General features: G+C 58.0%; 74 protein-coding genes and 1 pseudogene. 63 read left to right on the top strand and 12 right to left on the bottom strand.

What is annotated here, in order from left to right:
* The first annotated feature begins 276 nt into the window (after positions 1 to 276).
* The 3 genes from IDH41_RS08840 (at position 277) to IDH41_RS08850 (ending at position 4,248) form a co-directional block, all read left to right on the top strand.
* On the top strand, positions 277 to 966 hold the full coding sequence (locus IDH41_RS08840) for a DUF998 domain-containing protein (protein ID WP_190860187.1): 690 nt from the start codon (positions 277 to 279) through the stop codon (positions 964 to 966).
* A 499-nt stretch (positions 967 to 1,465) separates the two neighbouring features.
* The gene (locus IDH41_RS08845; RefSeq protein ID WP_317890710.1) at positions 1,466 to 2,683 is read left to right on the top strand and encodes an MFS transporter; all 1,218 of its coding nucleotides are present in this window, start codon (positions 1,466 to 1,468) and stop codon (positions 2,681 to 2,683) included.
* Between the two features lie 113 nt (positions 2,684 to 2,796).
* Entirely contained in the window at positions 2,797 to 4,248 is a 1,452-nt protein-coding gene (locus IDH41_RS08850) for an Msr family ABC-F type ribosomal protection protein (protein WP_190860189.1), read from the top strand.
* 59 nt (positions 4,249 to 4,307) lie between these two features.
* Here IDH41_RS08850 and IDH41_RS08855 read toward each other — a convergent pair whose 3' ends face one another.
* Positions 4,308 to 4,835 carry a hypothetical protein gene (locus IDH41_RS08855; RefSeq protein WP_190860191.1) on the bottom strand — a complete coding sequence of 176 codons (528 nt, stop codon included), beginning with the start codon at positions 4,833 to 4,835 and terminating at the stop codon, positions 4,308 to 4,310.
* The gene (locus IDH41_RS08860) at positions 4,832 to 5,302 is read right to left on the bottom strand and encodes a hypothetical protein (protein ID WP_190860193.1); all 471 of its coding nucleotides are present in this window, start codon (positions 5,300 to 5,302) and stop codon (positions 4,832 to 4,834) included. Before IDH41_RS08860 ends, IDH41_RS08855 begins: the two co-directional genes overlap by 4 nt.
* Positions 5,303 to 5,482: 180 nt before the next feature.
* On the opposite strand from IDH41_RS08860, the gene IDH41_RS08865 reads away from it, so the two are divergent.
* The 3 genes from IDH41_RS08865 to IDH41_RS08875 all read left to right on the top strand — a co-directional run bounded on the left by IDH41_RS08865 (position 5,483) and on the right by IDH41_RS08875 (position 10,107).
* Complete coding sequence (locus IDH41_RS08865; RefSeq protein ID WP_190860195.1) at positions 5,483 to 8,626, top strand: hybrid sensor histidine kinase/response regulator; 3,144 nt, start codon at positions 5,483 to 5,485, stop codon at positions 8,624 to 8,626.
* Positions 8,627 to 8,751: 125 nt separating this feature from the next.
* Positions 8,752 to 9,639 (top strand): aminoglycoside phosphotransferase family protein, encoded by an 888-nt coding sequence (locus IDH41_RS08870; RefSeq protein WP_190860197.1) that lies wholly within the window; start codon positions 8,752 to 8,754, stop codon positions 9,637 to 9,639.
* Between the two features lie 33 nt (positions 9,640 to 9,672).
* Positions 9,673 to 10,107 carry a GNAT family N-acetyltransferase gene (locus IDH41_RS08875; protein ID WP_190860199.1) on the top strand — a complete coding sequence of 145 codons (435 nt, stop codon included), beginning with the start codon at positions 9,673 to 9,675 and terminating at the stop codon, positions 10,105 to 10,107.
* Positions 10,108 to 10,180: 73 nt separating this feature from the next.
* Here the strand turns inward: IDH41_RS08875 and IDH41_RS08880 are convergent, their stop codons facing one another.
* Positions 10,181 to 11,314, bottom strand: a complete 1,134-nt coding sequence (locus IDH41_RS08880; protein WP_190860201.1) for a serine hydrolase domain-containing protein — start codon at positions 11,312 to 11,314, stop codon at positions 10,181 to 10,183.
* Between the two features lie 239 nt (positions 11,315 to 11,553).
* Here IDH41_RS08880 and IDH41_RS08885 point away from each other — a divergent pair, with 239 nt between their 5' ends.
* The 4 genes from IDH41_RS08885 (at position 11,554) to IDH41_RS08900 (ending at position 17,999) form a co-directional block, all read left to right on the top strand.
* Positions 11,554 to 12,384 (top strand): aminoglycoside adenylyltransferase domain-containing protein, encoded by an 831-nt coding sequence (locus tag IDH41_RS08885; RefSeq protein ID WP_190860203.1) that lies wholly within the window; start codon positions 11,554 to 11,556, stop codon positions 12,382 to 12,384.
* 111 nt (positions 12,385 to 12,495) lie between these two features.
* Complete coding sequence (locus IDH41_RS08890; RefSeq protein ID WP_223829581.1) at positions 12,496 to 13,539, top strand: dienelactone hydrolase family protein; 1,044 nt, start codon at positions 12,496 to 12,498, stop codon at positions 13,537 to 13,539.
* A 174-nt stretch (positions 13,540 to 13,713) separates the two neighbouring features.
* Positions 13,714 to 16,869: a hybrid sensor histidine kinase/response regulator gene (locus IDH41_RS08895; protein WP_190860205.1), complete on the top strand. Its 3,156-nt coding sequence runs from the start codon at positions 13,714 to 13,716 to the stop codon at positions 16,867 to 16,869.
* A 5-nt stretch (positions 16,870 to 16,874) separates the two neighbouring features.
* Positions 16,875 to 17,999: a response regulator gene (locus IDH41_RS08900; RefSeq protein WP_317890715.1), complete on the top strand. Its 1,125-nt coding sequence runs from the start codon at positions 16,875 to 16,877 to the stop codon at positions 17,997 to 17,999.
* Between the two features lie 72 nt (positions 18,000 to 18,071).
* On the opposite strand, the gene IDH41_RS08905 is transcribed toward IDH41_RS08900, so the two are convergent.
* Positions 18,072 to 18,482, bottom strand: a complete 411-nt coding sequence (locus tag IDH41_RS08905; protein ID WP_190860208.1) for a VOC family protein — start codon at positions 18,480 to 18,482, stop codon at positions 18,072 to 18,074.
* A gap of 89 nt (positions 18,483 to 18,571) precedes the next feature.
* Positions 18,572 to 19,948: a helix-turn-helix domain-containing protein gene (locus tag IDH41_RS08910; RefSeq protein ID WP_190860210.1), complete on the bottom strand. Its 1,377-nt coding sequence runs from the start codon at positions 19,946 to 19,948 to the stop codon at positions 18,572 to 18,574.
* Positions 19,949 to 20,138: 190 nt separating this feature from the next.
* Between IDH41_RS08910 and IDH41_RS08915 the strand changes: the two genes are divergently transcribed.
* The 12 genes from IDH41_RS08915 (at position 20,139) to IDH41_RS08970 (ending at position 34,665) form a co-directional block, all read left to right on the top strand.
* On the top strand, positions 20,139 to 20,702 hold the full coding sequence (locus IDH41_RS08915) for a hypothetical protein (protein WP_190860212.1): 564 nt from the start codon (positions 20,139 to 20,141) through the stop codon (positions 20,700 to 20,702).
* 242 nt (positions 20,703 to 20,944) lie between these two features.
* The gene (locus tag IDH41_RS08920) at positions 20,945 to 21,526 is read left to right on the top strand and encodes a hypothetical protein (protein WP_190860214.1); all 582 of its coding nucleotides are present in this window, start codon (positions 20,945 to 20,947) and stop codon (positions 21,524 to 21,526) included.
* A complete protein-coding gene (locus IDH41_RS08925) occupies positions 21,519 to 24,986 on the top strand; it encodes an S-layer homology domain-containing protein (protein WP_190860215.1) in 3,468 nt (1,155 codons plus the stop codon). The genes IDH41_RS08920 and IDH41_RS08925 overlap by 8 nt, the downstream gene beginning before the upstream one ends.
* Positions 24,987 to 25,022: 36 nt before the next feature.
* Complete coding sequence (locus IDH41_RS08930; RefSeq protein WP_190860216.1) at positions 25,023 to 25,319, top strand: hypothetical protein; 297 nt, start codon at positions 25,023 to 25,025, stop codon at positions 25,317 to 25,319.
* A gap of 580 nt (positions 25,320 to 25,899) precedes the next feature.
* Positions 25,900 to 27,891 (top strand): ABC transporter substrate-binding protein, encoded by a 1,992-nt coding sequence (locus tag IDH41_RS08935; protein ID WP_223829582.1) that lies wholly within the window; start codon positions 25,900 to 25,902, stop codon positions 27,889 to 27,891.
* A gap of 123 nt (positions 27,892 to 28,014) precedes the next feature.
* Complete coding sequence (locus tag IDH41_RS08940; protein ID WP_190860217.1) at positions 28,015 to 29,013, top strand: ABC transporter permease; 999 nt, start codon at positions 28,015 to 28,017, stop codon at positions 29,011 to 29,013.
* Positions 29,014 to 29,016: 3 nt separating this feature from the next.
* Complete coding sequence (locus tag IDH41_RS08945) at positions 29,017 to 30,162, top strand: ABC transporter permease (protein WP_190860218.1); 1,146 nt, start codon at positions 29,017 to 29,019, stop codon at positions 30,160 to 30,162.
* Between the two features lie 33 nt (positions 30,163 to 30,195).
* Positions 30,196 to 31,245, top strand: a complete 1,050-nt coding sequence (locus tag IDH41_RS08950; protein ID WP_317890711.1) for an ABC transporter ATP-binding protein — start codon at positions 30,196 to 30,198, stop codon at positions 31,243 to 31,245.
* The gene (locus IDH41_RS08955) at positions 31,242 to 32,255 is read left to right on the top strand and encodes an ABC transporter ATP-binding protein (protein ID WP_190860219.1); all 1,014 of its coding nucleotides are present in this window, start codon (positions 31,242 to 31,244) and stop codon (positions 32,253 to 32,255) included. The genes IDH41_RS08950 and IDH41_RS08955 overlap by 4 nt, the downstream gene beginning before the upstream one ends.
* Positions 32,252 to 32,827 (top strand): HAD family hydrolase, encoded by a 576-nt coding sequence (locus IDH41_RS08960; protein WP_190860221.1) that lies wholly within the window; start codon positions 32,252 to 32,254, stop codon positions 32,825 to 32,827. Before IDH41_RS08955 ends, IDH41_RS08960 begins: the two co-directional genes overlap by 4 nt.
* Positions 32,828 to 32,846: 19 nt before the next feature.
* On the top strand, positions 32,847 to 33,899 hold the full coding sequence (locus tag IDH41_RS08965; RefSeq protein WP_190860223.1) for a LacI family DNA-binding transcriptional regulator: 1,053 nt from the start codon (positions 32,847 to 32,849) through the stop codon (positions 33,897 to 33,899).
* A gap of 52 nt (positions 33,900 to 33,951) precedes the next feature.
* Positions 33,952 to 34,665 (top strand): DUF421 domain-containing protein, encoded by a 714-nt coding sequence (locus IDH41_RS08970; protein ID WP_190860225.1) that lies wholly within the window; start codon positions 33,952 to 33,954, stop codon positions 34,663 to 34,665.
* An 86-nt stretch (positions 34,666 to 34,751) separates the two neighbouring features.
* On the opposite strand, the gene IDH41_RS08975 is transcribed toward IDH41_RS08970, so the two are convergent.
* On the bottom strand, positions 34,752 to 35,441 hold the full coding sequence (locus IDH41_RS08975; protein WP_190860227.1) for a glycosyltransferase family 2 protein: 690 nt from the start codon (positions 35,439 to 35,441) through the stop codon (positions 34,752 to 34,754).
* The gene (locus IDH41_RS08980) at positions 35,442 to 36,458 is read right to left on the bottom strand and encodes a glycosyltransferase family 4 protein (RefSeq protein WP_190860229.1); all 1,017 of its coding nucleotides are present in this window, start codon (positions 36,456 to 36,458) and stop codon (positions 35,442 to 35,444) included. It abuts the gene before it with no gap.
* 200 nt (positions 36,459 to 36,658) lie between these two features.
* Between IDH41_RS08980 and IDH41_RS08985 the strand changes: the two genes are divergently transcribed.
* The 15 genes from IDH41_RS08985 to IDH41_RS09055 all read left to right on the top strand — a co-directional run bounded on the left by IDH41_RS08985 (position 36,659) and on the right by IDH41_RS09055 (position 58,155).
* Entirely contained in the window at positions 36,659 to 37,651 is a 993-nt protein-coding gene (locus IDH41_RS08985; protein ID WP_190860231.1) for a sugar phosphate nucleotidyltransferase, read from the top strand.
* Entirely contained in the window at positions 37,648 to 38,940 is a 1,293-nt protein-coding gene (locus IDH41_RS08990; protein ID WP_190860233.1) for a UDP-glucose dehydrogenase family protein, read from the top strand. Before IDH41_RS08985 ends, IDH41_RS08990 begins: the two co-directional genes overlap by 4 nt.
* Before the next feature lie 697 nt (positions 38,941 to 39,637).
* Entirely contained in the window at positions 39,638 to 41,245 is a 1,608-nt protein-coding gene (locus IDH41_RS08995; protein ID WP_190860236.1) for an extracellular solute-binding protein, read from the top strand.
* A 163-nt stretch (positions 41,246 to 41,408) separates the two neighbouring features.
* Entirely contained in the window at positions 41,409 to 42,305 is an 897-nt protein-coding gene (locus IDH41_RS09000) for an ABC transporter permease (protein ID WP_190860308.1), read from the top strand.
* Complete coding sequence (locus IDH41_RS09005) at positions 42,299 to 43,162, top strand: carbohydrate ABC transporter permease (RefSeq protein ID WP_190860238.1); 864 nt, start codon at positions 42,299 to 42,301, stop codon at positions 43,160 to 43,162. Before IDH41_RS09000 ends, IDH41_RS09005 begins: the two co-directional genes overlap by 7 nt.
* A gap of 60 nt (positions 43,163 to 43,222) precedes the next feature.
* Positions 43,223 to 45,973: an FIMAH domain-containing protein gene (locus tag IDH41_RS09010; RefSeq protein WP_190860239.1), complete on the top strand. Its 2,751-nt coding sequence runs from the start codon at positions 43,223 to 43,225 to the stop codon at positions 45,971 to 45,973.
* A gap of 206 nt (positions 45,974 to 46,179) precedes the next feature.
* Positions 46,180 to 47,520, top strand: coding sequence for a GTP cyclohydrolase IIa (locus tag IDH41_RS09015; RefSeq protein WP_190860241.1), 1,341 nt, complete (start codon positions 46,180 to 46,182; stop codon positions 47,518 to 47,520).
* Between the two features lie 625 nt (positions 47,521 to 48,145).
* Complete coding sequence (locus IDH41_RS09020) at positions 48,146 to 49,162, top strand: NAD-dependent epimerase/dehydratase family protein (RefSeq protein ID WP_190860243.1); 1,017 nt, start codon at positions 48,146 to 48,148, stop codon at positions 49,160 to 49,162.
* Complete coding sequence (locus IDH41_RS09025; RefSeq protein WP_190860245.1) at positions 49,163 to 50,236, top strand: dihydrodipicolinate synthase family protein; 1,074 nt, start codon at positions 49,163 to 49,165, stop codon at positions 50,234 to 50,236.
* Between the two features lie 20 nt (positions 50,237 to 50,256).
* On the top strand, positions 50,257 to 50,937 hold the full coding sequence (sdaAB, locus tag IDH41_RS09030) for an L-serine ammonia-lyase, iron-sulfur-dependent subunit beta (RefSeq protein ID WP_190860247.1): 681 nt from the start codon (positions 50,257 to 50,259) through the stop codon (positions 50,935 to 50,937).
* Positions 50,938 to 51,900 carry an L-serine ammonia-lyase, iron-sulfur-dependent, subunit alpha gene (sdaAA, locus tag IDH41_RS09035; RefSeq protein WP_190860249.1) on the top strand — a complete coding sequence of 321 codons (963 nt, stop codon included), beginning with the start codon at positions 50,938 to 50,940 and terminating at the stop codon, positions 51,898 to 51,900. It abuts the gene before it with no gap.
* Complete coding sequence (locus IDH41_RS09040) at positions 51,900 to 53,096, top strand: M20 metallopeptidase family protein (protein WP_190860251.1); 1,197 nt, start codon at positions 51,900 to 51,902, stop codon at positions 53,094 to 53,096. Before sdaAA ends, IDH41_RS09040 begins: the two co-directional genes overlap by 1 nt.
* On the top strand, positions 53,093 to 54,022 hold the full coding sequence (locus IDH41_RS09045) for a Gfo/Idh/MocA family protein (RefSeq protein ID WP_190860253.1): 930 nt from the start codon (positions 53,093 to 53,095) through the stop codon (positions 54,020 to 54,022). Before IDH41_RS09040 ends, IDH41_RS09045 begins: the two co-directional genes overlap by 4 nt.
* Before the next feature lie 110 nt (positions 54,023 to 54,132).
* Positions 54,133 to 56,385: a helix-turn-helix transcriptional regulator gene (locus IDH41_RS09050; protein ID WP_190860256.1), complete on the top strand. Its 2,253-nt coding sequence runs from the start codon at positions 54,133 to 54,135 to the stop codon at positions 56,383 to 56,385.
* A 192-nt stretch (positions 56,386 to 56,577) separates the two neighbouring features.
* A complete protein-coding gene (locus IDH41_RS09055; RefSeq protein ID WP_190860258.1) occupies positions 56,578 to 58,155 on the top strand; it encodes an FAD-dependent oxidoreductase in 1,578 nt (525 codons plus the stop codon).
* Between the two features lie 367 nt (positions 58,156 to 58,522).
* Here IDH41_RS09055 and IDH41_RS09060 read toward each other — a convergent pair whose 3' ends face one another.
* Positions 58,523 to 60,040: a malate:quinone oxidoreductase gene (locus IDH41_RS09060; RefSeq protein ID WP_190860260.1), complete on the bottom strand. Its 1,518-nt coding sequence runs from the start codon at positions 60,038 to 60,040 to the stop codon at positions 58,523 to 58,525.
* Positions 60,041 to 60,437: 397 nt separating this feature from the next.
* Here IDH41_RS09060 and IDH41_RS09065 point away from each other — a divergent pair, with 397 nt between their 5' ends.
* From IDH41_RS09065 to IDH41_RS09115, 11 genes are all read left to right on the top strand, one after another.
* Entirely contained in the window at positions 60,438 to 60,965 is a 528-nt protein-coding gene (locus tag IDH41_RS09065; RefSeq protein ID WP_317890712.1) for an AAA family ATPase, read from the top strand.
* 244 nt (positions 60,966 to 61,209) lie between these two features.
* Positions 61,210 to 62,124 carry an ABC transporter permease gene (locus tag IDH41_RS09070; protein ID WP_223829591.1) on the top strand — a complete coding sequence of 305 codons (915 nt, stop codon included), beginning with the start codon at positions 61,210 to 61,212 and terminating at the stop codon, positions 62,122 to 62,124.
* Between the two features lie 6 nt (positions 62,125 to 62,130).
* Positions 62,131 to 63,000, top strand: coding sequence for a carbohydrate ABC transporter permease (locus tag IDH41_RS09075; protein ID WP_190860265.1), 870 nt, complete (start codon positions 62,131 to 62,133; stop codon positions 62,998 to 63,000).
* A gap of 61 nt (positions 63,001 to 63,061) precedes the next feature.
* Positions 63,062 to 64,606, top strand: coding sequence for an extracellular solute-binding protein (locus IDH41_RS09080; protein ID WP_190860267.1), 1,545 nt, complete (start codon positions 63,062 to 63,064; stop codon positions 64,604 to 64,606).
* A gap of 88 nt (positions 64,607 to 64,694) precedes the next feature.
* Entirely contained in the window at positions 64,695 to 66,038 is a 1,344-nt protein-coding gene (locus tag IDH41_RS09085) for a Gfo/Idh/MocA family protein (RefSeq protein ID WP_190860269.1), read from the top strand.
* Positions 66,035 to 68,239 (top strand): glycoside hydrolase family 88/105 protein, encoded by a 2,205-nt coding sequence (locus tag IDH41_RS09090; protein ID WP_190860271.1) that lies wholly within the window; start codon positions 66,035 to 66,037, stop codon positions 68,237 to 68,239. The genes IDH41_RS09085 and IDH41_RS09090 overlap by 4 nt, the downstream gene beginning before the upstream one ends.
* Before the next feature lie 104 nt (positions 68,240 to 68,343).
* The gene (locus tag IDH41_RS09095) at positions 68,344 to 70,620 is read left to right on the top strand and encodes an AraC family transcriptional regulator (protein ID WP_190860272.1); all 2,277 of its coding nucleotides are present in this window, start codon (positions 68,344 to 68,346) and stop codon (positions 70,618 to 70,620) included.
* Between the two features lie 45 nt (positions 70,621 to 70,665).
* The gene (locus tag IDH41_RS09100; protein WP_190860275.1) at positions 70,666 to 72,723 is read left to right on the top strand and encodes a glycoside hydrolase family 65; all 2,058 of its coding nucleotides are present in this window, start codon (positions 70,666 to 70,668) and stop codon (positions 72,721 to 72,723) included.
* Between the two features lie 446 nt (positions 72,724 to 73,169).
* Entirely contained in the window at positions 73,170 to 74,312 is a 1,143-nt protein-coding gene (locus IDH41_RS09105; protein ID WP_190860277.1) for an oligogalacturonate lyase family protein, read from the top strand.
* 18 nt (positions 74,313 to 74,330) lie between these two features.
* Positions 74,331 to 75,470 carry a glycoside hydrolase family 88/105 protein gene (locus IDH41_RS09110; RefSeq protein WP_190860278.1) on the top strand — a complete coding sequence of 380 codons (1,140 nt, stop codon included), beginning with the start codon at positions 74,331 to 74,333 and terminating at the stop codon, positions 75,468 to 75,470.
* 22 nt (positions 75,471 to 75,492) lie between these two features.
* Entirely contained in the window at positions 75,493 to 77,934 is a 2,442-nt protein-coding gene (locus tag IDH41_RS09115; protein ID WP_317890713.1) for a glycosyl hydrolase family 95 catalytic domain-containing protein, read from the top strand.
* Between the two features lie 165 nt (positions 77,935 to 78,099).
* Here the strand turns inward: IDH41_RS09115 and IDH41_RS09120 are convergent, their stop codons facing one another.
* Positions 78,100 to 78,858, bottom strand: a complete 759-nt coding sequence (locus tag IDH41_RS09120) for an SDR family oxidoreductase (RefSeq protein WP_190860280.1) — start codon at positions 78,856 to 78,858, stop codon at positions 78,100 to 78,102.
* Between the two features lie 218 nt (positions 78,859 to 79,076).
* Here IDH41_RS09120 and IDH41_RS09125 point away from each other — a divergent pair, with 218 nt between their 5' ends.
* From IDH41_RS09125 to IDH41_RS09135, 3 genes and pseudogenes are all read left to right on the top strand, one after another.
* Positions 79,077 to 79,676, top strand: coding sequence for a TetR/AcrR family transcriptional regulator (locus IDH41_RS09125; RefSeq protein WP_190860281.1), 600 nt, complete (start codon positions 79,077 to 79,079; stop codon positions 79,674 to 79,676).
* Positions 79,677 to 79,777: 101 nt separating this feature from the next.
* Positions 79,778 to 80,410, top strand: a complete 633-nt coding sequence (locus IDH41_RS09130; RefSeq protein WP_190860283.1) for a TetR/AcrR family transcriptional regulator — start codon at positions 79,778 to 79,780, stop codon at positions 80,408 to 80,410.
* A 345-nt stretch (positions 80,411 to 80,755) separates the two neighbouring features.
* Positions 80,756 to 81,324, top strand: a pseudogene (locus IDH41_RS09135) (peroxiredoxin-like family protein).
* A 97-nt stretch (positions 81,325 to 81,421) separates the two neighbouring features.
* On the opposite strand, the gene IDH41_RS09140 reads toward IDH41_RS09135, so the two are convergent.
* Together IDH41_RS09140 and IDH41_RS09145 are read right to left on the bottom strand one after the other, a co-directional pair.
* On the bottom strand, positions 81,422 to 81,667 hold the full coding sequence (locus IDH41_RS09140; protein WP_223829583.1) for a hypothetical protein: 246 nt from the start codon (positions 81,665 to 81,667) through the stop codon (positions 81,422 to 81,424).
* 513 nt (positions 81,668 to 82,180) lie between these two features.
* Positions 82,181 to 83,131, bottom strand: a complete 951-nt coding sequence (locus IDH41_RS09145) for a helix-turn-helix transcriptional regulator (protein WP_190860284.1) — start codon at positions 83,129 to 83,131, stop codon at positions 82,181 to 82,183.
* A gap of 160 nt (positions 83,132 to 83,291) precedes the next feature.
* Between IDH41_RS09145 and modA the strand changes: the two genes are divergently transcribed.
* From modA to IDH41_RS09180, 7 genes are all read left to right on the top strand, one after another.
* The gene (gene modA, locus IDH41_RS09150; protein WP_190860285.1) at positions 83,292 to 84,155 is read left to right on the top strand and encodes a molybdate ABC transporter substrate-binding protein; all 864 of its coding nucleotides are present in this window, start codon (positions 83,292 to 83,294) and stop codon (positions 84,153 to 84,155) included.
* A 5-nt stretch (positions 84,156 to 84,160) separates the two neighbouring features.
* Entirely contained in the window at positions 84,161 to 84,832 is a 672-nt protein-coding gene (gene modB, locus IDH41_RS09155; RefSeq protein ID WP_190860286.1) for a molybdate ABC transporter permease subunit, read from the top strand.
* 187 nt (positions 84,833 to 85,019) lie between these two features.
* A complete protein-coding gene (locus IDH41_RS09160; protein ID WP_223829584.1) occupies positions 85,020 to 86,798 on the top strand; it encodes a cache domain-containing sensor histidine kinase in 1,779 nt (592 codons plus the stop codon).
* Positions 86,795 to 88,291 (top strand): helix-turn-helix domain-containing protein, encoded by a 1,497-nt coding sequence (locus IDH41_RS09165; RefSeq protein WP_190860287.1) that lies wholly within the window; start codon positions 86,795 to 86,797, stop codon positions 88,289 to 88,291. Before IDH41_RS09160 ends, IDH41_RS09165 begins: the two co-directional genes overlap by 4 nt.
* A gap of 125 nt (positions 88,292 to 88,416) precedes the next feature.
* Positions 88,417 to 89,688: an ABC transporter substrate-binding protein gene (locus IDH41_RS09170; protein ID WP_190860289.1), complete on the top strand. Its 1,272-nt coding sequence runs from the start codon at positions 88,417 to 88,419 to the stop codon at positions 89,686 to 89,688.
* Positions 89,689 to 90,573, top strand: a complete 885-nt coding sequence (locus IDH41_RS09175; RefSeq protein WP_190860290.1) for a carbohydrate ABC transporter permease — start codon at positions 89,689 to 89,691, stop codon at positions 90,571 to 90,573.
* Positions 90,570 to 91,394 (top strand): carbohydrate ABC transporter permease, encoded by an 825-nt coding sequence (locus IDH41_RS09180; RefSeq protein WP_190860292.1) that lies wholly within the window; start codon positions 90,570 to 90,572, stop codon positions 91,392 to 91,394. Before IDH41_RS09175 ends, IDH41_RS09180 begins: the two co-directional genes overlap by 4 nt.
* A 117-nt stretch (positions 91,395 to 91,511) precedes the next feature.
* Here the strand turns inward: IDH41_RS09180 and IDH41_RS09185 are convergent, their stop codons facing one another.
* The gene (locus tag IDH41_RS09185) at positions 91,512 to 92,396 is read right to left on the bottom strand and encodes an AraC family transcriptional regulator (protein WP_190860294.1); all 885 of its coding nucleotides are present in this window, start codon (positions 92,394 to 92,396) and stop codon (positions 91,512 to 91,514) included.
* A 166-nt stretch (positions 92,397 to 92,562) separates the two neighbouring features.
* On the opposite strand from IDH41_RS09185, the gene IDH41_RS09190 reads away from it, so the two are divergent.
* The 5 genes from IDH41_RS09190 to IDH41_RS09210 all read left to right on the top strand — a co-directional run bounded on the left by IDH41_RS09190 (position 92,563) and on the right by IDH41_RS09210 (position 99,994).
* Positions 92,563 to 95,235 carry a family 78 glycoside hydrolase catalytic domain gene (locus IDH41_RS09190; protein WP_317890714.1) on the top strand — a complete coding sequence of 891 codons (2,673 nt, stop codon included), beginning with the start codon at positions 92,563 to 92,565 and terminating at the stop codon, positions 95,233 to 95,235.
* A gap of 86 nt (positions 95,236 to 95,321) precedes the next feature.
* Complete coding sequence (locus IDH41_RS09195) at positions 95,322 to 96,632, top strand: ABC transporter substrate-binding protein (RefSeq protein WP_190860295.1); 1,311 nt, start codon at positions 95,322 to 95,324, stop codon at positions 96,630 to 96,632.
* A gap of 56 nt (positions 96,633 to 96,688) precedes the next feature.
* Positions 96,689 to 97,588 carry a carbohydrate ABC transporter permease gene (locus IDH41_RS09200; RefSeq protein ID WP_190860314.1) on the top strand — a complete coding sequence of 300 codons (900 nt, stop codon included), beginning with the start codon at positions 96,689 to 96,691 and terminating at the stop codon, positions 97,586 to 97,588.
* Between the two features lie 2 nt (positions 97,589 to 97,590).
* On the top strand, positions 97,591 to 98,433 hold the full coding sequence (locus IDH41_RS09205) for a carbohydrate ABC transporter permease (protein ID WP_190860297.1): 843 nt from the start codon (positions 97,591 to 97,593) through the stop codon (positions 98,431 to 98,433).
* Between the two features lie 91 nt (positions 98,434 to 98,524).
* A complete protein-coding gene (locus tag IDH41_RS09210) occupies positions 98,525 to 99,994 on the top strand; it encodes a DUF5605 domain-containing protein (RefSeq protein WP_190860299.1) in 1,470 nt (489 codons plus the stop codon).
* Positions 99,995 to 100,935 lie beyond the last annotated feature (941 nt).

Below are 100,935 nucleotides of genomic sequence, written 5' to 3' on the forward strand. Positions count from 1 at the left end.
AAGAGCATCGGAAAGCCGTATGCGGGAAAACCGCACGTACGGTTTGATGAGGAGGGGCTGGTCACCCCAGCCCTTTACTCTACTACGCAATGAGCTGCGTCGCCATGGGGCGGACGAAGTTCTCATCGCGCCTTCAATTAAGTCAGTTCGTTTTTTGCCGAAAAAGCAATCCGAATAAATTTGCAAAAAAAATTAGCACATGTGTCGAAATTCCGGTCAGCCGTTCGTCGTTTTAATGAAACCGAACATATTACGGAAAAGGAGACAGATAAGAAAATGACACAAACCAATGAAATTCGTGCAAGCCAAATCAGACCGTTCCTGCTCGGCGGGGCGGCGACGGGGCCGCTGTTCTACGCGGCTTCCATCATCCAAGCGTTTACGCGTACCGGCTTTGATATTAAGCGTCATGCCATCAGCACGCTGACGTTGGGGGATCTGGGATGGGTGCAGAGCGCCAACTTTATCGTCACCGGCTTGCTCGCTTTATTGGCCGCCATTGGCATGCGAGGCTTGCTGCGAGGCGGCATTGGCGGCGTATGGGGACCTTTGCTCATCGGCATTTACGGGATCGGGATGACGCTGGCCGGCTTGTTTCGCCCGGATCCCGGATTCGGCTTTCCCGCTGGCGCGCCCGAGGGGATGCCGGAGGTCATGAGCGGCTACGCAGCCGTCCATTCGTTCGCTTTTTATACGGCTTTTACGGGATTGATCGCGGCTTGCTTTGTTTTTGCCCGCCGGTTTGCGGCGCAAGGCGAACGAGGCTGGCAAGTCTATTGCGTGGCGACAGGCATCGTCTCGCCGCTGCTAATCGCAATCGGTATGAGCTTGAACAGTTGGATCGGCGTCGTCATGGCGATTGCCGGAATGGCGGCTTTCGGATGGGTTTCGGTATTGGCGGCAAGGCTGCGCGCTGAAGCCGGTAACGCGTCGTTCCGATTGCATGGTACGGCCAAACGGGCTTGATTTGAAGCGTGATCTATATATTGGCTATGGACTTTTTGCATCATTGCCGATAAAATGAGAAAGAATATTTTAAAGGAGAGCGATAAGGATGGCCTTTCTAGAACTGTACTGATACCATGCGCATAGCCTCGACAATAATTTACCCCGAATGAGGGTTTATTTGCTATGTGTACGGGATAAGGTACGTTGTAGAAAGCTAGTCGCGAAACGAGCTTTGCCGCCAATTACGGCGCGAATACCGGGCTGAACATGGATGCAGCCGGCGGTACGCGGCGCGGTGCATGCCGTTTGCGCTCGTTCTACGGGATACCTATGCCAATTCGAAGTACACGGAGCAGCCCTCCGTGTGCTTTTTTGTTTTTGGAGAAAATAACGATGGATAGGAGAGATGGCATATGCAGTTCTTGTTGTTCTATTGATACGGGCCGGATTTACCAAAATCAAGCCCGTATCGATGACGAATCGATACGCTTACTTTATTAGGAGGTATCGATTGATAATGGAAAACACGATCATGGAAAGTCGCAAAAATTGGAAGCAAGTATTGCTTATGCTTTATTCCGGACAATTCTTTTCTTTGCTGAGCAGCGCCGCGGTGCAGTTCAGCATCATTTGGTGGCTCACGGATACGACCGGGTCGCCGCTCGTGCTGGCCATGGCGGGCATCGCGGGCTTTTTGCCGCAAGCGCTGCTCGGGCCGGTCGCCGGCGCCTTCGTGGACCGTTACTCCCGCAAGACGATGATGATTGCGGCGGATATGACGGTGGCGCTCGGTAGCATCGCCTTGTTTGCCGCGATGTCCTTCGGCGAGCCGAGCATCGCGCTCGTTATTATCGTACTCATGGTCCGCTCGCTCGCCACGGCGTTCCATATGCCGGCCATGCAGGCTTCCGTGCCGCTGCTTGCACCCGAAGAGCATCTGACCAAAGCCTCGGGCTGGGGGCAGATGGTCAGCTCCATTACGAATGTCGCCGGACCGGCCGTCGGAATGGCCCTTCTTGCGGCGAGCTCGATTCAGTGGGTATTGCTGCTGGACGTGCTGGGTGCGGTAATTGCAAGCGGCGTACTGCTGTTTATCCACATTCCGAAGCCTGCGGCAGCCGGAGAGCAAGCGGAAGACCGCGCGGGCCTCATAGCGGAAATGAAAGAAGGCTACCAAGCCATCGCGAAACATCGCTTGCTTTGGAAGCTGACCATGTTAATGACCGCAATAGCCGTTCTCTTTATTCCGATCGGGACGTATTTTCCTCTTATGGTAAGGAACCATTTCGGGAAAGGGGTCGTGGAAGCGGGCGTCGTCGAGACGGTGTTCGCGATCGGTCTGATCGCCGGCGCTTCGCTCGTAGGGGTGCTGGGCGACCGGCTGGACAAAATCAAAACGATGGCCGCCGGCATGGCGCTCATGGGAATCGCCCTCTGCTTGTCGGGCTTGCTACCATCGTCCGGGTATTACGCGTTCGTTGTCATGAGCGCGCTTATCGGAATATCCGGTCCTTTATTCTCGGCTCCGTTCTATGCGTATGTTCAGACGGAGATCGAACCGCATTTGCTTGGCCGCGTGTTCAGCTTTATTACAAGCCTGTCACTGCTGGCTACGCCAATCGGGATGGGACTGGCAGGCGCGGTAACCGAGCTGACAAGCGTAGCGTTTTTATTTTCGGCGGCAGGTTTGCTTGTTATTCTGAATGCCGCGCTGACGTTAAAAGTAAAAAAATAGGAGGAGAGGCGCATGCAGTTTCTATTGTTTCATTGATACGGGCTTGAAGCGGATCAAGCTCGTATCGGTATAAGGCTGCCGGTACGAAATTTTATATTTCGGAGGTAGTGAACATGGAACAGCTAAGTTTTGAATTGGAAAATATAACGGTAACCTATTTGGATAGAGAAGTGCTGCGCATCGATCGGCTGGCCGTCCACCAATTCGACCGGATCGGCATCGTCGGCCGAAACGGCGCGGGGAAGAGCACGCTGCTGAAGCTGCTTGCCGGACGAATCGATCCGCAGACGGGAAGAGTGAACGGCTACGCGTCGCACGGCTATTTCGAGCAGCTGGAGGCTCCCGAAGCGGTGGAAGCCGATCCGGCTCTGCTCGGGCGGCTATCCGTTCCGGCCGATTCGGGACAGCTAAGCGGGGGCGAGCAGACGAGGCTGAAGCTTGCCGGTCTGTTTACGAATTACTATGAGGCGCTGCTGATCGATGAGCCGACGACCCATCTGGACCGGGACGGCATTGAATTTCTCGTCGACCAATTGCGCTACTATTATGGAGCGCTCGTGCTGATCAGCCACGACCGCGCCGTATTGGATGAGCTCGTCACGACGATATGGGAAGTCCAGGACGGCGAGGTGAAGGTTTATTCGGGAAATTACAGCGAATATCTGGCCCAAAAGGAGCTGGAGCGACTGCAGCAGATCCAGGCTCACGAGCAGTACGTGAAAGAAAAGAGCCGCCTGGAAAGGGCGGCGCAGGAAAAAATGAAAAAAGCGGAAAAGATCGCGCAGGCAGGAAGCCTGTCGAAGAAGGAAGCGAACGCCAAGGCGAACCGCATGTTCGAGACGAAATCGAAAGGCACGAGCCAGAAGGCGGTGCATCGCGCTGCGAAGGCGATCGAGCAGCGGATGGATAAGCTGCAGGAGGTCGAGGCGGTGCAGGAGGAGAGACCGATCGTATTCCGCCAGACGGAGGCCGTGAAGCTGCACAACAAGTTTCCGGTCATGGCCGACCGGATGACGCTTCGGGCGGATGGGAAGCTTCTGCTGGATGACGTAAGCTTCCAATTGCCGCTTGGCGGGAAGATTGCGATAACCGGCCCGAACGGCGCGGGGAAGAGCACCTTGCTGCGCCATATCGCGGAGCAGGGCGATGGAATTATTTTATCCCCGAAAGCGCGGATCGGCTATTTCCGTCAAATGAGCTACCGGTTCGAGAAGGACGAGACGGTGCTGCAATTCGTCAGCGGCCGGTCGGACTACGACGAGAGCTTCCTGAGAAGCGCGCTGCATGCGATGCGGTTCTCCGGCAACGACATTCGCAAAAACGTGAAGTCGTTAAGCGGCGGCGAAGCGATCCGCCTTCGCCTGTGCGAGCTGTTTCTCGGCGAATACAACATCCTGCTGCTGGACGAACCGACGAATTTTCTCGATATTCACGCGATCGAGGCGTTGGAGAGGTTTATCGCGGCGTACGAGGGGACGATCGTGATCGTCTCCCATGACAAGACGTTCATCCGGAACGTCGCGGACATCGCGTACGTCATCGAGGACCGGAAAATGAAGTTATAAGACCAAGGCTGAGCGTATTCGGGCTTCCGTGCCCGGGTACGTTCGGCTTTTTGGTTTGATTATATTTTTGAAGAGGGATCAGGCTCGGCCTTCGTTCTACGGTAATGTTTCATTAACCACTTGAAATACAAGAGCAGCAGGCTTTGCAAATAGAGGTACAGTGTGAACGAGTAGACGAGACGCCACTTCTGGTACGTAAATACTTTGGCGAGATTGCCGAGTTCCTCCAGCCCGACGCCCAGCAGGGAATAGGCAATCAGATACGGCAGCACATAGATTCCACGAACGTTCCACCGATCATAGAGGTAGACAAAGAAATAGGCAAACGGGAGATAGAGAAAATGCAGCAAGGCGTCCATGGCTTCGTATTTCGGACTGTCGTTGATGTCATAAAAGTTTAACGACGTGAATCCGATGGTTGCATCCATCAGTTTGGCCGTCGTCATGCCGTAGAAAAGAGTGAGAATGAATACGGTAACCGGAAATCGCTTGCGCAGCGGAATCATGACGGCATAGCCGCATACCAAGCCCGCGACGATGAACCATTCGTTGGCGTCGAACCGTTCGGGCAGCGGTAAAAAATTCATGGAAGCTTCACTTCCTTCCGGGCCAAATGGCGGAATAGCTTCATTCCGGCTAACGTCAGCAGGACGATCGCAAGCCAGGCGGCAGTCGACCACAAGCCTGTTTGGCTGGAGAAATACAGGATGCCTGCCCATTGTAACGCATACTGCGCCAAGACAAGCAAGGCGACGCAAGCCAAGGTCAAGGCCGACTTGGCCAAGCCGGAGCGCAGCGCCAAATATAGCTGAAGGTAGAACAAGACGAAGGCGGTAAAGACGACATAGCGGATGCACACGAAAGAAATGAGTTTATCAAGATGCCCTGAAACGGAAATAAGCTTCAAATTGTTGAACATGCTGAACTGGGATACATGGAAAAAATTCAACGTCATGCCGTTGAACAGCAGTTCGAACAAATGCATGTTTTTGGGCGCGGTCGCAAGCAATATAAGGAAAGCCAGCACGACGATCAAACTGACCGAGAGAACCATGGAATCATCCCGCCTTATCCAATCGCATTTCATTTCATTATGTGCCGCTTGATAAATTTTATCCTTCCGCTGCCAGCTATTGTCGGATACAAACAGTTCGCCGCTCAATGGCTGTACGGCACTCATGTTTTCTCTTATGATGGAGAGGAAAATCATTTATGCCGTAAAGGATTTGTGAAAATGACGACTCGACCTGCCGATGAAACCTTTCGCCGTCAATATAATAAAACGCTTGCGTCGATCGCGGCCATCACCCTGTTTATCGCCGTTCTCCTCGGCATGCGGTGGCTGTGGCTGGAAAACTATGCCGATCCGGATCACCCGCGGGCCGCGCAAGGGGTACTCGATCTGCGAGGGTTCGACCTCGTCCAATCCCGGCCGATCTCCTTGAACGGCACATGGGATTTCTATCCGGGATCGCTCGTTCCGGATCGCGAGGCCGGGCGGCCGGATCAACGTCCGACCTATGTTCGGGTGCCCGGGGATTGGCGCGGCGCCATGCCGGAGGGTAGCGGATCGTCGATGGGCGTCGGGACTTACCGGCTGCGCATTCTGATCGATCCGTCCGCCGCCGTGCCGCTTGCCTTTCGGATCCAGGATTATCAGGCGGCTATTAGCGTGTCCATCAACGGCCGTACGATGGCGGAAATGGGACATACGGGAGGCGGCGAGCGGCCTTATTCGCCGGATAGAAGACCGTTCGCGGTCGACTATACGCCTCCTCCGGGTACCGAAGTCGTCGAATTGACGATCCGCGTCGCGAATTTCGAAAGCCCGTTAACCGGGGGGATCACGAAGTCCGTCAAGTTCGGCACGCAAGCCGCCATCGGCCGCGAGCGCGGCTTGTCCGTCGACCTTCAGCTGATTGCCTTCGTCGTGCTGCTCCTTCATGCCCTGTATGCGTGTATTTTGTATTTTTTTAATCCGCGCGAGCGGATGTTTCTGGATTTTCTCCTGCTGCTGCTGGCTGCCGCCGTCTCGATCGTCAATTCCGACGATATGCTGCTGCTGCAGTGGGTGCCGCTTAATTACGCATGGGCGTTCAAAATCAGGCTGCTCTCTTACTTGTGGTTAATGTTTTTTATTTTAAGGATGGCGGGGCGGTTCTCGGGGACCGGCCTCGGCAATCGGTGGTTCAGGCTGTACGCCGCGTCGCTTATCCTTTATTCCGGGTTCATCCTGACGATGCCGACGCCGATCGTATACTACACGCGGGAATATTACGTTTTTAGCGTCTTGTATTTGCTGCCAATGGCCGGATTTTTTTATCTTATCGTAAGGATGGTCGTTCGAAATCAACGCGATGCCATCTTTTTATTGCTGTCGGCCGGCGCTATTTTGTCCAGCGTGATCTGGAGCATTTTTCTTGCCCGCCTAGACATCGGCGTCAGCTACCCGGTCGACATCCTCGCGGCGATTATCGGCTTCTCCTCCTACTGGTTCAAGCGCTACTTCCGCAATACGAGCCAAATCGGCAAGCTCAACGAGCGATTGCGGGAAATGGACAAGACGAAGGACCGGTTCCTGGCCAATACGTCGCATGAGCTGCGCACGCCGCTGCACGGCATCATCAACATGGCCCAAAGCATTGCCGAAAGAGAGAGGCGGAACATGAGCAGAAGAAGCGCCGAGGATCTGGAGCTGCTCGTGACGGTCGGCCGCCAGATGGGTCATTTGTTGAACGATCTGCTGGACGTGGTGCGGCTGCGCGAGAAGCGGATCGTCCTGCATGCAAGGCCGCTCGCGCTCCCGGCCGTCGTCCGCGGCGTCGCCGATATGTTGAACTATGCGATCGAGGGGAAGCCGGTGCGGATGAAGCTGGACATGCCGGCGTCGCTTCCGGCCGTTCTGGCCGACGAGAAGAGGCTCATGCAAATTGTGATGAATCTGCTGCATAACGCGATCAAGTATACCGAGGAAGGCGCCATTACTATATCCGCCGAGATCAGGGACGGCAGGATGGCCATCGAGGTGGCGGATACGGGGAAGGGAATGGATAAAGAGACGCAGCGGCGCGTTTTTATTCCTTACGAGCAGGGCGATCCGGGCATGTCCGACGCGAGGGGGATCGGCCTTGGCCTCGCCATCGGCAAGGAGCTGGCGGAGCTGCACGGCGGCGATCTGACCGTTCGCTCCGAGCCCGGCAAAGGATCGACGTTCACGTTGACGCTTCCTCTAGCCGGTGACGCCTGGCATGAGGCGGCGCCCCTTGCAGCCGCCGCAAGGGAGGACGCGTATGCGTTGCCCGAAGCCGGACTTCCGTTCGCGGATCCCGAAGCCGGACTTACGCTCTCGGACGACCTGCTGCCTCCTCCGTCGGCATCCGCGGCCAAGGGGGAGCAGGCCCGTATTTTGGCCGTGGACGACGAGCTTGTGAACTTGAGGGTGCTTGGGGGTATTCTGGAATCGGAGCCGTACAACGTCCGGTTCGCGACTTCGGCCAACGAAGCGCTGGCGCTGCTTGGATCGGAGCAATGGGATTTGCTGATCGCGGACGTCATGATGCCGCAGCTATCCGGGTACGAGCTTACGCGGCTCGTTCGGGAACGCTTCTCCGCGTCGGAGCTGCCCGTGCTGCTCCTTACCGCGCGAAGCGAACCGGCCGACGTGTATGCCGGATTCCAGGCGGGGGCAAGCGACTATGTCTCGAAGCCGGTGGATCCGATGGAACTGAAATACCGCATCCGGCTGCTGGTCGAGTCGAAGCGGTCCGTCGACGAGCGTCTTCGCATGGAGGCGGCTTATATGCAGGCGCAAATTCAACCCCATTTTTTGTTTAACACGTTAAATTCCATCATGGCGCTCAGCGAAATCGATCCGGACCGGATGCGCTTGCTGAACGATGCGTTCAGCTCGTATTTGCGAATCAGCTTTTTGTTTCGAAATTCGGAGAGGACCGTCGCGCTTGCGCAGGAGCTTGAGCTCGTACGGGCTTATCTGTACGTGGAGAAGGAGCGGCACGGGGACAGGCTAACCGTCCTCTGGGACGTGGAGGAAGGCGTTGCGCCGTTTCTTCCGCCGTTATCGATTCAGCCATTGGTGGAAAATGCGGTCCGGCACGGCATTCTGCCGAGGCCGAGAGGAGGCACGGTTCAAATTCGAATCGTCCGCCATGGAAACTCGACCCTCGTCCAAGTCGAGGATGACGGCATCGGCATGGACGAAGAGAAGGCCGGCCGCCTCCTGGACGCGCCGGTCGCGGGCAAGGGCGGTATCGGGCTGTACAACACGAATCGCAGACTGAAGCGGACGATCGGCGGCGGCCTTGTCATTCAAAGCATTCTAGAGAAAGGGACGGCCGTCTCTTTCGTCATTCCCGATTAGCCTCCGGTTCGGGCAACTCCGGCAAGCGATAAAAATCGGATAAAAAAGAAGATTACCTTGCGGCCTCACGGAGGAAATCCTTACAATGAACGTAATCAACCCGGGCTATAGGAGGAATTGTTCGAATGGATCAACGGTCAGCGATTGACGAGACGCTCGTGAAGCGATTGCTTGCGGCGCAATTTCCGCAATGGGCGCATCTCCCTCTGCGCAAGCTTGCCTCTACGGGGACGGACAACGCGATCTATCGGCTGGGAGACGAGATGGCCGTGCGGCTTCCCCGCGTCGAGTGGGCGGCCGGGCAGGCGGAGACGGAATACGCTTGGCTGCCGAAGCTGGCCCCGCATCTGCCGCTGGCCATCTCTCAGCCGCTTGCGCTCGGGACGCCGGCCGAGGGCTACCCTTGGCATTGGTCCGTGCACCGCTGGCTCGAAGGCGAGAACGCGACGACCGGGCGCATTGACGACCTGCGCCAGGCGGCGATCGATCTGGCCGGTTTCGTAGCCGCCCTGCAGCGGATCGATGCCGCTGGCGGCCCGCCTCCCGGTTTTGGGCGAGGCATGCCGCTCGCTACGCGGGACGCCTATGTCCGCGATGCCATCGCACAGCTGCATGGGACGATCGATACCGAAGCGGCGGCCTTGGCATGGGACGTTTCCTTGAAGGCGCCGGTATGGCAAGGGCAGCCGGTGTGGATTCACGCGGATATCCATGCCGGCAACCTGCTCGTCGATCGGGGGCGGATCAGCGCCGTCATCGACTTCGGCGGCGTAGGCGTAGGCGATCCGGCCGGCGATTTGCTGGTGGCATGGAGCGTCCTTACGGCCGATACGAGACCCGTCTTCCGGGAGGCGCTTCGGCCGGACGATGCCACCTGGGCGCGCGGACGCGGCTGGGCGCTGTCGGTCGGGCTGATCGCCCTCCCTTACTACCGGGACACGAACCCCGTTGTTGCGGCGATCTCCCGGCATATGGTCGATGAGGTTCTGATCGATTTCAAGAATGGCCTTTGAAGGGCAAGCTTACGGAAAGCGGAGGTGGCCGCGATGGCTGAGCCGGATATTTCGTTCGGTAACAAAGAAGAAAGCGATTATGTAAGAAGAAGGCTGATCGAATATAACGCCGGACATGTGCCGGAGCATTTGAGTTCAAGGTACGAAGAGCTGCATCTGGCGCTGAAAGACGATGCCGGCCGGGTCGTTGGCGGCTTGCTGGCCGTGCTCTGCTGGAATTGGATCGAGGTCGTCATTCTTTGGGTCGAGGAATCGCTTCGCGGGCAGGGGCATGGCGCCCGCTTGCTGCGGCGGATCGAAGAAATCGCGGGGGAACAAGACTGCGCGTTCATCAAGCTGAATACGTTCAGCTTCCAGGCTCCCGGCTTTTACCGAAAGCATGGTTACGAAGAGGTTGCGGTATTCGAAGACGCGCCGACCGGGAGCAATCATTATTATTTCAGGAAATCGATTCGCTCGGTTTTTTAGAATCAAAACGAACGGCAGTCCCAGACATGCGCTGATGTCCGGGACTGCCGTTTCTCTGTTTGCTCCAGCCGCGCTACAGGCAGGCGTACACGATATTTCGCAATCGCGGATGCACGTAGGGCTCTTGGTTATTCAGCAAATGCTGCGCGTACATGACGGTCAGCTGCGAATCCGGATCGATGATCGCGAGGCAGCCGGCCGCGCCGCTCCAGCCAAATTCGCCAAGCGGGCTCAGCGAGCCGCTGCCGGCTTTGGAGATATGGGTCCGGACGCCGAGCCCGTAGCCGTAACCGGCAAAGTGCTCCCAGTTGAAATCGGCGCGCGTGCGCTCGTTCAAGTGATCCGTCCGCATCAGGTCCACGCCCGCCGGCGACAAAATGCGCACGCCGTCCGGGCTTGTTCCCCGATTGGTCAGCGCATCCAGAAACCGGACGTAGTCGCTTACGGTCGACAGCAGCCCCGCGCCGCCGCTCTCGAACTCCGTTCCGATCCGGTAGCCGTTGCCGTCCTTGCGCACGGGCTTGCCGAGCGCGTCGTTATATTCGTACTGCGGCGCGAGCCGGCTTCGCTGCTCCTCCGTGAGATCGAAGCTCGTGTCGAGCATGCCGAGCGGTCCGGTTATCTCTTCCTTCACGTACGCGCCGAACCGTCTTCCGTCCACGGCCTCGACAAGAGCGGCGAGGACGTCGTGGCACAGGCTGTAATTCCACCGGGTGCCCGGCTCGAATAGAAGCGGTTCTTTCGCGAGCGCCGCCGCGAATTCGCGTGTCGGCACCTTGCCGTTCGTGCGCTGTACGACTTCCCGGATGGAAGGCGCCCCGAGATCGTACGAGAAGCCCGCCGTCATGGTGAACAGATCGCGCACCGCGATCGCTCTCTCCGCCTTCTCCAGCGCGATTTCGCCGTCCGGCAACGTTTTTCTTACTGTCATTTCGGCGTATTCCGGCAAATAGTCGGGCAGCGGGTCGCTCAGCCGAATCGCGCCCTTCTCGACGAGCTGAAGCGCGGCCGTGCACGTCATAATTTTCGTCATCGAGTAGAGGTTGAAGATCCGGCTGTCGTCGATTGCCGTCTTCTCTTCCAGATCGGCGTAGCCGTTACGGTAACGGAACACCGTTTCGTTGCGGTGCATGACGACCACTTCCGCCCACGGAATGCGCCAGGAGGTGATGCGGTCGATAAATCGGGCGAGCGGTTTGAATTCCACGATACCCCATCCTTTTTTTATGTAGAGTAGTTGACTAATGCCGTATTCGGTAAGTCCTCCTTCATTATTGTGCAGCGGCGCCTTCCCCGCAACATTTTTTTGAGCGTTAAATAAGAAAAACGAGGAAGAAAGTTTCTCTTTTTAGCCCAATAAGGCGCGTTTATCCTAAGAAGGGGAAGCGCAATGAAGGAGCGGAAGCGAAAACCATCATCCCCTAAACGAGGAGGCGGAATATCCAAATGACCGCAATGCTGCCGGAAGCCGTCAACCGATCCATGCGAGCGTTATGCGAATCGCTGCAGGACCGGATGCCGGATACCGTGGAATCCGTATATGTATACGGCTCGGCCGCACTACATGCTTATATTGAAGGCTCGAGCGACATCGATTTTATCGTATTCGTTAATCGCGCCTTGACGTCGTCCGACATCCGTCTGATCGCGCAAGCGCACGAGGATATCGAGCCCGCGCTTCTCGGCATAGACATAATGGGCGCCTACATCCGGGCGGAGGATGCGGGAAAGCCCGCTCATGAGCTCCTCCCCGTCCCCGCCTATTTCGATAAACGGCTGCGGCTCGACGGAACCGGGGATTTGAATCCGGTCACCTGGTGGATGCTTAAGAAGCGCGGCATTTGCGTATACGGGAGGGACCTGTCCTTCCGTTATGAAATAACGCCGGATGAACTCGTCCGATACGTTATGGACAATATGAACGCCTATTGGACCGGCTGGATGGACCGTTTGGAGCAAAAGCTTCATTCGATCGGCGCCGCGGAGCCCGACCTGCCATTGGAGCAGCTGGATTTCGCCGTGGAATGGTGCACGCTCGGCATGCTGCGGCAATGGTATACCGTTCGGGAGCGCGAAGTGACCAGCAAAATCGGCGCCGGCTCGTACGGGCTGGCGCGATTGCCCGAACGATGGCACGGGCTTATCCGCGAGGCTATCGCGATCAAGCGCCGCGAGCGGACAAGGGAATACGAATCGCAAGCAAAGCGGCTGCATGACCTGGTCGGGCTGCTTCGCCTGATTCACGAGGAGAGCAACCGGTTTGCTCAAAAATCATAGCAAAGCTCCCGCAAGTATGGCGCTGCGGACGCCAAGCTGTTAAACTCTTGGAGAAAATGATCGGCGGGTTCCTTGATCACGCGAGCTGCCCGCGGAATAGAAAGGGGAAGAATGACGACGATGAAGCTTGAGGATTATTTGCAATCGCTTACGCAGAAGGCGGCAGAGGGAAGAGGGGCCGGCCGGGCGCTTGGCCGGGAAGAGAGGAGGCTGGGGCTGGCCGAAGCCTTCGACCGTCTGCTGGGCGATTTTCGGGAAGACGAGCGGGAGCTGGAGCCGAAGCTGCTTGACCGGCGCGAATGCGACGGCTACGTACGGGAGCATATCGAAATCTCGACGGTCGAAGGGCTGCGAATGAAGCTCTACGTGCTGGTGCCGGGGCGTCCGGCGGCCGATCCGGCGCCTGCCGTCATCGCGCTTCACGGCCACGGCTACGGAAGCCGGGAGATTGTCGGGCTGGAGCCGGGCGGCTCGGAGCGCTCGGGAAGTCCCGGTCTGCATAAGGACTTTGCCGTCTCGCTCGTACGGGAGGGCTTTGTAGTAGCCGCGCCCGAGCTCATTGGCTTCGGCGAGCGCAGGCTGGAGGAGGATAGGGATAAAGAGCCGGGCATGAGCTCCTGCTTCCGGCTGGCGGCGCATTTGCTCTTGACCGGTCGGACGCTGGCCGGCCTTCGAGTCCGCGAAACGGCAAGGGTGATCGATTATTTGCAGGGCCGGGCCGGCGTGGACCCGAATCGAATCGGGATCATGGGCATTTCCGGCGGCGGGCTGGTCGCGGGTTTTACGGCCGCCCTGGACCCTCGCATTCATTGCGCGGTCGTCAGCGGGTACGCGAGCCTGTTCGCGGATAGCATTCTGGCGCGCAATCATTGCCTGGACAATTACATACCCGGCATTTTGCTGGAGGCGGAAATGCCGGAATTGCTCGGGCTGATCGCGCCGAGAGGACTGTTCCTCGAGGCCGGCGTCACGGACCGCATATTCCCGCGCGAGCCTGCGGCGAAGGCTTACGGCGAGCTGCGAAGCTTGTACGCCGAGGCGGGAGCGCCGGATGCCGTTGGGGCCGATTTTTTCGAAGGAGGGCATGAAATTAACGGGGGGCCGGCATTCGCGTGGCTGCGCGATCAGTTGGCGGCGCCTGCGATAAGCGCTTAAGGCCGGGCGTTACAGGGTGCGGATGTCCAATTTGAACCGTATAACGGAGACGATTGGAATCCGCTTCGCTCCGCGCGGACCGTAGCGCGACGGCAGGGCTCTGCGGTATGATGGTGTTACTTAATATGGCCGATTAGCTCGAAGCAAAAGGCGGACCGGACGGTGGATGGTGACATGATACAAAATCGGCAAGTCAGGCTGGCGGCCTTGTTCGCCATCGTCGCGGCGCTCGTCGCCGCGCTGGCGGTGCCCGTCCTCGGGCCGGCTTCCGGCAAGACGGAGCCGAGAGCGGAGAGCGGCGTGCTCGATCTTCGCGAGTGGAGCTTGGAGCGGGACGGGGCGGTCCGGCTGAACGGCGACTGGACGTTCTACTGGGAACGGCTGCTGACGGCCGGAGACGATTCGGGGGCGCCTGTCTCGAAGCCGGTCTCCTTCGAGGAGGTGCCCGGCGAGTGGTCGCGGGACAATCAATCCGGGCGGGGCTATGCGACTTACCGGCTGAAGGTGCTGACGCAGGGCGATGCCGGTCTGCTCGGCTTGCAGATTCCGGCGATCGCCCCTGCCTATCGCCTATATGTGGACGGCAACGAAATCGCCCGTTCGGGGACGGTCGCGGCGGAGCGGGACGGCATGAAGGCCGCCTACCGCCCGCAGACGGTAACGTTCGCGCCGCCCGCCGGCGCGTTCGACTTGTTCATCCAGGTGGCCAATCCGCTCTACCCGGAAGGGGGCATCTGGTACAGCCTGACGCTCGGAACCGAGCGCGACATGCTTCACATGCAGGAGCGCGATTCGTTTATCGACATGGCCGTATTCGGCGGCTGCGCCATGCTCGGCCTGTATCAGATCGCGGTATTCCTGCTGCGCCGCTCCGAACGGTCGACGTTGTATTTCGGCATTTGCTGTCTGCTCGGCGCCATCCGGCAATGGGTGGTCGGCGGCATTCATCTGGTCGAATTTTATCCGGACGTTCCGATCCGGCTTCTTATCATGCTCGAGTATTTGACCTACTACGGCGGCGTGACGATGGCCGCGCTGTTCGTCCGGGAGCTGTACCCGAAAGAATTCAACGCGGTACCGATCAAGCTGTTCTTCCGGGTCGGAACCGGCTTTGTCGGAACGGTGCTCCTCCTGCCAACCGAAATCTATACGAGCGTGATCGGGGCTTTCAAAATCGTGTCGCTGCTTGCGCTCGCCTATTTTATTTACGGCTTCACGCTTGCGCTGTGGCGCGGCCGGGACGGCGCGCTGCTGCAGCTGTCGGGCTGGCTCGCGTTCGTCGCGGCGGCCGCGCACGATATATTGTACAGCGCCGGCTGGATTATTTGGATCGACCGGCAGCTCGTCCCTTACGGCTTCGTCCTGCTCGTATTCATCGAGGCGCTTGAGCTTGCCAGAAGGTTCACGAACGCTTACCGGACCATCGGGACGATGTCGGGCGAATTGATCGCGATGAACCGGATGAAGGACGAATTTTTGGCCAATACGTCGCATGAGCTGAAGACGCCGCTGCACGGCATTTTGAATTTATCCGCGGCGTTGGCCGAAGGGAAGTCGGGGCCGCTGAACGACGCCCAGCGGGAGCAGCTCGAGGTCGTCGTATCGGTCGCGCGCCGCATGTCCAACTTGATCAACGATATTTTGGATTTGTCGCTGCTGAGGAACAACGGGATCCGGCTGCAGCTGCGGCGCGTCGACGTCCGGGCGGTCGTGTCCGCGCAGGAGGAGGTGTTCCGCCACTATATCGGGAAGAAGCCCGTCGCGCTTCGGCTCGAGTGGCCGGAATCGCTGCCGGGCGCGCTCGCCGACGAGAACCGGCTGCTGCAGATCGTATATAATCTCATCGGCAATGCGATCAAATTTACGCCGGAAGGCGAAGTCGTCGTGTCGGCATGGGCGGACGGGGGCATGCTGCATATCGCCGTTGCCGATTCCGGCATCGGCATTCCGAAGGACAAGCTGGAGACGATCTTCGAGTCGTTCGAGCAGGTCGGCACGTCCGTTGCGAAGGAATACGGCGGCGCGGGTCTCGGGCTCGGCATCGCGAGAAGGCTGATCGAGCTCCATGGCGGCGGGATAACGGTCGACTCCGCGGTAGGCGAAGGGTCGATCTTCAAATTCACGATCCCGGTCGCCGAGAGCGCGGCCCGGGACGAGGTGGGGAACGAGCCCGGCCTTGAGAGTGGCGCGTTCGAGGCGGCGCGGCTGCTGCCCGGATGGCTGGAAGCCGCCGCGGCGCGGGAGACGGCCGCGACAGCCAGGCCGGGGCAGACGATCCTCGCCGTCGACGACGATCAGGTGAACCTGAGGGTGCTCCGATCGGTGCTGGCGGACGAGCCTTACGAGGTCGTTACCGCGTCCGGCGGACAAGAGGCGATCCTGCTGCTCGAGCGGCTCGGCGGACGGGTGGGGCTCGTCATTCTGGATGTCATGATGCCCGGGCTGTCCGGGTTCGAAACGTGCCGGCGCATCCGGGAGCATTACGCGCTCGCGGAATTGCCGGTGCTTCTGACGACGGTGAGGAGCGAGCCGGAGGATTTGACGTACGGCTTCGAAGCGGGGGCGAACGACTTTTTGACGAAGCCGTTCCATCCGCACGAGCTGCGGGCGAGGGCGCGCTCCCTGCTGGAGATGAAGCGTTCCGCGGAGGAATCGGTGCGCTCGGAGATGGCGTTTCTGCAGGCGCAGATCAAGCCCCATTTTCTATATAACGCGCTCAATACGATCATCTCGCTGTCTCTGGACGAGCCCGAAACCTCGCATGACCTGCTGATCCACCTCAGCCGCTACCTGCGGGGCAGCTTCGACTTCAAAAACAAGCAACGGCTCGTTCCGCTGCGGAAGGAGCTGGAGCTGACCGAAGCGTATCTGGAAATCGAGCGGGCCAGATTCGGCGACAGGCTGCGCGTCCGCTACGACATCGAGGAGGAGACGGCATGCCTGCTGCCGCCGACGACGCTGCAGCCGCTGGTGGAGAACGCGGTTCGGCACGGCGTAACGAAGGCGGAGGACGGCGGCACGGTGACGGTGACCGTTCGCATCGAAGGAAGTGAGGCCGTCATCGCCGTCGAGGACGACGGTGCGGGCATGCGCGTCCCGGCCGAAACGCTTCTCGCCAAGGAAGGCGAAGGCGGCGTCGGCTTGCGCAATATTCACCGGCGCTTGCTTCAGCTGTATGGCAGAGGTCTTCGCATCGAAAGCGGGGAAGGCGCCGGGACGAAGGTGTCGTTCCGCATTCCGCTCGCGGACGGCGCGAATGCCGCTTCCGACAGGGGGGAGTGGGGGCGCGGCAATCTGGCCGCCCGACAGGTTAAGGGGGGAAGAAATTGATTCGGGTGATTGCGATAGACGACGAGCAGCCGGCGCTCCGAAGAGTGGGCAAGCTGCTGCAAGCGATTGACGGCGTGCAAGTATGCGGCTTATTCGACAGACCGAAGCAGCTGCTGGACCATGCGTTGACGTCTCCGGAGCCGATCGACCTGGCGTTTCTCGACATCGAGATGCAGGGGATGAACGGCGTGGAGCTGGCGAGGCGGCTGCGCGAGGCGCGGCCGGAGATCCAGGTCGCGTTCTTGACGGCGTACGAAGAGTACGCCCGCGACGCCTTCGACGTGGAGGCGCTCGATTATTTGCTCAAGCCGATCGTGGAAGGCGATCTGGCCCGAACGCTGCAGCGCTTCGAGAAGCGCTTCGGGCGCCGGGAAGATCCGGGTTCGCCTTCGGAGCGCAAGCTGTCCGTCCGCAGCTTCGGCCCCTTCTCCGTCGCGACGGCCGGCGGGGAGCCTATCCGCTTCCGCAATTCCAAGAGCAGGGAACTGCTGGCCTATCTGCATCATGCAAGGGAGAAGTCGGTCGGCAAAGCGCAAATATTGGACAGCCTCTGGCAAGGCCGCGACGTGGAGAAGGCGCAGGCGAACCTGCATTCGACGGTGTACCAGCTCCGGAAGGATCTTGAAGCTTGCGGCCTGCACGGCGTCGTGGAGCAGCTGAAGACGGCCGGGGGCAGCTATTGCTTGCGCTGGCCGTCGCCGGTCGACGACGATGTCGCCGAATACGAGAAGACGTGCAGGCATTACGAGAGCACGAACTCCCTGGCACATCTGATGCAAGCGATCCAGCTGTACGGCGACGGTTATTTGGCGGGCAGCGGATATGGCTGGGCCGCTCCGCGCCAGGCCGAGCTTGAACTGCGGCATGCCCAGCTGCTGGAGGCGCTGGCCGACGCATACGTCGGCCGGAACCGGCACGAGCTGGCGCTCGGACCGATGGAGAAGCTGGTCCATCTGCAGCCGCTGGACGAGAGGCTGCACGCCAAGATGGTCGCCCTCCTGCTGCTCATGAACCGAAGCGGGGACGCGATGGCGTATTACAAGCTGATGACCGAGCTGCTCGATCAGGCGGAGGAAGGCTCCGTTCTGGATTTTGCCCGGCTGTCCGCGAATCCGGCTTCCATGTTTTGAATCTGCTGTAAGCAGTGACAAGGGCTGCCCGTTACGATCGATAACGGGCAGCCCTTATGTTCCTTATTAATCTTATTCGCGGCAGATCATCATTTTGTTGCCGTCGGGATCCTTGACGACAAACCAATGATCATGCTCGATCCCGGTTACAAGCTCGGCACCGAGCTCTTTCATATATTGGAGCGAGCCCTGCAGGTCTTCGGTCATCAGCATAAAAGCAGGCGTCTCGATCGAAGGGGCACCGCCTGGTTCCTTCCCGCCCCACGCTGGCATCGTATCCAGTATGATGCCCGTTCCTTGCATCGGCAGCGTGCACAGATGCCCGTTCATGATGCCGTAATCCGCTTCGTCCAGCCCGAGAATCCGGCAGTACCAGCTCCTCGCTTTTTCGATATCCCGGACCGGGATGAAGACGCTCCCGATTTTATTTTTGACCGGACTTCGGCGTTCGGGCACCACTTGTTCTTGCGATTGTTCGCTCATCGGTTTCCCTCCATGAATTAGCTTGAATGCCTTCGGAATCATGAATGGCCGGTAGCTTTCCGGCCGTTCTTCAAATGTTGTTTTCCGATTCACGCTTTAACCCCCTGCCGTCTGAGTAACCGGATCGGAACCCTGCACTCCGCATATACTTCCCCGCTGCCGTCTTCGTCTAGCCGACTATCCCCGTCATTGGCGTGAATATAACGGACATACCAGTCTCGTTCCCCGTCCGGCTCGCAATCGTCGGATGTTTCGAGCCAACGATAGATCTTCTCCAGCACGCCGGTCATCGAGCCGCAAACCGCCGTTCTGAGACATGCGTACCACCCGCCGCCCAGCACGGCAGCGTTCTCTCCTTCTTCCATGAGCGGCAGCTCTTCTTCGGGCAAAAAAAGAATCACCTCATAATAGCTCCCGTCCCCCGGCGGGAAGCTGCAGCTCATTCCGACGCCGATCCGCTCATCGCCGGCTAGACCGTGACGCTCCAGCCAAGCGACAGAAGCTTGGTCGGCCCGCCATACGCCGTCGCCGCCCTCCGCACGAAAGACGATTGCCTTCTCCTGAAGCCGTTCTTCGAACCGAATCGTCTCGATGCTGGCTTGACGCCTAACGGGCAGATATAGCTTCATGCGGGCAATTTTTCCGTTAAATTGCTGATACTCCTCAAGAAAAAACGGCCGTTCCAGCTCGAAGGCGCTTTGGGGCAGCCATTCCGATACGATCCGGTTCCAGGCGGCTTCGATGACAGCGCCATCTCCCGCGGGTGCATACGTGACGGCATATAGTCCGCCGGGAAGTTCGCATGGACGCCAACTATCGTTGAAAGATCGATGCCCATCCACACCCGAAGGTACAACCGCGACTTCATAACCGTGCGTCTCGTGCTGCCGATCCAGGTCGACGTTCCAGCCGAAGAGAGCTGCCCGGGAGAAATCGATGCCGTGACTTCCCAGCTCCTGGCCGATCAGGAACAGAGCTTTCTCCTCGATGCTCTCCCCTTGCCTGGCCGTAAACAATTTGCTCATTCCGCGCCTGGCGGCCAGCCGGATAACTTTGACTTCGGGGTATCGCTCCGTTACTTCCCGCTCCTCCATGTACGCCACGCGCTCCGATAAGGAAATGCGCTCGAAGCTGAATACCAGCTCCGCCTTCCGGTATAGACCGGGCGTCATGCCCGCATACCGTTTGAACGTCTGAATGAACGTCTGATACGAGTCGAAGCCGCACCGGAAGCCGATATCGATCGCGGACAGGCCGGATTGGCGAAGAAGGACGGCCGCTTCGCTCACTCTTCGTTTCCTGATGTACTCCTTGACGGGATGGCCGGTCATCGCGTAGAACATCCGGTACAGGTGCGGCAGCGACATGGATGCCGTCTTCGCGATTCGCTCCAGCTGCAACGGCTCATTCAAGTGTTCCTCGATATAATCGATCGCGCACTCCACCGCATAATTCGTGGGCAGCACTTCCTTTCGTTTCGATGACAGAGCGGCTCTTGAGCTAAGAATACCAAATGGTTTCCATCCCGGACTATCGTTTTTTATCAAAAACCGATTGCCCATGACGAATTTTTTTTGATGCCGAACGCCAAAACCTTACATGAAGCGCTTTCTTTTCAGTCTACAAGCAGTTGGACTAGGTAAAATGAAGGAGGAAATGAGTCGAACGTATCGCTTATTGCATCGTTTGAAAGACGGGAAGGAGCACGGCGAAATGATCCAATGGTCGATAGCCGAATCGGAAGCGGAGCGGGAAGAGGGCGTGAAGTTTGTATGCCAGCACGGAGAGGGCCTCGGACTGTTATACAACTGGAGCACGGTCATGAATTCGCTTGTTTACGCGATCGAAGACAACGGCTTCATTATCGGGACGGACGACGAAGGCGGCATGGCGGCCGTGCTCGCGCATACCGCCGGGACGCTGGAGGACGGTTACAAGGATCCGGGCAGAGTCGAGGTTCATCTGCTGTATTTCAACGAGAGGCATAGAGGGGGAGCTTCGATGCTGGGCGCGCTGCGGATGCTCGTCCAGAAGCTGGTTGAATCGCAGATGGAGGTTCGGGAGGTCGTGTTCTTCGCGCCGGCGACGGACGGGAACCGAAGCTTGTTCGGCAAGCTCGCGACGCTGACGAAGACGACGGAGCCGCCTTGCGGCGTGCTCGATTTCTATACGATCCCGCTGGGGCGCCTGCTTAGGTTCGATCCCTATCAAAGGTTGTGAGCGGGAGCGGATACGCGAACGGCCGGCATGACTGCCGGCCGCCGGAACGGATCGGTGCTTTAGTACTGGCCGGAATCTCTATCGACGGTGATTGCCATTGGCGCGTTGCAAGCGGGAGCTCCCATACGAATACCTCCTTATAATGGATTTAATAGAAATATAATCTATATTTTATTAAACTGCAAGATAATTTATTGTTTATTCATTGGAATAACAATTAATCTTTGAAAAGGAGGATCCGTATGGTTAAGTTCGAAATTTGCGAGAGCACCGGGTATTGGTGCAAGTATACGGCTTTCTATGTCGAGCATCGGCAGCGTATTATTCCCGGCTATCAAGTGAAACACGCGCTTGCGGACGTCAAGCATTGCATGCGGAACGGGAGCGCGGCCATCCTGACGAACGAGCAGAACCAGGTGATCGGCATCGGCGGATTTGTGTTAGGTTTGGAAAAAGATGGGTTTAATAATAAAAATATTGCCGTGCTCGGAAACAGTTATTTTGCGGAGGAGTACCGAAGCAACCGGACGTTCATAAGAGGACTGCAGGTGCTGGCGGAGAAGATCGGGGAGCTGAACGGGGACGTCCGGGAGGTGCGGATTCCGACGTCGGCGGGCAATGCCTATACGAACGGGTTATACCGGAAGTTTGCCGAGATGACCGATACGGCGGAGACGCCTTACGGTCCCTTTCATATTTATTCCGTCGGTTACGACGCGTTTGCTAGCTTTTGCGGCCGATTCCGCCAGAGCGGACAAGCCGGAGGCTGCCGGCAAAGCATAAAAACGACAAAACGAAAGAATGGAGAAATGCCACATGAATAAACGAAACAAAAAGAAGCTTCATTGGCTGCTAATCTTTGTCCTGTTGCTCGGAGCCGTATCCGTACCGTATCCGGCCGGAGTTGACGCATCCGCCGATTCGGGGGGCCTGCGCGAAATTCCGGCAAGCGGCGGGTTTAAAGTACCCGCGGCCGGAAAGTTTGCCGGGCCTTTCCGAGTCGTCGTAGACGGTGACGGATATGTGTATGTAACGGATCGATACAACAACCGCGTCCAGAAGTTCGATTCAAACGACAATTATGTCGCGGAATGGGGAGGCTATGGCGACGGGGAAGGCGAATTCAAATCGCCGGACGGCATTGCGGTCGACGAAGACGGGTTCGTATACGTCGTTGATTCGGGCAATTCCCGCGTTCAGAAGTTCGATGCAAGCGGCGCTTATGTCGGAGAGTGGGGTAGCGGCGGCGACGGCGACGGACAGTTTGCGAATCCTGGCGGCATTGCCGTCGATCATGACGGCAACGTCTATGTTGCGGATTCCTCCAATGACCGCATTCAGAAATTCGGCGCGGACGGACGATTTTTGGCAAAGTGGGGAACTTACGGGAACGGCAACGGGCAGTTTGATTATCCAACCGGAGTCGCTGTGGACGACGGCGGAGACAACGTGTACGTGACGGACCATTTGAACCATCGGATCTTAAGGTTTGATTCGGAAGGCGAGTTTAAGGGTGAATGGGGGGAGTTCGGCGACGGTGACGGGCAGTTCAAATATCCGATGGACATTGCCGTAGACGTTAACGGAATCGTCTATGTGATGGATACAAACAATCGTCGCGTCCAAAAATTCGATTTAAACGGCGCTTACGTTGGTCAATGGGGGAGCAACGGACACGCGGACGGACAATTTCTGACGGCTTGGGGAATCGCGGTTAGTCACGCCGGCGTCGTGTACGTGGCGGATCTTGACGGCAATCGCATTCAAAAGTTCGACACGAGCGGCAATTATATAAGCAAGTGGGGGAGTCCCGGTTCTCCAGAGCTTGCGGCAGAGTCCGTCGCGACGGACAGCCGCGGCAATATTTACGTAGCGGAAGGTTCGGTTAATCTAGTCAGGAAATTTGATTCATCCGGCACATTGCTAGCTGAATGGGGTGGCGAGGGCAGCGGCGCAGGGGAGTTTGCATACCCGGCAAGCATTGCGATCGATAAGAACGATATCGTCTACGTGGCCGACAGCTTTAACTGTCGAGTTCAGCTATTCGATACCGAAGGAAATTTCATCGGCGAATGGGGAAGCTGCGGCGACGGAAACGGGCAATTTGACGGGCACGGCTCCATTGCGATCGATGGGAACGGATTCGTGTACGTGGCCGATTGGGGCAACGAGCGCATCCAGAAATTCAATCTGAACGGCGAGTACAGGGGGCAGTGGCCAATCGACAACTACAGCGAATGGGAGATGGAGGGTTACTACCGGTTCGGGCTTGCCGCGGATGCGGCCGGCAACGTGTATGCGGTGCATAAAAGCGGTCATCGGGTTCAAAAATTCAATTCAACCGGCAGTCTGATGACGGAATGGGGAAGCGAAGGGAGCGGCGAAGGCGAATTCGGCTATCCCGGAGGGGTCGCGGTAGACGGCAGCGGGAACGTATACGTGGCAGATTCGGATAACAATCGCATTCAGAAATTTGACTCCAGCGGCAGCTATGTGACGCAATGGGGGACTGGAAGCGCCGGCGACGTTTCGTTAACCGCTCCGAGCGGGGTGACTGCCGGTGCCAACGGACTTCTGTACGTGCTGGAACAACCGGGAGACGACATCGGCATCATTCGATTGTTCAGCCCGAATAACAACGCGAATGCTGCCAGTCTTACGTTCTCTGACGGAACGCTCGAGCCCGCGTTCTCGGGAGACCGTACCGGCCCTTACACGGTGGCGGTTGCGCCCGATGTTAATGAGCTGACGGTTACTCCGCTTCCGGGAGACCCGCTGGCGACCGTGAACGTTACGGTTTCGTCCGGTACGGTGACAAGCCAAACGACAAGCGGAGGAACCTCTTTTACGGTGCCGCTGAACGTAATATCGACGCCGATTTCGATTACAGTTACGGCTGCGGACGGAGTTGCGACCAAAACCTACGCTATCCATGCGGTACGGATCAGCGAAACGGCCAAGCTGGCCGGCCTCGGGATCGATCAGGGCGCGTTATCGCCCGCCTTCTCGCCGGTGAAGCTGTCTTATACGGCAAACGTGCCGCATAACGTAACAAGCCTTAATCTTTTTTTGGCCAAAGAAGACCCATCGCAGGAGCTGACGGTAACCGGCGCGGTATACAACACCGTTGCCGACTCCGTCTACGCCTATACGGCCAATTTGGCGGCAGACGTTAATCCGATAGAAATTACCGTAAATGCGCCGGACGAAACAAGCAACCGTTATACGGTAAATATAATCCGAGAAGCCGGGGCTGGTAGCGGAGGCAATGAGAACGGCAATGGAGGCGGCACGCCGGTCGCTCCGTCTCCTGTGGTTTCAACGAATGGCAAGCTCACACTGCCGGCGGGCCAGGCCGGCGAAGTGAGCCTTGGCAATGAAGTGACGATCTCAGTCCCGGCAGGGGCGACCGATCGAGAGGCAATTCTGACAATTGAACGCCGGGCGGATTCGCTAGGCATGCTGAAGGGTCGAAAGATGCTGACCGGCTCGGTATATGAGATAACCAAGAGCTTCGCCGGCAATTTCAACAAGCCGGTTACGCTGACGTTTGCTTTCCATCCGACAGAGCTTGACGAGGGTCAAAGAGCCGGCATATTCTATTATGACGAGACGAATAAGGCGTGGGTGGAAGTGCCCGGCTCGAACGTGAACGGAAGCCGCATTGCCGCAGCCGTCGATCATTTTAAAAAATTTACGGTGCTGTCGACGGCCAATGAGGAATTCGTTCCGTCGTTCAGCGATATCGCCGGCCACTGGGCGAAGGCGAGCATTGAACGGGTGGTGAAAGAAGGGGTCGTAAAAGGGTACGAGGACGGCACGTTCAGGCCGGATATTACGATTACGCGCGCGGAATTCATCGTGATGCTGATGAACGTCTTGAAGCCGCAGGGAGCCGGCGCGCCGCCGTCCTTCGCCGATGAAGCGAAGATCGGCGAATGGGCGAAGCAAGCAGTTGCGCATGCCGCGTCGGCGGGCATTGTGAAAGGCTATCCGGACGGCACGTTCCGGCCGGATGCCGAAATAACGCGCGCCGAGATGGCCGCAATGATCGCGGCTGCGCTTGACTTGTCGCCGGAACCGGCAGTAACCGGCTTTGCGGACGACGAGCATATTCCGGCATGGGCGAAGGGTGCCGCGGCGGTGCTGCGGGAGCGCGGACTGATTCAAGGGAAAGGAAGCAACCGTTTCGCTCCTGGCGATAAAGCCACGAGGGCCGAGGCGGTTACGATCCTCATCCATATGCTGGAGACGAACAACGAATCTAAACCGTCGGCTTGGTAGGCGGCAAAAATACTTTCATCGAGGGGTCAAGGTTACGTGAAAAATGTAAAAACAGCTCTTTTTCTAATTATCAGCCAGATTATTTATGCCGTATTCGCCGCCATATGGGCGCTGTTCGCGCTCCTGTCGCTCACGATGCTGGACCAGCTTGACGATGCAACCGCGCTGCAGACCATATCCTATGTCGTCATTCTAAGCTACCCGATCGTTTTCATCGGGTCGGCCATCGCCAGTTGGCTGCTGTATCACAAACGAAAGTTCAAAAAAGCGGTTTGGATCGGCTTGATTCCGGTTCTATGGTCGCTGTCCCTTGTCGGTTTTTTTACTCCGTAAAGTCCATTCCCTGACGGCGGCAACCTGGCGGAAGCCGCCCCTCTCGTATTAAGCCTTCCTCTCCAGGGGGCTTTTTTCATCTCCCCATAATAAAAATTCGTAAATTTCGACTTAATTGCAACTTAATCTTCAAAGCGCGGCGTTCGCTCGTTCCAGGCGGAACGGAACAAAGCCGGACGAGAGAAGAGTCGTCGGCGATCCGTCCGGAAATTCGGCGTTTACACAGGCTTTTCAATGAATTGACAGCCTTATTTTCCCGGTGCTACCCTGTTAGCGGATTGGCGAAATGACGCTTATAAAGGAAAAAACGCTTGTTTCTTGCAAAATGATGCGAAGGGAGCCGCCGGAAGGTGATCGACGGAACGCGAAAGACGGAAATCGGCGATAACGATTAAACCGCTTTAAAATGTGACATTCTTTCGAAGAAAACGCATACAATTAACCAAAAATTAAACCGGTTTAATTAGCGGCGGAGGTGAGCGGTCGGATCTTCAAGGCACCCATGAATCGGCATAGGGCAAGAGGGAAGGAAGCGCAGGCGCGGTCAAACCGCATGCAGTTCACTTATGGAGGGGTTAATTTGAGACGAAGGAAAGGTATCGCTATTCTGTTAGTCATCATTTTCATTATCGCTGCCGGCTGTACGAACAACAACGATTCGCCGAAACCGTCTAATGCGGCGGACAATCCGGGCAACGAAAGCAAGGCCGGGGACGAGGAAGAAGGCAAGGGTGGGGGCGGCACGGGCACTGCGGCGGCCAAAGAAGCGCCCATGCTCGCAAAGCTCGTATCCGAAGGGGCGCTCCCGCCGCTGGCCGAACGGCTGCCGGTGCAGGGAGACGTCATGGTCCAGCCCGTGGTCGACGAGATCGGGCAGTATGGCGGCGACTGGACGATGGCCTGGACGGGACCGGGCGACAAGTGGGCCGTAGGGCAGCCGACGGAGGAGGCGCTGTTCCGGTTCAACAAGGACGGCAGCGGCGTCGAGCCGAACGTAGCCAAAAGCTACGAGGTCAACGATAATTCGACCGAGTTCACCATCCGCCTCAGAGAGGGGATGAAGTGGTCCGACGGCATGCCGTTTACGGCCGATGACGTGCTGTTCTACTGGGAGCACATGCTGACGAAGGAAACGTTCGGCAAAGCGATCTACGACGCCTATTACTCGGTCGACCCGGTCACCGGCGACAAAGCGCTGGCCACGGTCGCGAAGGTGGACGATTATACGTTCAAGGTCGTTCATAAATATCCGAGCGTGCAGTTTCTCGAACGGGTCGCGATCGACAACAAGTGGTTTTTCGCTCCGGCCCATTTTCACAAAACGATCCTGCCCGAGCTTGCAGGGGAAGACAAAGCGCTGGCGATCGCCAAAGAGTGGGGCTTCGAGGACACGACCGCCTTCCTGAAGGAGACCGGCTATTACTACTGGATTTACCCGCAAATCCCGACGCTCCGGCCATGGGTGGCCAAGAACGATCCGAACGGCGACCAGTTCATCATGGAGCGCAACCCGTATTATTGGAAAACGGATCCGGACGGCAATCAACTGCCTTACATGGACCGAATCGTCGCGACGAAAATCCAGGATCCGAGCCAGCGGGTGCTCGGAACGTTGGCGGGAGATTTCAACCTATCCACGTTCGGGGCGCAGGATTTCACCGTCCTGAAGGAAAACGAGGAGAAGGGCGATTTCCGCGTCATTCCTTGGCAGCAGCCGGCATGGATGACTTCCGGCCTGCAGCTTAACCAAACGATCGACGACCCGAATCTTCGCAAGCTGTTCCAGGACATCCGGTTCAGGGAAGCGCTGTCCCTCGGGGTCAACCGCACCGAAATTACGGAAATCGTAACGAACGGCATCGCGGATCCGATCCAGGCATCCGTCCAGGAAGGGCTTCTCGGCTACCAGGAAGGATGGGCGGATCAATGGGCGAGCTTCGATCCCGACCGGGCGAACGCGCTGCTTGACGAGATCGGGTTAACGAAGCGGGACAAAAACGATTTCCGGCTGTTCCCGGACGGCTCGGACGTGACGCTCACCATTATGGACTCCTCGGAGGAGAGCGCCAACTATACCGAGCTTCTCAAAAAGTATTACGAGGATATGGGAATCAAGACGAACGTGAAGATCGTCGATCAGGCGACCTTGCAGGAGCTGAAGTATTCGAATCAGGTTCCGGCGAGCATCGAGAACATCTCCGTCGTGAACGTCGCTTACCGCCCCGATGCGCTCGTGCCGCTTCGCGTCCTGACGCCGTGGTACGGGCAATACGGCCTGTACGTTTCTTCCGGAGGCAAGGAGGGCGTGAAGCCGGAGGGCGACGTCGCCGAAATTCTCGCGTTCTGGGATCAAATCAAGGCGGCCGGCACGGCGGAAGAGATTAACCGGCTCGGAGACGAGATCGTCAAGCTGCATAGGAAGAACCAATGGGTGATCGGCTATGCCGGCCCGACGCCAACCTTGATCGCCGCATCGAACAAGATGGGCAATATTCCGGAGGACATGATATGGGCCGACGAGTTCCGTTCGCTCGGAGCGGCCCATCCCGCGCAGTTTTATTTGAAGCCGTAACCTTCGCATCACTTGCGTGCCGATAAGGGCGGAGCGTAGGCTCTCCCCCTTTACGGGCAGCGCGTTCATTCCGCCAGGCATTCGCGCGATGCCGAATGCGGTCAAGGGAGGATAGGATAACAGGTGCTACAGTTCACGTTGAAGCGTATTTTGCTGGCCGTCCCGGTCGTGTTTTTCATATCCGTCATCGTGTTCTACATCATTCAGCTTCCGCCCGGCGATTACGTATCCAATTACGCGGCCGAGATGTCCGTTGCCGGAGAAGTATTCACGCAGGAAGACATGGATGCGATGCGGGCGGATCTGGGCCTCGACCGTCCCGTTTACGAGCAGTATTTCATTTGGGTCAAGGACATTGTCTTGTACGGAGACTTCGGCTTCTCCTTTAACTATAACAAGCCCGTCCTGGCCGTCATCGAGCAATATATGGGGCTGACGCTGACCGTATCCCTGGTCACGATGGCGTTCCAGTACTTCGTGGCGATTCCGATCGGCATCTACTGCGCGGTCAAGCAATATTCGATAGGCGATTATTTCTTCTCGGGGCTGAGCTTTCTCGGGATGGCGACCCCGCATTTTCTGATGGCCGTCATTCTGATGTTCCTGTCCTATACGTGGTTCGGAGATCCGCTGCTCGGCCTGTTCTCCGCCGAATACGTGAATGCGCCGTGGTCGATGGACAAGGCGATCGATCTGGCGAAGCATATGGTCATTCCCGTCATCGTCATCGGGCTGTCCGGGACGGCGGACCTGATTCGCGTCATGCGGGGCCAGATGCTCGACGAGCTGAACAAGCCGAACGTCGTCACGGCAAGGGCGAAGGGCTTGTCGGAGCGGAAAATCCTGTTCAAGTATCCGACGCGCGCGGCGCTGAATCCGATCGTCAGCACGTTCGGCTGGTCGCTGACGTCGATCTTCACCGGGTCCACGATTACGGCGATCGTCCTCAACTTGCCGATTCAAGGACCGGTCATGTTCAATGCCTTGCTCGGGCAGGACATGTATTTGGCGGGAACGTGGCTGCTGTTCATGGCGCTGCTGACGGTGCTCGGGACGTTGATTTCGGACATTCTGCTCGCGTGGCTGGATCCAAAAATTCGCACAGAGTTCAGGGGAACGTAGCCTATGAGATTACTACCGGTATTCGGAAGACGACAAGCCGCTAGCGCTGAACCGGCCAGGGGCAAGGACGCGAACTACAGCTCGCAATGGCGGCTCATGTACGCGAGGTTCAAGAAGCATAAGCTCGCCCGGGTCAGCCTGGCCGTGCTGGCGCTCCTCTATGCGGGAGCGTTGTTCGCCCCGTTTCTGGCTCCCTACGGGCTGGAAAGCTACGACAGCAAATACGTGAACGCGCCGCCGATGAAGCTGCGCTTCGTCGATGCGGAGGGGAAATTTCATCTCCGGCCGTTCGTCTACGGATTAAAGTCGGATCGGGATCCGGAGACGATGCGCAAAATTTTTGCGTCCGACACGGAGAAGGTTTATCCGCTGCAATTTTTCGTCAAGGGCGAAAGCTACAAGCTTCTCGGCCTTATTCCTTCGACCACGCATCTGTTCGGCGTCGAGGAGCCCGGCCGCCTATTCCTGCTCGGCACGGACGCGCTCGGGCGGGACTTATTTTCCCGCATTTTGCTCGGCAGCCAGGTATCGCTCAGCATCCCTCTTGCAGGAGTCGGGATCAGCTTCGTATTGGGCCTTATCATCGGCGGCGCGTCCGGCTATTTCGGAGGCTGGCTGGATGCCGTCATTCAACGGGTCATCGAAATTATCCGTTCCTTTCCGACGCTGCCGCTGTGGATGGCGTTGTCCGCGGCGATACCACCGCGCATTCCCGTCGTCCGAATGTACTTCTATATCGTCATTATCTTCGCGTTCATCGAATGGACGGGGCTTGCGAGGGTCGTGCGGGGCAAGTTTATTTCCCTCAAAAACGAAGATTACGTCGTTGCGGCCAAAATCTCGGGCGTCGGCGACGCGAAAATTATCGTCAAGCATTTGCTGCCCGGGTTCATCAGCTACCTGGTCGTTGCCGCGACGCTGGCGATTCCCGGCATGATTCTGGCCGAGACGGCCATGAGCTTCCTCGGTCTCGGCATCCGTTCCCCCGCCACCAGCTGGGGCGTGCTGCTGCAGGAGGCGCAGAAGATCGATAATATCGCTTTGTATCCGTGGAAAATCATTCCGCTCGGCACGGTCATCCTCACCGTCCTGACGTTCAACTTTGTGGGCGACGGCTTGCGCGACGCGGCGGATCCATACAAAAGGTAGTACAAAATTCAAGGTCATAGCGAGGGGATACATATGACAGCAGAGGCCGCTCAACCGCAGCAGCCGCTTCTCCGTGTTCGGGACCTGAAGATCCGGATTCAGATGGATAACGGGGTCATGAACGCCGTGGACGGGGTCGATTTCGAGATTCGCAGGGGCAGGACACTGGGCCTCGTGGGCGAGTCGGGCTGCGGCAAAAGCTTGACGAGCCGGGCGCTCATCGGCATTAATCCGAAGGAATGCGAGACGTCGGGGACGATCGCGTACACCTCGTCGCAAGAGCCCGAGGCGAAGGGGGAACCGCTGAATCTATTGGCGCTGAACCCGAACGGCAGGAAGATCCGTTCCATTCGCGGGCGGAAGATCGCGATGATTTTCCAGGAGCCGATGACGGCTTTCTCGCCGATGTACACGATCGGGAATCAGATCATGGAAGCGATTTTGATCCACCGGACCAGGAACAAGAAGGAAGCGAAGAGGATCGCGCTCGAGATGCTGGGCAAGGTCGGGATTTCGGATCAGGAGAAGCGGTTCGACCAATATCCGCATGAATTCTCGGGCGGCATGCGCCAGCGGGCGATGATCTCGATGGCGTTGTCCTGCAACCCCGAGCTGCTGATCGCAGACGAGCCGACGACGGCGCTGGACGTGACCATTCAAGCCCAGGTGCTGGAGCTGATGAAGAGGCTGCAGCGGGAATTCGGCATGGCGATCCTGCTGGTGACGCATGATCTGGGCGTTATCGCGGAAATGTGCGACGAAGTGGCCGTCATGTATCTCGGCAAAATCGTCGAGCAGGCGCCTATGAAGGACATCTTCCGCAATCCGAAGCATCCGTATACGAAAGGGCTTCTGCGATCGATGCCGAGGCTGGGCGGCAGCAAGGCGAAGCGGCTTGAATCGATCGAGGGCTCGGTGCCGATCCCGGTCAATATGCCCCCGATGTGCGGATTTTACGACCGCTGCAAGGATCGGATCGAAGGCGTGTGCAATGCGCGCTCCGTGCCCGCGACGCGAATTTCCGACAGTCATACGGTCAGATGCTTCCTGTATTCGGAACAGCCGGGAGGACAGCAGCGATGACGAAGCCCATTCTGGATGTGAGAAACCTCAATAAGGAATTCAAAGTAAAGTCCCGGAAGGCGTTGTTCGCCAAGCCGGCGTCCGTGCGCGTGCTGCAGGATATTTCCTTTCGGCTGCAGGAGGGGGAGACGCTGAGCGTCGTCGGCGAATCGGGCTGCGGCAAGACGACGCTCGGCCGCTGCATCGTAAGGGGCATAAATGCCACCTCCGGCGAGGTTGTCTATCGTACGGAAGGCGGGGAAGCAGTCGACTACCTGAAGCTGAAGGGCGCCGAAGCGAAAAAATTCAGAAAAGACATTCAGATGATTTTCCAGGATCCGTACTCCTCGCTTAGCCCGCGGATGAGCGTATTCGACATCATATCGGAGCCGCTGGTCGCGAGCTTCAAGCTGTCCAAAGCGGAAGTGGAAGAGAAGGTATCGGCCATCGCGGAGAAAACGGGGTTAAACGCAAGCTACCTTAAACGTTATCCGCATGCGTTCTCCGGCGGACAGCGGCAGCGGATCGCCATCGCGCGGGCGCTGATTACCCAGCCGAGGCTGATCGTATGCGACGAAGCGGTATCCGCACTGGACGTGTCGATCCAAGCCCAAATCATAAATCTGTTGAAGGATTTGCAGGAGCAATATAAAATCACGTATATATTCATTTCGCACGATCTGTCGATCGTGGAGAACATCTCGGACCGCGTGGCGGTGATGCATCTGGGCAAAGTGGTGGAGCTTGCGGCCGTCGATTCGATGTTCCGGCAGCCCAGGCATCCGTATACCGAGGCGCTTCTCTCCGCGGTGCCGCAGCCGGATCCGGATTCAAAGAAGGACCGGATCATTCTGGAGGGCGAGGTGCCGAATCCGGCGAATCCGCCGAGCGGCTGCCACTTCCATCCGCGCTGCGGGTATAAGACGGAAAGATGCTTGAAGGAAATGCCCGCAATGCGGGAAATCGCAGAACAACATTTTGCGGCCTGCCATTATGCGGACGAATTGACATTAAGGGGTGCACGGAAATGAACGGGGGACCGAAGATGAGCGATGAAGCGAAAGAACTGATTATTTTCCTCGATTGCGGGGATACGATTATCGACGAAGGCACGGAGGTTCGCGACGAGCATGGCACGGTCATAGAGGGCCGGGTCATTACCGGAGCCGATACGATGGTCAGAACGCTTGCGGAGCGCGGGTACAGGCTGGCGATCGTCGCCGACGGGACGGCGCAGTCCTTCAAAAATCTGTTGACGCAGAACGGCCTTTACGATTATTTCGAAGTGCTGATCTACTCCGAGCAGATGAAGGTCGACAAGCCGAATCCGCGCATGTTCAAGGCGGCTATGGGCGCGATGGAGCTTGGCGAGCGCGACCGCGGCCGGATCATCATGGTCGGCAACAATTTGTCGCGCGACGTCAGGGGAGCGAATCAGGCCGGCATTACGAGCGTGCATCTGAACTGGACCTCGCGGTACCCGAAGACATCGCTTGACCCGGCGGAGCGGCCGGATTACACGATCGAAGAGCCGCTTGCGCTCGTGGAATTGGCGGATCGCTTGAATGAAGAGCTCGCCGCGAAGAAGCGGATTCAGGCTTGAGAGGCTGTAACGGCTAGTCATGGCGAAAATCGATGACGTGGCGCGCCTCGCCGGCGTATCCAAAGGAACCGTCTCCAACGTGTTCAGTCAGAAGAGGCCGACCAGCAAAAAAGTGACGGAAAGGGTGCTCAAGGCGTCCAAGGAGCTGAATTACGTTCCGAATCACATCGCGAGAAGCCTGGTGACGAAGAAGACGATGGCGATCGGGCTTACCGTCCCTCACGGCAACTTTTTCTTCAGCGCGTTTCATAATCAATTCATTAACGGGGTCGTGCTGGAGGCTTCTCTGTTCGGCTACAGGGTGCTGCTCGACATGCTTCCGGTGCTCGAGGTGAGGACGCCTTCCTTGGCCAGCTACCCGATCGACGGCGCGATCGTGCTCGGACCGACGGAGGAGGACGAGCGCATCGACCTGCTCCATCAGAACGGCATTCCGTTCGTCACGGTCGGCCAAATCATGAATGCGCAGGCGAAGAGCGCCCCTACGGTTAACAATGATAATGCCCAAATCATGCATGATATTTGCGATTATTTGATCGGCAAAGGGCATTCGGGCATCCTGTTCCTGAACGCGAACGAACGGATGACCGTGTCCATGGAGAGAAGAGCGGCGTTCATCGAAGCGCTGGCGAAGCACCGGCTCGATGTGCGGGACCATTTGCTCTATTGCAAGCCGTCCATTCAATCGGCTGATTATTTAAATTACGGCTATGCGGAGACGGTCCGAGTCATTCGGGAGAGCGGGGAGCGGGTGACGGCGATCATCGCGGACGATGACCGCACGGCGTTCAGCGTCATGAACGCGATTAAGGATTTGGGCCTCCGCATTCCGGGGGATGTTTCGCTGTTCGTCATTTGCGGCGATTTATCCATGATGCATCAGACGACGCCGCCGCTGACCGGCATGGATCTGCAGCCCTCCGAGCTTGGCGCCGAGTCCGTCAGGCTGCTTATGCATAAGCTTGGCGGCAACGAGGGCGAGTATCCGGACCATATCATCGTTAGGAGCAAAATCGTGGAGGGGGATTCCTGCTCTTCCATACATATTCCACCGCCCAATATCGGAAAATAATTGAAGTCCGTTCTGTCCGTTATTTTCATTCCTATAGGTTAAGGTGGTTATTATGCTTCTCTACATTGGCAAGGTCATTCTGCTGTACTCGGTTTCGGTCATCGTGATCCGATTGTTGGGCAAAGCGGCGTTCGCCCAGTTGACTTCTCACGATTTGACGGCGATCATTTTTTTAGCGACATTGGGCGTCCATCCGCTGCTGGAAGAGCGCCTCGGCTGGATTTTTGCCGGAATCGCCGTCGTCACGCTGCTTCATATTCTATTTACCCGCCTTGTCTTGTTCCGTTGGTTGAACCGGTTGTTGATCGGGCAGCCCTCCATCTTAATCAAGCACGGAAAAATCAACAAATCGAAGCTGCTTCGCAGCCGGTTCTCTCTTGTCGAATTGCTGGCTACTCTTCGTGCGGGCGGGTATCCCGACATTAAGGATGTGGAGTATGCCATTCTTGAGCCTAACGGCCAAATCAGTATCGTTCCGATGAAGGATGTCGTTGCCTTGACGCCAAGGCACTTGAACTTGGAGATGGAATATCAGGGGCTGCCGATTGCCGTCGTCGTCGAAGGGAAGGTGCAGCGGAAAAATGTCGCCTTGATCGGAAAAGACGAGAATTGGCTGCGGCAGGAGCTTAAAGCGGCAGGATATCCGGACATCCGCGAGGTGTTCTACGCGACGATCCGGGATTCCGATCATGCGCTTACGATCGATACGGGGGAGGGGGGGATGCTGCATCACGGCCGCCAGACTTCTTCCGAGGCAGAGGGATAATGGACGCCAGGACCAGACCGTTATGGAATGGCCCGGCAAGGACGCGATGTTCCGGTATTCGGAGGGTGTAAAAAAGAAAGGATGTATTAGGTTACGAAACGGGAATAATTTTTGGTGTGACGGACTAGCCTGCACTGGGACATGTATCGTTTCGTGCTCTTTTTTTGCGTATGGGAGCCGGTGTTTTTTCGTCTTACGCAAACATAATTTTTTTTGGAAACGGAATAAATTTTATATCCTCTTCTTCTGCATCTGCCGGTCCAACCGGAATCCGTGCCTACTTTTTTGAATTCAGGGAATTTGACCCTTCTCCATAAAGACTTTTTAAATACGAGCGTCCCCCCCTTAACGCTCCTCACATACTTATGTTCTCCCCCCGGCCGAAAGACCATGAGCGCTTTCTTCTCCTCGAAATAGAGATAAGAGGTATGCTTGCCGATAATGGAGCCTTTACCGCTTTTGAGAGCGGCCACTGACTCTCTTAAATAGTTGGGCCCGTAATAATCATCGTCATCGAACTTGGCGATGATGCCTTCCTTCGCATTGGCGATCGCGTAGTTCAAGCATTTTCCCAGATGATATTTTTGAGGAAGCTGAATAACCTTCACTTCGTTATTCGGATATTGGCTTGCCCTTTGATTCCATTCATCTAGGCTCATATCGTCTTTGTTTAACACGATAATCATCTCTTTGTCCTTCCAAACCTGGCGATCGTAATTGGCAAACACATTATCCACAAAAGAGGATCTCATGGTACATGCGATAATCGTTACCAATCATTCCAGCTCCTTGTTTTGAATCTTTTTCAACTTCTTGTTCCATGTTGAATTTTTAATGATTTTATATTTTTTCCCTTTAATCACCTTGTCGTATAGTTTTAAAAAATTATCGGTCATGACGCTGTCGGAGAAATGGGCTCTGACATAATGCCGGCATCTGTAGGCCGAGGGGAAGCCTGCATGGTTCTTCACTTTCAAAATCATTTCCTTGGTATTGCTGCACAGTAGCTGCGGCAATCCCTTTAGAACTTCCGGAACCGCTCCTTTCTTGAAGCCAAGCACGGGAGTGCCGCTGGCCAAAGCTTCAATAAGAACGAGGCCGAACGGCTCATTCCAAGTGGATGTGAACAGAACGCAGCTGGCGTTGGCCAACAGGTTCATCTTTGTTTTGCCGCCGACCGGTCCCACATATCGAATGCGTTTATTTAAATGAGGCTTGATTTGGGTATTAAAATAGTTCCTATCATTAAGTGTGCCTGCAATGATTAACTCTTTCCCCGTTTTTTGGGCGACTTTAATCGCCAGGTGAACGCCCTTTTGCTCGATCAATCGGCCAAGGAACAGGAGGTAACTCCTTTTCTTTTTTCGAAAGGCGTAATCATTGACCCTAATCCCGTTATGCACGTAATAGCCTCTATTCTTCCCGAATCTCTTTAGGATCGTTTTGCTAACGTATACCGGAATTTGAACCCCTGTAACCCCCTTGGAATGGGAGTTCCTTATGGTCGGAATGGGCGGATTTGCTTTCGCGACGATACCGTAATGATCATGAATGATATCGACATCGTCAGGGAGATTGCTCATGATGAACTCGAGTTGTTCCTCCGGGTCGTTCGTAGGATACTCGAAGGTTTCGGTAGCCTGGGCCGTGGAACCTTTTTTGGCGAATAATACGACATGATGCCCGCGCCGAACCAATTCCTCGGTTAAGTAATGAATGTCCCGCTGCGTCCCCCCGTACGCCTTAGGCGGAACCGTTATCGTATTGGTCGATATCTGGGCGATCTTCAACATTCACATCTCCCTTAGGTTAATTATCTCTGGGCACTACTTTTAAGATATGAACGGCTTTCCGTTGATGACACGGCTACTTCATGAGATGGGCGTTGTTAAGATCCGCACTGAAAATGCGAAATGGAGAAGCTTAGCCCATACCGATGTCCGATCCTTTTCATAGATTAATAGAAATTGATCATGACAAGGGGAGATGCGATTTGAAAGGACTTATCCTCTGTGCCGGAAAAGGGACGCGTCTGCACCCGATCACCCTCAAACATTCCAAAACGCTTATGCCTGTTGCCAACATCCCGATGCTGCAGACCTGCATGGAAAAATTGGTCGAGCAGGGGATAGCGGAGATCGGAATTTGTATACATCCATCGCAAGAAGCCGATATAAGGGAACGAATCGGAAACGGCGAATCGTTGGGGGTAACCGTCACTTATATTTACCAGAACGAAGCGAAGGGCATCTCGGATGCGGTGAAGCAAGCGCAGCCTTATATCGGAGAGGATGCTTTTTTGTTGCTGCTTGGCGATAATCTGATTGCCGAGCCGTTAACCGAACTGAAAGCAGACGTTGAAGAGAGGGGGAGTCACGGCTCCTTGCTGCTGGCCGAGGTTGAAAATCCTCAAGATTACGGCATTGCGGAAGTGTTGGATGGCCGTATCGCAGGGTTGGAAGAAAAGCCCCGTAACCCAAAGTCCAATCTTGCCGTCCTGGGAGCCTATGCCTTCAATCGGTCGATCTTTAAAGCGGTAAGGGACATCACCCCTTCCGCCAGGGGGGAGTATGAAATCACGGATGCGATTCAATGGCTAGTCGACCATAACTTCCCTGTCACTTATCACATTACGGAGAAGTTGAATATGGATGTCGGAACAGTAGACAGATGGTTGGAAGCCAATCGGAGAACGCTCGATCAGACGCATGGCGGAGGAACGATTCATGAAACCGCAATAGTGAACAATTGTACGATTATTGCGCCGGTAATCATCGGTCAGGGATGCGTTCTGAAAGACAGCGTTATCGGTCCTTATGTATCCATAGGCACGGATTCGCATATTGAAGATTGCCGGATCGAGAACAGCATCATTCTAAACGAGGTTCATTTGAAGCATATCTCTTATACGTTAAAGGACACGGTCATTGGATTTGGATCCGTCATGGCGGGCATACATCCAAGAGTAGAGGGTAGCGGCCAATGAATATTTTAGTGATAGGCACGGGATATGTAGGGACGACGACTGCCTTGGTATTTGCCGAAATGGGATGGAACGTAACGGGACTCGATACGGATGCGCAAAAAATTCAGCAGCTGGAGAAGGGCGTGCTTTATTTTTACGAACCGGGATTGGAGGAATTGCTGAGAAAGCATCTGGGTACCGGGCAAATCCGATTCACCACGAATAAAGACAAGGCTATTCAAGAGCATGAGGCGATCTTTATATGCGTCGGAACGCCTTCCCGTCCCGATGGCGGTGCCGACATGCGATATGTGAAGCAGGTAGCGGAAGATATCGGCCAAACCATGAATGGTTATAAATTAGTCATTACCAAAAGCACGGTTCCCGTTGGAACGCAGGAACAGGTAACGGGTTGGATTCAAGCGGTCCAAAAAGGATCATTTCCGTTCGACGTGGCTTCCAACCCGGAATTTTTGCGCGAGGGGAAAGCGTTGGAGGATGCGTTGAATCCGGATCGGGTCATCATCGGGACCAATAGTAAACGAGCCGAAAATCTCCTTCGAACGCTGTACCGCTCCATAAAATGTCCGATTGTCGTAACCGCGCCGCGAACCGCGGAGCTGATCAAGTATGCGTCAAACGCCTTTCTGGCCACGAAGATTTCCTATATGAACGAATTAGCCAGACTATGCGATCAACTGGGCGTCAATATAATAGAAGTGGCAAACGGGATCGGATTGGACCCGAGAATCGGAACAAGCTTTCTTCAAGCGGGAATCGGATACGGAGGTTCATGCTTTCCCAAGGATGTGTCTGCATTGATTTTCGCGGCGAAACAAAATCATATCGAGTTAAGCATCTTGGGAAAAGTCGTTAACGTCAATCAAACGCAGCCCTTGTACTTGCTGGACAAAGCCCGCGAACGGTTGAAATCCTTTGCGAATAAAAAAGTAGCGGTGCTGGGATTGGCTTTCAAACCGGATACGGATGACATGCGGGAAGCGCCGGCCCTTCGTATAATCGATAGATTGCTTAGCGAACAGGCAAAGGTTTACGCGTATGATCCGGTAGCCAAGCTTCCTGCCGATGTGCAGTATGAATCCGTTGCTTCCTGCATGGCGTTGGAGGATGCGGTGCAAGGCGCGGATGCCGTCTTCTTATGCACCGAATGGCCGGTTTTCCAAAAGGTTGATTGGACCAAGATGAAAGGGATCATGAATCGGCCGAATCTATTTGACGGCAGAAACTTGCTGGACTCCGATGAAATGAACGCCATCGGTTTTTTCTATCAAGGAATCGGCTATGAATAACATAAAAGTCATGCAAAATTGTGCGAAAGGCGAATGTCCATTCAACTTTGAATGGACATTCGCCTTTGTTTTATGGATACGCGCAGGAGTCCGATTTTTTAGCAATTTCAATCGGTTTAGCATTTTCCACACAACAAAAACCTTGATTTTACAAGCTTTTTCGGTCATCCTTCCCTAAAGGCGACTAAAATCCGCAGACAAATGAAAACGCTTTATTTACTATCCGGACTGCCGCTTCTATACTGTGGTTTGTAGCCGGGGGGCTGCCGACGGAACGATTTTTTGGAAAAGGGAGGCTTGAAACAATGGGGGCGAACAATCGCGTTAATACCGATTGAAAAATCAAACGGCTTGGGCACAAGTCATTCGTGCAAGATGATAGGCAATCGAATAAAAAGAGACCGAGCGTAATGTGTGTGTGAGATTTAAAGGTATTCATGTAACATAATATGACGCGAGTATTTTAATCATTTTCTACCTCAACAGCATTTTCCATGCTGCTAAAGGCCTTGAAAAATAAGGGTTTTACGGCATGATTGCTGTGGCCGTGGCAGAAACGGCAAAGGAAAGGAAAACGAACGGTTTACGGAGATAACGGATGTTCCTACAATGTGGATAGGCAGTTTATGTTACGAAAATTAACATAATTGATAGCTGCTCGCGTTACAAATGAACGGATTTCGAGGGAGGATACGAAATGGCAAAAAAGATTTCAGGTTTGTTAGTCGTGATGGCGATGGTCGTCGCGCTCATATCGGCATGCAGCGGAGGCAATAACGGCGTGAACGGAGGCGGGAACGCCGCGACGCCGGAGGAGAGCGCGAACGCCCCGGGCGCGGCGGAGCAATACGGCGACACGGGCGGCCTCGCGCTTCCGCTCGTCGACGAGCCGACGACGATTACCTGGATGCACGCGGGCAACGTAACCATTACGGACGACATGCTCGTCGTCAAGGAAATCGAGAAGCGCACCGGGATCAAGGTGGAATTCCAGACGTATTCGCCCCAAACCTACGAGGATAAGCTTCGGGTCATCGTGGCGTCGGGCAAGCTGCCGGACATCTTCAACGGCCTGAAGTCGGCGGAGCTGAAGGACATCGGCAAGCAGGGCGGCGTCGTCAATATTAACGAACACATGGATAGTCTGCCGAACTTCAAGAAGCTGTACGGGGAAGAGAACGACTGGGTGTTCAAATCGTTCGGCGATCAGGAAGGCAATCTGTATTCGTGGCCGATCTACCGGCTGAACCGCGAAGTCAACCACGGCTTCATGTATCGGAAGGACATTTTCGACAAGCACGGCATTAAGCCTTGGACGAATACGGAGGAGTTCTACCAAGCGCTGAAAAAGCTGAAGGAGCTGTATCCGGACAGCTACCCGTACGCTTCCAAAAACACGGAATGGATTTTCCGCGATTGGTCGTACGGCTGGGGCATCGGCGGCAGCCAATATCCGGCTTATTACGACGAGAAGGACGGCGCGTGGAAGTTCGCCGCGGTGCAGCCCGAGCATAAAGAGATGCTCGATTTCATGAAGAAGCTGTACAACGAAGGGCTGATGGATCCCGAGTTCCTGACCGACACGCAGGATTCGTGGACCTCGAAGATGACGACGGACAAAGCGTTCGTCACCTGGGACTGGATCGGCCGGCTCGATCTGTTCTACAACCAGGTGAAGGAGACGATGCCGGACTTCAATCTCCGTTACGCCCTGCCGATCGGACCGACCGGCCATGTGAGAACCCTGCCGGAGATCAGCGACTTCGGCGTGGCGGTCGCCGACAACAAAAACAAGGAAGCGGCGCTCAAGCTGCTCGACTACTTGACGAGCCCGTCCGGCAGCGAGCTCATCACGGTCGGCGTCGAAGGCGTCAACTTCGAATGGGGGGAAGACGGCTTCCCGGTCTACCCCGAGCTGGCCGACCTGCCTCTCGTCGATATCAGCGTGCTGGAGGACCGCTACGGCATGTGGCAGGAGAGCGTTTATTTGAGGCCGGACAGACGAAGCGTCTACTACAAATATTCCGAGAAGGAACAAGAGGCGCAGGATACGATCATGAAGGATAATTTGAGGGAAGCCGAAGACCCGACCTTGAATTTTACCGACGAAGAAGTGGCGGCCTTGTCCGATTTGCAGACCACGCTACAAAAAGCGGCCGAGGAATTCAATTCCAAATATATTTTGGACAAAAGCTACGGCGACAAGCAGTGGGAGGCGTGGATCGCCGAGGCCGCCAAATCGGGCGTCGACGAGATTCTGACCCTATTCAACGATGCCCAGAAACGCTACGACGCCGCGGAATAAGGCGATCGGCGGTTAGCGGCGGAGCGCGGGCGTCCGGACCCTTGAACGACCGGGCGCCCGTCATCCGGGGAGGAGGATTACCGTGCAACGACCTATCATCGAGGCGGCGGGCGCCGACGCGGGCGCGCGCATCAAGAAACCGGTCAAATCGCGTTTCATCGGTATGTTAAAGCATATGAGGAGGGACCGGCAGCTGCTGCTGCTGTTCATCCCATGCATTCTATTTTTCGTTATTTTCCGGTATGGGCCGCTGTACGGGCTGGTGATCGCCTTTAAGGATTACAGCGTATTCCAGGGCGTATGGGGAAGCGATTGGGTGGGACTTAAGCATTTCGCGAAGTTTTTCGGCAACCGGGAGTTTTGGCTGCTGTTCCGGAATACCGTATTGCTTGGCAGCTACACGCTTATTTTCGGCTTTCCTTTCCCGATTCTGCTGGCGGTACTGCTGAACGAGGTCCGGCTGCAATGGTTCAAAAAGTCGGTCCAGACGTTCAGTTATTTGCCCGCCTTCCTGTCCGTGGTCATTATCAGCAGCATGATCATCGATTTCCTGTCGCCGACGAACGGCGTCATTAATCAATTTCTCGCGCTGCTCGGGTTCGAGAAGAAGTATTTCCTCATCGATCCCGACTGGTTCCGGCCGATCTACGTCATCTCGGAAATTTGGGCAACGGCAGGCTACCAGGCCATCATTTATTTGGCGGCCATCGCGGGCATCAATCCGTCCCTCTACGAAGCGGCCAAGGTGGACGGCGCCAGCCGGTTCCAAATGATCAAGAGCATTACGCTTCCCGGCCTGATGCCGACGCTGCTGGTCATGTTCATCCTGAATACGGGCAGCATGTTCCGGATCGGCTACGAGAAGGTGCTGCTCCTCTACAACCCGATGACGTACGACGTAGCCGACGTCTTCTCGACCTACGTGTACCGGAAGGGCTTATTGGAGTCGAGCTACAGCTATGCGGCGGCCGTCGGCATGTTCGAATCGGCGGTGGCGCTCGTCATGCTGCTGGCGGCGAACTTCCTTAGCAAGCGGATTGGAGGCGGCGGCTTATGGTAGGCGAACGCAGATTATCGTTGTTTAACGTCGTAAATTCGATTCTATTAATCGGGGTCGCCCTGTCGACGCTGTATCCGGTATGGTACATTACGGTCATTTCGTTCAGCGATACGGTGTCCGTGCTGCAGGGGAACGTCTTCCTGCGGCCGCGCGGGTTCAACGTCGAAGCGTACGCGGAGGTGCTGAAGGACGCCAAAATTCCGCGGGCGTATCTCAATACGGTGTACTATACCGCGCTCGGCACGTTCTTTAACCTGCTCTTCACCGCGGTTGCCGCGTATCCGCTGGCGCAGCGGGGATTTTTCGGGCGCAGGTTCTGGATGGTGGCGATCGTGCTGACGATGTTCCTGAACGCGGGCATTATCCCGACGTACATGATTGTACAGGAGCTGGGCTTGATCGATACCGTATGGGCGCTCGTCCTGCCGAATGCAATCTGGACGTTCGAGCTGATCATATTAAAAAGCTTCTATGAAAATATGTCTTCCCAAATCCGGGAAGCGGCCATGATCGACGGAGCTTCGGAATACCGGATATTGTTCAGCATCATCATTCCGCTGTCCAAGCCGGCGCTTGCGTCCATCGGCCTCTTCTATTTCATGGGGCACTGGAACAGCTTCTTCCTGCCGCTCATCTATTTGAACGACAAGGAAATGTTCCCGCTGCAGATCGTGCTCCGGGACATGCTCATCTTCAACTCCGAATCGGACGCCGCGCTCGTCGACCGGGCCGCGCTTGCCCCGCAGGCGATGAAGAACGCGACGATCGTGCTGTCCATGATTCCGGTGCTGATGGTCTATCCGTTCGCCCAAAAATATTTCGCGAAGGGGGTTATGCTCGGATCGGTCAAAGGATAACGATAGACATCTTGCGTCGGCATAAGCTTCTCTAACTCGAATACGGAAAAGAGGGAGCCTATGAAAAAGCATTTTAACTACATCTGCGCGGCGTTATGCGTCGCATTGGTCTGGTCGCTCGCCGGGGCGGGGACGGCCCATGCCCGGGTCGACCGGTCGTTCGGCGCGCCGTCCGCGATCGGATCGCCGATTCAGAGCATCGCGATCTACGACGGGACGTTCGGGAAGGAAGACGGCCGCGATGTGATCTATACGACGGTATCCGGCAAGCCGGCTATTTTCCAAGTGATCGATCTCGCAAGCCGGACCGTATTGCGCACGTATCCGCTGCCGGGCTCGGAGAGCTCCTGGTCGCATCTTACGCTGCCGGACGGCACGGTCTACATCGGAGGCGGCGGGGCCGGGAAGCTGTTCAGCTATTCGCCGGCCGCGAAGGAGCTTAAGGATTTGGGCGGTATCGGGGAGGGCGTCGCCTACGGCTTATCCCACGACGAGAAGGGGCGCGTCTATTTCGGCTCTTATCCGAACGCGAAGATCGGCCGCTACGACCCCGCCACCGGGGAGATGAAGGATTACGGCACGGTCGCGCCCGGGCAGAGCTATTCCCGGTCCACCGCTTACCATGACGGCTACGTATATGCGGGAATCGGCATTCAGGGCAGCATCGTCAAGCTGAACGTCGAGACCGGCGAGAAGGAGACGATCGCCCTTCCGACGCACGGCGGAGCCGTCGACACGGGGATGGTGAACCAGCTCGACGCCTGGGGCGGCTATTTGGTCGCCGGCCTTTCGAGCGCGAAGAGTCCGCTCCTGTTCTACGATCTGGCGAGCGGGGAGTGGAGCGACCGTTACCACCTGAACAACAAGGGCATTCGGCTGTCGCACGGCAAGCCGGGCAGCGGCAAGGCGTATTTTGCCCAGAACAACCGGATCATGGAGCTCGATCTGACGACGCTCGACGCGGTCGACACGGGCATTCCGTACGGGACGTTCCTGCGGGGCACGGCGTGGATCGACTTCCCGGGCGATCCGGAGCTTCCGGGCTCCTCGCTGGCGACCGTCACCTTCGGCGGGGGCGTCGCCTATTTGAATCCGGAGACGAAGACGGCCAAAGTGATCGAATATCCCGTGCAGGGCAATCCGATTCCGATCCAGACGCTCGAGAACGGGCCGGATGGCAAGCTCTACATGAGCGGCTACCCCGGCGGCAGGGGCGCTTCCTATTCGCCGGAGACGGGAGAGACGGTCTCTTTCCCGCTCGGCCAGGCGGAAGGGATGGGCTATCTGGGCGACAAGCTGTACATGGGCGTCTACCCCGGCGCGAAAATTTACGAGCTGGATACGTCGAAGCCGCTCGATGCAAGCGCCAATCCGCGCCATCTGTTCGACGTGCCGCATCAGGACCGCCCGTTCAAAATGATCGCCGGGGAAGGCAAGCTGTTCATCGGCACCATTCCGGATTACGGGGTGCTCGGCGGTTCGCTGACCGTATACGATCCGGCATCGGGCGAGCCGCCCGCGGTGTATGAGGACGTCGTCCATCATCAGAGCATCGTCGGGCTCGCGCTGAAGGACGGCAAGCTGTACGGTTCGACGACGGTCGCCGGCGGGCTCGGCATCGATCCGACGGAGCCGGCGGCGAAGCTGTTCGTCTGGGACGTCGCATCCGGGACGAAGGAGAAGGAGTGGGTGCCGCAAATACCGGGGCTCGCCGCGGCGCCTAAGATGATCGGCGGGCTCAGCCTCGGCCCCGACGGGCTGCTATGGGCGGCGGCCGACGGCGCGATCTTCGCGGTCGATCCGGCTACGCAGCAGATCGTGAAGAGCAAAGTGATCTATCCGGGCGTAACCGATTATGGCAGGTGGCGTCCAATCCAGATGCGCTGGGGCGCGGACGGTTACCTGTATACGACCTTGGCCGGCCAAATGACGGTCATCGATCCGGCGAATCTCGATTCGGTCGCGCTCGGCGCGGCGGAGCTGATGACGCTCGGCGAGGACGGTCACATTTATTACGCGGACAGCACCGTTTTGAAAAAAATCGGGGTAGCGGAAGGAACCGGGGAAATTCCGGTGAAGGTCGGCCTGCCGATCCGGAACGGCTCGTTCGACGAACAGGCCGAGGACGGCTCGATTCCGGGCTGGAGCTCGCTGTTTAACGTCACGCCTAACGTGTCGTACGGGCTGAGCGAGGAGCGCGCCGCGACGGCGCCTTACGCCTTGAAGCTGACGGACCGTTCGACGACGGAGACGGTGGCCGTCGCGACCGAGCCGATCGGCGTGAAGCCCGGCACGGAATACACCGCAAGCGCGAAGCTATTCCTGCAGGAGGGGCGGACGCTCGCTTCCTTCAACTTCTACGACGCCGCCGGCAAGCAGCTGGACAGCAAGTCGCTGCAAATCACCCAGGGGGCGGGGGCGTGGCAGACGCTCGAGATGAAAGGGATCGCGCCGGCAGGCGCGGCTTATGCAAGGCTCGTACTGTTCTGCTCGACCTATTGGATGACGACCGCCTATTACGACGATGCGTCGATTTCGTATACGGTGCAGGCGACGCCCGACAGACTGCTCGCCTCGATCGGCGATTGGGCGTCGGAAGGCGCGATCGGCCATTCGCTGAGCAAAAAGCTGGAAAATGCGGTCAAGCAGGCGGTCCATCAGTTGGAGAAGGGGCGGGAGAAGCAGGCGGTCAAGCATTTCGAGGACGGGCTGAAGCATCTGGAGAAGACTTTGCCGAACGAAGCGGCGGCCGCCGCCCGGGCCGAAATCGAGGCGCAGCTGCAAGCTTTCGTCGCGGAATGGTCGTCCTGAGAGGGAAGAGCGGAGCGGGCGAATGATTGAGAGGACGAGACAATAATCGAACGAATGAGCACCTCGCGGAGAGGTGCTCGTTTGCGTGCGTTTCGGCGGGAAACGGAGAGTCCAGCTTGCCAAACGGCTTCGTTCGGGTATGATGGACATAAACGTTTTCCTTCGGGCGACCGGGGAAAGCCGGTAACGGATGGGAGGAATGCAAGATGCCGACGTTGAATCGGGAGCTTGCCAAGCCGATTAGAATCGGCCTTATCGGCCCCGGGCCAATCGTGGATCAGATGATGCGGGTCATAGAATCGTTCCCTTCCTTCGAGCCCGTGCCGCTCGTGTTCCGCGAGGCGGATGAGGCGCCGGAGCTGGCGGAGCGGATCGTCCGGGAGGTCGAGGTTATTTTGCTGTCCGATCCGCTCGTTCAGCGCATGGTGAAGGAGCGGATCGGACAGGCGGTGCCGCTCCATCACGTTCCGGTAACGGACGCCGGGCTGTACCGGGCGCTCTTCTATGCACAGCGCGCCGGCAGTCTTGCGGGCGGATTGTCCGTGGACACGCTGACGCAGACGATGGTCGCGCGGACGCTGAAGGATTTGGGCATGGACGGCGCATCCGCGCTCGTCTACGACGGTCCTTCCTACGCGCAGAAGGACAAGCTGGCCGCCTTTCACCAGGCCGGCTTCGAATCGGGGCGCAGCACGGTCGCGATTACCGGCCTGGAGTCGGTCGCGAAGGAGCTGGCCGCCCGCGGCGTTCCGCACGAGCGGCTCGCCCCCTCGGACCAAGACATCGTCGTCTCGCTGGAGCGGGCGCTGCTGTCCACCGAGACGCGCCGCAGCCGGGAGGGACAGATCGTCGTCGGGATGGTCAACATCGACGACTTCGGGGAGACGGCCATGAAGCGCGGCAACGAGCACGAGGTGCAGAAGCTGAAGCTGGACATCCACCGCAAGGTGCTCGATTACGTCGAATTGCTCGACGGCTATTTGACGCATCTCGGCGGAGACGAATATTTGTTTTTTACGACGAGGGGGATCTTCGAGCGGGAGACCGGCGGCTACAAGACGATCCCGCTGGCCAAGGAGATCAAGGAGGCGTACGGCATTTCCCTCAGCATCGGGATGGGCTTCGGCCGCTCCGCGAGCGACGCCGGGACGAACGCGAGAGCCTCCCTGCGCAAGGCGAAGGAGGCCGGCGGCAACGCCTGCTTCATCGTGCGGGAGGACGGCACGCTGATCGGCCCGCTTGAGATGGCCGACCCGGTGAAGAAGGTGCTCTCCTTCACGGACGCGGAGCTGATCAAGCGGGCGGAGGACGCGGGGATGACGAGCGCCTACCTGAGCAAGCTGCTGCACCACCGGGCGAGGTTCGGCAAGTATGCGTACACGGTGCATGAGCTCGCCTCGCTGCTCGACATTACCGTCCGAAGCGCGCATCGTCTCCTGCTGCTGTGGATCGACAACGGCCTCGTCGAGGTGGCCGGCATGGAGAAGGTGCCGCGCGGACGGCCTCGGCAGCTGTTCAAGCTGACTTTTTTGGAGAAGAGCCCTTGAGCGGAAATTGAGCGGGGGCTCTTCTTCGCATGATGGACAGGTCATCCGGATGTTCCGGGTGGCTTTTTTTTCGTTCAGGTGCTGACGTAGTGTCAAAAATTGAAATTAAATGCGACTACGAAGAAGGGGTGAGCGGTATAGTTTCAAGAATTGAAATTAAACCGTCAGTAACGGGCGGAGCGTCCCTGATATCCGGCAGTTAGGTTCAAATTTTGAAATAAACACCATGTTCGGAGGGGGAGAGCTCCTTTTTATTTCAGTTTTTGAAACTAATCCGGTTCCCATTTGCTTCATCGCCCAAGTGGCAGTTGATAAGGGATTGATATATTCATGGCCAACTTCTGAGCTTTGCGGCTTACTGTCGGCTTATCATGCTTGGGAGCATGTAAAACGTTAGGCGGCGAGTGAATCCTGCAAGAGAGGTAACATGCGAGTGAGGTAACGGATGAGTAGTGTAGCTGGCGGCATATGCGAGGGAGGTGACGAATGGATTTAACGGCCTGCGGGCTGACCTCCGGCGTTTCGCGGACTCTAATTAAAGACGATTAAAAGATTTGTCTTTATATCCCGTCTCTCGCTATGATGGGGAGGAAGACGTAATCGAATTGGGAGGAGAGGAAGCAGCATGAACAGCATTGCGGAGCTGGAGGCGAGGCTGGCGGAGCCGTCGGAGCGGCTGATCGCCGATTTGCGGTCGATAGAAGGGGATATTCTCGTGCTGGGCGTCGGCGGCAAGATGGGGCCGAGTCTGGCGGGACTCGCGGCGAACGCGATCCGGGAAGGCGGCTTGAACAAGCGGGTGATCGGCGTCTCGCGCTTCACGAACGAGGAGGCGAGGAGGGAGCTTGCGGAAGCGGGGGTCGAGACCGTGTCCTGCGATCTGCTGAACGAAGAAGAGCTTGCGAAGCTGCCTCGGGCCGAGAACGTCATCTATATGGCGGGCAATAAGTTCGGAACGACGGGGAGGGAGCATTTTACGTGGGCGATGAACGCTTATTTGCCGGGAAGGGTGGCGGAGAAGTACAAGGATTCGCGTATCGTCGTGTTCTCCTCCGGCAACGTGTACCCGCTGTCCCCGGTTGGCGGCGGAGGGGTGGACGAATCGGTATCGCCCGAGCCGCTGGGCGAATACGCGCAGTCCTGCCTGGGCCGGGAGCGGGTGTTCGAATATTTTTCTCGCAAAAACGGGACGCCGATGGCGATTTACCGCTTGAATTACGCGATCGACCTAAGGTACGGCGTGCTGCTCGAATTAGCCCGTTCCGTCCGCGACGGACGCCCCGTCGATCTGGCGATGGGACACGCGAACGTCATTTGGCAGGGGGACGCCAACGAAATGGCGCTGCGCTGCTTGACGCAATGCTCGAGCCCGCCGCGGACGATCAACGTCACCGGGCCGGAGACGATGTCGATCCGGTGGGCGGCGGGGGAGCTGGCCAAGCGGCTTGGACGGGAGGCGCTATTCGCGGGGGAGGAGCAGGAGACGGCGCTGCTCAGCAACGCGTCCAAGTCGCACCAGCTGTTCGGCTACCCGCGCGTGTCGCTGCTGCAGATGATCGATTGGGTGGCCGATTGGGTGAAGGCGGACGGTCCGACCTGGAACAAGCCGACGCACTTCCAAGAGAGAAAGGGGAAATTTTAAGTGGGCGGATCGCGCAGAACATTGTCGCCGGCGCTTGCCGAAGCGCTTCATGACGGTCTCGTCATTCCGGCCCATCCGCTCGCTCTGGATGCGGACCGCAAGCTGGACGAACGCCGCCAGCGCGCGCTGACGCGCTATTATGCGGCATCCGGCGCGGGTGGCATGGCGGTCGGCGTGCACTCGACGCAGTTTGAAATTCGCGAACGAGGCGTAGACTTGTATGAGCCGGTGCTGCGGCTTGCGGCGGAGGAGGCGGAGAAGGCGGGGCCGGACCGGCCGTTCCTGAAGGTGGCGGGACTGTGCGGGCCGACGGAGCAGGCGCTCGAGGAAGCCGCGATCGCGGCGGGGCTCGGCTACGACGCGGGGCTTCTCAGCATGGGCGGACTGTCCGGGTGGAGCGAGAAGGACCTGTTGAAGCGGACCGAGGCCGTCGCGGCGTTCATGCCGGTCATCGGCTTCTACCTGCAGCCTTCCGTCGGAGGACGGACGTTCAGCTTCGAATTCTGGCGCGCCTTCGCCGATATTCCGAACGTCGTCGCGATCAAAATGGCGCCGTTCAACCGCTACCAGACGCTTGACGTTGCGCGCGCGGTCTGCAGCTCCGGACGCCGGGACGAAATCGCGCTTTATACCGGCAACGACGACAACATCGTCGGCGATCTGCTGACGACTTACCGGTTCGCGGTAGACGGCGGCATCGTGGAGAAGCGGATCGTCGGCGGCCTGCTCGGGCATTGGGCGGTCTGGACCCGCAAGGCGGTCGAGCTGCTCGAGGAGATCAAGCGCTGCCGCGGCGAATCGCATATCCGCCGGGACTGGCTGACCCGGAACGTGGAGACGACGGACGCGAACGCGGCGTTCTTCGATCCCGCGAACGGCTTCGCGGGCTGCATCCCCGGCATTCACGAGGTGCTGCGCCGGCAGGGACTCCTTGCGGGGACGTGGTGCCTGAACCCGCACGAAGCGCTATCGGCCGGGCAGGCCGAGGAAATCGACCGCGTCTATCGGGCTTACCCGCATTTGAACGACGACGCATTTGTCAAAGACCATCTGCGGGAGTGGCTTGGCGAATGACATAAGGAGGATTTAAGGCCGTGCGGTTTAAAGACGTATTTTCCATCATCGGACCGAGCATGGTCGGACCGTCCAGCTCCCATACGGCGGGGGCGCTGCGGATCGGCCGTACGGCCAGGCGATTGTTCGGGACGCAGCCGGAGGCGGCCGAGATCGTGCTCTACGGCTCGTTCGCGGAGACGTACATGGGACACGGCACCGACCTAGCGCTTGCCGCCGGCCTGCTCGACTTCGAGACCGACGACATGCGCATCCGGGACGCGCTGCGGCTGGCGGAATTATCCGGCATGAACGTGACGTTCGGCAAAGGGAAGGGCCCCTTCGCCCATCCGAACACCGTCCGTCTCACGCTGAGCGGAGGCGGCCGGCAGGATGCCATCGTCGGCGCGTCGATCGGCGGCGGCAACATCGAGATGACGGACGTGAACGGCTTCGACGTGAAATTCACCGTCCGGACGCCGACGCTCTTCGTCTTCCACGGCGACCGTCCCGGCATCGTGGCCGAGGTGACGGGTTTGCTCGGACGCGAAGGGGTCAACATCGGCTACATGGACGTCGACCGGAAGAGCCGGCGCGGCGACGCGCTGACCGTCATCGAGACCGACGAAGCCGTATCCGCAGCCTTGCAGGATACCATCCGCGGCATGAAGGACGTGACGCGCGTCGGTCTCGTCGATCTTACGGCAGGAGGAGGTGCTTAAATGAAATTCAGCCATTTGAACGAGCTCGCGGCATGCTGCCGGGAGGATGGCAAGACGATCGGGCAATTGATGCTCGCGGAGCAGGCGCTCGAATCGGGCCAGAGCGAAGAGCAGGTATTCCGTCAGATGGCGGACTACTTCGGCGTCATGAAGGAGGCCGTCCGCCGCGGGCTCGACGAGCCCGTCCCGTCGCGAAGCGGATTGACCGGCGGCGACGCGGTCCGCGTGAAGGAATACATGGAGCGCGGCGACGCCTCCTTGGGGAAGGAGGCGTGCCTGGCGATGGCCTACGCGCTGTCCGTCTCCGAGGTGAACGCCTCGATGGGCCGGATCGTGGCGACGCCGACGGCCGGGTCGTGCGGCATCATTCCCGGCGCGTTCGTCAGCTCGCAGGAGCGGTTCGGCTGGGCGGACGACAAGCTCGTCATGGGGCTGTTCGCCGCGGGCGCGATCGGGTACGTCATCGCCAACAACTCCTTCATCTCCGGAGCCGAGGGCGGCTGCCAGGCCGAGGTCGGCTCCGCCATCGGCATGGCGGCGGGGGCGCTGACCGAGCTGCGCGGGGGGACGCCGGAGCAGGCCGTTCATGCGGTCGGCCTGGCGCTCAAAAACTCGCTCGGCCTCATCTGCGATCCGGTAGGCGGGCTGGTCGAAATTCCTTGCATCGTCCGCAACGGCTTCGGCGCCGTCACGGCGCTGGCCGCGGCGGACATGGCGCTTGCCGGCGTCCGCAGCGTCATCCCGTCGGACGAGGTCATCCAGGTTATGCTCGAGGTCGGCGGCGCGATGCCCGACAAGCACCGGGAGACCGGCATGGGCGGGCTGGCCCAGACGCCGACCGGCAAACGGATCGTTAAGGACCTGTACGGCAAGAAGAAATCGGCGGGCGGCAATGAAAAAGGACAAGAAAAAGAAAAAGGAAAAGGAAAAGGGGAAACCGAGGGAGAAGGGGGAGCTTCCTGATGGACTTCATGGAAGAGGGAAAACGGATCGGAGACGGGCTGATCCGGTTCCGGCGCGAGCTTCACCGGTACCCGGAGCTGAGCTCGCGGGAATCGGAGACGGCGGCGCGGGTGCTCGGGCAGCTGCGCGAGCTCGGCATCGAATGCCGGACCGGCGTGGGCGGGCACGGCATCGTGGCCGATCTTCGCGGCGAGGGGCCGGGACCGGTCATCGCGCTGCGGGCCGATATGGACGCGCTGCCGATTCGGGAGGAGACGGCGCTGGACTTCGCCTCGGAGCGGCCGGGCGTCATGCATGCCTGCGGCCACGACGCGCATACGGCGATGCTGCTCGGCGCCGCGCGCCTGCTTCAGAGGCGCCGGTTCGCGGGCACGGTGCGGCTCCTCTTCCAGCCGGCCGAAGAGATTAACGCCGGCGCCAAGGCGATGATCGAGGACGGCGCGCTGGACGGCGTGGACGAGATTTACGGCCTTCACAACCTGCCGACGTTGTCCGCAGGCAAGGCGGCGACGCGTTGCGGGCCGCTGATGGGCTCGGTGGACCGGATCGAAATCGCGATCGATGGGCGCGGCGCGCACGGCGCGATTCCCGATCAGGGCGCCGATCCGATCGTTTGCGCGTCCGCCGTCGTCATGGCGCTGCAGACCGTCGCAAGCCGGGAGGTGTCCCCGTTCGAGCCGGTCGTCGTCACGGTCGGCAGCCTGCGGGCCGGGGAGGCGAACAACGTCATCCCCCAGCGGGCGGAGCTGACCGGCACCGTTCGCGCATTCAGCGCGGAAGCGAGGGAGACGCTGGCCGGCCGGATCGAGCGCCTCGCGAAGGAGACGGCGAAGGCCTACCGGTGCCGGGCGGACGTCCGGTACGTCCGTCAGGTGCCCGTGCTCGCTGGCGACGATGCGTGCGTGCGGCATGCGGAAGCCGTCCTGGACGAGGCGATCGGAGCGCAGAACCGTGTCCAGGCGGCTCCGACGCTTGCCGGGGAAGATTTCTCCGTCTACCTCGAACGGGTGCCGGGCTGCTTCTTCTGGCTCGGGTCGGGCCCCTCGACCGGCGCGGAGCGGGCTTACGGGCTTCATCATCCGCGCTATACGCTGAACGAAGCCTGCATTCCGCTGGGGGCGTCCATTCTGGCCGCGATTGCCTTCGGCCGCTTGAGCGAAGCCGGAGCAGCGACGGGGAGGGGGACAGCGGGATGAACGATATTCGGATCGGCATGATCGGCCTGGACACGTCGCATGCGGTCATTTTCGCGCGGCTGCTTCATGACCGGGACGACCCGCACCATATTCCGGGCGGGCGGATCACAGCCGCCTATCCCGGCGGCTCGCCGGATTTCCCGCTCAGCATCGGACGGGTTGCGGGGTATACGGAGGAGCTGCGCGCGAAGCATGGCGTACGAATCGTCGATTCGCCGGAGGAGGTCGCGGAGCGATGCGACGCGATCATGCTGGAATCGGCGGACGGGCGCGTGCACGCGGAGCAGTTCGCGCGGATCGCCCCGTACGGGAAGCCGGTGTTCATCGATAAGCCGCTCGCCCTGACCGCGGCGGACGCCGACGAGATTTGGCGGCTTGCCTTGCGGTACCGGGTTCCGCTCATGAGCGGCTCGTCGCTTCGCTTCGCGGACGAGCTGCAGGCGGAGCTGCGGCGGCCGGACGGGGGCGCGATACTCGGCGCCGACGTCTACGGGCCGATGAGCGTGCAGCCGACGCAGCGCCATTATTTCTGGTACGGCATCCATTCGGCGGAGATGCTGTATGCGGCGATGGGCCGCGGCTGCGAGGAGGTTCACGCCTTCTCCTCCGAGGGGCATGAGCTGATCGCCGGCAAGTGGAAGGACGGCCGGATCGGAACGATCCGGGGAGGCCGAAGCGGGAGTTCCGCCTTCGGGGCGCGGGTGCACCGCGAGACGGGGACGTCCGTCGTCGAGGTCGGAAGCGGGCCGAGGCCTTACTACGCAAGCCTCCTGGAGAAGGTGATTGCGATGTTCGCCGGAGGGCGCGCGGAGCCGGACATGGAGGAGACGGGCGAGCTGATCCGCTTTCTGGAGGCGGCGGAAGAGAGCCGGATGAGCGGAATAAGCGTGAAGCTGAATCCCGGCCGGAGAGTTGCTTGGACGTGACGGAGCCGGCGCCGCTTTCGATATAGACCGGACGATTATGCGCATACGGGAGAGGGGATAGGGGGACGGACGTGGAATATATGTGGATGACATCGTGAGAGGTGACGCCAATGAACCGATTGATCGCGAATAGGGGCTTGCTGCAAATTTTCTTTTCGCTGCTGTTAGTCATCGTTATCATGTTTGTATCCAACTACTTCGTCTACAAAAACTCGATTTCCGGCATTTACGAGAAAGTAACGCAAAATAACCGGCTGGTCATTAAAAATATAATCCAAACGTTCGACGGCAGCTTCGCGTCCGTGAACAACCTCATGTTCAACATTCAAAGCATTCCATACGGCAGCCCCAAGCCGGGCGGAGACGGCACCGTCGACATGGCGGGCGTTTATTCGCTGCAGGAGCATCTCAGCGCGCTCGCGTCGTCCATCGATTTCATCGAAGAGGTGATCGTCTTCTATGACGATTCCGACCTGGCCATCACGTCCATCGGCACGACCGACATCAATCTTTTGTTCAATGACAAATACAGGCATCCGATCCACAACGCGAATTACTGGCGGACCTACGCCAAGTCGAGGCACGCGTTCACCGTGTTCAAGGCCGACGACTATTCGCTGTCGACCGGCGCCGCGCCGGCCGAGAAAGGCAGGCTTATGGTCGCGATGAACGGCAATAAGGTGAAAATGTCCGACAAGCACGTGATGGTGCTGATCAACGTCGACAAGCTGCTGAAGCGCGTGGACCGGAACGCGACGATCCCCGGCGCGTCCCTCATCGTGCTCGACGCCGAACGCAACGTCATTCTCAGCACGGAGCCGGATTGGAATTTCGCCGAGCTGCTGAACGAGGTCTATTTCAACCCGTCGAGGGAGGCGACCTTGACCCGGGAAGATTTCGAATACAACTTCTACAAATCGAATTACAACGACTATATTTATATCGATAAGGTTCCGTACCAATTCCAAAATATCGATTCCGTCACGAACGCGAGCCGCTTGATTATGATCAGCGCGATCATCTGCGCCGTTATCCTGTCCGCCTTGCTCAGCGTTTATCTGTACAAACCGATTAAAGCGATATTGAAGCAGCTTGGCGGGGGAGCGGTCAAGGGGAACGATTTCCGGAAAATCCACAGCGGCATCGTGAAGATCCAGTCGGAGAACGAATCGCTCAAAAATCAAATGAGCTTCGTCGAGCTGGAAATCCGCCAAAGCCTGTTCCTGCAGCTGCTGCACGACCGGTCGCATTCGCGCGATTACGAGCTGCAGCTGCAGAACTATTACCCGTACTTTTTCCGCGAGAGGCAGTTCGTCATGGCGGCCTTCCGCCTGAAGAAAGCGGATGACGGCAAGGCGTACGCGGCTCCGCGGATCGAAGAAATGACCGCTTCCCTGCGGGAAGGGCTGCTGCGGCTAATCGGGCAGGACGTCGTCTTCCACTCGGGCCACCTGGAGTTTCTGGCGCTTATCGGGATGGATTCTTCCTTGGACAAAAAGACGGTGCTGCGCCGATTGGAAGCTTTCGTCGCGTCGGCGGAGATGGGGGCCTTCGAAGGCTACGCGCTTCAGGCTTACGTCAGCCGCGTCTACGATTCGAGCATGAAAAACTGCAGCGCGGCCTACCGGGATCTCCGCGAAGGGATGATCGCGCGGAACATGAAGCAAGACGGGCCCGTCATCGATACGGAAGCGGTCAGCATCGTGACGGACATCTATTATCCGATCGATAAGATCGAGAAGCTGTCGAACTGCGCGTTAACCGGCAAGACGGACGAGGCGCTCGGGATCGTTCGGGACATTTTGCAAGAGAACGCGGACCGCAACGTGCATCATTACCAGCTGGCGCATATCGCCAGGAGCATGTTCTACTACATGCTGAAGCATGCGGACGCCGACGAGGACGAAGGAATGGAAATTCACCGGTTCGAGATGGCGTTCTGCCGCAAGGTGGACGAAGCCTACGGCGTAAGCGAAATCCGGCGGGCGCTCGTCGAAGCCGTGCCTTTCATCGCCGGCCGTTCGAACCGGGAGCAGAAGAGCAAGCTGAATCCGGCCTTCATCAACCAATACATCGAGCTGCATTATATGGAAAATTTGCATCTGGACCATATGGCCGACGTGCTCGGCACGAGTCCGAAATATTTTTCGAACTACTTCAAGCGGACGTTCGAAGTCAATTACGTGGAATACCTCAATAAGGTCCGGCTGTCGCATGCGCGGGAGTTTCTGAAGAGCACCGACTGGAGCGTCGCGGAGATCGGCGAGAAGACGGGGTATTTGAATTCGTCGACCTTCACGACGACGTTCAAGAAGTATTACGGGGTATCCCCGAGCGAATACCGGAAGAAGCATGTAAGCTGACCGGGATGATCGCGGAACGCCGCATCTCCGTTAAGCCGCACCCGACGTGATGCCGTTGGAGGGGGCGGAGGAAGCCTATGCGGGCATATGGATGCGGGAAGCCTGCGCAATCGAATCGGAAGGGGACGCTGCTGAAATACGGGAGTTCGCGAGCTTAATCGAATCCGGCACGGCGAGAGGAGAGGGTTTGGCATGCAAATCGGCTTGTTGGAAGCGGATATCGTCATTATCGGGGGCGGCACGGGCGGTTGCGCCGCGGCGCTTGCCGCTTCGAAGGCGGGCAAGAAGGTAATCATGACGGAGGAGACCGATTGGATCGGCGGCCAGCTGACGAGCCAGGCGGTGCCGCCGGATGAGCATCCCTGGATCGAGCAGTTCGGCTGCACGGCAAGCTACCGCGAGTTTCGTAACCGCGTGCGCGAGTATTATAAGGCTAACTTTCCGTTGACGGCGGATGCGCTCGGCGCGGCGCGCCTCAACCCGGGGAACGCGTCGGTCAGCCGCGTTTCGCATGAACCGAGAGCGGCGCTGGCCGTCCTGCGGGATATGCTGGCTCCCTATATCCATAGCGGCAGATTGACGGTATTGGAGAAGCACGTCCTCGTAAACGCGGATACCGAAGGCGACGAGGTGACCGCCGTTCATGTCCGGGACGAAGCGGACGGGCAAATCCTGACGCTGAGGGCGCCCTATTACTTGGACGCGACGGAGGAGGGGGACGTGCTCCCGCTTGCGGGCGTCGAATACGTGACGGGCTCCGAATCGGCCGAGACGACCGGCGAGCCGCACGCGCTGCCGGGCGACGCCGACCCGAGCGACATGCAGGCGTTCACGTGGTGCTTCGCGCTCGATTACTCGCCCGGCGAGGACCATACGATCCCGAAGCCGGAGCAATATGAGTTCTGGAAGGCGTACAAGGCGGATTTCTGGCCGGATAAGCTGCTCAGCTGGACCGGGCTCGTGCCGCATACGCTGGAGCCGGTCCGGTATCAGCTTCTGCCCGGCGGGCCGAACTTCTCGCTATGGCAGTACCGCCGCATCATCGACCGCTCCTTGTTCGCGGAAGGGCAGTTCGACCGCGACGTGTCTATCGTGAACTGGCCGCAGAACGACTATTGGCTCGGCCCGATCATCGACGTCGAGCCTTCCGTCCGGGCGGCGCATCTCGAGAACGCCAGGCAGCTAAGCCTGTCCCTGCTTTATTGGATGCAAACCGAGGCGCCGCGTCCGGACGGAGGAACGGGTTATCCGGGGCTGCGGCTTCGTCCCGACGTGACGGGGACGAAAGACGGCCTCGCCAAGCGCCCCTATATCCGGGAATCGCGGCGCATCGTAGCGGAATGCACGGTCGTCGAGCAGCATTTGAGCCCGGCTTGCCGCCCGGACGGGAAGGCCGAAGCGTATTTCGACTCGGTCGGCGTCGGCTGCTACCGGATCGACCTGCATCCGAGCACGGGGCTCCGCACGTACATCGACGTGCCGAGCCTGCCGTTCCAAATCCCGATGGGCAGCCTCATCCCCGTCCGCGTGAACAACCTGCTTGCGGCGGCCAAGAACATCGGCACCACGCATATTACGAACGGCTGCTACCGGCTCCACCCGGTGGAGTGGAACATCGGGGAAGCGGCGGGGTACCTGGCCGCTTACTGCATCGACCGCGGCTTGCGCCCGCGGGACGTGCGGAACGACGGCGGCCATCTCGGCGCCTTCCAGCGGACGCTCGCCGCCGCGGGCGTGGAGCTGCAATGGCCAGACATTCGCGCGGTATAGGCGACGCAGGCGCGTGAGTGCACGGCCCGACCCGGGCCGCAAAGGGCGGCTGCGCCGTCGATCAGGTCTAGAAATTAGACCTGATCGCGCCATTCCCGCCCGAAAAACCGAATCAGGTCTAGAAATTAGACCTGATTGCACGAATTCGGCCCGACCCGGGCCGCAAAGGGCGGCTGCACCGTCGATCAGGTCTAGAAATTAGACCTGATCGCGCCATTCCCGCCCGAAAAACCGAATCAGGTCTATAAATTAGACCTGATCGCACGAATTCGGCCCGACCCGGGCCGCAAAGGGCGGCTGCGCCGCCCCCCAATCCAAAAAAAACCTCCCGTCCGTCCAACGAAAGGACGAACGGGAGGTTTTTGCATTACGATACGGTTCTGCGCGCCTTCTGAACCGGCTTGCTCTCGCTCAGGCCGAGCGACCGCGCCGTCGAAGCTTGAATCTCGCGGAGAAGCTCCGGGTTATCCAACAGCGACTCGCCGTACGATGGAATCATTTCTTTGAGCTTCGGCCCCCACGCCTTGATATGCTGCGGGAAGCACCTGGCGATGACCTCCAGCATGACGGACACGGCGGTGGAAGCGCCCGGGGACGCGCCGAGCAGGGCGGCGATCGAACCGTCCGCCGCGCTGATCACTTCCGTGCCGAATTGGAGCGTTCCTTTGCCGGCGGCCGTATCTTTGATGATTTGCACGCGCTGGCCGGCTACGAGCAGATCCCAATCCTCGCTTCTCGCGTTCGGGACGAATTGCCGCAGCTCTTCCATGCGCTGCTCCTTCGACAGCATCACTTGCTTGATCAGATAGGTGGTGAGCGGCACATTCTTGACTCCCGCCGCCATCATCGTGACGAGATTATGCGGCTTGACCGAAGTGACCAGATCGAGCATGGAGCCGAATTTCAAAAACTTCGGCGAGAAGCCGGCGAACGGTCCGAACAGCAGCGACTCCTTGTTGTCGATAACCCTCGTGTCTAGATGCGGAACGGACATCGGAGGAGCGCCGACCGAAGCTTTGCCGTACACCTTGGCATTATGCTGCGCGACGACGTCCGGGTTCCGGCACACCATAAACAGCCCGCTTACCGGGAAGCCGCCGATTCCTTTACCTTCGGGAATGCCGGACTTCTGTAGCAAATGCAGGCTTCCGCCGCCGCCGCCGATAAAGACGAACTTGGCCGTAATGCGTTCGACGCCGCCGCTGCCGACGTTCCGTACCTTCAGTTCCCAAAGTCCGTCGCGCGTACGCTTAATGTCGTCCACGTTATGGTTGAAGTTGATATCTACGTTTTTGCTCTTCAGATGCGCGAACAGCATGCGCGTTAAAGCGCCAAAGTTGACATCCGTACCGGATTCGATTCTCGTGGCCGCGATCGGATTGTCCAATGCGCGGTCCTTCATCATCAGCGGAATCCATTCCTTCAGCTTCTCCGGCTCGTCGGAAAATTCCATGCCTTGGAACAGCGGATTGCCGGTCATCGCTTCGAACCGTTTTTTCAAAAAGCCGACATCCTCTTTCCCTTGGACGAAGCTCATATGGGGCACCGGCACGATGAAGTCCCGAGGGTTGCGGATCAGCTTGCTGTCGACGAGATAAGACCAGAACTGCTTGGAATCCTGGAATTCTTTGTTTACTTTAACGGCTTTGCTAATATCTATGGAACCGTCCGGCCGTTGGACGGTGTAGTTAAGCTCGCATAGGGAGGCATGCCCCGTTCCCGCGTTGTTCCATTCGTTGGAGCTTTCTTCTCCCGCGCCCGCGCGCCTCTCGAACACTGTAATTTCCCAGTCCGGTACCAATTCCTTCAGCAGCGACCCCAAAGTAGCACTCATGATTCCGGCACCAATTAAGATAACGTCTGTTTTCGTTTGTCTGTTGCTCATTTCTACCGTCCTTATACCATTCGATTTGCAGAAAGAACGCGGGGCGCCTTCGTTTCGGAAGCGCCGCCATAGGCCGAGGCTCGGCCCGGCAGACCGTCTTTCTGGATCAATTTTTACTTAATCTTAGTTTATCACTATTGAAAGGCATAAGCTATTTCTATTTTATTGTACGAATCCGTCGAACGGCTTGCGGTTTAGCCGAAAAAACGCGCGGCGCGGCCATTTACACGGTTCGCTGCGACGATCTGCGGACGATTCATGAATTTATGACAAAAAGGTGAAACTATGGATATCGAAAAAGCGTGCCGATCCGGTCGACTATTTTTCTAAACGAAATTTCCCTGCAATCCTCCGACCGCAGCCGATAAAATAAACGTATCGAAGGAGGGGATTCGCTGTGGAGAATAAGAAGCTGCCCTTGTTTATCGTTACGGGAGCGAGCGGCGCGGGCAAGACGACGGTCATGGGCGAACTGAGGGAACGGCTGCCTGACTTTATCGTGCTCAGCACGGACAACGACATGTTCGGCACGACCTCCGAGCTGCTGGACTATCCGAACCGGTTCAACGTGTTGTTCCAGTTTGCCCATTTTGCGGCCAAGTCCGGGAAGGGGACGGTCATCTGCGGCACCGTTATGCCCTGGGACGCGCAAAAATGCGACGCGTACGACTTGTTCGACGAAGTATGCTTCATCAATTTGCACTGCGACGACGATACCCGCAATAACCGGCTTCGCAATCGGGAGGATAAGGCGACCTGGACCGACGAGATGCTGAAAAGACACGAGGAGTTCGCCAGGTGGCTCCTGGACAACGCCGAGACCGCTTACCGGCCGCCGATGCCCACGATCGACACCGCCGTTGCGCCTCCGGCGGAAGTCGCCGGACAAATTAGCGAATACGTGCTCAAGGTATGGAACCAATGAACCGATCCTCCACCGCGTGAGCTGATCCGCCAGAGCGGCCGGCGCCTGCCCGCTAGCCCATAGCCCATCCGATACGCGATTCGTCCAGAACGGACGGGATCGCGTATTTGTGCATGCCGTGGAGGATCGCATGATTGAACCGGCGGCGCCGGAGCGGGTAAGATGACGGTACAAGAAGCGAAGGAGGTTCATGGCGATGGCCGTACCGTATGACCGATTAAAGCCGGATTCCGCTCCCGCATCGATGCGGAAGCCGAGAGGAAACCGGCTCGTTGCCAACATGCGCAAGCATTGGATGCTGTATGTCATGATCCTGCCCGGCATCCTCTATTATCTCGTCTTCAAATATTTGCCGCTGGCGGGAAGCGCGATCGCGTTCCAGGATTATCAAATTTTCAAGGGCATGCAAGGAAGCGCCTGGGTCGGGCTGGACAACTTCCGCTACATTTTCTCTTATCAGGATTTCTACCTCGTATTAAGGAACACGGCGACCATCGCCCTGTACCAGCTGGTGTTCGGCTTCCCGGCGCCGATCATCCTCGCGCTCCTGTTCAACGAAGTGAGGCTGATGCTGGCGAAGCGCGTCGTGCAAAGCTTGTTCTACCTGCCGCACTTTCTGTCGTGGGTCGTCGTGGGCGGCATCGTGTTCGAGCTGCTGTCGAGCCAAGGCGTCGTCAACATGGTGCGCGGGTGGCTCGGACAGGAGACGATCCTGTTCATGCAGGAGCAGCGGTATTTCCGTTCCATCGTCGTCATCTCCGCGATCTGGAAGGACGTCGGATGGGGCACGATCATTTATTTGGCCGCTATCGCCGGCATCAATCCGAATTTATATGAAGCGGCCGTCATGGACGGAGCGAACCGCTGGAAGCAGACGATTCATATCACGCTTCCGACGATGTTCCCGACGATTCTGGTGCTGTTCCTGCTCAATATCGGCAATTTCCTCGAGCTTGGCTTCGACCAGATATACAACCTGCTTACGCCGATGACGTATTCGGTGGGCGATATTATCGAAACCTACGTCTACCGGGCCGGGGTGCTGCAGGGGCAGTACAGTGTAACGACGGCGATCGGGCTGTTCCAATCGGTCATCGGCTTCGCGCTGCTGTGGATTTTCAACCGGATGGCGCGAAAAACTGAACAGGGGTTGTGGTGATGAAGCATGAAGCTAACGTTTGGCGATAAGCTGTTCCAATTGTTCAACTACGCGTTCCTGATCGCGGCCGCCTCGACGATGCTGCTGCCGCTCCTTCAGCTGCTGGCCGTATCGTTCAGCTCGCCGATCGCGGCCGATTCCAAGAAGGTGTTCCTGCTGCCCGTCGAGTTCACGGCGGCGTCCTGGCTTCACATTTTGCAGAACGAAGGGTTGTGGCTGTCCTTCGGCATTACCGCTTACATTACGATCGTCGGAACGCTGATCAGCATGCTGTTCTCGGTGCTGACCGCGTATCCGCTTGCGCACAAAGATTTTCTGATCCGCAAGCCGATCATGGTCGGCATCATTATTACGATGATTTTCAACGCGCCGATGATCCCGTTCTTCCTGACGGTGCGCGAGCTCGGCCTGATGAATTCGCTGTGGGCGCTCATTCTTCCGGGCGTGATCGGCACCTTCAACATGATCATCATCCGTACGTTCTTCATGGGCATTCCGAAGGAGCTGGACGATTCGGCCCGGATCGACGGCTGCAGCGACGCGGGGATCTTATTCCGTATCTACCTGCCGCTGTCGAAGCCGGTCATGGCGACGGTCAGCCTGTTCTACGCGGTCGGCTATTGGAACACGTTCTCGCGGGCGGTGCTGTTCATCCGCGATCCGGAGAAATGGCCGCTCCAAATGAAGCTCCGCGCCTACCTGACTTCGCCGGAGGAGCTTGCTTCGGTCAATTTGGTGCTCGGCGACTACGATTTCAACACGACAACGTTGAAAGCGGCTACAATTTTGTTCGCGACGATACCGATCGTGCTGGTCTACCCGTATTTGCAGAAATACTTCGTCAAAGGCTCGATGCTCGGTTCATTGAAGGAGTAGCCGGCCCGCCGGTTTCCTATATACTTTTTCGATACGCACAATAAAAAGGGAGGATTCATGCATGGTAAATCATTGGTTAGGCAAATCGGCAAGGCGTTCCGCGCTGGCGTCGCTGCTGGCGGTCGCCCTCGTTACCGGTTGTTCGGGCGGCGGGAAGGAGCCGGAGGCGTCCGGGAACAACGGGGAAGGCGGCGAGCCCGTCACGGTTCGCGTGTTCAAAAGCCATATGGGGGTCGGGACGATCCCGGACCGCAATAATGACCACGTGAAGTACGTCCAAGAGAAGACGGGCGTCGTATACGAACTGATGACGACGCCGCCCGGCTCGGAGCCGACCGAATATTTGAACCTGATGATCGCCTCGGACGACCTGCCGGACATTCTCCGCCCGATCGGGGGCGTCGAGCAGACGCTGATCAAGCAGGGCGGCGCGCTCGCGCTGGACGAATTGCTGCCGAAGTACGCGCCGAACGTCTGGAAGAACATTCCCGAGGAAGCGTGGGACGTCGTACGCTCCGCTTCCCCGGACGGCCATATCTACTACGTGCCGAAGGTGTTTCTCGTGCCCGAGCGGGCGCCGATGATCCGCCAGGACTGGCTGGACAAGGTCGGGCTCGCGATGCCGGCTACGGTCGAAGAGTACAAGGACGTGCTTCGCGCCTTCCGCGACAAGGATCCGAACGGCAACGGCAAGCCGGATGAGCTGCCGACGTCCGGGCGCGAATTCGGCAAGTGGATGGACCATCTGTTCGGCATGTACGGGGTCGCGATGTGGGAAGGCGTTCCGGAATGGGACATCTACGAAGGCGAGATTCAGTACGCCGGCGTGTCCAAGAACATGAAGGCCGCGATCGCCTTTATCCGCGAATTGTACGAAGAGAAGCTGCTGGACAACGAGACGTTCCTGAACAAGGGCGATGTGTGGACGGCCAAAATCAACAACAACCTCGTCGGCAGCTGGTACCATCTGCCCGCCAACCTGCGCGACCGCTACACCGCGATGCTCGAAGGGGCGCCGGACGCCTACGTCGTCGGCATGCCGATGCCGAAGGCGGAGGGCTTCGAAGGGTACGTCACGCAGAAGAGCATGGGCGAGCCGGAGTGGATCATCCCGGCCGCGGCGGAGGACAAGGCGGCCGCTTCGCTCAAGCTGCTCGACTTCTTCTACGACAAGAGCAACGACGAATTTATCCGCTTCGGCATCGAGGGGCAGCAGCATGAGGTAGTGGACGGCAAGAAGGTGCTGCTCCCGCCGGAGGACAGCCGCCCGATCGCGCTCGGCATGCGCAACCTGACGACGAAGGAAGACATGGACATCCGCATCAAGGAGACGATCCCGGAGGACATGCAGAAGATGGTGACCGACGTCTTCGCCGTAAGCACGGCCGACGCGCGCCGCATCGCCGGGGACGGCCTGCCGAACACGGTCTACGAAGGGTTTCCGGACATTCAGTCGCACAAGCTGTTCCAGGAGTATTTGACCAAGATCGTCATCGGGGAGTGGCCGATCGAGAAGTTCGACGAGTTCGTGGACCGCTGGTACAAAGCCGGCGGGGACAAGGTGACCGAGCGCGTGCAGGAATGGTACGCGAACGTGAGCAAATAAGCGGCGCCCGGCAGGGCCGGGCCGGCAGAACCTGTGCCGGCCCTTCTGCCGCACATAGGCCGGGAGCGCCGGAGAGGAGAGGTTCATCATGAAAAAACGTTACGCCATCTGCGGGGTGAGCGGCCGGGCGCTCGGCATGTTCGCGAAGCCGATCTTGACGACGTTTGCCGGCGGCTGCGAGCTCGTCGGGCTGCTCGACCCCGATCCCGCGCGCTTCGCGCTGTTCCGGGAGAGGTACCCGGAGCAGGCCGGCATCCGGACGTACGGGGAGGACGATTTCGACCGCTTGGTCGAAGAGACGAGGCCGGACGTCATCATCGCCGCTGGCCGCGATCATACGCATGCGCGGTACATCATCGCGGCGCTTCGGCATGGCCTCGACGTCATTACGGAGAAGCCGATGGTGACGACGGGCGAGGACAGCAGGCGCGTTCTGGAGGCGGAGAAGGCGAGCAAGGGCGGCGTGACCGTGACGTTCAATTACCGTTACGCGCCCATCCACACGAGAATCAAGGAGCTGGTGCTCGAAGGGAGGCTCGGAAGGATCACGTCGATCGACCTGAACTGGTACCTCGATACGTACCACGGCTCCAGCTATTTCAAGCGGTGGAACCGGGAGCGCGAGCTGTCGGGGGGATTGTCCGTGCACAAAAGCACGCATCATTTCGATCTCGTCAACTGGTGGATCGGGCAAAAGCCGATCGAAGCGTTCGCGTACGGCGCGCTGAACTATTACGGCGCCGAGGCGGAGGCGAATCCGAAGAAGGAGGACGGCCGGCACTGCAGCACCTGCGAGCGCACGGAGGATTGCGGCTACTACTCGCGCTGGAACGCGCGCAGCAAGAACATCCGCGTGCCGGACGATCATCTGGGCTCCCTGGCCGCGGGAGGAGGAGGGCAGGCGTATCCGTATTCGGATTACCGGCCGGACCGGTGCATCTTCGATTCGTCGATCGACATCGAGGATACGTACGCGGCGACGGTGAGGTACGACGGAGGCGCGCTGCTCAGCTATTCGGTCAATTTCTCGCTGCCGTACGAAGGCTACCGCCTCGCGATCAACGGCACGAAGGGCAGGCTGGAGACGGTCGAGTACCATATGCCGAGCCGGACGCCGTTCCAGGTGCCGGTGCAGACGATCGACTACTTCCCGCTGTTCGGCTCGAAGGAGACGATCCACGTCGTGCACAAGGAAGGCAGCCACGGCGGAGGCGATCCGCTGCTGCTGGAGGATTTGTTCATGGGCGAGGACCGGAGAAGGCCGTACCGGATATTGTCCGGAGCCGAGGACGGCGCGTATTCCGTGGCGACGGGCGAAGCGGTGTGGCGCTCGGCGAAGGAGCATCGCCCGGTTACGATCGCCGAGGTGCTCGGCGGCGGGGCGAACGAGCGGGAAGCCGCGCTGAGCGGCAAAGGAGGCGGGACGAAATGACGACGAAGGCACGGTCCGGCGGATACGTCGATCCGTCGGAAAGCATGGCGGCGCAGACGGACGGCCTCCGGATCCCGCATGTGCTCGAGACGATGGCGCGGCGGTACGTCGGGGATAACCCGCCGCACGAGCCGGTATTCCGGGTCGCGCGGACAAGCGAAATCCGCAAGCTGCCGAACCATCTATACGAGTTCCCGGCAGGGAAGATGTTCCCGTCGATGCGCGAGGGACAGCGCGTCTACGCTTGGGCGAAGCTGTGGATCGACCGGCCGCATGATTTCGTGTTTCTGCTGCGCTGCTTCGGTCCGGTTCGACTCTATCATAACGGCGAGAAGCGATACGGCTCGTCGACGGAGGAGACGGCGGCGTCCGGCGGCCCGGAAGTGCCGCCGCTGAAGCTGAAGGTGGCGCTGACGAGCGGCTGGAACCACTTTGTGCTGGAGCTCGGCAAGGACGGAGCGGGAGGCTGCGGCGCGGAATTCGGCACGGGCAGCCGCAAGAACAAGCCGTTCCACTTTCTGGCGCCGACCGGGGAACGGGACGGGGAAGAGGGCTGGATTTACACCGAGCCGCGGGATGAACCGCTAGCCGGGGTGCCGGAGAGGACGATGGCGGAGGCATCCACCGGCGCGGAATGGCTGCCCGCGCGGACGGCCGTCGAGGAAGGCCGCCTGGAGCGGCTGTACGGAACGAAGCCGGGGCATGCCGCGTACGCGTGGACGAAGGTTCTGGGCATCGCCGTCCCGGCCCGGCGCGTCGAGCTGACCGGTACGGCCTACGGGCCGGTGCGGTTCGCATGGAACGGCGAGGAATGCCACTCTGTGCAGGAAGCGGGCGAATTCGCGTTCGCGGTGGACGCCCCGCCGGAAGGCGGCGATCTGATCGCGGAATGCGTGTGCGGCGACCGGGGCTGGGGCTTCCGGCTGCAGGAGCCCGCGCCGGAGACGGGGGCGGCGCTCGCCGTTCCGCGGCCCGTGCGCGGCCATGAGGGCAAATGGCTGCACCTCGGCCCGTTCGCGCCGGGCACGGCGGTTAACGCCGGCGATTATTTGGCCATGGACGCGGCGGCGGAAGGCGGCGGCGGGGCGTCCTTCTTCTGGACGACCGGCGAGCCGGGCGCCTGCATCCGCCCGTTCCTCGAGAACGAGCTGTTCGGCCGCTGGAATTATCCGCTCGGCGTGACGCTTACCGGCCTGCTCGAGACGGGCGGCTTGCTCGGTCGCGGCGACTTGGCCGACTACGTGCTGCGCCACGTCGAGTTCGCGACGTCGTTCTACGCGTATTCGTTATGGGACCGCGAACGGTTCGGCGCGGCGGGGCTCAATAACCAGCTGTCGGACATCGACAGCCTGGACGATTGCGGCTCGTTCGGCGCCCTGGCCATCCTCGCCGGACGGCACCGGCCGCTCAAGGGAGCCCGCGCGGCGGCGGACGACATCGCCCGCTACATCATGCGCGTGCAGGACCGCATGGAGGACGGCGCGCTGTACCGCCGGGTCGGCGTGTCGCCGAGCATGCACAACACGATGTGGTGCGACGACATGTACATGAGCGTGCCTTTCTTGTGCCGGTACGCCGAGCTGTCGGGCGATTCGGGCTGCCTGAACGAAGCGGCCCGCCAGCTGCTGCTGTACAAACAATATTTGTACATGCCGGAGAAGCGGATCATGTCCCATGTGTACGACGTCGCCGCGGGCAAGCCGTCCCGGACGGCATGGGGGCGGGGCAACGGCTGGGTATTCTTCTCGCTTGCGGTCCTGCTCGGCGCGCTGCCGCAGGCGCATGCGAGCCGCCCGGCGATATTGGCCTTCTACCGGGAACTGGCCGGCGGCTACCTCGCGCTGCAAGGCGAGAGCGGCTTATGGCATCAGGTGCTGACCGATCCGGAGTCCTACGAGGAGTCGTCCTGCACGTCGATGTTCATGTACGGCTTCGCGCTCGGCGTCCGGCACGGCTGGCTCGCGGATCCGCAGCCTTACGCCCGGGCGGCGCTTGCCGGCTGGCGGGGGCTGTGCGAGCGGGCGATCGATGCGCGCGGCAATTTGTACGGCGTATGCAAGGGGTCCAGCTGGTCGTATTCCCACGCTTATTACAAGCACGAGCTGGGCTGGAACTTGAACGATACGCACGGCATCGGCATCGTGCTGCTCGCCGGCATCGAGACGCATCGCATGAAGGAATGGCTGGGCGGAAGAGGCTGAGCGGCGGCGGAAGACGGGCCCGGCAGGCTAGGGCGGCGGGAGCGTGTCACGCGGAACGGATCAAGCTATAATGAAAGAATCCTCGGCATAAGGTGGGATTTTACGTGACGCAATCCGTTAAGAAGTGGCTGAAATACAATTGGGCTCATACGCAAATCAGGCTCGTCCTGATCCTGACCGTCTCCGTCTTCCTTATTATTTTGGCCGTGAGCCTGACCTCCTACTACACGTCGAAGTCCGTGCTGCAGGAGGAGCTCAGCGAGCTTCAGCGGCAAATGCTGCAGCTCAATATGGACGTCATCGACGAATCGATCCGGGAGAGCGATCAGGTCGCGATTCAAGTGGCGCTGAACGACAATATTTACAAATTTCTGACGAGCAAGGTGCAGAACTCGTATGCCAATATTTCCGAAGCGTATCAGCTGCTTACGACGCTCATCAGCAATTCTGCTTATATCAAAAGCATATACGTCTACGATCTCGAGCGGGACAGCTTCCTGTCGATTCCGCAGGGCTACTCGTCGAGCCGGATTAACTTCGTCGACTCCGAATGGGTCGGGGTCGCCTCCGAATTCGGCGACCGGACGACGGTTATCAAGAAGCGGGCCGTGCCCGAAGGGGCGGCCGGCAAAGGCTCGGACATTACACTGTTCCGCAAAATATTGATCCAGGGCGAGTTCAAGGGAATCGTCGCCGTCAATTTGCAGGACGAGGCGCTGTTCGCCAAGCTGAATCCGCCGGTCATGAACAATTTGAACCGGATGCGCTACATCATCGACGAGAACGACGAGATTTTGTACTCCGTCTCGAATTACGCGTTCGACCAGGCGGCGGTCGACTTGGCTCTAGGCGAGCTGAAGGAGGACGGCAGCGGCGACATGACGTTCCGGAACCGCCAGCTGCTCGCCAATCAGCTCGCGTCGCCCGTGACGGGCTGGCGGTACATCTCGATCGTCGAGCAGGATAGCCTGCTCGCGAAGTCGAAGCGGGTCGCGCAGGTCGTGCTGCTCGTATCCGTCGCCGCGCTCGCCGTTGGCGGCGCGACGATTTTCTACATTAACGCGGCGGCGTTCCGGCCGGTCCGCAGGCTGAAGCAGCTGTTCAGCAGCTACGACCGCAAGCCGGAAGAAGCGGAGGGAATCGACCTCGAGAAGCTGGCCGGCGAGCTGCTCAGCAAGCACGCGCATCTGTCGCAGCTCGTCCGGGAGACGATGTCCGAAGCGTCCTCCAAGCTGCTTACCGACATTTACGCGGGCAATGCGAGCGGCAGGCGCGACATCCGCGAGAAGTGGAGCCGTTACTTCGGGGAATGGTCGACGGCCCCGCTGACGGTGGCGGTGCTATCCATCGACCGTTACGACGAGTGGGCGCGGTCGTTCACCGGCGGGGACCATTCCTTGCTCAAGTTCGCGCTCGCCAATATCGCGGCGGAGCTGTTCGAGCCGCAGTGGCGGATCGTGTGCGCCGATTTCGGCAAGGACAAGACGGCGATACTGCTGCAGCCGCGCCACGAGGGGCTGCATGCCGAGAGCAAGCTCGAGGAAGCGCTCGAGATCGTGTCGCGGTATTTGAAATTCAGCGTGTCGGCGGGCATCAGCACGCCGTTGACCGATATCGCGAGGCTGAAGCAGGCGATGCTCGAGGCGGAGAACGCGCTTACGTACCGGTTGTACCGGGGCTACGGCAAGGTCATCCCGTTCCGCGACGTGTCGGAGCACGAGGTGCGGGGGCCGTCAACGGGCGAGGCAGCGCTTGAGGAGCTTGCCCGGGCCATCGAATCGGGCAGCGAGCAGGAGGCCAAGGACGCCGTCGACCGGATGATCGCGGGCGTTCGTAGCGAGTACGGCTATCCTTCGGCGGCGGTTTACTATCTCCAGTCGGCGGCCGAGCGGATCGAGCGGCTCCGGCCAGCGGAAGAGAGCGCTTACACGGAGTTCGGCCGGTTCGATACGCTCGATCTGGACGATATCGCAAGCGAGCTGGGCAGCCGGGCTCTGCCGCTCGCGCAGCGGTACCGCCGGCTGGTCGAGAGCAAGGATTTCATTTTGTGCCACAAGATGATCGAATACATGAAGCAGCATTTGAGCGAGCCGATCGGCATTCCGGAAATTTCCGAATCGATCGGGATCAGCAGCAGCCTGGCGAGCCAGCTGTTCAAGCAGGAGACGGGCGAGACGATCTACAACTACTTGACGAGCCTGCGCATGGACCGGGCCGGCGAGCTGCTGCTGAAGACGGACGACCGGATATCGGATATCGCGCAGATGGTCGGCTATCAGCACGAGAACAGCTTTATTCGCAGCTTCCGCAAGTTGAAGGCTATTACCCCGGGCAAGTACCGGGACATGATGAGAACCCGGATGGATACCGTGCTGGAGTGAGCGACGCCCCGGGCGTCCTCCGGGTTCCGGGCATAAGGAGGAACTATGGACAGACGACGCATTGTGGAACGCCATCAGCCCGAGCTGAACAAATGGGATACGCTATCCCCCTTCACGGTGGGCAACGGGGAGTTCGCCTTCAGCGCCGACGTGACCGGCCTGCAGAGCTTCCCCGAACGCTACGAGGTGCCGCTCGGCACGCAGTCCAACTGGGGCTGGCATTATACGGGCGGGCCCGGACGGTTCGCCGCGCAGGACGCCGCCTATCAGCCGTTCGATACGTACGGCCGCACGGTTCTGTATCCGATGAAGCCGGGCGACAGGTCCGAGGCCTATAACTGGCTCCGGCAAAATCCGCACCGGCTGCAGCTTGGCCGCGTATCCTTCCGGTTCCTGACCGAAGACGGCGAAGAGGCGCGGGCGGACGACATGACGGACATCCGCCAGACGATGGATTTGTGGACGGGCGTCCTGACGAGCGAATTCGCGGTGCGGGGCGTGCCGGTCAAGGTGACGACGGCGTGCCACCCGTCCTGCGATACGATCGGCTTCCGCGCGGAATCGCCGCTGATCGGGCAGGGCCGGCTGCAGGCATTTATCCGCTTCCCGGCGCCCGACATGACCCATGCCGCATGGGCGAAGTCGGTATTCCCGGATCTCGGCAGCGACGACCGGCACAAGACGGAGCTGGCGGCGCCCGGCGACCGGAGCGCGTTAATCGCGAGAAGCATGGACGAGGACCGGTACGCGGTTCTGTGGACCTGGAACGCGGGAGCGCTCGCGCGGACCGGCGCGCACGAGTTCACGCTGACGCCGGACCTTGGCGGCGGGACGCTCGAATGCGCCGTCGGGTTCGCGCCCGCATCGCCGCAAGCTGCGGAGGTGGACGACATAATCGCGGCGAGCGCCCGCCACTGGGAGGCGTTCTGGCTGGAAGGCGCGGCGATCGATTTTGCCGGCAGCGCCGATCCGAGGGCGCACGAGCTGGAACGCCGCGTCGTACTGTCGCAGTTTCTGTGCGCGCTGCACAGCGGGGGCTCGCTGCCGCCGCAGGAGACGGGGCTTATGTACAACAGCTGGTTCGGCAAGTCCCATCTGGAGATGCATTGGTGGCATGCGGCCCATTTTCCGCTGTGGGGGCGGGAGAGCTACCTGCTGAAAAGCATGGACTGGTATACGCGCATTTTGCCGGTCGCCCGCGAATTGGCGAGGTCCCAAGGCTACGAAGGGGCGCGCTGGCCGAAGATGGTCGGCTTCGACGGCAAGCCTTGTCCGTCGCCGGTCGCCAACGGCCTCATCTGGCAGCAGCCGCATCCTGTCGCGCTGGCCGAGCTGTGCTACCTGGCCGATCCGACGGCGGAGACGCTGGCGCGGTTCCGCGACATCGTGTTCGAGTCGGCCGAATTCATGGTTTCGTTCGCGCATTGGAACGAGGAGACGCGCGCCTACGATCTCGGGCCGCCGCTCATTCCGGCGCAGGAATGCCATCCGATGAACGGCAGCAAGAATCCGCCTTACGAGCTGGAATACTGGAAGCAGGGGCTGGAAACCGCCGTGCGCTGGGCGGAGCGGCTGGAGCTGCGGCCCGATCCGCGCTGGGCGGAGGTCGCCGGCGCCATGGCCGCGCCTCCGCAGAAGGACGGCGTCTATCTGGCGCACGAGCTGTGCCCGGAGACGTTCGGGGAGAAGAACCGCGACCATCCGTCGATGGTGGCCGCGCTCGGCGTCCTGCCGGGCTCGCTCATCGATCGCCGGGTCATGCTGGATACGCTGCTGAAGGTGAAGGACGTATGGATGTGGGAGTCCGCGTGGGGCTGGGATTTCCCGATGTGCGCGATGACGGCGGCGAGGCTCGGCGAGCCTGATCTGGCCATCGATTTCCTGCTGCTCGACGCGGCGAAGAACACGTATTTGACCAACGGGCACAACTACCAGCGCCCCGGCTTGTCGGCGTATTTGCCGGGCAACGGCGGTCTGCTGGCGGCGGTCGCCATGATGGCGGCCGGCTGGCGGGGCGGCGGGCAAGGGGAAGCCGACAATCCCGGCTTTCCGCAGGACGGAAGCTGGACGGTGAAGTGGGAAGGGCTGAAGCCCTGGCTGTAGCAAGTGTACGGCTGGGTGGAGCGGCGCATGGCCAGCGACGCGCGACTCGCCTCGCCGGTGGGGCGAGCCGGTTGCTGTGCCCGGCAACGGCGGCTTGCCGGCGGCGGCATTGATGGCGACCGGCTGGCGGGGCTGCGTGCAGGAACAAGCCGTGAACCCCGGCCTTTGGCGCCGGCGGGGCGATTTTGCCTCTACGTAACGGACAGGAGAGACGTTATTTCAAAGAAAGCGGCGGGTAACGAAATCTAACGGACGTGAGGGCCGTTATTTCCGATCAATTAAAGGAAAAACGGCAAAAATCGGCCCGATAAGGCCTTTCCTGTCCGTTAGATTTTGCAACGGCCTCAATTCGGGACGATAACGGCTCTGGTGTCCGTTAGAGCGCAGCCCCAGCAATCGTCCCATAGGTACTCTATTTCGGCAACATTCTAATAGGAGGCGGGAGCATGTCTGCCAAAGGAAAGGTATGGCCCTCGGAGCGCAAGACGGCCGTCGACCGGCTGACGGGGGTTGAAGTGACGCAGCTGACGGATTACAAGGCGCACAGCCATCATTTATATTTTACGGAAAACGGTTGGTATGACGGCGGGCAGCGGCTGCTGTTCATCTCCGACAGAGCGGACAGCGCGAATTTGTTCAGCTTGCACGTCGAAAGCGGCGCCATGACCCAGCTGACGGATTATCCGGATAACGACAAGCTGGACGCCTGCCTGCTGCCGGACGGCAGCGCGGCGTTCGTCCGGCTGGAGCGGCGGCTGATCCGGCTCGATCTGCTCACGCTCGAGGAGAAGCCGGTCTACGAGGCGCCGGAAGGCTATCATCTGGGCAACGCGAGCGCGACGGCGGACGGCCTGCATGTCATGACCTGCGTGCAGGAGGATCTGTCGCACCGGATCCGGCTCGACCTCGGCAACGGCTACGTCGGGCACCGGGAGCTGATGGAAGCCGCCCCGCACAGCATGATCGTCCGCATCGACGCCAGGAAGGGCGGAGCGGAGAAGGTGTACGAAGAAAACCGCTTCATCACCCACATTAATACGTCGCCGAAGGTGCCGTGGCTGATGACGTTTTGCCACGAAGGGCCGTGGCATCTCGTCGACCACCGGATCTGGGGGCTCGACCTGCGCACGGGCAAGGCGTGGAAAATCCGCGAGCGGCTCGAGGAAGGCGAGAAGGTCGGGCACGAATTTTTTTACCCGGACGGGACGACGGTCGGCTACCACGGCTTCCGCGCGGACGGGACGAATTTTTTCGGCAGCATCGGTTACGACAATTCGGGCATGGAGGAGACGGAGTTCGGCTTCGACACGTGGCACGGCTATGCCGACGGTCTGGGGCAGGCCGTCGTCGACGGCAAGGGCGCGGTGAAGTCCTTAAGCGTATGGCGCAAAACCGGCGGCGCCTACGACGGGCCGCGCACGCTGTGCGAGCTGCGCTGCAGCTTCCATTCGCAGAAGGTGCACGCCCACCCGCGCTTCGACGCGGAAGGCAAGCGGCTGCTGTTCACGAGCGACAAGAACGGCTACGGCAACCTTTATTTGGTCGACATGCCGGAGGACTTCGCCTCGCTGCCGCTATTTACGCCATGAACAAGGAGGATACGGAATATGGATACCGCGACGAAAACCGTTAACGAATCGAGGCTGTCCGTCAAAATCGCGGATACGATCCTGTCGCTTAGCAAGGACGGCTACCATCCGAACATCGCGAACAAATGGGGCTACGTGGCCGGCATGGCGCTGCTAGCGATTACCCGGACGGGCGACTGGGCCGGGGATTCCGGCTACCAGGCGTTCGTCAAGCGCCAAATGGACGTCTTCATCCGGGAGGACGGCTCGATCGAGGGGTACCGGCTGGAGGATTATAATCTCGATCATATCAACAAGGGCAAAAACCTGCTGCGGCTGTGGCGGGAAACCGGCGAGGCGAAATACGAGAAGGCCGCGCGGCTCCTGACGGATCAGCTGGCCGGCCAGCCGCGGACCGACGAGGGCGGATATTGGCATAAAAAAATCTACCCGTTCCAAATGTGGCTGGACGGCCTGTACATGTCTTCCCCGTTCATGGCCGAATTCGCGGCCACGTTCGGTGAGAGCGAATGGTTCGACGAAGCGGCGCAGCAGCTGCTGCTCGTCGAGAAGCGCACGCGCAATCCGCAGACCGGGCTGCTGCATCACGCTTGGGACGAGAGCCGCGAGCAGCGCTGGTGCGACGGCGTCACGGGCCGATCCCGTTATGTATGGGGCCGGGCGATGGGCTGGTACGCGATGGCGCTGGCCGACTCGCTCGAGCATTTTCCCGTACGGCATCCGAAGCGCGGGCAGCTGATGGGCATTTTCGAGCGGATGGCGAACGCGGTGCTGCGCGTTCAGGACCAGGAGAGCGGCGTTTGGTATCAGCTCATGGACTGCAACGGGCGCGAGGGCAATTACTTGGAAGCGTCGGGCTCCTGCATGCTGACTTACGCGCTTGCCAAAGGAATCCGGCTCGGCTATTTGGCGGAGATCGACCGGCAAGCGGTGGAGCGGGCGTACGACGGCATCCGGAGCCGGTTCGTCACGGAGGATGATAAGGGCGTGCATCTGCACGGCATTTGCCACGGGGCGGGACTCGGCGGGCGCAAATACCGCGATGGCTCCTACGAATATTACATGAGCGAGGCGGTCGTGAGCGATTCGCTCATGGGCGTCGCCCCGCTGCTGCTGGCGAGCGTCGAGCTGGAGCGGCTGCGCGAGTCCGGGGTCTGATCGGAGAGGAGGCGTAAGCGACGTGGCGGAATTCGATAACGCGCCGGACAGGGATACGCTCGTCATGAGCTATCCCGCCTCCTGGTGGCGGAACATGTGGCGCGAGGCGCTCCCTGCAGGCAACGGCGTTGCCGGCGCTTCCGTATTCGGCGGCGTGCAGGAAGAGACGGTGCTGCTGAACCACGCGAAGCTGTGGCACTGGGGGCATCGGGACGAGCTGCCGGACGTCGGCGGCACGCTGGCGGAAACCCGCCGCTTGATGGACGAGCGGCGATACGCCGAAGCGAGCTGGCTGCTGGCGAACGCGCTGAAGGAGCGCGGCTACGGGACGAAGCTGGCTTCTCGCTTCCCGCTGGCCGCGATCCGGCTTGCGATGCCGTGCGGCGGCGCGTTCCGGGCGTACGGCCGGACGCTTGCGATGGACAGCGGCGAGGTGGCGGTCGGCTGGACGGACGGCGACCGCAGGTACCGGCGCCGGCTGTTCGTCTCGCGGGCGGACGACGCGATCGTCTACGAGATCGACGCGGGCGGCGAGGCTGCCGTTTCAGGCGAGATCGGCCTTGCGCTGCACCCGAGCGACCGGTGGGCGGATACGCCGGAGTTCAAAGCGCTGGAGCGCACGGCGGAATCGGGCGCGGACGTTGCGGGAGGCGCGGGCTGGTGCTGGTTCGCCGCGACGAACGACGACGGGACGGAGTACGGCGCGGTCATGCGGGTCGTGCCGGAAGGCGGAAGCGTGGAGGCGGCCGATGGGGTGCTTCGCTTCGAAGGGGCTTCCCGCGTGCTCGCGTTGGCGAAGCTGTTCGTCTTCGGGGAGCGCCGCAGCGATTGGCCGAGGCTGAAGGGAGAGCTGTCCGCCCTTGCCCTTGACGAGGGCGCTTCTTACGACGGCTTGCTCGAGCGGCATATCGCGCTGCACCGGCCGCTGTACCGCTCCGCCTCGCTGTCGCTGGACGGCGATGCGGATAGCCGCTCGAACGAGCGGCTGCTGCTGGACGCCTACGAGGGAGAAGCGCCGGCCGCGCTCGTTCGCAAAATGTGGGCGTACGGCCGCTACTTGTTCATCAGCGGCACCTCGGCGGCGGAGCAGGCCGAGCCGTTCGGCCTGTACGGGCTGTGGGGCGGCGATTACCGGCTCGTCTGGAGCCATAACATGGCCAACGAGAACGTCCAGATGATGTACTGGCATGCCCATGCCGGCGGGCTGGGCGAGCTGGTACCGTCTTTGTTCCGTTACTACGGCGGCTTGATGGACGATTTCCGCGACAATGCCCGGAAGCTGTACGGCTGCCGGGGCATCTATATCCCGGCGGGCTCGACGCCCGGCATCGGCGTGCCGAACCAGATCGTGCCGGTCATTCTGAACTGGACCGGGGCGGCCGGCTGGCTGGCCCGGCACTATGTCGAGCATTACCGCTATACCGGCGACAAGCGGTTTCTGCGGGAGACCGCGATCCCGTTCATGCGGGAGGCGCTGCGGTTCTATGACGATTTTCTCGTATTGAACGAGGAGGGACGGTACAAAATGTACCCGTCCGTCTCGCCCGAGAACACGCCGCTGAACTATATGCCGGCGGACGGCAAGCCGCTCGCCCATCCGATGCCGACGGCGATTAACGCAACGATGGACGTCGCGATTCTGAAGGAGCTGCTTCGGCATCTGATCGAAGCGAGCCGGGAAACCGGCGGCGATTCGCGGGAGGAGGGCAAGTGGGCAGAGATGCTGGAGCGCTTGCCGGCCTACGAGACGAACGCGGACGGCGCCGTGCGCGAATGGCTGCACCCGGATTTCGACGACCGCTACGCGCACCGTCACCTGTCGCATCTGTATCCGGTCTTTCCCGGCCAGGAGGTGACGCGAGAGAGCGATCCGGCGCTGTTCACCGCGTTCGAGACCGCCGTGCGGAGGCGCGAGATCTGCGCGCAGAGCGGCTGGTCGCTCGCCCATATGGCCGCGGTCTACGCCAGGCTCGGCGACGGCGACCGTTCGCTGGAATGCCTGGACATTCTGTCCCGCTCTTCACTGCTGCCGAATCTGTTCACGCTGCACAACGACTGGCGGGGCATGGGCGTCTCCATGAACATGCTTGCCGCGCCGGTCCAGCTGGACGCGAACATGGGCTGGGTGAACGCCGTTCAGGAACAGCTGCTTCAAGCGTCGCCGGGCCTCGTCAAGCTGCTGCCGGCGCTGCCGTCGCGCTGGAAGAAGGGACGGCTGGCCGGCTGGCGGTTCCATACGGGCACGTTGTCGTTGGAATGGGATAGGGAAGCCTGCCGGTTCCGCGCCGAGCTGACGGCGGACCGGGATACCGACGTGACCGTGAAGCTGCCCGATTGGGCGGCGCGGGCATCAGCCGTTGGCGGCGAAGCGGTCCGGCCTTCCGCGCTTGGCGATGCTTATTACGAAGTGCGTATGAAGAAGGGGGATGCGCCGGTCGTGTTTGAGCTCGGGCGCACTAGCTAGCAGACGGACCGTTGCGGCGCTTCTTGAGCACGAGCACCAACCGGTTACGCAATCCCGGTGCGATAGTCGGGTAGCGAGACGGGAGTCGGCTAGTCGGATGATCGGTAGATAGGCGAAGCAAAAAATAGGCCGGCAAGCTGATTCAGCTCGCCGGCCTTTCCCTATTTAATAAGCCGTCCAGCCCGCATCGGCCGTCACGACGGCGCCGTTCACGAAGCTTGCGTCATCCGACGCCAGGAAGAGAGCGACTTTGGCGATTTCCTCCGGCTCGCCCGCTCGCGGATTGATGCCCATGCCGGCCATCGCCCGCTCCATGCCGAACGGGTTAGGCGCATTAATGGAGGTGGAAATATTGGTGCTCACGCCGCCGGGCGCGATCGCGTTGCAGCGGATGCCGAGGTTCGCGTACTGGAACCCGACGTTCTTGGTGAAGCCGACGACGGCATGCTTGGAAGCCGTATAGGCGGCGCCCGCCCGCGAGCCGTTCAGGCCGCCGGCCGACGCGATGTTGACGATAACGCCGCTCTTCTTCTCGGTGAAGATCGGCAGCGCCTTTCTCGTGGTCCGCATCGGGCCGGTTGCGTTGACCGCGAAGACCCGTTCCCATAGCTCGTTGGTCAAATCCGCCGCGGGAACGAAGTTGTCCATGATGCCCGCGTTGTTCACCAAAATATCCAGCGTGCCGTATCGCTCTACGGCCGTATCGATTAATCGCTGCACGTCCTCTTCGTTTGCCACGTTGGCCGCGACCGCAATGGCGGCCCCGCCTTTCTCCTCAATCCCCGCGACGACCGCTTGCGCCGTTTCCTCGCGAAGATCGGATACGACCACTTTGGCCCCTTCGGCCGCGAACAGCTCCGCGATCGCTTTACCCATGCCCGACGCCGCGCCAGTGACGACGGCTACTTTTCCGGATAGTCTCATGTGCGAATCCTCCATTATTGGTTAGTATGCTCCTTCGGACGACTTGGCCTTTTGTGCGGTTAACTATTCAACACATGTATGATTACTAACAGCTGTTTGTTTAGAGTATAATAAAGAGGGGAAAGGGCTGACAATCCGTAAATATCGCCGATTTGTCAGATAACGAACAGCTCGCTAGTATTTGTTCAATATCTTCTAAAAAAAAGGAATGGATCGCCATGGCCGAACCGGGCAAAAAAACGGACCGCCGGATCGTACGGAGCAAATCGGCGCTTCGGCAAGCGCTGTTGGAGCTGATGGGGCGCAAAAGCTTCACTTCGATCTCCATCACCGAAATCGTCGAGCTCGCCAATTACAACCGGGGCACCTTCTACACGCATTACGAAACGAAGGAAGCGCTGCTGGACGAGATTCTCTCCGACCTCATCGGGGATTTGCTCCGCTCGTTCCGCGCCCCGTACGAGAAAACGGAAGTGTTCCGCATCGACGAGCTGCACGCCCGTTCCGTCATGCTTTTCGATCATATTTACCGGCATGCGTCCCTTTATAAGATGCTGTTCGAGAGCGACGTCCTGCCGAGCGTAAGGGAAAAAATGTTCGTCGCGTTAAAGAAAATTTCGATGGACGAATTCGAATACCAGGATAACGGCATCGATCGCGAGCTGCAGTCGGCCTATTCGATCAACGCGCTGCTCGGGCTCGTTTTTCACTGGATCGAAAGCGGCTTTAAGCATTCGCCCGCCTATATGCAGGAGCAGCTCGTGAAGCTGGTCAATTGGCGGCCGACGACGATCAAGACCGTCAAGAAGCAGCCTTGAACGAAGGCGCGCTTACTTCGCGGCATCCGTATCGCCGTATAGCCGGACGGATTGTCGTCGCTATTATGGATTATAAATTCCATTTTTGATATACTGCGGCTATGGAAACGAAAAACGATGGCCCAAAACAAGAACAACGGTTAACCAAAAAGGGAAAAGAAACGCGCGCCCGAATCGTCGCCGCGGCAGCCAAGCTGATGTTCGAGCGCGGCGTTGCCGGTACGACCGTGGAGGACGTGCAGCGCGAGGCGAAGGTAAGCGCCTCCCAGCTGTACCATTACTTTCAGGAAAAACGAGAGCTCGTGCATGCGGTCATCCTGTTTCAGACCGCACAAGTCCTGAGCGCGCAAGAGCCTCTGCTGAGCCATCTGGACAGCATTGATGCGCTGTGGTCGTGGCGCGACGCGATCGTTTCGCTTCAGGTTGAGCGGCAATGTCGGGGAGGCTGCCCAATCGGCTCGCTGGCGAGCGAGTTGGCGGATTCGGAGCCGGTAGCCCGCGCCGAGCTCGCGTCGGGCTTCATGAAGTGGGAGCTGGCTATTCGCGGCGGCCTTATCGCGATGCATGAGCGAGGGCAGCTGAGAGGAGACGCGGAACCGGAGCGTCTGGCGTTGGCGCTGTTGACCGCTCTGCAGGGCGGTCTTCTGCTGACCCAGGTTCATAGGGAAACAAGCCCGCTCGAAGTGGTATTGGACGCCATGCTCGCGCATATCGGCTCGTTCGCCCAGTCATGAGACGGCGGAATGGACGTGAAGCGAAGGCGGCAAGGAGGTATTGTCAAAAGGGTTATCCAGAAGGATCTGGATAGCCCTTTTTCTGTTTGTTCCATAACGTCAGCTCTTACCGCGGCGATCGCGATCGATCGAATTTTTTTTGGAGTTGACATTCCAAAAATGTTGAATTAGTATTTTATTATAAATTGGATTGTTTGATCCAAAAAACGACTGAGTTTATTAACCGTGCCTTATCGCGTCGTACATACTGGAGGAGAGGTGTAATCATTTATGTTATTAAATGTCGAGCTTGACGAAGCGAAGAAGCAGTTCGTAGCCAATACGCCGGTTGAGGTGCATGCCGAGATGTTCCGATTGATTCGGGAGCAGCAGCAATCAGGCCTGGGCTTCGGCTTGCAGGAGGGGCAGAAGGCGAAGGACTTTACCCTCGCTAACGCCGCCGGAGAATCGGTCAACTTATATGAAGAACTGTTCAAGGGGCCTGTCGTTTTAACGTTTTATCGAGGCGGATGGTGCCCGTTCTCAGTATGCAGCTGCGCGCCTATCAGAACATATTGCCGGAAATTCGGGCGCTTGGCGGCCAGCTGATCGCGGTAAGTCCCCAAAGTCCCGACAATACGCTGTCGCAGAAGGAGAAGGATGAGCTTTCCTTTCAAGTGCTGAGCGACACGAACGGTCTCGTGGCTGCGTTTTATCGCATATTGTACGACGTGCCGGCCTACATCCAACGAATCATGGAGAACCGGTTCGGCCTAAATCTGGCCGAGTATAACGCAACGGACCGCTGGATCCTGCCTATTCCTTCCACGTTCATGATCGATGAGAGCGGCGTGATTCGATCGGCTCACGTGAATCCGGATTTCATGCAGCGGCCTGAGCCAGATCAACTGTTGGATCATTTGAAGAAGCTCTGATCGACAAGCCGGCAAAGGTCCCGTACCTTCGCCGGCTTGTTCGTTTCTAAAAGCCGATCGGACGCGTACGTTACAATCGATAGTCAGAAAGTCTTTTTCAATCCTTTACCTCCGACCGACGCAGCGTCTCGACTAGTTCTACAAAGTGACGCCCGCGCTCTTCAAAGACGCCTAAATCCTCCCACTCCTCCCAGGGTAGGGCCGGATTGCGGTCGCGAACGGTGACGCGCGCCCCTGCTGAGCAAAGCATGCGGATCAACGGCGAGTTGCTGACGCCTGCGCCGATGATGGTCACGTCCCGACCGGACAGCGATTGGATATAGGTGTCAAAAGCAGGATTCATAAGCACCTCCGCTTAAAGAATGTCATTAAATCAAATATACCACATATTGGAACTATTCTGCCTGCCCGTTGGCCATTCATGCAGCGCAATAATCAGCGTTGCACTACAGAGGATGAATTTTCATGGTAATTGGATAGGGGAACTGACATTCTCTCAAATCCTTTGATAGACCTCCGCATAGGAAAACTTAAGTTGTTCAGCGATATCTTAGAGTTACTTAATAGCAGTGCATCGTTTATGAAGCGGACTTCTCTGAATAAGAGGGTCCGCTTCGTTGGTTATTTGGAATTTGGCTTCGATTATGAAGGTATCTTTTCAAGTAAGCCTGCACGAAAAAACCTCTTCGAAACCGAAGAGGTTTTTTTCTGTCTTTATGGGATCCGGCAATCATGTCACAAAATGTAACAAAAGATCACCTTTTGTATTGAATTCCAATCCAATTCGATATATATTACTTATAAACAGTTATATCTAATTATAACTAAATATAATTAGATTGAAATGCATACTCGCTCACGTCTCGAACAAAATTTCGCCCGTCCGGGTCAGGTCGTAGCCGGAAATCGCCTGAAGCTCCCGCTTGAATGCGTCGGATCGCAAAATGTGAAGCACGGAACGGATCCAGGCTTCGTTGTCCGGCGTTTTCAGCATGACAAGGTCGTATCGCTCCCGAATCAGCGGCACGAAGTCGATCTGTCCGACGATCGAGGCGGCCTTCTCGATACCGACGCCTACGTCGGCTTCGCCGGATGCGACCTTGGTCGCCACGCCGAGATGGTTCGTTTGGATATGGTCGTACCCGTTCAGCCGCTCGGGCCTGATCCCGTGCAGGCGGAGCTGCTCGTCGAGCAGGACGCGCGCGCCGGAGCCCTTCTCCCGGTTCACGAGGCGCAAGCCTTGAAGGCTTAAGTCGGACCACTGCTCGAGCTTGAACGGATTGCCCTTTCTGACATAAAAGCCGGCATTTCTCGTTAACAGATTAACGACGACGTAAGACGATCCGACCAGCAGCGCCCGAATATACGGGAGGTTGTACTCGCCGCTGTCGCCGTCGAGCAGATGCGTGCTCACGATGTCCGATTCCCCGCGGTACATGGAGATGAGGCTGTCCAGGCTGCCGACGAAGGAGCGCAGCGGCCGCACGCCCGGCACATGGCTCTCCATATGCTTGGCCAAAATATCGAGGCCGATGTCATGCCCGGTAATGACGATCGGGCGGCCGGCGGAAGGGGAGGATGCGGGATAGGAACGCGGCGGCTGCACGGCTTCCGCGCGGGGCTCCGGGGCAGCCGCCGTTTTGGCCCGCTGCTTGTACGCTTCCAGGTCGGAGGCGTCGACCCGCATTTGCTTGCCGACCCGGTAAGAGGGGAGCTCGCCTTTTTTGATCAGATCGTAGACGGTAAGCTTGGATATTTTCAGCAGCTTCGCGATTTCTTCCGTCGTGTAAGAGATGTCGCTGGACAAGGCAGAATCCTCCTAGGCAGATGCTTGAACCGATTGTTTTGAAGCTAATTATAACACAACCGAATCCCGGCAGCGGGACAAGCGTTTCGATCGATGCGTTAACGAGGTTGTTTCATGCATAGATTCATTTATACTTAGATAGAGAGTTGGAGGGGAACTTATGTTTAAATTCGTTAAAAATAATGCGATCCTGATTTGCGTCCTCATTGCGTTGCTGGCCGTCGCTGGCTGCGGAGGCGGCGCGGAGCCGAAAGCGAACACGAGTGCCGGCGCGAATGCAGGCGCCGGCGCGCAAGCTTCGGCGCCGAGCGAACAGCCGGCAGAGCACGTGGAGTTGACCGTATCCGCGGCGGCGAGCATGACGGACGCGCTGGAGGAGATCAAGACCGCATACGAGGCGGCCAATCCGAACGTCGGCTTGACGTTCAACTTCGGCGCCTCCGGCGCGCTGCAGCAGCAGATCGAGGAAGGAGCGCCGGCGGACTTGTTCCTGTCCGCGGCGGTCAAAAACATGAAGGCGCTCGTGGACGGCGGATTCATCGACGCGGAAGGGCAGAAGACGCTGCTCGCGAACGAGCTGGTCGCGGTCGTCTCCGCGAGCGGGAACGCGGCGGTTGCGGGCATGGAGGATCTAACGAACGAAGAAGTGAAGAAAGTCGCGATCGGCATTCCGGAGAGCGTGCCCGCGGGAAGCTACGCGAAGGAAGCGCTTGAGGGGGCGGCGCTTTGGGAGACGCTGCGGCCGAAGCTCGTCCAGGCGAAGGACGTCAGGCAGGTGCTTCAATACGTGGAAACCGGCAACGTCGACGTCGGGTTCGTGTACAAGACGGACGCCATGACGTCGGACAAGGTGAAGGTTGCCTACCCGGTCGATCCGGCGGCCTATACGCCGATCGAATATCCGGCCGGCATCGTGAAGGCGACAAAACACCCCGAAGAGGCCGAACGATTTTACGCGTATTTGCAGACCGAGCCGGCGCATGACGTGTTCGTGAAATACGGATTTACCCCGGCCGTCGATTGATCGGCATGCTTGCATTCGACTTTGACTCGTTCTGGACGCCGATCCGGCTGTCGCTGCAAATTGCGTTATTGGCCAGCTTCGTCGTCATCGTCATCGGCACGGCCGTCGCGTGGTTCATGACGCGGAAGCCGTTCAAAGGAAGGCTGATCGTCGAAACGGCATTCATGCTGCCGCTCGTTCTGCCGCCAACCGTGGTCGGCTTCGTGCTTCTCGTCGCGCTGGGCCGCAGAAGCCCCGCCGGGCGGTTTATCGAATGGCTGTTCGACGCGCCGATCATCTTCTCCTGGTGGGCGGCGGTAATCGCGGCGGTCGTCGTGGCCTTCCCGCTCGTATACCAGACGATGAAGACCGCCTTCGCTTCCGTCGACCGGGACCTGGAGGACGCCGCCCGCTCGACCGGCGCGAGCGAATGGCAGGTGTTCCGGCATATTACGCTGCCGCTGACCGCCCGCTCTCTCGTCTCCGCCTATATCCTCGGCTTTGCCCGGGGACTCGGCGAGTTCGGGGCGACCTTGATGATCGCGGGCAACATCCCCGGCCGGACGCAGACGATCCCGACCGCGATTTACGTCGCGGTCGACGCGGGGAACACGGCGATGGCCTGGGCATGGACGGCCGCCATCGTCGTCATTTCCTTCCTCATGCTGCTCCTTACCAGGCAGCGGAATTCCCAATAGCAGAGAGCCTTGAATCCGGTCGGATTCGGGGCTTTTTTTCCTCTATCCGGCACTCCTGCCGGCATCAATCGTTTTGGTATAATGCAATCGAGTAACAAATTCATTAATCTGCGAGGAGGGCTGCCGCCTGAAGCTCATTCGTTTTTTCCGGCATTTCATTTTTAAGCGAACGATTTACCGGACGATCTTGTTTTCTTATTTATTGGTGAACCTGTTCCTGCTCCTCGCGTTCGGGATGCTGTCGATTCGGGATTCCACGCGGATGATTACCGAGGAAGTCATCCAATCGAGCAACAAGGTGATGGAGCAAGCCGCCCTCGGCCTCGGCTTCAACCTCGAGGAGACGAAGCGGTCGCTCATTCTGCTCGCCGGCAATTACTCCGTCGCCTCGCTCATGCGCGAGACCGGCAAGATGGAGATGGCGAACGTCATTCAGCACGAGCGCAACATCGCGGAAATTACGAAGGGCATCTACACGTTCCAGTCGCTCATCAGCGACGTCCTCATGCTCGGCAAGAACGGGTACGTGAACAATTTGAACGGCCGCAATTCTCTCTTGTGGGACTACGATTTCAGGGAGCAGCCTTGGGTTCGGGCATCGTTCGAGGGCAATACGGAGAGCAGCTTCGCGAGCCTCGGCGTGCATACGCAAAATTATTACCTGGAAGACGACCTGTCCCGTTACAAGCGCCCGACCTTGTCCGTTGCCGTCAAGGTGCACGGCTTTCAGGGCGACATCGTCGGCTCCGTCATCGCCAATCTCGATCTCGGCAAGCTGAACGGGATGTTCGAGCGGAGCACGTACCATAACCGGGGGAGAATTTTCCTGATTGACGAGAACCGGAAAATTATCGTGCATCAGGACGTGGAGCGGATCGGGCAGGTGCTTCCTCTTCGGGGACTCGACAAGCTTGAAGCGGAGGCCGCGGGCAACTTTACCGAAGCGATCGGCGGCAAGGAGCATCTGGTCATTTATCAGCCGACCGTCATCAAGGGGCTCACGATGGTCTCCACCGTGACGATGAAGGAAATCGCCGATCAAGCCATTCCGCTCAAATCCAATCTGGTCCGCATTCTATCGCTCTGCATCCTGTTAAATACGTTGATTAGCGCGATCATCACGATCCGGATTTCCAGACCGTTCAACAGGCTGCTTCTGACGCTCGACGCGATGGGGGGAGACGATACGCTCTATCTCAAAAACCGCGATTACCGGTACCTGGAGCTCAATCGGATCGGCACGAAGTTCAAGGAGCTGATGGACCGGATCGAGCTGCTCATCCAGCAAAACTACTTGACGCGAATCGCCTTGAAGGAGGAAGAGTTGAAAGCGCTTCAAGCGCAAATCAATCCGCATTTCCTGTTCAACACGCTGCAGCTGCTGCAGACGGAGATCGTATGCGGCAACATCGAATCGTCCAATTCGATCGTCCTCTCCTTGAGCGGCCTGTTCCGCTACTCGATGAAGCAAACCGAGGAGATGGTGGAGCTGGCGACGGAGCTTGACCATGCGAAGAACTATTTATATATCATGAACAAAATTTACGACGACCGGATCGACGTATCGGTCCGCGCCGACGATCCGGCGCTGCTGCGCTACCGCATTCCGAAGCTGATTCTTCAGCCGCTGGCCGAAAATTCGATCCGCCACGGCTTCGGCGACATCCGCCGCGAAGGCTCGATCCGGCTGAGCGTTCATCTCGCGAAGCGAGGCCTGCTCGTCGTCATCCGGGATACGGGCAAAGGGATGGACCGCGACAGCCTGCGCGGGCTGAGGCGCAATATCGATCCGCTCGGCGGCAAGCCGGCCAAGATCGGGCTGTTCAACGTCAACCACCGGATCAAGCTGAAGTTCGGGAACGACTACGGTCTTCGGATTCGAAGCGCCGAGCGCATCCATACGACCGTTTACGTGCTGCTTCCGGCCATACCGGGCGGCGAGAACGAAGAGGGGGAAAGCGAATGAAGCTGCTCATTGCCGACGACCAAGCGTCGCTGCATACGTTTTTGGCTAAAATGATGGACTGGCGCTCCTTGGGCATAACGGAGGTCATTCATGCGTACGACGGCAAGGAAACGCTGCTGCGGATCGGGGAGATGATGCCGGATTTGCTTATACTCGATATCCAGATGCCCTTCAAGAGCGGTCTTGACCTGCTGAAGGAGCTGGACCGGCCGCTTGGCAAGCCGAGGACGGTCATCCTGAGCGCCCATGACGAGTTTGAATTTGCCCGCGAAGCGATGCATTTGAACGTAACCCGTTATTTGCTCAAGCCGGTAGACGTGGCGCTGCTTACGCGTACGCTGCGGGAGCTGATCGCAAGCATCCGGGAGGAGGGACAAGCGCTGCTTGCAAGCGAGCTCGGCAATGCCGTCCGGTCGTTGTCCGCGTCCGAGGATGCGGCGGCGGCGGTCGGCCGGTCGTTCCGGTCGCTGCGGATTCGGCAATACGCGGTGCTAAGTGCGGAAGGCGAGCTGCCGCCCGTTCAGTCGTTCGGCCGGGAGCTCGGCGGGCTGGACGCGTCGCTCGTCGCGGCGGTGCATCCGGTCAGCTCCCGCAAGTATGCCATCCTGCTCGGAACGACGGCAGAGATGACGGACGAGCGGCTTCTCGAGCTGTGCCGGCTTCTTGCCGAACGATGGAGCGCCGCCATGCCGGGTGCCGACGCGTCGATCGGCCTAAGCGCCGCCGCGCGGGAACCGGAACGGCTGCCGGAGCTGTGCCGGCAAAGCGAGGAAGCGAGCCTGCAGCGGTTCTATTCGGGGGAGGCCGTCAATTTGTACGAGCCGCATTATTTTGCCGCGGACTTAAGAAGCATGGAGCTGCACAAATACGAACGCGCCATTGCGGAGAAGCTGGCCTACGGCTTACAAGCCGAGTCCGTGACCGGGGTCGAGGCGGAGCTGTTCGAGCATCTTCGCAGGCAGCGCCTTCATCCCGAGAAGGCGTACGCGCTCGTTCTCCGCTGCATTTACGCGGCCGGCCAGGCGTTGAACGGTATCAAGGGCGACGCGGCGGATTGGGAAGGGATTACGCTCGGCGATCTAAAAGGCCGCAAAACGGCGGACGCTCTGGAGCGGTTTCTGCAAGAGCTGCTGAGCGGCTTCGCCGATCCGCCCCGCGAGGCGCGGCTTGCGGGCGATACGGTCCGCCGGATCCAGCGATTCGTCGACCGCCACTATGATCAGGACCTGTCGCTCCGGCGGATCGCCGCCTTGTTCGCTATCGATAAATTCCAGCTTAGCCGGTTGTTCAAGCAGGAGCTCGCCATTAATTATTGGGCGTACGTCATGCAGGTGAGAGTCGGCAAAGCCGCCGAAATGCTCGTCCGGACGGACATGAAGAACAGCGCCATCGCCGAGGCGACCGGCTTCGTCGACGAGAGCCATTTCAGCCGCACCTTCAAGAAGCTGCTCGACCAATCGCCGAGGCAATACCGGCAAGCGAATAAGCGTTAGCGCGGCTTCCCGTACGCAACGATATACAAACGAACGCGCAACGATATGAATTCCGGCTTCCATGCAAACCAGCTATCATGGATTTGTAAGTGCTTACAATTAGGATGAAGGGGGATTTCATAACGATGAAGAAACGTGCTTATTTGCTGACCTGCATGCTGCTGATCGCTTTGCTTCTCGCCGCATGCAGCAATGCAGGCGGAAGCGAGCAAGGAAACGGAGGGGACGGGCAAGCGGAGCAGAACGTGAAGATCAGCCTCTTGTCCTGGAACAACGAAACCGAGATGAAGCCGGTGCTGGACGGTTTCAAGAAGAAGTACCCGCATATTACGATCGATTTTCAGTCGGCGCCGCCGGTCAAGGACTATATCGCCAAGCTTCAAACGATGCTGTTGTCGGAGTCGGCGACGGACATCTTCATCATCGCGGCCGAGAACCGGAACGAAATCATCGACGGGGGCCATGCGCTCGACCTGACGGATCAGCCGTTCATGGACACGATGATCGAGAGCAACAAGCCGATGCTGAGCAAAAACGGCAAAACGTATGCGTTTACGCAGACCGGCTGGGTCGGCGGTTGGTACTACAACAAAGACCTGTTCGCCAAGGCGGGAATCGAGAAGCTGCCGGAGACGTGGGACGAATTCGTCGCGATGTGCCTTAAGCTGAAGGAGGCCGGAATCACGCCGTTATACGACAATATGCAGGATTTAACGTCCATGCATTCCGTGCTTTACGGCAACATGACGCTTGCCTCCGATCCGTCGTTCGACGATAAAATTTTCGCCGGGGAGAAGACGTTCTCGGACGGCTGGACGGAAGTATTCAAGCTGTGGAAGAAGGATTTGATCGACGGCGGCATTCTTACCCCGGATATGATCGGCCTGACGGGCGACCAGATCGAAAGCGAATTTACGCTCGGCAACGTCGCGATGTTTTTCGGCGGCCCGTGGAACATCTCCAAGCTGGAAGCTACCGAGGGGTTGAACTTCGGCATGATGACGGTGCCCGGTCCGAATCCCGGCGAGAACTACTACGTAGGCGCGCCGGGCGTCGGCTTCGCGGTGAACAGCGCGAGCCGGCATCAGGAGGAAGCGCTGCAGTTCATCGAGTACTTAAGCACCGAGGAAGGGCTTCAGCTGTTCTATGAAGGCACCGGGGCTTTGATCACCGCGAGCAACTTCGAGGCGAAGGTTCATCCCGCGCTGCAGACCGCGTTCGACGAAGGGCTTATGGCAGGCAAGGTCTATCTTCCGATGGTCGCGTGGCCAAGGCATCAGGAGGCGCTGCGCAATCAGTTCGTCATCTCGACGCAGGATATGGCGGTCGGCAAAATAACGCCGGAGGAAGCCGCCGCGGCCATCGACAAAAAATTCGAAGAAATGGAAAACAAATAAATGACGAAGGCTCTCAAGCAGCTTCAATACCAAGTATTTCTGCTTCCGATCCTGCTGGTGTACACGCTGTTCACGATCTATCCGCTCTTGCGTTCTTTCGTTCTGAGCTTTACGGACTTCAACGGCTACAATAAGGACTACAACTTCACCGGACTCAAAAATTACATGAAACTGTTCGCCGACGACGCGATCGTGTCCGGCATCTCCTTCACGTTGCTGTTCGCGCTGCTTAGCACGCTGATCATTACGGTGCTGGCGATTCCGCTCGCGCTTATTCTGGATCAGAATTTTTTGACCAAAAACATTCACCGGGCGATCTTCTTCTTCCCGTCCATACCGAGCGGCCTGCTGCTTGCGTTCATCTGGGGATTCATTCTCTCGCCCGTGTCCTCCGGCGTGCTGAATACGGTGCTTCGGGAGCTGTTCGGCGTCGGCCCGCAGCCTTGGCTGTCCGATCCGCTGCTTGCCAAGCTGTCGACGATCGTCGTGGCGACATGGGCCTCCGCCGGCTGGCACGCCGTGCTGTACCTGGCGTTCCTGCAGGCGATCCCCAAAGATTATTACGAGGCCGCGTCGATCGACGGGGCGAACCGGCCGCAGCTGATCCGCTACATTACGCTGCCGCTGCTCGCTCCCGCCATGACGGTTAGCGTCATGCTGCTCCTTACGGGCGGACTGAAGGTGTTCGAGGTGCCGTTCGCCTTGACGAAGGGCGGACCGGGCTTCGAAACGCACACGATTACGCAGGTCATCGTGCTGCGCGGCATTACGGAGACGCAATACGGGCTCGCTTCCGCGATCTCGATCGTCTTTTTCCTGATCGTGCTGGCCATCGCGTATTTCCAGGTTACCTTGATGCAGAAGAGGGAGGAGCGGATCCAATGACGGGCGGTACGAGAAGGAACTGGTTGCTCGATCTGCTGCTGCTGCCGGTCGGCCTGCTGACGTTCTTCCCGTTCTATCTGGTGATCGTCAACACGTTCAAGAGCGCGCAGGAAACGTCGTCGCGGCCGATGAGCCTGCCGAACACTTGGGATTTCTCCAACTACGGCAACGTATTCGAGGAAACGCCCATCGTCCGGAGCTTCGGCAACAGTCTGGTCATCACGGTCTGCAGCGTCCTGCTGATGGTGATGATCGGCGCGATGGCGGCTTACCCGGTCGTGTTCAATCCGGGGCGCATGAACCGGCTGGTCATGCTGTACCTGCTCATGGGCTTCATGATCCCTTTCCAGACGACGCTCATTCCGCTGTTCCAGCTGATGACCGATTTGAACCTGGTCGACCGGCTGTACGGGCTCATTGCGTTGTATGCGGGGGGCGCGGTATTCGTCTTCTTCCTGATGCTCGGTTATATGAAGACGATTCCGAAGGAGCTGTCCGAGGCGGCGATCATCGACGGCTGCTCGGTATGGGGCATTTTTTGGCGGATTATATTTCCGCTGCTGAAGCCGATCACCGTCACCAGCATTATTTTTCAAACGATGTGGATATGGAACGACTTCCTCGCCCCGATGCTGTTCCTCGGCTCCAACCGCAACACGACGCTGGTGCTCGAAATTTATAAGGCGAAGGGCGAGTTCTCGGTCAACTGGCCGATGTTCATGACGATGACCGTCATCACGCTTATTCCGATCTTCGTCTTCTTCCTCCTGATGCAGAAGCAGATCGTGAAGGGCATCGTTGGCGGCGCGGTTAAGGGATAGTCGAATAGGCGCGCAAAAGCGCAAATGCAAGCCGAGCGGTACACGGGCTTTGACCCGGGTTCCGCTCGGTTTATTTTGGCGCGACGGGATAGGCGCATCGGCTAGCGGGAGGCTGATTTATTCGCCGATTTTAAGAGCCTTGGTTCGATACTGCAGAGGGGTACACCCTGTCAGCTTGCGGAACAAGGCATGGAAAAATTTCAAATCGGTATAGCCAATACGTCCAACAATTTCGTTGACGGGCAGGTCTGTCGTCTCCAGCATGACGCAGCTTCTCTGAATGCGGACATGCTGCACATAACGGTTAAAGGTTTGCCCGGTGGCCTGCTTGAACAGCTGCTGCAAATGATTGACACTGATCGAGCTGGAGCTCGCCATGTCCTTTAGGGTGAGCTGCTCATGCGCATGATGATGGATGAATTGGATCATATCCTCCACCTTCTCGCGGTAGCGGTTCGTGGTTGGAAGCTTGCCCGCATTGGTTACCTCGGATTGCATGCGGTGCAGTAGAATCAATATTTGCAGAAGAATCGTTTTGAGCATCGTACGGTGCTCGGAGAATTGCTGGTGAAACTCCAGATACGCCATCTGAAACATCTGGGAAAGACGGTTATGCTTGTCCTGATAATAGTACCAGCCCTGCTTCAGTTCCTGTGGTGAGTAGAGAACCCGGTAAAGCTCAGATTGTGATGGAATCCAGTCCTTCACATCCCGAATCGCTTCGAGCTGAAAAATACAATTGCAAATAACCAGAGGTTCGGCCGATTGCGGGGACGATGGCCGGAAGACGTGAGAGGTCCCGATCGGCAGCAAAAACAAATCTCCTTTTTGAACAGGAATGGTCTGATCCCCAATAAATTGAAAGCCCCGCCCTTCTTCTACCAGACAGATTTCAATAAAGTCATGCGTATGATATTTGACCTTGAACGACTCGGTCTCCCGATTGAGAAAAATGGGGAAATCAGGTTTAAAAAAACGATCTCCAGTCAGCACCTGAACCATACCGCATCTCCTTTGCGTTGTTGTATCCATTGTAAGCGCTTTACATGCGGATTATCAAGAAGAAAAAATGATAATGACCTAAATCTATTGTGATATCAGCCTATAAAAGTCGATTCATGATCTTTTATACTTTAATCAACAGCAGGATGCAGAGAGGAGCGCGAATGTGGGAATTACCGCAAGCCGTTTAAAAATGGTTCATAAGCATGAGTCGCAGCTGAAGGAGGCAGGCGCTGCGGCCAGCATGAGCTGGATGCTGCAATCCGCCGAGTCGGAGCAGCTTCAAAGTGCCTACCATATCCAGGCTGCATCTGCACAAGAGCAGCTGCTTCTGGGTAAGCCGGACCTGTGGGATAGCGGCGTTGTTGTATCGGGGCAATCGCTGCATGTAGATTACAAAGGCTTACTGCCCAGATCAGGCAAACAATGCTGGTGGAGAGTTCGGGTGTGGGATAAATCTGGAGCGCCATCGGAATGGAGTGATGCAGCGGTCTGGACGCAAGCGCGCCTAGAGCCATCGGAATGGACTGCGAAATGGATTGGAAACGTTAACCGCAAAGAGCTGGAGCTGCCTCCGGCAAGCTATCTGCGCAAAGCCTTTCAAATGGATAGGCATGTAAAAAATGCAACCGCTTACGCAAGTGCATTAGGGCTTTATGAGCTAAGAATTAATGGCAAGCGCGCTACTGACGAGCGGTTTGCCCCCGGATGGACGGATTATCATACAAGGGTGCAATATCAGGCCTGCGATGTGACACATCTGCTGCATCAGGGGAGCAATGCAATCGGCATGATTTTAGGCACAGGCTGGTACGCGGGTTATCTGGGGATGATGGGACGCCAGGTGTATGGGGAGTCTCCAAGGCTGCTGTTTCAGCTTCATCTGGCGTATGAGGATGGCAGTGAAGAATGGCTGATCTCGGACGCCTCGTGGAAAATGAGCAAGGGGCCGATCCTTTACTCGGACATTATCAAGGGGGAGAAGTACGATGCCCGCCTGGCTCAGTCCGGTTGGGATGAGCCCGGCTTTCAGGATGGAGAATGGGAGCAGCCGCACTGCTTTGAGCCTTACGAAGGGGAATTGACGCTGCAGCTTGATCCGCCAATCCGGGTGATGGAGCAGATTCGTCCGTTATCTGTCAGGAAGACAGAGCGGGGCAGCTATATATACGACTTAGGGCAGAATATTGCCGGCTGGACACGACTACAAATGAGTGGACGCTCTGGGCAGGAAATTACGGTTCGGCATGCGGAGATGCTGGATGCTGACGGCTCGTTGTACCTCGCCAATCTCCGCAAGGCGGTTCAAACGGACATTTATATTTTGCGGGGGGATGAAGCCGAGGAGCTGGAACCGCATTTTACCTATCATGGTTTCCGCTATGTGGAAGTCGATGGAGCGGAGGGAGAGCTAACCCTAGATCAGCTAATTGGACTTGCCGCCTACTCGGCTGCTGAAGCATCGGGCTGGGTAGAAACATCGGATGAGCTGATTAATCAGCTGTACAGCAATATTGTCTGGGGGCAAAAGGGGAATTTCTTCAGTGTTCCGACAGATTGCCCGCAACGGGATGAACGACTCGGCTGGACGGGGGACGCGCAAATCTTTGTGCGGACGGCCTGCTACAACATGAATGTCGAAGCCTTTTTCCAAAAATATATGGTGGATGTAGCTGATGCGCAGCGGGAGGACGGCGCGTTTCCGGATACGGCACCGGATGCGAACTGGTCATACTTCAAGCAGGTATCGAGCGCCAAGTGGTTCGCACCCGATAATGCGGGCTGGGGGGATGCAGGTGTCATTATCCCGTGGACGTTGTATCTGATGTACGGAGATGCTGCCATTTTAAAGCAATATTACGATCGAATGAAGCAATGGGTCGACTATTTGAAGGCTAACAGCGATGATCTGATCCGGCCGGATTATGCCGATCACGCTGACTGGTTGTCGGTGAATGCGGATACGCCCAAGGATGTGCTGGCCACGCAATATTTTGCTTACAGTACCCGGTTATTTGCCCGGATTGCGGCCCTTGTCGGCAATGAAGAGGATGCGGCCAGCTACGATGAATTATTTGAACAAATAAAGATGGCTTTTACGAGCGAATTTGTTACTATGGACGGCATCATTGAAGGAGATACTCAGACGGTATATGCGCTGGCATTATATTTTGGCCTGCTTACCGAGGAACTGGGTGAAAAGTCGGCTCAGCGGCTGGTACAGCTTATTGAGGAGAATGGCAATCACCTATCGACAGGTTTCCTCGGCGTGGGATATCTTCTCCCTGTATTGTCCGAGATTGGCCAAAATGAGCTTGCCTACACGCTGCTTCAACAGGAAAGCTATCCATCTTGGCTGTACTCCGTCAAGCATGGGGCTACGACGATCTGGGAACGGTGGGACGGCTGGACAGAGCATGGCGGCTTCCAAAGTCCTAGTATGAACTCGTTCAACCATTACTCGCTAGGTTCGGTTGGAGAGTGGATGTTCCGTTACATGGCAGGATTGGACCCCGATCCGCAGCAGCCCGGCTTCAAGCACATCCGGTTTCAGCCAAGGCCGGGAGGAACATTGAGAAATGTGAAAGCGCATTATGAGAGCGGATACGGCCGTATTGAAGCAAGCTGGGAATATGATGAGCAGCAAGGAATGACAATCAAGCTCAGTCTGCCCCCTAATACGACTGCTTCTGTGATTTTGCCAGGGCCGGCAGTGCGAGCACAAGGTCAGGCGTATTCGCTTGAAGCGGGCGGCTTGCACTATGAGGTAGGCTCAGGAGCGTATACCTTTTACTGCGTGCAGACAGAAAAAAGGAAGGAGAAGCAAGCCCATGAGTGAAGGCGGATACCATTCTACAGGGACCGTTATATCGTACATGCATCGTTAATGTTTTAGCTCGCTAACTAAAAGGGAGGATTTTTTAAATGTTCAAAAACAGAATGTTAGGCGCTTCGCTGCTCGTCACCCTGATGATTTTTCTCGCTGCATGCGGCAACTCGTCGAATAACAGTGCATCCGGCAGTAATAAAGGGGACGAAGCCGCAGAGAAAAATGTAGAATTGCGGATGATGTGGTGGGGGTCACAGGCGCGCCATGAAGCAACACTAAAGGTCATTGAATTGTTTGAGGGCAAAAATCCTAACATTTCGATTAACGCCGAGTATTTGGGAGCGGACGGATACTGGGATAAGCTGAATACCCAAATTGCGGGGGGCAATGCGCCTGATCTTATTCAGCTTGGCAACAATTACCCGGACTATGTATCCCGCGGTACGCTGCTTGAATTGGACCCTTTCATGGGCAATGTAATCAATTTGAGCGATTTTGACGAGGCGATTGCCACTAGCGGCAAGTTGAATGATAAGCAATACGGCATTAATCTTGGTTCCAATGCACTTGGCATCGTGTATAACAGCGAATTGATCAAAAAAGCAGGCATGGAACCGCCGAAAGCGGGCCTGAGCTGGGATGAGCTGGAGCAGTACAGCAAGGAGCTTGTAGGCAAGCTGGGCACCGGCTACTATGCTTTCGCAGACCAATCTGCCTTTACCCATTATGTTGGACATTATGTGCGCCAGAGCGGAAAAGCGCTGTTTGACGGCACCAATATTTCCTTTGATGAAGCAGACATGACCTCTTGGTTCGATATGTGGAAGCGTTTCCGTGAAGAAGGCATTATTCCTCCAGCAGAGAAATCGGCTGCTTATTTGGAAGTCGCGCCTGACAATTCTATGCTGGTTGAAGGTAAAACCGCGATGGTCGTCATGTGGTCCAATCAGTTGAAGGCCTTCCAGGAAGCGATGCAGGATGAGCTGGAAATGATCCCGCTGCCGAGTGGGGGAACCGAGAAGGGCATGTGGATTCAGCCCAGCCAGTTCCTTGGTGTAAGCGCAAAAACCGAGCATCGCAAGGAAGCGGCTGCGTTTATTAACTTCTTTGTCAATGATCCTGAAGCAACAGCGATCTTAAGCAGCGACAGAGGTATTCCGGGCTCCAAGGTCGTTCGTGAAGCGCTGAAAGCCAACGCTGAGCCAATCGTGTTGAAGACGTATAACTATCTGGACGCGGCCGCTGAGCAATCCCGCGAGATGGACCAAGAAATGCCAAACATCGCCGAGTGGGATGCCGCTTTGAAGAATGCGGCACAGAAAATAGCTTTCGGAGAGGCTTCCGCCCAAGAATCTGCACAAGAAGCTTTGAAGTCCGCTCAAGCTGCAGCCGACAAAGCGAAATAAAATTCCAATAGGAGGGACCGCGTTTGAATCAATCAGCTAAATCAAATCGGACTTCAATGTATCTTAAGGGGCTGTGGAAGAAAAATGCGGTCCCCTACCTTTTTCTTCTTCCCTGGTTTTTGGGGGTTTTCGCACTAACGATCGGACCGATGATCAGCTCATTGTATCTCTCTTTTACCCAATATGACATGCTGACACCGTCCAAATGGATCGGAACCGAAAACTATGCCAGAATGTTCGATGATCCCCGTTACATGCAATCGTTAAAGGTGACTTTTACTTATGTATTCGTATCCGTGCCGTTTAAGCTGATTTTTGCGCTTGCGGTAGCCATGCTTCTGAACAAAGGCATACGCGCACTTCCGCTGTACCGGACGGTCTATTACATTCCGACGCTGCTTGGAGGAAGCGTAGCGATAGCTGTGCTTTGGCGCAAAATGTTTGGCGGCGGCGGCGTGCTGAATGAGTTTTTGCTCAGCGTATTTGGAATTCTGGCCCCAGATTGGGTATCGAATCCCAAATATGCGATTTATTCGATTATTGCGTTAACCGTATGGCAGTTTGGCTCATCGATGATTATATTTTTGGCTGGCTTAAAGCAGATTCCGCAAGAGCTATATGAGGCATCCGAGGTGGACGGAGCAGGCAGAATGCGCCGCTTCTTCAATATTACGATTCCGATGCTCTCGCCGGTTATATTCTTCAATCTGGTCATCCAGCTCATTACAGCCTTTCAGGCCTTTACTCCAGCCTTTATTATTAGTGGCGGCAAGGGCGGGCCGATTGACTCGACGCTGTTTTATACCCTGTATCTCTATCAGAAGGGCTTTGCCTTCTTCGAGATGGGGTATGCTTCGGCCATGGCGTGGGGCCTTCTGGTTATTATTGCGGTATTTACAGCTATTATTTTCGGTACATCCAAGTATTGGGTTAATTATGCAGACGGGGGGAAATGACGATGAATACAACTTCAAGAGCACAGGCCATGGGTACGCACCTCTTCGTCATATTGCTCGGCCTCCTTATGCTCTACCCGATTATTTGGTTGGTGGTCAGCTCGTTCAAACCAAGCTACCTCATTTTCTCGGATTTGTCGATTTGGCCCAAAGAGGTCACGCTGGACAACTATACGAAGGGCTGGTCAGGCGTATCCAAATCTTCCTTCGGCACGTTCATTGGCAATTCCATTATGCTCGGACTGATTTGCGTGGTGGGAAACCTGGTTTCATGCTCGATGGCGGCCTATGCATTCGGAAGGCTGAACTTCTCCTGGAAAAAAGTGTGGTTTGCGCTGATGATGGTGACCATTATGCTGCCGCATCACGTAACGGTCATTCCGCAATATGTACTTTTCTTCAAAATGGGCTGGGTAGACACGTTCGGTCCGTTATTTGTACCTAAGCTGCTGGCAACAGAGGCATTCTTTATTTTCCTCATGGTGCAGTTTATTCGCGGCTTGCCGTGTGATCTCGACGAGTCCGCGACGATTGACGGCTGCGGGACGATACAGATTTACTGGCGAATTATTTTGCCGCTTGCTTTTCCGGCGCTGATTACAACTGCCATCTTCACGTTTATCTGGACCTGGGATGATTTTTTCAGCCAATTGCTGTATCTGAACTCACCGGATCATTATACGGTACCGCTTGGTCTGCGCCTGTTTATGGACTCCTCTGGTGAGTCGAACTGGGGTCCTATGTTCGCGATGTCAGTGGTCTCGTTGATCCCGGCCCTGATTATTTTCTTCTCCCTGCAACGCTACTTTGTAGAGGGCATTGCTACGACGGGAATTAAAGGGTAAACAGTGGAACAGGATCAGTTAAGGCAGCTTGTTGGATAGCAGTAGGCTAGAGAACGCCTAAGCTGCAATCGAAGATGGAGGGGAAGATCGCATGACGGTACGGGAAGCAGCAGTGGAGCGGTGGGGGCAATTTGAGCTTTCACTGGCCGGTCCGCAGGAGGGGAATCCTTATGCGGAGCAGGAGCTGAAAGGTTATTTTAGCAAAGACGGGCATGAGGTATCGGTTCGGGGATTCTATGACGGGGGTGGCGTATACCGAATTCGATTCATGCCGGAGCAAGAGGGACGGTGGACTTACAGAACCGAGAGCTCGGCAGCGCAGTTGAATGGACATACGGGAAGCTTTGAATGTATCCCTGCCCAGGCGGGGAATCGTGGTCCGGTCCGGGTGAAGGATAAGTACCAGTTTGCCTATGCGGACGGCAGCAGCTATGCGCCTTTTGGTACCACCTGTTATGCGTGGATTCATCTGGACGAGGCTATGCAGAAGCAGACGCTGGCTACTCTGGCAGAAGCGCCGTTTAATAAGCTGCGGATGTGCGTATTTCCAAAGCATTATGCGTTTAACTCAACCGATCCGGACTGCTATCCGTTTGTGAAGAAACAAGGCGGCGGCTTTGACCTGGAGCGGTTCGATCCGCGTTTTTTTGCCAAGCTTGAGCAGCGCATATCCGATTTGCAGCAGCTCGGGATTGAGGCAGATTTAATTCTATTCCATCCGTATGACAAAGGGCGTTGGGGCTTTGATGCCATGGAATCGTCAAGTGATGATTATTATTTGCGCTATGTGATTGCCCGCCTGGCTTCCTTCCGCAATGTATGGTGGGCGCTGGCGAATGAGTATGATTTTATGGAAGAGAAACACATGACGGATTGGGACCGTCTGCTCCAGCTGACACAGGAGGAAGATCCTTACGCACATCTGCGTTCCATTCATAACGGTACGAAGATGTATGATCATGCCAGTGTCGTGTTTTACGATCATAAGCAGCCATGGATTACTCATCTCAGCGTTCAGCACTGGGATGTAACGATGCCGCCGATTTGGCATAGGGAATTCCGTAAGCCCATTGTGGTGGATGAATGCTGCTACGAAGGCAATCTGCCGCAGCGCTGGGGCAATGTGACAGGCGAGGAAATGGTACGCCGTTTCTGGGATATCATCGCCCGTGGCAGCTATTGCACACATGGAGAAACCTTTGCCGATGAGAATGATACCATCTGGTGGGCCAAGGGTGGCAAGCTGCATGGCGACAGCCCGGAGCGGATTCGCTTTCTGCGGACGATTCTGGAGACAGCACCCGAAAACTATAAGCCGATCCCTGAGATATATGATGTGCCGACCATTGGAATTGAAGGAGAGTACTACCTCCAATACTTCGGCATTCACCGTCCGGCATATCGGATTATTGAGCTGCCTGAGGGCAGCAGCTTCAAAGCGGAAATCATCGATACTTGGGAAATGACGATTACCGAGGTCGAGGGGCTGCTGAACGGAACAAGCCGGCTGGAGCTGCCGGATAAGATTTATCAGGCGGTTAGACTGACGCGCGTGTCTTAATGTGGCAGCCGCATCAAGCTGTTATGTTGATTTCATTGAACCGTGGACCTCAAGCGATAGCTTTTTCAAAGCCCACATCTCGTTTATCGAGTTGCGGGTTCTTTGCTGCGTACAAAGGCTTTGACCACATCCGCTATCCGTATAAGCAGAAAAAGCATTTTTCGACGAAGTGGGCTGCTCAGAGCTTTACTTTGCATGAGAACGGGAAGATTCATCTCAGCTTGGACCTTCATCAAGGGAAGCGGCAGAAGCCGATTGTCGTTTCCATCGCTCGCATGCCGGTCGGGAGGGTAAAGGAAATCGAACTCATCTAAGCTCGGTGATGGCGTCATAGGATTCCAATTTCAGCAACTGAGTTTCGACATGCAGTTGAATACAATTCCCGGTTGTTAGTTTGCGCGCACGGTGATCGAACGGTATTCATCGAACTCCAGCAAATTTAAGCATTGACGAATGGTGGTTAAATGCGGTACTTTATCCATGGTTGGTTCTCCTTTGTGAGAGATTATGGATAAGTGCCATACTCTCACAATAGGGAACTTTTTTGTTTTTGAAAAGGAAAACATTCAGATCATGTTAGGTTTGTCGCATGGCTAGTGCAGAAATTGAAATTATTGACGGCAACGGGTATCCCCGAAGTCATTTAGATTCAATTGTTGCAACTAAATTGCCTCCATTCGCGGTGTAATCGTCCGGTAGACGGTGTTTAGTTCAATTATTGAAACTAATTTACGATTGAGAGGGGGATTCCGCCATTTTGTTTCAATTTTTGAAATTACGCACGCCCCATCTCGCATTTCCGGGAGATGGGGCTTTGTTTATTCCGCCGGGCCGGGCAGCGAATGGGCAATGTGCCGCCCCAGGCGGTGCAAGCCCGGCCGTGCGCCCCAGGCGGTGCAAGCCCGGCCGTGCGCCCCAGGCGGTGCAAGCCCGGCCGTGCG

The organism is Paenibacillus arenilitoris (assembly GCF_014705655.1).
GTDB classification, from domain to species: Bacteria; Bacillota; Bacilli; order Paenibacillales; family Paenibacillaceae; genus Pristimantibacillus; species Pristimantibacillus arenilitoris.

Bases quoted from the DNA above. Each gene is read 5' to 3' on its own strand.
- IDH41_RS09020 (WP_190860243.1), top strand. From the start codon at position 48,146: ATGAACAGCATTGCGGAGCTGGAGGCGAGGCTGGCGGAGCCGTCGGAG.
- IDH41_RS08915 (WP_190860212.1), top strand. From the start codon at position 20,139: ATGAGTCGAACGTATCGCTTATTGCATCGTTTGAAAGACGGGAAGGAG.
- IDH41_RS08885 (WP_190860203.1), top strand. From the start codon at position 11,554: ATGACCGCAATGCTGCCGGAAGCCGTCAACCGATCCATGCGAGCGTTA.
- IDH41_RS09060 (WP_190860260.1), bottom strand. From the start codon at position 60,040: ATGAGCAACAGACAAACGAAAACAGACGTTATCTTAATTGGTGCCGGA.
- IDH41_RS09180 (WP_190860292.1), top strand. From the start codon at position 90,570: ATGACGGGCGGTACGAGAAGGAACTGGTTGCTCGATCTGCTGCTGCTG.
- IDH41_RS09090 (WP_190860271.1), top strand. From the start codon at position 66,035: ATGACGACGAAGGCACGGTCCGGCGGATACGTCGATCCGTCGGAAAGC.
- IDH41_RS09010 (WP_190860239.1), top strand. From the start codon at position 43,223: ATGAAAAAGCATTTTAACTACATCTGCGCGGCGTTATGCGTCGCATTG.
- modA (WP_190860285.1), top strand. From the start codon at position 83,292: ATGTTTAAATTCGTTAAAAATAATGCGATCCTGATTTGCGTCCTCATT.
- IDH41_RS09140 (WP_223829583.1), bottom strand. From the start codon at position 81,667: ATGAATCCTGCTTTTGACACCTATATCCAATCGCTGTCCGGTCGGGAC.
- IDH41_RS08870 (WP_190860197.1), top strand. From the start codon at position 8,752: ATGGATCAACGGTCAGCGATTGACGAGACGCTCGTGAAGCGATTGCTT.
- IDH41_RS09070 (WP_223829591.1), top strand. From the start codon at position 61,210: ATGCGGAAGCCGAGAGGAAACCGGCTCGTTGCCAACATGCGCAAGCAT.
- IDH41_RS09055 (WP_190860258.1), top strand. From the start codon at position 56,578: ATGCAAATCGGCTTGTTGGAAGCGGATATCGTCATTATCGGGGGCGGC.
- IDH41_RS09040 (WP_190860251.1), top strand. From the start codon at position 51,900: ATGGACTTCATGGAAGAGGGAAAACGGATCGGAGACGGGCTGATCCGG.
- IDH41_RS09170 (WP_190860289.1), top strand. From the start codon at position 88,417: ATGAAGAAACGTGCTTATTTGCTGACCTGCATGCTGCTGATCGCTTTG.
- IDH41_RS08945 (WP_190860218.1), top strand. From the start codon at position 29,017: ATGAGATTACTACCGGTATTCGGAAGACGACAAGCCGCTAGCGCTGAA.
- IDH41_RS09205 (WP_190860297.1), top strand. From the start codon at position 97,591: ATGAATACAACTTCAAGAGCACAGGCCATGGGTACGCACCTCTTCGTC.
- IDH41_RS09200 (WP_190860314.1), top strand. From the start codon at position 96,689: ATGTATCTTAAGGGGCTGTGGAAGAAAAATGCGGTCCCCTACCTTTTT.
- IDH41_RS08950 (WP_317890711.1), top strand. From the start codon at position 30,196: ATGACAGCAGAGGCCGCTCAACCGCAGCAGCCGCTTCTCCGTGTTCGG.
- IDH41_RS08895 (WP_190860205.1), top strand. From the start codon at position 13,714: ATGATACAAAATCGGCAAGTCAGGCTGGCGGCCTTGTTCGCCATCGTC.
- IDH41_RS08955 (WP_190860219.1), top strand. From the start codon at position 31,242: ATGACGAAGCCCATTCTGGATGTGAGAAACCTCAATAAGGAATTCAAA.
- IDH41_RS08845 (WP_317890710.1), top strand. From the start codon at position 1,466: ATGGAAAACACGATCATGGAAAGTCGCAAAAATTGGAAGCAAGTATTG.
- IDH41_RS09085 (WP_190860269.1), top strand. From the start codon at position 64,695: ATGAAAAAACGTTACGCCATCTGCGGGGTGAGCGGCCGGGCGCTCGGC.
- IDH41_RS09185 (WP_190860294.1), bottom strand. From the start codon at position 92,396: ATGGTTCAGGTGCTGACTGGAGATCGTTTTTTTAAACCTGATTTCCCC.
- IDH41_RS09120 (WP_190860280.1), bottom strand. From the start codon at position 78,858: ATGAGACTATCCGGAAAAGTAGCCGTCGTCACTGGCGCGGCGTCGGGC.
- IDH41_RS09105 (WP_190860277.1), top strand. From the start codon at position 73,170: ATGTCTGCCAAAGGAAAGGTATGGCCCTCGGAGCGCAAGACGGCCGTC.
- IDH41_RS08890 (WP_223829581.1), top strand. From the start codon at position 12,496: ATGACGACGATGAAGCTTGAGGATTATTTGCAATCGCTTACGCAGAAG.
- IDH41_RS08905 (WP_190860208.1), bottom strand. From the start codon at position 18,482: ATGAGCGAACAATCGCAAGAACAAGTGGTGCCCGAACGCCGAAGTCCG.
- IDH41_RS09050 (WP_190860256.1), top strand. From the start codon at position 54,133: ATGAACCGATTGATCGCGAATAGGGGCTTGCTGCAAATTTTCTTTTCG.
- IDH41_RS08850 (WP_190860189.1), top strand. From the start codon at position 2,797: ATGGAACAGCTAAGTTTTGAATTGGAAAATATAACGGTAACCTATTTG.
- IDH41_RS08855 (WP_190860191.1), bottom strand. From the start codon at position 4,835: ATGAATTTTTTACCGCTGCCCGAACGGTTCGACGCCAACGAATGGTTC.
- IDH41_RS09075 (WP_190860265.1), top strand. From the start codon at position 62,131: ATGAAGCTAACGTTTGGCGATAAGCTGTTCCAATTGTTCAACTACGCG.
- IDH41_RS08875 (WP_190860199.1), top strand. From the start codon at position 9,673: ATGGCTGAGCCGGATATTTCGTTCGGTAACAAAGAAGAAAGCGATTAT.
- IDH41_RS08840 (WP_190860187.1), top strand. From the start codon at position 277: ATGACACAAACCAATGAAATTCGTGCAAGCCAAATCAGACCGTTCCTG.
- IDH41_RS08925 (WP_190860215.1), top strand. From the start codon at position 21,519: ATGAATAAACGAAACAAAAAGAAGCTTCATTGGCTGCTAATCTTTGTC.
- IDH41_RS09195 (WP_190860295.1), top strand. From the start codon at position 95,322: ATGTTCAAAAACAGAATGTTAGGCGCTTCGCTGCTCGTCACCCTGATG.
- IDH41_RS09100 (WP_190860275.1), top strand. From the start codon at position 70,666: ATGGACAGACGACGCATTGTGGAACGCCATCAGCCCGAGCTGAACAAA.
- IDH41_RS09210 (WP_190860299.1), top strand. From the start codon at position 98,525: ATGACGGTACGGGAAGCAGCAGTGGAGCGGTGGGGGCAATTTGAGCTT.
- IDH41_RS09015 (WP_190860241.1), top strand. From the start codon at position 46,180: ATGCCGACGTTGAATCGGGAGCTTGCCAAGCCGATTAGAATCGGCCTT.
- IDH41_RS08960 (WP_190860221.1), top strand. From the start codon at position 32,252: ATGAACGGGGGACCGAAGATGAGCGATGAAGCGAAAGAACTGATTATT.
- IDH41_RS09175 (WP_190860290.1), top strand. From the start codon at position 89,689: ATGACGAAGGCTCTCAAGCAGCTTCAATACCAAGTATTTCTGCTTCCG.
- IDH41_RS08965 (WP_190860223.1), top strand. From the start codon at position 32,847: ATGGCGAAAATCGATGACGTGGCGCGCCTCGCCGGCGTATCCAAAGGA.
- IDH41_RS09000 (WP_190860308.1), top strand. From the start codon at position 41,409: ATGTTAAAGCATATGAGGAGGGACCGGCAGCTGCTGCTGCTGTTCATC.
- IDH41_RS08995 (WP_190860236.1), top strand. From the start codon at position 39,638: ATGGCAAAAAAGATTTCAGGTTTGTTAGTCGTGATGGCGATGGTCGTC.
- IDH41_RS08970 (WP_190860225.1), top strand. From the start codon at position 33,952: ATGCTTCTCTACATTGGCAAGGTCATTCTGCTGTACTCGGTTTCGGTC.
- sdaAA (WP_190860249.1), top strand. From the start codon at position 50,938: ATGAAATTCAGCCATTTGAACGAGCTCGCGGCATGCTGCCGGGAGGAT.
- IDH41_RS08980 (WP_190860229.1), bottom strand. From the start codon at position 36,458: ATGTTGAAGATCGCCCAGATATCGACCAATACGATAACGGTTCCGCCT.
- IDH41_RS09005 (WP_190860238.1), top strand. From the start codon at position 42,299: ATGGTAGGCGAACGCAGATTATCGTTGTTTAACGTCGTAAATTCGATT.
- IDH41_RS09080 (WP_190860267.1), top strand. From the start codon at position 63,062: ATGGTAAATCATTGGTTAGGCAAATCGGCAAGGCGTTCCGCGCTGGCG.
- modB (WP_190860286.1), top strand. From the start codon at position 84,161: ATGCTTGCATTCGACTTTGACTCGTTCTGGACGCCGATCCGGCTGTCG.
- IDH41_RS08865 (WP_190860195.1), top strand. From the start codon at position 5,483: ATGACGACTCGACCTGCCGATGAAACCTTTCGCCGTCAATATAATAAA.
- IDH41_RS08990 (WP_190860233.1), top strand. From the start codon at position 37,648: ATGAATATTTTAGTGATAGGCACGGGATATGTAGGGACGACGACTGCC.
- IDH41_RS08920 (WP_190860214.1), top strand. From the start codon at position 20,945: ATGGTTAAGTTCGAAATTTGCGAGAGCACCGGGTATTGGTGCAAGTAT.
- IDH41_RS09125 (WP_190860281.1), top strand. From the start codon at position 79,077: ATGGCCGAACCGGGCAAAAAAACGGACCGCCGGATCGTACGGAGCAAA.
- IDH41_RS09110 (WP_190860278.1), top strand. From the start codon at position 74,331: ATGGATACCGCGACGAAAACCGTTAACGAATCGAGGCTGTCCGTCAAA.
- IDH41_RS09130 (WP_190860283.1), top strand. From the start codon at position 79,778: ATGGAAACGAAAAACGATGGCCCAAAACAAGAACAACGGTTAACCAAA.
- IDH41_RS09045 (WP_190860253.1), top strand. From the start codon at position 53,093: ATGAACGATATTCGGATCGGCATGATCGGCCTGGACACGTCGCATGCG.
- IDH41_RS09165 (WP_190860287.1), top strand. From the start codon at position 86,795: ATGAAGCTGCTCATTGCCGACGACCAAGCGTCGCTGCATACGTTTTTG.
- IDH41_RS08860 (WP_190860193.1), bottom strand. From the start codon at position 5,302: ATGGTTCTCTCGGTCAGTTTGATCGTCGTGCTGGCTTTCCTTATATTG.